This window comes from Sulfitobacter sp. S223, from assembly GCF_025143825.1.
Lineage (GTDB): Bacteria > Pseudomonadota > Alphaproteobacteria > Rhodobacterales > Rhodobacteraceae > Sulfitobacter.
This window is the reverse complement of sequence record NZ_CP083560.1, coordinates 3030484-3144924: the sequence shown is the minus strand read 5'-3', so window position 1 is coordinate 3144924 and position 114441 is coordinate 3030484. Positions and strand designations below refer to the sequence as shown.

Genomic DNA, 114441 nt, shown 5'->3' with positions numbered 1-114441 from the left:
AACGGACGGCAGAGTGTCCGGCGGTGTGATTTCGCTTTGTGACCCTCTGCTGGCAAGGTCGGTATTGCTTGCGGTTGATGCTACGGGCTGCTCTGGCGGTGATGGCAGTTCAGTCCGGCTGTCGCGGTAAAAGTTCACCCGACGCACATCAAGCGGGTCCACCCCCAGATGATGCGCGACATGGTCCATGACGCGCTCGATCCCGACGATGCCTTGTGGCCCGCCAAAACCCCGGAAAGCTGTGGCACTTTGTGTGTTGGTTTTGAGGCGGTGGGAGGTGATCCTGACGTGCTCCAGATGGTAGGCGTTGTCAGCGTGAAGCATGGCGCGGTCGGCCACAGGCAGGCTGAGGTCCATCGCCCATCCGCAGCGGGCATAGTGGATAAAGTCTACCGCCGTCAGCTTGCCGTCCGGTTCGAAACCTACTGTATACTCGACACGAAAATCATGGCGTTTGCCGGTTATGATCATGTCGTCATCGCGGTCATAGCGCATCTTGCAGGGATGGCCTGTTGCGCGTGCTGCAATGGCGCAGGCCACGGCCAGCGCATTGCCCTGACTTTCCTTGCCACCAAATCCACCGCCCATGCGCCGCGTCTCAACGCGCACCGCGTGCATAGGCAATCCGATTGCTTCGGCGACCTTGTGCTGGATCTCGGTGGGGTGCTGGGTTGAGCTGTGGATCAGCATATCGCCATTCTCTCCGGGCAGAGCGAGTGCTGCCTGCCCTTCGAGATAGAAATGCTCCTGCCCGCCGATTTCGATCCGGCCTGTCAGGCGCTTTGCCGCGGTCTCAAGGGCGGTTTCGACTTCGCCTTTGGCGTAAACGCGCGGCCCTTCCTCGAAGCGGCTGTTGGCTGCCAATGCCTGATCAATGGTCAGGATTGGCTGTTCCCCAATTATATCAACGACGCCCAGTTGTGCGGCGGCACGTGCGGCCAGATGGTTTACCGCGACCACCATGAAAAGAGGCTGGCCAACGTAGTGCACTGTGCCGTCTGCCAGCAAAGGTTCATCATGGTTGGAGGGAGAGACATCATTGGCAAAAGGAAGATCATCCGAGGTGAACACAGAAATAACCCCAGGGGCCGCACGCACGGCTTCAAGGTCCATTGATCGTATGCGCCCGCGAGCGGCATTGCTGAGCCCGAAAGCAAGGTGCAGCGTTCCGGAAGGTGTCGGAATGTCATCAACATATCGCGCAGCACCGGTCACATGAAGGCGGGCGGCGTCATGAGGTAGAGGTTTGGCAAGGCTCATGCGCGGACCTCCTGCAAATTCGTCACGCTGTCAGCATAACCGCTGGTGATTTCATGGTACGCCCGTAGCAACATGTTTTGCGCACTTGCCATACGGTAATCGGCGGAAGCACGCATATCGGATAATGGTTTGAAATCGCTTTTCAACGCCTCCATTGCCAGCTCTATCGTTGCAAGGGTTGCGGGCTTGCCGCGCAGGGCAGCTTCCGCGTTGGCTGCTCTTGCCGGTGTCGCGGCCATACCGCCAAAGGCAAGCCGGACCTCACCGAAGCCGTTGTCAGAGACTGGCAGGTTAAAACAGCCGCAAACAGCTGAGATGTCCTGATCAAACCGTTTTGAAAGCTTGTAGCAGTAAAGCGTGTCTTGCTGCGCAGGGACGCTGATAGCTTCAATAAATTCGCCCGCGCGCCGATCCTGTTTACCGTAAGAAACAAAGAAATCCTCTAGCATAATCTCGCGACGCGTATCGCCTTGCCGAAGATGCAAAGTCGCGCCCAATGCGATCATCGCAGGGCTCCCATCCCCGATGGGGGAGCCGTTTGCAATGTTGCCGCCCAGCGTTGCTGCTGCCCTAACCTGCGCAGAGCCGTAGCGCCGCAGCATCGCACCAAGGCTAGGAAAGCGGGGGCCGAGGTCACGCTCAAGTTCGGCTATTGTGGTCATGGCGCCGATGCGCCAACCGTCGGCTGTTTCTTTTATGCCGCGCAAATCCGCACATTGGCCAAGGAAAATCACTTCTCCCAGATCGCGCATTTGTTTTGTCACCCAAAGACCAACGTCGGTTGCACCGGCGATCAATGTTGCATCTGGTTGCGCTGCGTAAAGCGCAGCCAGTGCATCGCTGGTTTGCGGCCGGGAGGGGGGCGCTGCCCCCGCAGCCTCTGGCTGCTCCCCCGGGATATTTTCTGCCAAAGAAAATAGATGCGCCGGGACCGGAAGCGAGCTGGCATCTTTCGCGGCGCGGATGATTGGCGCGTAGCCGGTGCAGCGGCACAGGTTTCCGGCGAGGGCAGTGTCATGGTCCGTATCATTGTTGAGGTGTGCAGTGGCCATGCTCATGACAAAACCCGGGGTGCAGAAACCGCATTGGCTGCCGTGTTGGTCTATCATCGCCTGTTGTACAGGATGCAAGGTGCCATCCTGCGCAGCAAGACCTTCAACGGTTGTGACGTGTTTGCCTTCAAGCTGTGGCAAGAACAGGATGCACGCGTTGAGAGGCCGGTGACCCGAGGCATCGCTGACCATCACAGTACAAGCGCCGCAATCGCCTTCGTTGCAACCTTCTTTCGTACCGGTGAGGTGGCGTTCTTCGCGCAGCCAATCAAGGAGCGTTGTCGTGGCTGATGGGTCCGTCAAAGTGACGGGTTTGCCGTTGAGCAAAAATGAGACGTACATGGGGAAGACCCCGCCGCGGTACCAATGGTTTGGCGCGACCTGTGTTCGATGCGGCGTAGAAAACAGGCGCGGGCCTCAGGCTACGGCGGGAGGCGCGGATTTGGCAAGGGGTTTGGTGATGTCCGGAGCCAGATGTTCCGCGTTTGGTGCAGTGGTGCGGAATATAGCAGCGGCTGAGTAAGCGTTTTAACGGGGAAGAGACGTGAAATAGTTTGCTGCGTGGGTTGCATATGAGTTGGGCCGCGTGTCGGTATTTTTTATACGTGAATGACAGTATCTGACTGACGCCGCGCAATATGTTGTTTTCACTGTAGAGGCTTTTTCGGATAAAGACTAAGCTTTGCTGATGAGCAATTCCCCCCGATTCATTCACCTGCGCACCCATTCCGAATACTCTCTTCTGGAGGGGGCGCTACGCCTTAAAAAGCTACCTGATATGTGTGCAAAGGCGGAAATGCCTGCCCTTGCGTTGACGGACACAAACAACATGTTTGCTGCGTTGGAGTTTTCGGTCGCGATGTCGGGTGCCGGCATTCAGCCTATCATCGGCTGTCAGGTTGATCTTGAATACGTCCAGCCTCAGCCTGGTGAGAAGCCCCGCGCACCAGCACCGGTGGTTTTGCTTGCGCAGAGCGAACGTGGATACGAGCATCTGATGAAGCTCAATTCTTGCCTGTACCTAGATAAAGGGGGCGCTTTGCCTCAGGTTACGTTGCAGGAACTGACGCAGCATGCGGAGGATGTGATCTGTCTGACGGGCGGTCCGGAAGGGCCGGTTGGTATGCTGTTGCAAAACAACCAGCGCCCGGCAGCTGAAGCTTTCATGAAGCAGTTGCACGCGGCCTTTGGCGACGGGCTGTATATCGAACTGCAGCGGCATCCGGGTGAAAGCGGCGCGCCAGAGGTCGAACGGCAAACAGAACGCGGATTTGTGGAAATGGCCTATGCCATGGATATCCCGCTGGTGGCGACCAATGATGTCTATTTTCCAGCCTCAAAAATGTATGAGGCACATGATGCGCTGATCTGTATTTCCGAGGGTGCCTATGTGGACCAGCAGGAAGGACGTCGCCGTCTGACGCCGCAACACTATTTTAAATCGCAGGCAGAAATGGTCACGCTCTTTGCAGATCTGCCGGAAGCGATCGACAATACTGTCGAGATTGCCAAGCGTTGCGCATTCCAGACCTATCGCCGTGATCCGATCCTGCCTAAATTTGCCGATGACGAAGTTGCTGAATTGCGTCGGCAAGCTCAGGAAGGGCTGAAGGCACGGCTGGCCATCATCCCTCATGCGGCCGAGGTGTCGGTCTATGAAGAACGGCTGGAGTTCGAGTTGGGCATCATTGAGGGCATGGGATTTCCCGGCTACTTTTTGATCGTTGCCGACTTCATCAAGTGGGCCAAAGATCAGGGAATTCCGGTTGGACCGGGCCGGGGTTCCGGTGCGGGTAGCCTTGTTGCGTATGCCTTGTTGATCACGGACCTTGATCCGCTGCGTTACTCTTTGCTGTTTGAGCGTTTCCTGAATCCGGAACGTGTCAGCATGCCCGATTTTGACATCGACTTTTGCATGGACCGTCGCGAAGAAGTCATCCGCTATGTGCAGGATAAATACGGTCGTGACCGCGTGGGACAGATCATCACTTTTGGTGCGTTGCTGTCCAAAGCTGCGGTGCGCGATATCGGGCGCGTGCTACAGATGCCATACGGACAGGTAGACCGCCTGTCCAAGATGATCCCTGTTGAGGGCGTTAAGCCTGTTTCGATCGAGAAGGCGCTCGCCGATGAGCCGCGGCTTCGGGATGAGGCACGCAATGAAGAAGTCGTGGCGCGTCTGCTTGAATACGGTCAGCAGGTCGAAGGCCTGCTGCGCAACGCATCCACACACGCGGCCGGCGTCGTGATCGGTGACCGCCCGTTGGACGAGCTGGTTCCGCTGTATCAGGATCCGCGCTCTGACATGCCGGCCACCCAGTTCAACATGAAATGGGTTGAACAGGCGGGATTGGTCAAGTTCGACTTTTTGGGTCTGAAGACGCTGACCGTGATCCAGAATGCGGTGGACCAAATCAAGTCATCTGGCCGCCATCTGCACGTCGCGGCGGACGGAACCGAACTCTTTGCCCCGCCCGAAGGCTTGTTGGACGATATCTCGACCATCCCGCTGGATGACGAGGCCTCTTACAAGCTTTATGCAGCGGCCAAGACCGTGGCGGTATTTCAGGTTGAAAGTTCGGGGATGATGGACGCGCTCAAGCGCATGAAGCCGACCTGTATCGAAGATATCGTTGCCTTGGTGGCGCTTTACCGCCCTGGCCCGATGGAGAACATCCCGACCTATTGTGAGGTGAAGAACGGGATCAAGGAACGCGAGAGCGTCCATGTATCCATCGACCACATCCTTGAAGAAACCCAAGGCATCATCGTTTATCAGGAACAGGTGATGCAGATCGCGCAGGTTATGGCTGGTTATAGCCTTGGTGGTGCCGACCTGCTGCGCCGCGCAATGGGTAAGAAGATCGCCGAAGAGATGGCCAAGGAACGGCCCAAATTCGAAAAAGGCGCCATGGAGAATGGTGTCGATAAGAAAAAGGCCAGTGAGGTTTTCGACCTTCTGGAAAAATTCGCCAACTACGGTTTTAACAAATCCCACGCCGCCGCCTATGCGGTTGTCAGCTACCAAACGGCATGGCTGAAAGCGAACCATCCGGTTGAATTCATGGCCGGTGTGATGAACTGCGATATCCACCTGACGGACAAGCTGGCGGTTTACTTTGAGGAAGTGCGCAAACGGCTTGAACTGCCATGGGTGCCGCCCTGTGTGAACCGCTCTGACGCGACGTTCAAGGTGGTTGACGGGGCGCTGGTTTACGCGCTGGGCGCACTCAAGAATGTTGGTGTCGAAGCGATGAAGTTGATCACCGAAGGTCGCGACGGCAAACCTTTTGCTACGCTTTTCGATCTGGCGCGCCGCGTTGATCTGAAACGGGTGGGCAAACGTCCGCTTGAGATGCTAGCGCGGTCTGGCGCATTTGACGTTCTCGATTCCAACCGCCGCCGCGTTTTTGGCGCGCTTGATGCGTTGGTCGCGTATTCCGCCGCGATCCATGAACAGAAAGCCTCCAATCAGGTGTCCCTGTTCGGTGAGGCGGGGGATGATCTGCCAGAGCCGCGGATGATGCCCAGCGATGACTGGGAAGCCCCTGAACGGCTGACCGAAGAATTCAAGGCCGTGGGTTTCTACCTGTCGGGGCACCCGTTGGACGACTATATGGGTCCTCTGAAACGCAAGTGGGGCAGTGACCGTGGCGTGCCGTTCCTGACGCTGGATGAACTGACAGATAAGGTTGCAGACCGTGGAGCCATGAACGCGCGTCTGGCTGGCGTCGTTGCAGGACGGCAGGAACGCAAGAGCGCGCGCGGCAACCGTTTTGCCTTTGCCCAGCTTTCTGATCCGACGGGCGCCTATGAGGTCACGCTGTTCTCGGACACTCTGGAGGCCTGTCGTGACCATCTGGAGACAGGCTCCAAAGTGGTGGTCACTGTCGAGGCGACGATGGAAAGCGACCAGCTCAAGCTTTTGGGGCGTGGTGTCACCCCGATTGAGGCCGCCGTTGCCGATGCGGGCAGCATGGGCCTACGCATTTTCATAGAAACGCCAAGCGCCGTAGCCGCTGTATCCGAGGTGTTGGAGGGCGCGCGGCAGGCCGCAAAATCAGCGGGCAAAGGACCGATCCAATTGTGCCTGATGGACCCGGCTTTGCCCGGTGAGGTCGAAGTCGATCTGGGTATGGAATTCCCGGTTACGCCGCAGATCAAAGGCGCAATTCGTTCCCTTGGGGGCGTGCTGGAAGTCGAAGAAATATAGACGCTATTTCCATCGGCACGGTGCCGCTTGTCCGGCTGGACGGGCAACTCTGCCTTCGTTATGGAAGGGGATAAGCTTTCGGGGGGTAGCGTAGTGCGCTTTTTACCAGTCTTCTGTGTTGTTCTTGGTCTTGCTGCCTGCGGCGATCCGCTGGCGGGCGTTGATCGTTTGTCGGACGTGGACGTGGCGCAAGCCGATCCTGCTGCTGCTTTGCCGAATGCTGACGAGGTCGCGCGCGAAGGATTTTTGGGTACTTCTGCCGCTGCGGGCACCTTGCCAGACGGCATTCCTGCCAGCACCTCAGAAACATCTGCCCAACCAGAAAGTGGTGGTTTCTTTCGTAAGCTTGTCCGTCGTGCAGCCGACGCTGATCCGGCCACCGCAGTTGCGGCCGACGTAGCGCAGGCACAAACAGCAGAACAGGACGCCCCGGCGGAGAGTGTCGAATTGGCCGCGCTGCCAGAGAAATCCAAAAGTGCTTTGCCGACAGGCCGTGGAATAGCCTTGTTCGGGGGCGGTCAGAAGAAGTCATCGGCAAACGTGCCGCGTCGCGGGCCCGATGCCCGTGACGTACCGTTCGGAACCGTGCTGGCATTTGGTGAGATTGCCCGTGTCTGCGACGCACGGGGAAAGTCACTTGGTCGAAAAGTAGAGAGCAATGGCCGCCGCGGCTTTGTTCTTTTTGATAGCCAGCCAGGCATCCGTGACAAGCGCACCTATTACATCACCGGCTTTGACGACAATTGCCCACGGCAGTTCACAGCAGCCAACGCGCTTTTTGGCGCTCCCTCGTTTTATGAACAAATCCGGTTCAGCCCCGCAGGCAAAAACCTGCCTTTCGGGGCAACTGACAAAGCCTATGACAAGGTAAAGTCCTCTATTTGCCGCACATCCAAGAATAAGCCATGCGGAGGCAAGATCAGCAAGCTGGACAGCAACACGGCCTTTATCAGCGCCTATGAGTTCAACGAGTATAATGGCAAATGGAAAGAGTTTCTGGTGCATGACGGCGCCGTGGTCGCAGCAGCGGTCAAATCCACAAACTAGACTTAGTAGTGGGGCGGGCGCTCGTCTCCGACAACAATGCCGCCGCTGCCAGCCGCTTCACGCTCGCCTTCGCGATGCATCAGCATCTCGACGCGGCGGGTAAGGCGGTCAATTTCGGTTTGCTGGCGCGCGACGATATCTGACAGATCGTCAACAGAGCGCAGCAAATGGGCCATTTTTTCTTCAATCTCTTCCATGCCTCCCACCTAGGGCGCTTTGTGCGGTTGCGCAATGGGTCTGCGCGCAACAGCGCAAGGCTGTGCTGTTGCTTGCTCAGCGTGCCAGCATCCGGTAGAGGCTGGCCAAGATCTTATCCTTGCAGAGGTATATCATGGCCAAGCCCAAAAAGACCCCGCGCCCCAAGGCAGAAACGCCACGGGGATTTCGCGATTATTTCGGTGCAGAGGTAACACAGCGCGCCGAGATGCTGGCAAAGATTGCAGGGGTATATCATCGCTACGGATTTGACGCGCTCGAAAGCGCCGCCGTCGAAAAGGTTGAGGCGCTGGGCAAGTTTCTGCCCGATGTGGACCGCCCGAACGAGGGCGTGTTTGCATGGCAGGAAGATGCAGAGGCCGAAACACCCGGTGACTGGCTCGCCCTGCGCTATGATCTGACAGCGCCTTTGGCGCGGGTCTATGCCCAGCACCGCAATGATCTGCCGACGCCATATCGCCGCTACGCCATGGGGCCTGTTTGGCGGAATGAAAAGCCCGGGCCAGGCCGGTTCCGCCAGTTCTACCAGTGCGATGCGGATACTGTCGGCACGGGATCGGTCGCGGCAGATGCCGAGATTTGCGCGATGCTGGCTGATTGCCTTGAAGAAGTCGGAATTGAGCGCGGCGATTACATCGTGCGGGTGAACAACCGCAAAGTACTCAACGGTGTGCTTGAGGTCGCGGGCCTGTCCGGTGACGATAAAGAGGACGCGCGCGGTATCGTGCTGCGCGCCATTGATAAGCTGGACCGTCTGGGGGCGGATGGCGTGCGTGCGCTTCTGGGCGAAGGCCGCAAGGATGACAGCGGCGACTTTACCGATGGGGCAGGGTTGGATGATACCTCTGCCGATGTGGTGATGGGCTTTATGCAAGCCAAGCGCGACGATGGCGCTGCCACATGCGCGCGTCTGCGTGAATTGGTCGGTAGCAGCACCATCGGCCTTGAAGGCGTCGCCGAGCTTGAGACCATCGCGGAGCTTTTGGCTGCCGGCGGTTATGGCCCTGACCGGATCGAGATTGATCCATCGGTCGTGCGTGGACTTGGCTATTACACTGGCCCCGTATTCGAGGCTGAGCTTACATTTGAAATCAAGGACGAGAAGGGGCGTGCGCGCAACTTCGGCTCGGTCGCGGGCGGGGGGCGTTATGACGATCTGGTCAAGCGGTTCACCGGACAGGAAGTGCCCGCAACGGGTGTGTCGATCGGTGTGGACCGTTTGCTGGCCGCGCTGCACGCCAAAGGCCGGATGGACACAGCCGCGCAAGGTCCGGTTGTTGTCACCGTCATGGATAAAGCACGGATGGCTGATTATCAGGCGATGGTCGCTGAACTGCGGCAGGCAGGCATCCGCGCCGAAGTTTATCTGGGCAATCCCAAGAACTTCGGTAACCAACTCAAATACGCGGACAAAAGGGCCAGCCCTGTCGCCGTGATCGAGGGTGAGCAAGAGCAGGCAAATGGTGTCATCCAGATCAAGGATCTGGTGCTGGGCGCGCAGATTGCCGAGAATGCCACGCTTGAGGAATGGCGAGATCGACCCAGCCAATACGAAGTGTCGCGTGGTGATCTGGTCGCGAAAGTGCGCGAAATTCTGGAGCTGTACCGCTGATGCCAACCCGTTCCCAGACAAACGCAAAAGCGGCCAGCCTGCGGGCAGGCTTTGAAGCCGCAGGTGCGCGCGCCGTTGAGCCGCCAATCCTGCAACCTGCTGGCACGCTGCTTGATCTCTACGGAGAGGACATTCGCGCGCGTGCTTATGTGACATCTGACGCGCTGCGCGGAGAGCAGATGCTGCGCCCGGACTTCACTGTGCCGGTGGTGCAGATGCACATGGCGGATGGTGCCGATCCTGCCCGTTATACCTATGCGGGCGAAGTCTTTCGTCGGCAGGAACATGACCCTTCGCGCGCCAACGAATACGTTCAGGTCGGCTATGAGGTGTTCGAGCGTGAAGACCCTGCTGCCAGTGATGCTGAAGTTTTCTCTCTGATCAATGCCGGTCTGGGGAACTTGCCCGTGCGCGCAATCACGGGTGACATTGGTGTGCTGATGGCTGTGGTCAACGGGTTGAATACATCCGAGCTGCGCAAAAAAGCGTTGATGCGCCATATCTGGCGACCCCGTCGCTTTCGCGCGCTACTTGAACAATACGCAGGCCGTACACCCGTCTCTGCCGCACGGCGGGATTTGCTGAACGGTAATGCCGGCAGCGATGCACCGCTGGTGGGCGCGCGCCGTCAACATGAGATCGACGCGCGGATTGCTGCGCTGAAAGCTGACGCCCAGATACCACCGATTGCGGTGAAGGATGTGGATCTCATTACGGCGCTATTGGACATCTCGGCAACCATGCCGAATGCGCTTGAGCGGTTGCACGATCTATCAGTGGATTTGCCTGCGATCATCCCAGCGGTGGATCGCGTTGAAGCGCGTAAAGATGCGCTGGCGGCACGGGGCATAGATGTAAGCAATCTGTTGTTCGAGGCGAATTATGGCCGGACCTCTATGGAATATTACGACGGATTTGTCTTTGGGTTCAGGGCCACTGAACGCGCTGATCTGCCGCCGTTGGCGACCGGCGGGCGCTATGATGCGTTGACGCGGCAATTGGGCGATGGACGCGAAATTCCTGCCGTGGGCGGTGTGATGCGCCCCGGTGTGATGCTGGAACTGGAGGACGGGAAATGACGATCAAGCTTGGCGTGCCGTCCAAGGGGCGGCTGATGGAGAAAACCTTTGAATGGTTCGGCGCGCGCGGTATCCAATTGGCGCGCGCTGGTTCAGAGCGTGAATATGCAGGGGTTGTCGAGGGCATTGAAGGTGTGTCGCTTGTGCTTTTGTCGGCGGGTGAAGTCCCGCGCGAACTCGCGGCTGGGCGCATTCACCTAGGTGTGACAGGCACCGATCTGATTCAGGAAAAGTTGGCGCTTTGGGATCAATCTGTCGAGACAATAGCCGAACTTGGATTTGGCCATGCGGACCTTATTCTTGCTGTGCCTCAAGGCTGGACAGATGTGGACACGCTGCATGATCTGGACGCTGCCGCATCAGCATTCCGCGCAACCCACGGCCACCGCCTGCGCATCGCGACAAAATACCACCGTCTTGTGCGGGAATTCCTGCGTGAATCCGGCGTGGCTGACTATGCGCTTGTGGACAGTCAGGGGGCGACCGAAGGTACGGTTGCAAATGAGACTGCTGAAGCGATTGCTGATATTACGTCCACCGGAGAGACTCTGCGTGCCAACCATCTGAAAATCCTTGGTGACGGGATGATCCTGCGCAGCCAAGCGACCCTGTGGAAATCACGCAGCGCGCCGATGGACACGTCCGAACGTGCGACGCTGGATTTGCTGCTGACGCGTCTGAACGGGTAAACGGTTAAAGGACGCCGATCTCGGCCAGAGCACGGTTCAGTTCGATCGGGAGCGATTGTTCCTGATTGCTGCCCTTGGCCAGATCAGCAGGTGCGTCCTCTGGCGTGAGGTAGCGCCACCCCTGAAAAGGCCGCCGCAAAGCGGCAACGGTTGGCACTACCTCTGGATCAAGAACAATGCCGCAGCGTCGGATACCGTCTGATCCGATCTTTTCATCCAATCGAAGAATGCGTTGGCGCGCTGAAATCTCTCCCTTGATGACCCAATAGATCGACCCGCCATTGAGAATCTCAGGCTCACGTTTGGGCCACATACGAGTTTGGTGATAGTACTGGCCGCCGGGGGACTGTGCCGCGCGCTGCTTTTGCCATGCGATCAGTTGATCGATGCTTTCGGTTCCGACAGATAACTTGATCAGATGCACGGTTTTGTTGCTCACAGGGTTACCCACCACTTTATCCACAGACTCAGTCTTGAGCCACATCATAAGGTAGAGTAAAGCGCCGCAGAAGCAAACTGTTGTGTTTTTGTGAGCAGAAAAAGCATCAAAGAGTGGTGGCGTTTCTGACAATGCACGCTATGGTCTGCCTCCGCCCCAACACGAACCAAGGAATCGCTAATGACCCGCTTTGCCGCCCCAATCGCCGAACAGATCTGGGATATGAAGTACCGCTTCAAAGCCGCTGACGGCACGCCACATGATGTAACCGTTGAGGATACATGGCGCCGTATCGCGCGCGATCTGGCTCAGGTCGAGGACGACAAAGACAGCTGGGAAGAAACCTTTTACGAAGCGCTGGAAGATTTCAAATATCTGCCAGCAGGCCGCATCACTGCTGGTGCCGGTACCGCACGGCGGGTAACGCTGTTCAACTGCTTTGTAATGGGAACAGTGCCGGACAGCATGTCGGGCATCTTCGATATGCTGAAAGAAGCCGCGTTGACCATGCAGCAGGGCGGTGGGATCGGGTATGATTTCTCAACCATCCGTCCAAAGGGTGCGGATGTACTGGGCGTTTCTGCTGATGCATCGGGTCCGCTGTCCTTCATGGATGTCTGGGATGCAATGTGCCGGACGATCATGTCTGCGGGATCGCGCCGTGGGGCGATGATGGCGACGATGCGGTGTGATCACCCTGACGTCGAAGCGTTCATTTCCGCCAAATCTGACGCGGCACGGCTGCGTATGTTCAACATGTCCGTCCTGATCACTGATCCGTTTATGGAAGCGGTCAAGGCAGATGCCAGCTGGGATCTGAAGTTTGACGGCAAGGTCTACAAGACCGTGCAGGCGCTGGACCTGTGGAATGCGATCATGAAGGCAACCTATGATTTCGCCGAACCAGGCGTGATTTTTATTGATCGGATCAATGAGGCCAACAACCTCAGCTATTGTGAAACCATCGCGGCAACCAACCCCTGCGGTGAACAGCCTTTGCCGCCTTATGGCGCCTGCCTATTGGGCTCTATCAACCTTGCGCGTGTGGTGTCTGATCCCTTTGAGGGCAACGCAGCCCTTGATCTGGAAGCATTGAACGAGCTGGTCGCGACATCCGTCCGGATGATGGACAATGTGGTCGACGTGTCGAAGTTCCCGCTTGAAGCGCAGCAGCTTGAAGCCAAAAACAAGCGCCGTATCGGCCTTGGAGTTACCGGCCTTGCCGATGCTCTGCTGATGCTGGGCCTGCGCTATGGCTCGGATGGGGCCGCGCGGCAGACCGAAGAATGGCTGCACGCGATCGCCCGCGCTGCATATCTGGCGTCAGTTGATCTGGCGAAAGAAAAAGGCGCATTCCCGCTGTTCGATGCTGAAGAATATTTGGCTTCCGGAACAATGCGGGCCATGGATGAAGATGTGCGCGAAGCCATCCGTACCTACGGCATCCGTAATGCGCTGCTTACCTCCATCGCGCCCACTGGCACGATCAGTCTCTATGCTGGCAACGTAAGTTCAGGCATCGAGCCTGTGTTCGCTTATGCCTACACACGCAAGGTTCTGCAGAAAGATGGCAGCCGCACCGAAGAGGAAGTTGTCGATTACGCCGTGCAGATGTGGCGCGACAAGTTTGGTGACCGTGAATTGCCCGACTACTTCGTGAATGCGCAAACACTCGCGCCTCTGGAACACGTCAAAATGCAGGCGGCTGCGCAAAAGTGGGTCGATTCCAGCATTTCAAAGACCATCAACTGCCCCGAAGACATCTCCTTTGATGCGTTCAAAGACGTGTATATGGAAGCTTGGGATACTGGATGCAAAGGCTGTACCACCTACCGGCCGAATGATGTGACGGGCTCCGTCCTGTCGGTTTCCGAAGACAAGAAAGCAGCACCCGAAGTTGTCAGCCATGACGGCGAAGAGCCAATGGCACCGCATGGTGATGTCATTTACATGTCCGAACCGCTGGATCGGCCGGAAGAGCTTGAAGGATCTACATATAAGATCAAATGGCCGGACAGCGAGCATGCGCTTTATATCACGATAAACGATCTGGTTGTCGGCGGACATCGCCGTCCTTTCGAAGTGTTTATCAACTCAAAGAATATGGAACATTTCGCCTGGACTGTTGCGTTGACGCGCATGATCTCAGCAGTGTTCCGGCGCGGCGGTGACGTTTCGTTCGTCGTTGAAGAACTGAAAGCGGTATTCGATCCACGCGGTGGTGCCTGGATGAGCGGCAAGTACATCCCGTCAATTCTTGCGGCGATCGGCGGCGTAATCGAACAACACTTGATCGCGACAGGTTTCATCGAAGGCGAAGGCATGGGGCTTAAAACAGATCCTCAAGCGAACGTTGTCGGTCTGGAAAAGCCTCGTGGCAAGGCATGCTCAAGCTGTGGGCAGTATGACCTGCGGATGGTCGAAGGGTGCATGACCTGTGGTAGCTGCGGTCATAGCAAGTGCGGCTGATGATCTTGCGTTAGAGCTGATTATTGATGTTCGACATCGAAAGTCCGTCTTTACGACAAAAGACGGGTTTTCTGGCGAATTTTGCGGGTGATTGAACACCAGTGATCGAAATAGCGTCACATCGGACTTTGCAGTCTGTAAAGCTATAGAACCAAAGAAGGCGGATCCTTAGGATCCGCCTTTAACTTTTTGTCGATATGTTCCCTCTTCAACGAGGTGTGGAACGTCGCGGATCTTTGACTTGATGGCTGGGGGGCTCTGAATGCTATCAGGGGGCGTCACGTAATACTGACCCAAACCGGACCTTTAGCACGGTCAGGGTCAAGGTCTGCTATGCGGGACAAACCCGACTTTGGAGCGTATCCATTGAATGGCCGCTTTCATCAGCCTTCATGTGTATCGAGAAAACGCCGGAAGAACGCAGCTGTTAGCTGCTAGCCTAAACAAGAAATTCCCAAAAGTGTTCGTGGAGGGCGACACGCCCTCGTTCAGATATCAATGTTACGCATCTCGCCAAGTGTGATCTACAATCTGAGCCCCATTTGATGATGTTGCCGCAATTCTCATAGCGGCAACATCATGCTCTCGCACTAAGCGCTCAAAACATAAATCTCCATTTGCAAGTAACTGTTGTCCCGCAATTGGATCAGGTCTTGGTAGGCCTGTTGGTCGAAAAACGATTTTGCGGCGTCTAGATCTGGAAATTCAATTGCCAAAACCGTTGCTGGTGTTTTCCCTCCTGCCAAGTTGTCGACAACGGGACCACGCAGCTTTATCTCGACGCCAGCGGTCTTCAACAAGGATCCAACAGCTTCGGCGTAATGCTTCACCCCTTCGGATTTGACCGGGTCTGGGGTCGATATGACAACAACATGTGCGCTCATCCCTAGTTTCCTTTCAATGACGGTTGGAATGTTTCAGGTAATTCGACCGCAAGGATGCGGTATGGGTCAGCAGGGCCGGCTTCTGGGTCGAACAAATGGTCAAGCTGACCTTCGACAACATAGGCCGTGCTGCCAACAACGGTTGCGGTTGTGGGCACATTCAAGTCTGGCGCAATCGCTTCGAGCGTCACAGTGCCGTCGGACAACGTCGCCCCCCAAAGCGCGCCGCGCGCACCGGCAGAGAGGCCACCGCCCTCTACGATCAGAAACCGACCATCTCCCAAAGCTGTCAAACCATCGGCACCCTGAATTTCTTCTGACATCTCAAGGTCAGTGATGATGCCAGCATGCCCATCAGCGTTTAGTTCAATCTGATGCAACGTGCCGGTGTTGTAGCGAGCAACAAACACCGAGCCATCACCATAGGCGATCCCATTGAGATTAAAGCCTTCGCCAGAAAAGCGGCTATCGTCGAGCCAAATTTCCAGCTGATCTGCGCCTGGCGTTAAAGAATAAATGCGCGGTACAAAGCTGTCCGTCGCCAGAATCGTGCCGTCTGGAAGTTCAACGATATCGTTGCAGAATATACCGCCTTCTGGGAGCGGGTAACGGCCTGAGGGTTCACCGGTTTTTGTGTCAAACGCAACCAGAGCCGGCGCCGCTGTTCCGGTCAAGGCGCCGATTCCGGGATCTGACGAACAGACAAACGTTTGCTCGCCTGCAACGTGAAGGCCAACAACGGTCACCAAACCATTTGAACCAGCGGCGACAAAATCAGAGACTTCCGCGGACTGAAGGGTGATCTTCACGATCCGCCCTTGTGTCAAACTGCCGACGTAAAGATTGCCCGCGGCATCATTTGAAATGCCTTCAGGTGCGAATGCCAAATCCGGAAAAACGATATTTGCGTCGGCAATCGCCATGGCAGGCGTCGTGACTGCGAATGAGCCGGCTAACAGCAGGTTTGTGAATGAGAGTGTCATAGTGTTCCTTTCCAATGTTACTTAGAAAGAGATGGGCTATGTCCGTCCTGCTTTCGCGCTGCGGCAGGTCAAGGATGCGCTTCAAACGGTCAATTTCCGGCGCGCTGTTGATCGAGCATGACAACGTCACCGGCGGGCCGTTTTTGGGTCGCGCGCAGCTCGGTTGGGCTCATTGAAAACCGCAGGCGAAACCGTTCCGCAAACCGCGATTGCGATTGATATCCGCATTCAAAGGCGATTTGGCCGATTGGCATGTCAGACGATATGACCCGTTCGACACCCTGATTGAGACGCGCGTCTTCGAGCAGATCCCGAAAACCTGTCTTTTCCGCCTGAAGGCGGCGGCGCAAGGTTCGTTCGCTCATCGCGAGGGTATTGGAGAGATCCTGCACGGACCAATCGTGCGAAAGGTCGGTCATGAAATGTTGGGTGACCCGTTCGGATAGGGTGTCACCACGCGACAGCAGAAGGTTTCCTGCCAGTCCCTGTCTCGCCAAGACCAATAAGAGTTCGACCAACCGGTGGCGGGTTTGTGTAATGTCAGTGGAATATTTTTGATCATGGGCAAGCCAGTCAGCAATTAGGGAATAGGCTTCGTTTGAACCGGGTGCTTTCCACTTTGGTGTTAATTCCCAATCCTTTAGGCCATCTGAATAGGCTTTGCCGAACAAGTCTATTGTCGATTGATCGAACACCAAAGACGCGCCCAAAAACCGGTTATGGCCCAGTTCAGGAATGTTTTCGACGTCACAGCGGATGCCTTTAGGCAGCATGAGGATTTCGCCGGGTCGCGCGTCATAGACTTGATGTTCTGCTACAACCCTTTTGTGCCCGACAATCGGAAACATCAGGACAGGTGCGGACATATCCATCTTGGTCAGCCGTTGCAGCTGTTGGCATCCATTGATCCAAAAATTTCGTGTCGTTTGTCCAGTAATGAAGGCTTCATTCATAGACATCTCAAGCCGAGATATGATTTTCTGTTCGATCATTGGACGTTCTCCTGATCTGAAGGGGTCTCGCTTATTTATCAGGTTATTTTGCGTTTTTTCAGGCCAAAACCATCATTGGCCATTTGCGGCGCAACATTGGCCGGATCTGGATAACATCTCCCAAACAGTGATCGACGGCCTCATGATATTGATTGGTTGGACTAATTGCTCGGATTACCGTCTTACCCAGAAATACCTTAGAGAACAGATGTTCGACGTGCGTCGCTCTCGGTGAATGTCTTTTGACAATTACTCGCCAAACCAAAAAACTTTGAATCACCATGTAACACTTTGCTGTTTCACCCTCTCTTCATATGTATCCGCCGCAGTTTCGCGACGGGAAACTTGGAGATCAAAATGAAAAATTTCGACGTACAATCTATCGGCCTAACTGTTCCCGCAAACGTGGCATTCGACTATATTTCGCAGCCGTCCAACTTGCCGAAATGGACCAATGCGTTCTCACGCGCAGATGCCACAACGGCTGACCTTGTTACGCCAAATGGTGAGGTTCCAATCAAGTTACAAACTGTGGTGTCACGGGACGCGGGTAGTGTCGATTGGTTGATGACTTTTCCCGATGGCTCAACGGGTGCAGCGTATTCGCGGATCACGCCAAACGGTGACAATGAAGCTATCTATTCCTTCGTGCTGATGGCTCCGCCTGTTCCGCTCGAAGCATTGGAAGGTGCGCTTGAAGCTCAAAAAGGCATTCTCTCGGGCGAACTGGAGGAACTGAAAGGAATCCTTGCCGCATGATCATCTTTGATCCTTCACAAGTGGAGGCCGCGCGACAGGGAAGTCGCGCGGCCTTAGACGCGCTTATCCATGCCGCAAAAGGTCCGGTATTCAACGTCGCGATGCGGATGCTTGCCCATCGCGAAGACGCCGAGGACGCGACGCAGGAAATTCTGATCAAGATCATCACCCATCTTGGTGATGTGCGTGACGTCAATTTGACTGGCGCGTGGGCCTTTCGTGTCGCGACCCGTCATCTGAGCGAAACCGCGCGGCTGGGTCGGGTCGAAAAGATGCGGATGACTTTTGATGACTTCGCTGAAGATCTGCATCACGACCAAGGTGACGCCGCACATATTGGTTTGACCGAAATTGAGCACCAGCTTGCGTTAAAGGAAGTGAAGGTCGGTTGTACGTTGGCAATGTTGGTGTGCCTGTCACGACCACTGCGCATGGCCTATATTCTGGGTGATATCTTCGAGATGACAGATACAGAAGCCAGTAATGTTCTAGAAATTCCATCCGGCACATATCGCCAAAGGCTGAGCCGTGCGCGATCTACAGTCAGTGGGTTCATGCAAAAGAATTGCGGCATCCAATCTGAACAGGCGCAGTGTCGTTGTGACAACCGTATCGCACCCGCCTTGAAGAAGGGACGCATCGCGAAAGGCATCGCACATCTTGACGGCGATCAGGTTGGGCATCGGGCTCCGGATGTCATCAAGCAAGATGTAGGAGCACTAGAAGAAGTACAACGCACAGTCGCGATTATGCGATCAAACCCGCAGTTCGCGACCTCGGTTCCGTCATTGGTCGAGCAACTTCTGGACCAGATTTCGTAAAGATCCCCCGAAGACTAAGTGTCGTTCGGGGGACCTGACTATATTACGATACCAACTCAACAGAACGATCAATCGCGGCCTTTTGGTCCCCAAGCGGGTCACCTGTCAGCAGAGATGGCTGAAAACGGACATCTGTGGTTTCGGAAACACCGATAAATTCGAGCCACCAAGACAGATAGGTTGAATGAAAATCAGCCCCGTATTTCGCCGGTGCACCGGGCGCATAAACACCCGCAGTGTAGAAAACGCGCGCCACTTTGTTTTCCAGCAACCCACTATATCCGGCCTCAGGGTCAAACCCGAACAGCAATCCAGGTTGCGTGATGATATCGATGTATTGCTTCAACTTGTAGGGAACACCGCAGTTCCACATCGGAACCGAGAACACATATTCATCCGCATCGGTAAACCGTTGTGTGATCGCGACAATCTGGTCCCAGGCCGATTGGGCTTCGTTGTTCATTTCACCGACGCCAAAGAATGTCATCTTGGCTGCGGCTTTGTCGCCATCGAATTCAGGCAGATCCGCTTGCCATAAATCAAGCACATCAATTTCCACATTTGGTTGACGGGCTTTGCGTTCAGCCAAATACGCATTTGCCAATTTTGAGGATTGAGATTCATCGCCACGGGGTGAAGCCGCTATATATAGGATTTTCGTCATTTTGATCTGTCCTTTGGAAGTGTGTGTGCGTCTAGCGCGCCATAAATTTAAGAATTTCATCGCCGATCTCCGCTGCGTGGGTTTCCAATGCAAAGTGGCCCGCATCGAAAAGGTTCACGTCCGCATCCGGCAAAACCGCCTGAAGCGCGGAGACGCCAGCTAACGTAAAGAACGGATCGTTTTCGCCCCAGACAACCAATGTGTCTGGCTGGGCCTGTTCCAGATATTCTTGCCAAGCCGGATAGCGCGCAACGTTGTCTTGATAGTTCCATAAGTATTCAAGTTGGACCTCGGCATTGCCGGGGCGATCCAATCCGGCCTGATCGTGGATCCATGCGTCTGGGCTAAGGCGTTCGCGGCGGCTTGACCCCTCAACATATTGCCACTGTGTGGTTTCGGCTTTGAAAAAACCGCGAAGCGGTTGTTCGGTTTCAGCCGAACGTTCAGCCCAAAACGGGGCAAATTGGCCTACGATATCAGGGTTCCAACCTTCCGCATGGATCGTCGCGTTTTGAAAGATCATTCCTTCGACACGTTCTGGATGTTCAACAGCAAGGCGCAGCCCAACGGGGCCGCCAAAGTCCTGCATATAGAGCGTGTAATTGGTCAGGCCGATATTTTGCGTAAAGGCGTCCATCGTCTGCGCCAAGGTTGTGAAGTCGTAGTTGTAATCTGCGGCATCTGGTGCTGAAGACTGTCCAAACCCAGGATAATCAGGTGCGATGACGTGATAGGATTGCGCCAAGGCTGGAATGAGATCGCGAAACATATGTGACGAAGATGGAAAACCATGCAGCAACAACAGCGTCGGAGCATCTTTTGGACCTGCCTCACGGTAAAAAATCGAAACATCATCGATTTCAACAGCGTGATAAGTTGTATTGTTGAGCGGGTTCGTATCTGCCCATGCGCTTGAGGATTGGAAAGGGGCGCTTAGAAGCAACGCACCAGCGATGGCATAGAGTCGAGTTGAATAGGTCATTTGTGATTCCTTTAGTAACCTTTAAAGGTTGTTTTGATGGTTACTTTTGCTAACCCCCTATAATTTATTAAGCTAGTTACTTTAATGTGATCAGCTGAAGCGCTTTACGCCGTAAAAATAACTTTCATAATGCAGGTAAGGGGGTTACCTTGAGTGATTGCCCTATGCAGTGCGTCGTTGAGAGATGACATGAACGCAGTTTCAAATCGCCCAGACCCAATGTTTATTGGTGAAAGCCCCGCGCTCGATTTTTTAAATTCGGTTGCGGCCCCTAAGGGCAAAGTCATCGACTGGCTCGACACGGAATCTGGTTTACTGGATTGGCTTGTGAAATCGGGGCTTTGCACAGGCGACGAATTAGACGTGTTTCACAGTGAACCGCGGACGATTGAACAGACAAAGGCGTTGCACGATATCCATGAATTTCGCGGCGCATTCCGAACGTTTATAGAAAGGATGGCAGGGGGTGATGCTGCGCAGCCCGCAGACCCCTTCATTGAAAAAATCAATGCGATCCTACTTCGTGGCACGTTGACGATGCAGATAACGCCGCCGCCGGTCGATCAAGACAGGGAAGACGGCGCGACCACGTCGGGGGCCCTGACGACACAATACCAGATACGACAACCACATGATTTGCTGCCCCGAATTGCCGCAGCCTGCGCCAAATTCATCTGCGAGGCCGATTTCGCCTTTGTCAGAAATTGCGAAGGACCAACGTGTACTTTGTATTTTCACGATGTCAGCAAGAATCGCAAACGTCGCTGGTGCAGCATGAGCGTTTGCGGCAACCGCGCGAAGGCTGCGGCACACCGAAAGGCCTCTGCGACGGCGCCAGAGGTGTAGTTGTCACGACAGCCGCTTCATGACCGGCAGCCCTACGTGGCCCTTTTCACACAAATGCTGGCTAGTTCAACAATCGCTACGCCGGAAACTGTTGTAACGTTGCTGGTTCGATCTTCGTCAGAACCCTCTTTCGTGCTGTACCGATGGCCTGGCCCAAGGCCAGATCGGCGTAGGCCTTTGCTGATTTCATAAATCCTGCCCCGCGAAAGCGGACTTTGGCTACGGTGCAGAAAATCTGAGGAGAGGGCTCTTTGCGGCCCAATGCGTTCGCAGAAACACCGTTTGCCAGCGACTTCGGACACCAGCCGTTCAACAAGATGCTATGCTCTTGTTGTCAGCGCGGTGCTGATGCCTGGGTTTGGAGGGAGGATTGGAGGGCATATTATGCCAAGAGTCCAACTTCCCGCAGTTACCCCGAGAAACAAAGCCTGGAACAAGGGGCGGATCATCGGTCAGAAACGACCGCTTCTTCCCAAACAGGTTTGGGCCATTCGCGCCCGGCTCGAACTTGCAGGCTATCTGCGCGATCTTGCATTGTTCAACATTGCAATCGATAGCAAGCTGCGAGGCTGTGATCTGGTCAAACTCGGCGTGGCCGATTTGGTCAAAGATGACCGAGTTCGTGAGCGCGTTTCAATTATCCAGAGTAAGACCAAGAAACCCGTTCAGTTCGAACTGACTGAAAACACGAGAGATACAGTCATTGCGTGGGTAAGATCACCTGAGATGATCGGGTGCCGCTTTATGTTCCCGAGCCGCTTTCACGACCGTCCGCATATCTCAACGAGGCAGTATGGCCGACTGGTACGTGACTGGGTGACGGCGATTGGTCTGGAACCCAGCGGATACGGGACACACTCGATGCGTCGAACCAAAGCTGCGGAGATTTACCGCAAGACGGGTAACCTTCGCGCAGTACAACTTCTACTCGGCCACACGAAGGTCGATAGCACTGTGCGATACTTGGGCGTCGAGCTGGAAGATGCTCTAAGTATTGCTGAGCGCATCGACATCTAAGACCTGTTGGCGAGCGGTTGTGCCGTTCGCCAATCCAGAACGGACCTAGGAATTTCATGCCACAGACGGCGGTAGCGAGCCCAAAGTGCAGGATGCTGCGGTTTGAACAAATGGCGGCTTTGGTGAATTGGTGTGGTGAATGCACTCATCCGTCTTTTTGGGGTTGGATTGCATAGCTCGCGCGTTCCTGATCCATTTCAGAACGCCAGCGTGCGCGCAAGGAAAGCGCATTTTCTGGTATCCGTTTCTCTAGAATATCTGCTGAAATCATACGATCGGTGCGAAAGTAACGAAAACCGTTCCGCAGCTCACACCAAGCTGCAAGAATGCGGCCTGCGTCCCGATAGCCAAGTAGAATTGGCCAGACGACGCGCTCCGTGCGCGTTCCTGAACCGCCTTCGTATACCAGTGTTATCTTTCGATGCCTACGGATGGCATTTCTAAGGGACGAGGAATTGACCACCTCGAAAGCTGGAACAACAGGTGCGATACTCGTAGCTGGTTCCAACACGTGTGCCCGCAGGCGTTCTGGTACGACCACCTCAATCTTAGCAAGTAAGTTAAGGGCGGCTTTTGCCAAATCTGGCTCGCCTCTGCTTGCAACCCAATGCGCACCCAAAACGGCGGCATCCATTTCATCGGACGTCAACATCAACGGCGGCATATCAAAGCCCTTTTCAAGGACGTAACCGACGCCAGCTTCTCCTCGGATGGGGACGTCCTGCGCCTTTAATGCCGCGATATCGCGATATACGGACCGTTTGGACGACCCCAGCTCATTCGCGATATGCTGGGCAGAAATCGGTTCTCTCGCGAGGCGGAGAAGTTGGACAATTTCGAATAATCGCTCCGCTTTGCGCAAAAACAGTTCCTCGCATTCAATGCTGCCATGATGCTGTCAGCATGCCATATTTATGTCGCAAAGCAAACGTGTGAGTAAGGTCGTTGAACATGAAAGGAAAGATTATGATACGGGGAAGTTGCTGCTGCAAGGCGGTCCAGTTTGAGTTGACGAATGAGCCGTCATTTGTCGGTACATGTCACTGTTCGAGGTGTCGTAAGGTTGGCGCAAGCACCATCGCATTTGTGAAAAAGGAAGACCTCAGATGGATTGCAGGTAAGGACTGCGTTCAGGTTTTCGCACCGACTACCCCATACATTTATGCGCGGTGCTTTTGCAAAGTCTGCGGCACGTCACTTGGCGAGATACTATCAACCGAAGACAGTTTCCCAATCGCAGCAAATGCCCTTGATGGAGATATTGCCCTCACGAACCAATCCCACGAGTTCGTTTGTGAGAAGCCTTCGTGGTACACTATTTGTGATGATGCGCCTCAGAACGATGGGCACCCAGCAGAGGCGAACACTTGATGAAACGCATGATATCAGCCCAATACTTCAGCCTCTTTGCTTTCGTATTTAACATAGCTGCATCCTCAGTGAATGCTGAACCGATCCACACTGATCGCTTTGGTCTCTATGTCGTTGTCGATGATATGGATCGAGCCAGCGCGTTTTATGAGCAATTGTTTGGCGTTCCGGAGATCCAGCTGCCAAGCCTCGTCGGCTTCGAAGTTGCAGGTGGCCTCTATGCTGTTGTCTCGCGCGAAACATATGCTGCCGATGCGATCCGCGGTGATACGATGCGGGCTTACATTAATGTAGCCGATATTGAAGAGGCTTTCGTGAGGACGCGAGCAATAGCACCAAACCGTTTAGAAAGTTCTGCCGTCATTGTAGAAGGTCCCTTTAGGTTTTTCCGAGTCCGCGATCCCGACAACAACGTATTGGAGTTTTTCTCCATCGATCAGGCACCGTCCGATACGCAATGAAATTTTGTTGCTGAGGGTTTTGGAGCGGACATTCCATCCAATTCGATCGTGCAGCCACACATTTGCCAGTTTTGGAGTTACAACTTACAACAGTTCTGGGCCGCGCCAACGCCATGCCACCGCAACAATGCTGATCAAAGCGATCAACTGAATACCCATGAAAAAGACGTTGTCGAGGTCGGGTTTGAGGTTCATCGCCACGATCATGACAATTGTCAAAAGGCCCACACCAATGTTCGTCCATCGATTCAGTCTATGTGGCAACAGCAACGCGAGGACTGTCATCAAGATTGGAATCTCTATCATGATCCCGCCTAACAGCATCAACATTTCCGTTATCACGACCCCGTCAATTATGCCGGACATCATCTGTTCCAGCATGCCGGGGCGGCCCAACTCATGAATATCGCGTGCAAAAAAATTCAGGATGATGAAGACCCAAAGGATCGACAAAAGAAGACGGGGATTGCCATTTTGGTACGTCATTTCAAATCTCATTTCTTGGTATTGAAGGCCGTACAGGGGGCAGTGACGAATGCTTTTGCCGACGCTTTGGCGGCCTCAGCATGGCACGTATGAAGATTTCTGCGGCCAGCAGGTTGACCACCCACGCGAAAATCATCAACCCGTCGCGCAGGGGTCCCATCGCTTCGGAGCCGACAGCAATGATCCAACTAATGCCCAAAACAGTCTGCGTCGACGCGCCCTGACCGATGGCATAGGCCCGCACCATCGACGCGCTGTGTTGGAGAACGTTGAGGGATCTGGCTGCGATCACGGCCCAGATGATGAGTCCGACCATTGCGGTGCCCAAGACCATCCGCACCCGATACAGCGCGGGCCCCTGAAGCGGTTCGGGAAACACATAAAAATGGGTCATCCACAGACCCGTGAGCGCAGAAATACACCCCGCGATCGCAATCAATCGTCCGATGACGCGATGCGCCGCCGGACGCTGGCGGCGCGGGCTTGGTAAGAACTGGAAAGCGCCGAGCACGCAGAACAAACTACTGCTCGTGATGTGGAGAATAATGGGGAGCGGAGCAAGCAATGCCCGAGGGTTTACTGGTGCGATCTGCGGCCCACCTGTTAGCTCAAAAATCCGTATCAACCCGCCAACGACCGGAATGAACGAATATACAGAGATTACGCCAAGAATGATCCACTCGGATCTTCCTAAGCCCAATTTGGGGACTTTTCTAATTGGAGAGATCATAACGGCCGCCGCGCCCAAAAAGCAGTGCTCGCGAAGCCAGCAAAGGAGCCGAGCCGAACCGGCTGGTATCCGACATCGACAAGCTTAGATGCATGCAGCCATGCAATGCCCTCTTGTTCTGTGATCGCCCATGTGCGCCACAAGAGTTGGACGAGTGCGCCGAAAAGTGAGGGCCGCGTCACGCAAAGGAACACCATGCCACCCGGCTTCAGAACGCGGACCATCTCTGCAAGGGCACGTTGGGGATCCGGCAGATGTTCAAGAACATGCGCGGCCATAACGACGTCAAAGGACTGATCATCATAGGGCAATGACATGACATTGGCCTGTTGAAGATGGGGGCTCAGCCCGGAGTGCTGCATCAATGGCTTGGTCTGCACAAGCATTTCAGCAGAGGTATCAACAGCGTGGAAATCGGCCGGCCCCTTCATGAGGCTAGCAAGCGCAATCGAAAGGCTGCCATTACCGACACCGCAATCAAGGATCCGCGCCCTTTGCTCAACCTGCATAAGATCCGTCACAACCCGAGAGGCCAAAAGGGGTTCGCAATATGCGGCATTCAACCGAAAACGACGCGCCGTCCGCGCCCATTTGCCCGAAACCGCGTCGTAGCGGCTGGCGAGGTCCGTTGTCGAAAGCGGGCGCCTGCTTATGAGAACCTCCCAAGAGCCGATGCGACGCGTTGCCATGGGGATTGCCTTTTCCATGACAGGGGTATCCGATGGCCTGTGCCTTTTTCTTTCTGGAGTCGTCATTTTATTGCTGCCTTAAGTTCGTCACCGGCAACACATAGATCGCGGCGCACCAATACGGAATTGCGCATCTATCTTGATCTGGTATACGAAAATGATGGAGTGGAAACGATCAGCCTTCGACTGGAACCAAGCGCGGGCGTTTCTCGTCACCGCTGAAGAAGGGTCGTTGTCCGCAGCCGCGCGCGCCCTTGGGCTGACGCAACCGACGCTGAGCCGACAGGTCGCCAGCCTTGAAGAAGCACTCGGGGTTACACTCTTCGAGCGGACATCGCGCGCACTTTTGCTGACCCAGTCAGGCGTAGAGCTGCTCGCACATTTCCAAACGATGGGCGATGCAGCAAACACCATATCCGTTGCCGCAACAGGCCAGTCCCAAGCTGTAACCGGGCATGTTTTGATTTCGGCTACAAACGGGATGGCGACGTTTTATCTGCCGCCTATCCTCAAGAAACTGCGCCAGACCTACAGATCGAGATTATCGCATCAAATGAGTTGAGCGATTTGCGCCGTCGAGAAGCGGACATCGCAATCCGTCACAGTCGACCCAATGACGAGACCCTGTTTGCAAAACGGCTTCGCGACACGAAGGCACATCTTTTCGCGTCAAAAGAGTACCTTGATGAAGTTGGCCGCCCCAAGTCGCTGGCTGATCTTGAGAAATTAACGTTTGTCGGTTTCGACCAACCAGAACAGCGACTTGGTTTGATGGCATCACGTGGCGTGAATCTGACGACCGCGAATTTCAATTTTTCGACGTCGAGTACCACACTTACGCTCGAACTTGTCCGGCAAGGCTTTGGGATCGGCATCCTCCCAGTCGAAATCGGGGCTGATTACCCAGAACTCGAAAACCCGACTTCGGCGTTTGAGCCGATCAGTATCGAGACATGGCTGGTGGCCCACCGCGAGCTAAAGACAAACCTACGCATTCGCGTAGTTTTTGATCTACTGGCAGAGGGTATTGGTTAAGACCATCGAAGCTCCGTCACCGAGTCGACGCTGGAAAGCCAACACTGCCGCTATTCAAAACAACCCCCGCAATGGGCCATCGCATGGGAAGTCCCAGCACAGATGAAACGTCAATTGCGGACTTACGCGCAGCTGCAGCGAAATGGCGCTTTGTCCGCATTGCAGCCTCTCGGCCCCCGACTTGGCAGTTGTTTTTGTGTGCAACCGCAGCGAACGGCAGCAACGAGCCCAATTCGACCGATGCTGTGCTTCGCACCAATGTCCGCTTACGACGAACAGCCAAAAACCTTCAACAACTGCTCGGGTTTTGAACGGAATTTTTGGTAGCGTCATTTCGGATGATTTTTGCATGTGCCAAAAACGAGCGTTTTTGGCGAGCTAAAGCAATCTAATCACAAGCACCACATAGCGCGCCTTCATAGCCCTCAGGAATCTCCCGCCCAAGCGGAGCGCCGCAATTGATACAGGTATCGTCACTCACGGAAGAATTTCCAACGTCTGCTTCGCCTTGATTCCCTCGGCGGCGATCCTCGTGCCATGCAGCGCGTTCTTTGTCTGTAAAGCTATTGTTCTTAGTCATAGGTATCTCCTGAAGCGTTTAGGCACGCGCCTACAGCGATAAGTATTGCGCCCTTTGTGACCCAATTCATAATTTGCCTATGTGGCAGAAATTGGGTCTCATCGCTTACTTCGATGACACACAGAAAGGCCATGATTAAATGGCGATATTCGAAACCGCACGGAACTCCCAAAAACGAGCGTTTTTGGTACATTGACCTTAGCGTTCACTGATCCAATAATGCGCCGATGAAACGCGTCTTATCAGGCATCGCCATATCTCTAGTTACAGCCGCACCTGCGATTGCAGGCTGTTCCAACTACGAAGACGGCAGCTTGCCCAACACCTAAGCACCTCAATACCGGGTCTGCTACGATGACGTCTGCGATGAGACGACATTGTCCTATGAGTGTAGCAATATCAGAGGATCCCAAACTGGTTTCGCAATCGGATGGTCAATTGATGTCGTGATCGCAGAGAATGGCGATCAAACAGCAATCATAGGATGGCAAGGTCGCACCATCGATGAGGACAAGCATCATCGGTTGTCGGTCGAGGAAATAGTAGACTGATGTGATGGGCCCTCAACTGCGGCAGGCAATTACGACGACAGCAATTTGATAGCGCCGTTGGCGTATTTGTATTCGACGGCAGTAAAGTCCGCTGAGCGGACCTCCGACATCGTGTCAAAAACGAGGGTTTTGGGAACGCAGATGAATAGCAATTGTGCGGACTTTTCCGCCCTTCGGCTTCATGTTGTCAATGATCGCTCCAGCCCTTTCACGACAGTCGCTCATCATACAATATGAAGCTAATAGCGCACGTGAGGAGGCATCTTCTGCACCTATAAGCAATGTGCAGCCACAAGAAAGAAACTAACATGGTGAAACTTACCATCTATCTCGACACTTCGTCCTGAAACCATCTGCTCAGTGGGCAAATGTCGTCCCTAGGACAGGCGATCGGCAGATCGGATTCTTGCATTCCTTGCTATTCTACTCAGAGTATCGAAGAACTTCTTGGAGCACGCGACGAAAAGAAAAGAACCGGATTGAATCTGCAACTTGATGTAGTTGGTGCCAAATGCCTTGAGACAATCTCCGACAGCGTAGGCGGCATGCCAACGGGCCACAGGATAACCGTAAAAATCGCGAGGAACGAACCCAAATCTACAAGGATATGCAGAACTTATCATCCGTCGGCGGCTTCGGACTTGGTGATCTTCTCCAAAAATTCATTGGCGGGATTGATTCAATATCCTTTGATGATGTTTCCAAGATGGCGCTGGCAGACTTGGACCAACTACTCGATTTTGATGTTTCAGAGTTTCCTCCGGAACTGGCTGCCACGGTCATGGGCGCAGCGGAAGAGATGAAGGAGAAGGCGCGCAAAGCACAGTACGATCTCACTGAACAATTAAACCGTGAGAATGATATTCGGCTTCAACAGCTAGACACCGCTCGGATCAATAACTTTGTTGGAACTGGGGCTGTTGATCAAATCATTGAAGCAGAAAATTTCCACGAAGGCACCTCTGTTATGGTCGAAGAATTTCTTAAGCAGCCACCGCGCATACCCTCCAAGCGTGCCGATGCGCACCTTGGCAGCCCAAGTTGGGAGCAAGTCTATCGGCTCGCGCAATTATTGTTCCTACTGTCCGTCGTCAGAGTTTTTGGAACCAATGGCGGCCTAATCTAAGAGAGAGTTTGGCTCATCTGGTTTGTTTGATTATGCGGCGCGTTGTCTGTGATGCAAGCGTCGCGTTTCGAGCGTCTTTCGTTTGATCCTTTCCACTGCCCGGCAGGGTTATGCGCAGCATGATCCCGAGAGGGGCGTTGTTTTAGAATGGCTTTGTCACGCCCGAAGTAGACGTCAGCGCGTCTAAGGCTGGCCAAACTGGGCATCCCCCGCACCACGTTCTATCGTTGGTACGATCGGTACCTGCAGCGCGGCGAGGCCGGGTTGCAGGATCAATCTCCTAAGCCAAAGCACGTCTGGAACCGCATCCCCGACGAAGTGCGTCGCAAGGTGGTCAAACTGGCGTTGAGGGAGACGGAGTTGTCACCGCGAGAGCTGGCGGTGACCTTCACTGACAAGGAAAGTTGCTTTGTATCAGAGGCTTCGACATATCGTATCTTGAAGGCGCACGACCTGATCACCAGCCCAGCTTTCATTGTGATCAAGGCCGCTAACGAATTCAAAGATAAAACCACAGCGATCAATCAGCTCTGGCAGACCGACTTTACCTACATCAAGGTTCTGGGATGGGGCTGGTTCTACCTCAGCACCGTCCTCGACGATTACAGCCGCTATATTGTCTCCTGGAAGCTCTGCACCAACATGCGGGCTGAAGACGTGACGGATACCCTGGACCTCGCCCTTCGGGCGTCTGGCTGTGACCAAGTTCACGTCGTTCACAAGCCACGTCTGCTCAGTGACAACGGATCCAGTTACGTCTCGGGCGATCTGGCAGAATGGCTGCAAGACAAAGGCATGAAGCACTCGCGTGGCGCGCCATATCATCCCCAAACACAGGGAAAGATCGAACGTTGGCACCAGACCTTAAAGAACCGCATCCTGCTGGAAAACTACTTCCTGCCGGGTGATCTCGAACGCCAAATCAAAGCCTTCGTCGATCACTACAATCACCAGCGCTACCACGAGAGCATCAGCAACGTCACACCCGCTGACGTCTACTTCGGGCGTGACAAAGCCATTCTAAAACAACGCCCCTCTCGGGATCATGCTGCGCATAACCCTGCCGGGCAGTGGAAAGGATCAAACGAAAGACGCTCGAAACGCGACGCTTGCATCACAGACAACGCGCCGCATAATCAAACAAACCAGATGAGCCAAACTCTCTCTTAGATTAGGCCGCCATTGGTTCCAAAAACTCTGACGACGGACAGTGGCCTAAACGGACATTACGGGCGGAAAAAAAGCGCGAAAGGACCAATTGCCTCATCCAGACTTAAGTATACTGATGTACCTGATCGACTTTCCCCCAAAGCAACCGCATGGGAAACTCAACTACAAGGTTTGGCTATCTTACTTAGCGGACTGTAGTATCTCCAACAGTTCATGTTCTGAAAGTACAAAAGGATTGCCGCCCATTGAGGATGCTCTAGACGCGGCTTGTGCAACTTTCGAATAGTCTGCCGCGGATAACCCCAGCCCTTCCAAACCGGGAAGACCCATCTTCCGCGACCAACTACGCAGCGCAGCAATACCCATCCCTTTTTCACCTTGGGCAAAGTGGGTGTCGACTTCATCCAGTACCCACTCCAAGCGGATCGAAATGTCCGTATGCTTCTTAGCTTTGCGCAGGTGCGATTCAAGCACAGCAGGAAGCAGTGCGCCGCATATCGCCCCATGAGGGGCATTGGTTTCTCCGCCGATCACACCTGCGAAACCATGTACAGCACCAAGGCCCGCATTCGCTAAGGCCAAGCCGCCACATGTGCTGACCCAAGCCATTCTATCCCACGCTTCGGACGCATCGTTTTCCACCAGATCTTTCAGCGTGCGAAGACCTGTTGAAATGGCCGCATGGCACAGGGCGTCGGTCATTGGATTGGCTTTGATCGACAAATACGGCTCAATCACTTGGGTAACCGCGTCGAGCGCGGCCGCAAGGGCCACATGTTTTGGCGCGCCCTGCATGAGAGATGGGTCAACGATGGCAATCCTCGGCACCATACGCGGGTCGCGTAAACTGACTTTAATACCTTGATCAGGCACCAAGATGACCGCGTTTTTAGTGACTTCAGCACCGGTCCCTGCCGTTGTTGGCAATGCGATCATAGGTAGGGGAGGGTGATCCAAAGAACGACCATCCCCAACAACTTCGAGGTATGTCATTGGATCGCCATCACAGGGGATCAATGCTGCCAGCGCTTTGGCAAAATCGAGGACTGAACCGCCGCCAAGCCCGATAACAATGTCCGGTGAAACCCCTTTTAGCTGGCGCAGCGCGCGTTCAATATCGGGCAGGCTCGGCTCGCTTGCGCAACTAATTCTTTCAGTCTTAAGACCTGCCGAATTGCATGCATCTATCAGCCACTGTGCGCGCGTGGCACTCGCGCCATGAACTAACAGAACCGAGGTGCCGAAGGATGCGGCCAACGCTGCTGTATTTTGACTTTGGCCTCGGCCAAAATGGATCGCTTGTGGGCTTATAAAAGAAAACATCGCTTAAACGCTCATAGTGGCAAGGACGGCTCTGCCCCATGCCGCATATTTTTCGGCGCGCAGTGTTTCGTCCATCGCGGGTTTGAATTGTGTTTCACAGGCCCATGTCTTGGCAAAGACTGCTTGGTCTGGATAGACGCCTGCGTGCATTCCCGCCAGCCAAGCAACCCCGAGGGCCGTCGTTTCCTGGCTCGATGGTCTGTCGACAGGGGCTGAAATGATGTCCGACAAAAACTGCATCGCCCAATCGCTTGCAGACATTCCGCCATCGACTCGTAGCGTAGGCTGGACGCCGGGCGCCTCCCAGTCAGCAGCCATGGCTTGCAGCAAATCCCGTGTCTGAAAGCCAATACATTCAAGCGCCGCTTTTGCCATTTCAGCGGGGCCTGTTGCGCGCGTCAGGCCAAAGGCGGCGCCTCTGCAATCAGGGTTCCAATAAGGGGCACCCAGACCAACAAAGGCCGGAACAAGGATCACGTTTTGCTGGGGATCTGCCTGTTCGGCTAAGGCCTGCGTTTCGGCCGCGTCCTGAATGATCTGCATCCCGTCCCGCAACCATTGTACGACAGCGCCTGCAATGAAAATCGAACCTTCAAGCGCATAAGTCGGCTTGCCATCAAGTTGATAGGCGATTGTGGTGAGTAGACGGTTCTCTGACATGACAGGCGTATCGCCTGTGTTCAAAAGCGCAAAACATCCCGTACCGTAGGTCGATTTTATCATGCCGGGTTCAAAACAGGCCTGTCCGATGGTGGCAGCCTGCTGGTCTCCGGCAACACCGTTGATGGGAATTTCAACGTCGAACAAATCCGGTCGGGTGGTGCCATAATCAGCGGCACAATCTTTGACCTGCGGTAACATCTGCATGGGTATATCAAGGAGCTCACAGATCGTGCTGCTCCATCGGCCTTTGCGAATATCATACAGCATTGTGCGCGCGGCGTTGGTCGCATCCGTTGCGTGTGTCTTCCCGCCTGTCAGTTTCCAGATAAGAAAGGCATCGACAGTGCCGAACAGCAACTCGCCCCGTTCAGCGCGGGCGCGTGCGCCGTCTACATGGTCCAGTATCCATTTCAGCTTGGTGCCTGAGAAATACGGATCGAGCAAAAGCCCCGTGCGCTCTGTGATCATCGCCTCGTGACCTGCATCGCGCAGTTCTGCGCAGACATCTGCCGTACGGCGGTCCTGCCAGACAATCGCGTTATGCAGCGCCTCGCCGGTTTTCTTATCCCAGACGATGACAGTTTCGCGCTGATTGGTGATGCCGATTGAGGCAATTTTTGAAGGCGTTATGTCGGCTTGGTCAATGACGTCACGACAGGTCGACAGCGTCGTTTCCCACAAATCCCGGGGATTATGCTCAACCCAGCCGGATTGGGGGAAATGCTGCGCGAATTCTTCATGCGCGATGGCACATGTAGTCATCGTTTTGTCGAACAGTATCGCGCGGGTTGATGTTGTGCCTTGGTCAATTGCTAGGACATAGGTCATGAATGGTCGCCGGTTATTTGAGGTGAAAACAGCGGCCCTTCTGAAGGGCCGCTGATCTTGGACGTGTTCATCAAACCGTTTGAACTGGGACCAGTTTCTTGGCCCCAGAACATAGGTTTACTGCCAGGATTTGATCAGCTCGTCATAAGAGATAGTCACTGGTTCTTCGTCTTCATTGGCCAGTTTCGCTTTGGGCGAACCGGGTTGGGACAGCCAGTAATCTGCATCTTTCTCTTCGTTCATAACCGGACCAAGTTCACCCTGAACACCGGCACGCTCCAGACGGATCAGAACTTTTTCCTGATCAGCGCAAAGTGAGTCGAGTGCTTCCTGAGGCGTCTTTGCACCGGACATTGCGTCGCCGATGTTCTGCCACCACAGCTGAGCCAGCTTTGGATAGTCAGGAACGTTGGTACCTGTTGGAGACCATTGTACCCGTGCTGGTGAGCGGTAGAATTCAACCAGACCACCCAGTTTCGGCGCACGCTCGGTAAAGCTTTCGTGCTGGATCGTGGATTCACGAATGAATGTCAGACCAACATGGCTTTTCTTCACGTCCACAGTCTTGGACGTCACGAACTGGGCATAGAGCCAAGCCGCTTGTGCACGGTCAACAGGTGTGGATTCCATCAGCGTCCAGGAACCGGCGTCTTGATAGCCGATCTTGGTGCCTTCGGTCCAATATGCACCATGTGGTGAAGGGGCCATGCGCCATTTTGGCGTGCCATCTTCGTTCATCACGGGCAGATCAGGCTCTACAGACGCGGCGGTAAAGGCCGTGTACCAGAACATCTGCTGTGCAACGTTACCCTGCGCAGGAATTGGGCCTGCCTCAGAGAATGTCATGCCGGCTGCGGCAGGCGGAGAGTATTTTTCCAGCCATTCGATTGCCTTGGTCACAGCATAAACAGCAGCGGGGCCGTTGGTCGCGCCACCACGTGCCACACAAGAACCAACCGGTTGGGAATTTTCGTTTACACGAATGCCCCATTCATCAACGGGCAGGCCATTTGGCTCACCTACGTCGCCGGCACCAGCCATGGACAGCCACGCATCAGTATAGCGCCAACCCAAGGACGGGTCTTTCTTGCCGTAGTCCATGTTGCCAAAGACTTCGCCTTCTACGCCCAGACGAGACAGGTCACGACCGGTGAAGAATTCCGCGATGTCCTCGTATGCGGACCAGTTGACCGGCACACCCAGATCGTAGCCATATTTGGCTTTGAAGTCGGCTTTGTTCTGCTCGTCGTTGAACCAATCGTACCGGAACCAGTACAAGTTCGCGAACTGCTGGTCGGGCAGCTGATAGACTTTTCCGTCAGGTCCGGTTGTGAACGAAAGACCGATGAAATCCTCAAGGTCGAGGTTCGGGTTCGTCACAGCGGCGCCTTCGCCGGTCATCCAGTCTGTCAGGTTGCGCGCCTGCTTGTAGCGCCAGTGTGTGCCGATCAGGTCAGAGTCGTTGATGTAGGCGTCATAGATGTTTTCGCCGGACTGCATTTGTGTTTGCAGCTTTTCAACAACGTCGCCTTCACCGATCAGGTCATGGGTGACCTTGATGCCTGTAATGGCCTCGAATGCGGGGGCCAGAACGGTGGATTCATATGTGTGCGTGCCGATTGTTTCTGACACCACGTTGATCGACATGCCTTCGTATGGTTTGGCCGCGTCGATAAAGAATTGAAGCTCAGCTTCCTGTTCGGCGCGTGACAGCGCCGACAGTTCGCCAATTTCGCTATCAAGGAATGCCTTGGCGGCATCCATATCGGCGAACGCGGGCGCGGTAAGCATGCAAGCAGCAAGACCTATCGCGGTGGTTCCTTTAAGTCGCAAGTTCATGTTGTTCCTCCCTAGATGTGAAAGTTATAGGCGGTCCGGTTCTTGCTTGCCGGGTCACCTATTCGATTAAACCCAGCGGAAGACCGCTAAGGCATAAAAGAAGCAGACGACCAGTGCGCCCCATTGCGGCGCACTGAGCAGTCCAAGCCAAGCCAGATTGATAAAGGCCGAGCCAAGTAGCGTGATGAATAATCTGTCACCACGGGTCGTTTCGATCCTAAGTATCCCGCTGCGCGGTGCTTCCGGATATTTGATCGCAAGCACCGTAAAGGTGACCAGCGTTATTGCGATGATGCCGAAGAAAACTGCGGTCGGCCAAGTCCATGCCATCCATTCCATAGGTGTTTCTCCTTTCTTAGACGCGGCCCAGGGCGAAGCCCTTGGCGATGTAATTGCGGACAAAATAGATCACCAACGCACCCGGCAGGATTGTGAGAACCCCGGCAGCTGCCAACACACCCCAGTCGATACCGGCTGCACCCACCGTGCGGGTCATCGTAGCGGCGATCGGTTTTGCGTTTACCGATGTCAGCGTGCGGCTGAGCAGCAGCTCAACCCAGCTGAACATGAACAAGAAGAATGCCGTGACACCGATGCCAGAGGCCACAAGTGGCGTGAAGATACGGATGAAGAAGCGTGGAAAGGAGTAGCCGTCGATATAGGCCGTCTCGTCGATCTCCTTGGGCACGCCACGCATGAAGCCCTCCAAAATCCACACAGCCAGCGGGACGTTGAACAGACAATGCGCCAAGGCGACAGCGATATGCGTGTCGAACAATCCAACCGAACTGTAGAGCTGGAAAAACGGCAGGGCAAAGACTGCAGGAGGTGCCATTCGATTGGTCAGGAGCCAAAAGAACAGATGCTTGTCACCCATGAACGTATAGCGGCTAAAGGCATAAGCCGCAGGCAGTGCGACCAGCAGTGAGATCACCATATTCATGACCACATAGGCCATGGAATTGAGGTAACCGGTGTACCAAGACGCATCCGTCAGAATGGTCAGATAGTTGTCAAACGTCAGGTCCCGCGGCCACAGGGTAAAGCTGTTGAGAATCTCTGAGTTGGTCTTGAGGCTCATCATCACCAGCCAGTAGATCGGCAACAGCAAGAAAAGCAGGTATAGGCCCATGACAATAGCGTTGCCTTTGATTTTGGGCAGGCCAAAACTGCGTTTGGTCGGTATGTGTGTGAAGTCAGACATCAGTGACCATCCCTTTTATCAAGGTTCGTCATCACGGTGTAGAACACGTAAGACACCAGCAGGATCACAAGATAATACATGATCGAGAACGCCGCAGCGGGACCAAGGTCAAATTGCCCCAGTGCCATCTTCACCAGATCAATCGACAAGAATGTGGTCGAGTTACCTGGTCCGCCGCCCGTCACCACGAAAGGTTCGGTGTAAATCATGAAGCTGTCCATAAATCGCAGCAGGATCGCGATCATCAGTACTCCCATGATCTTGGGTAGCTCGATAAACCGGAAGACTTTCCAGCGGCTGGCTTGATCGATCTTGGCCGCTTGGTAATAGGCGTCCGGGATGGACTGCAAACCCGCATAGGCCAAAAGGGCAACCAGTGAGGTCCAGTGCCAAACGTCCATGACAATGACCGTGATCCAAGCGGCATAGAAGTTTTGGGTATAGTTATAGTCAATGCCCAAGGCCGCCAAAGTATAGCCAAGAAGGCCAATATCGACGCGGCCAAAAATCTGCCAAATCGTGCCGACCACATTCCACGGGATGAGCAATGGTAGCGACATCAGGACCAAGCAAAACGAGGCCCAGAAACCCTTCTTCGGCATGTTCAACGCGACAAAAATGCCAAGCGGTATTTCGATGGCCAGAATGATTGCGGAAAACGTGATTTGTCGCCCCAGAGCATTCCACATGCGCTCAGATGCCAGCATCTCTTCGAACCATTCGAGGCCCGCCCAGAAAAACTTGTTGTTCCCGAACGTATCCTGAACCGAATAATTCACCACAGTCATCAGCGGGATCACCGCAGAAAATGCCACCAGCACCAGAACGGGGAGAATGAGGAACCATGCTTTTTGATTAACTGTCTTTTTCATATCAGGCCACCTTCGGCGCGACGCGCCAGCTATCTGAATAGACATTGATACCGGCCGGATCGAACACCACGCGGTTCATGTCGGGCGAAATTTCGGCGCCTTCTTCAGCAAGGATGTTAATCTCTGTGCCGTGGAAGTCTGCCCGCACGATCTTGTGGCGGCCAACGTCTTCCACTCGCTTGATCGTAACCGGCAGCCCATCTTCACCTGCGCTCAGCGATGTGAACTCGGGCCGGACACCCAATTCCACTTTGCCCGACAGCGCGCCAAAGCCTTTGCCAAGGGAAATCTGCGTGCCCTCAAGCACAGCCTTTTCACCGTCTACTTGCGCAGTCAGCACGTTCATACCCGGCGAGCCGATGAAATAGCCGACGAATGTATGCTCAGGTTGTTCAAAAAGCTGTTGGGGTGTCCCCATCTGGACGACGCGGCCATCATACATCACCACGACTTTGTCCGCAAAAGTCAGCGCTTCTGTCTGGTCGTGCGTCACATAGATCATCGTATGCCCGAACTCATGGTGCAGGGACTTCAATTGCGTGCGCAATTCCCATTTCATATGCGGGTCGATGACCGTCAACGGCTCATCAAACAAAAGCGCATTGACGTCCTCACGCACCATGCCGCGGCCCAAAGATATCTTTTGTTTGGCATCCGCAGTCAGGCCGCGGGCCTTATGGTCAAGCGTCGCTTCCATCCCGATCATCGCTGCAATTTGCTGAACGCGGTCTTTGATATAGGTCGCATCGGCACCGCGGTTGCGCAGCGGGAATGCTAGGTTGTCGCGGACAGTCATCGTGTCATAAACGACGGGAAACTGGAAAACCTGTGCGATGTTCCGCTCTGTCGTCGGGGCCATCGTTACGTCACGGTCATTGAACAGGATGCGCCCCTGAGAAGGGTGCAGCAGGCCTGAAATGATATTGAGCAATGTGGATTTACCACAGCCAGAGGCGCCCAGCAGCGCGTAGGCTTCGCCGTCGACCCAGTCGTGGTTCAGTTCCTTAAGTGCAAAGTCATCTTCGCTTTTGGGATTGGGCAGATAGGAATGTGCCAGATTTTCGAGGGTGATTTTTGCCATTATCTCTCTCCCTCAAGCCGCAAGTGCATAGGCGGCAGGTGCCACCGATGTGCCGTTTTGGGCAAAGATATAGACGTGTTTCGGGTCAAGGTAGACATTTAGCAATGCGCCGATTTCCAAGGATTTGACACCGTGCACAAGGCCAACCCAGTTTTCGCCATGATGGTCCAGATGGATGAAAGTCTCTGATCCGGTGATCTCGGTCACGTTCAGCTTTCCCGTGAATTCAAGTGCACCCGGTGCCTGTTTCGCCAGCTCAAGATGGTTGGGACGAAATCCCGCGATATAGCTGCCATCTTTCAGCCCTTCAAAAGCACCGAAGGCTGGTGCGGATTGTCCGTCGCCGAACAGGAGACGATCACCGGATTTCTGGATGTCTAGAAAATTCATCGGCGGATCGGAAAATACCCGCGCCGTGGTGGCGTTAACAGGTTGGCGATAAACCGTCGGTGTTGTGCCGAACTGGGTGATCTTGCCTTCCCACATCGCTGCCGTGTGTCCGCCCAGCAGCAGGGCTTCTTCAGGCTCGGTTGTGGCATATACAAAGATCGATCCCGCTTCCTCGAATATCTTGGGGATTTCGGCACGCAATTCTTCGCGTAGTTTATAGTCAAGGTTGGCAAGGGGTTCGTCCAACAACACAAGGCCTGCATCCTTGACCAGCGCACGGGCAAGGGCGCAGCGCTGCTGCTGTCCGCCCGATAGTTCAAGTGGTTTGCGATCCAAAAAGGGCGACAGCTTCATCAGGTCAGCCGCTTTCTTAACAGCTTCTTCGATCTGGTCTTTGGATTTGCCCAACAGCCGCATCGGGCTGGCAATGTTTTCGTAAACGGTCATCGACGGATAATTAATGAACTGCTGATATACCATCGCAACGCCACGGTCCTGCACCCGCATACCAGTCACGTCTTTGCCGCCCCAGATAACCTTGCCCTTCGTCGGCACATCAAGCCCGGCCATTATGCGCATCAACGACGTTTTCCCCGATGATGTTGGTCCAAGCAAAACATTCATCGTTCCTGATGAAAGCTCCAGATCTGTTGGGTATATATGTGTCTGGCCGTTAACGACCGTGGACACACCCTCAAGGACAAGTGACATTTCTCTCTCCCCTTCGCAGTTCACACTGCGTGTTGCCCGGGCAGATCGGCGGCGGAATTCGCCAACCAACTGTCCAACGCATCAATTTCTTCTGCCGTCATTCTGAGCCCCAACTTCGAGCGTCGCCAAACAATATCGTCAGCAGTATTTGCGAATTCCCGCTCAACCAACCAGTTTACTTCGCGTTCCGTCAAATCCGATCCGAAGTTTTGCCCCAGATCGCCCTCCGTTTGAGCGTCACCCAGCAGATCGAAGACTTCTGATCCATAAGCTTTAACCAGTCGATCAAGCCAGCGTTCTGATAGGAACGGGTATTTCGCTTTCAATTGCGCGGTCAGCGGACCGACGCCATCAACCGGAAAATCCCCACCCGGCAGGGCAACCCCTGCGGTCCATGGCGGGCCGGTTTGGGCAAAGAGAGGCGCAATTTTTTCCAGCGCGCTCTCCGCGAGTTTACGGTAGGTCGTGATCTTGCCGCCAAAGACATTCAAGACAGGTGCACCTGCAGATTGGTCCAGCTTTAGAACGTAATCGCGCGTCGCCGCCGTCGCCGAACTGGCCCCATCATTGTAGAGCGGGCGCACACCGGAATAGGTGAAAACTATGTCATCGCGGGTGACCGGTTTCTTCAGGTACTTCGAGGCAAAACCCAACAGGTAATCCTGCTCTTCCGGGGTGCAGACAGGTTTTTGATTTACGTCAGTGTGGTCTGCATCGGTGGTGCCAATCAAGGTGAAATCGGTCTCGTAAGGTATCGTGAAAATGATCCGCCCGTCTTCGCCCTGAAAGAAGTAGCATTTATCGTGGTCATATAACTTGCGTGTTACGATATGGCTGCCGCGCACCAGACGGACGCCTTCGGTTGTGTTGATCCGCATCGTGTTGCGAATGACATCTTCAACCCAAGGGCCACCAGCGTTCACGATCATACGTGCGGTGACGATACGCTGCTCACCGTTTTGCCCCTCAAGTGTGATCCGCCACATTCCATCGACTTGCGCGGCCGAAACCACCTTGGTGCGCACATTAATGCGGGCGCCGCGGTTTTGGGCGTCTCGGGCGTTCAGAACCACCAGCCGACTGTCTTCAATCCAGCAATCAGAATACTCATAAGCTTTTTCAAAGCGGTCCTGAAGCGGCGCACCCTCTGGCGTACCCTTTAAATCCAACGATGTTGTTCCCTTAAGAACTTTTCGGCCGCCCAGATTGTCATACATAAAAAGGCCAAGCCGGATAAGCCATGCGGGCCTGCGCCCCTTCATCCACGGCATTAGAATATTCAGGACTTTAGATGTGGGCGTGTCGCTCTCGAAGCGCATGTCCTTATGGTAGGGTAGCACAAAACGCATCGGCCACGAGATGTGGGGCATCGCCTTCAGGAGGGTCTCGCGCTCGATCAGCGCCTCTCGGACAAGACGGATTTCCCAATACTCAAGATAGCGAAGGCCACCATGAAACAACTTGGTTGAGGCAGAAGAGGTGGCGGAGGCAAGATCGTTCATTTCAGCCAGTTCAACGCTCAGCCCACGGCCAACCGCGTCACGGGCAATGCCGCATCCGTTGATGCCGCCCCCGATGACGAACAAATCGACAATGTCCTGATTTCCATTCTGACCCAATGAAGCCTCCCTGCATTCACTTTGCGCCGCAGACTCCCTGCTCCGGACGTTGCGCCAGTCAACACTACTAGAGCGAATGTGACAATAACGAATGTTCGTTTTTGTTCCTTTTTGACTAATGCGCTGAAAGCTATGGGTTTTCCCTTTCGAATTCGCACGCTTTTCTGGTTTTTTAGGTGATCAAGCAATCCGCGGCCTTGACGAGGCGTCAGGTCTATTGGCTGATAGACAAGATAAGCGCCCCGCTTTTGTGTGCTTGGACGGGTTGTGTAATGGAGTAGGTGATGGCCTCAAATTTCAGGCAGAAGGAAATCCTTGATCTTGCCCGCAAGGAGGGAAAAGTCACAGTGGATGGCCTCGCGGATCTTTACGACGTCACCGTGCAGACCATCAGGCGTGATCTTTCCGATCTTGCAGAAAGCGGTCGACTTGAAAGAGTACATGGCGGTGCGGTTGTGCCTTCCGGCGTTGTGAACATCGTCTATGAAGAGCGCCGTCGCCTGAACGATGTTGGCAAAAAAGCAATTGCTGTTGAATGTGCCCGCGCTATCCCTGATGGGGCATCGGTTTTCATGAATATAGGCACAACTACCGAAGCGGTCGCGCATGAGTTGCTGGATCATGAGAATCTGCTGGTGGTCACAAACAACCTGAATATTGCGAACATTCTTGCCATCAATCACAGCTGCGAAATCATTCTGGCAGGTGGTGTATTGCGCCGCGCAGACGGCGGCATTGTTGGTGGTTTGACAGTCGAAATGGTGAAGCAGTTCAAGTTCGATTATTCTGTTCTGGGTTGCTCGGCCATTGATGCGGACGGTGACCTGCTGGATTTCGATGGGCAAGAAGTGATGGTCAGCAGAATCGCGATACAGCGGTCGCGCAAGGTTATGATTGTGGCTGACCACCTGAAGTTCACGCGGAAAGCACCCCTGACAATCTGCTCGTTGAGCGATGTTGACGTGCTGTATACCGACGGCAAGTTATCACCAGAGCTGACTGCGAATTGTGACAGCTGGGGGTGTCGGGTTGTGACTGTTTGAACTGATCTTCGGCTATTTCAAATGTGAGATCATGCTGAGGTGGTCCCGCAGATCCAGACACCTCATTAATGCTTGTCTTACCTTCCCGAGAATTGGTTCCACGCAGGCGATCATATCGCTCTGCCTCTGATGGGGACCACGGGTTTGCGGGGCATCTAAAAAGGCGCAAAACCAGCAAGAAGCACCCACAGATTTCGATCTATTCTTAGTGTCATTGGAACTTGCAAATCACGCGACTGATAAAGGCCATTGCCAAATTCGGTAAGTCCAAAGCTGTCTACCTTCATGAAATGCAGGATATTTTCGAAGGCGAATGGGGCAGCGACAGTTGAAAGGGATGCTGCAATGCCGAAGGAGCAGATGCCGCATTTGATACGGGAAAGCCGGGCGCCAAATGCTTCGATCCGATGCAGATGAACGACTTCAAATGTTGAGAATCCATGCCTGCTCTGGATTGGAAACGGTCGTTAGCCGCGTTTGGCACGAACGGCGGCTTTGGGGATGTCCAACACGACCTTCAACCCTCCCCATTTCCCTTTTGTGAGGAACATGACGGCATTTGATGCCTCCAGAATATCCTGAACAATAGCAAGGCCAAGGCCCGCACCTGTTCCTTTTGCGTCCATCCGTTGGCCCCGATGCATCATGGCATCCGCCTGTTTTTCGCTGATACCTTTCCCGTCGTCCTCAATCGAAACGCGGGCTTTGCCGGCATTGTCAATGATGGAGACGCTGACGCGGGAGGAGGCGTGCCGCACCGCATTTTCCAATAGATTGCCCAGCACCTCGTTCAAATCGTCTTGATCCATTGCCACATCAGCACGCACTTTGAATTCTTGGATTATGTCTATTTTTTCGCCCCGCGGGGTTCTTTGCAGGGTGCGGATGATTGCTTCGGCAGCCGCAGCCACAGATGATTTATGGCCGCTGCTGCCGTGTCTAATGCGCGCTTGGGACAGTTCGCGCTCCATCAGGCGCTGCATCCGCAGGGCAAGATCCTCTATGTCATCGGCAATTTCAGTCTGGTTGTTGGCGCGCAACCTTGTGATGTCAGTGACCAGCGCTGTGAGTGGCGTTTTAAGCCCATGAGCCAGATCGGCGGCCCTGTCGCGCGCACGGACCATTGATTTTTCCTGAAGGTCCAGAAGGGAATTGACCTCCTCCACGAGAGGGTAAATCTCACGCGGGACAGCCGTATCCAATCGCGACTTTTTGCCAGAGCGCACCTTGTTCACCGCAGCCTTGAGTGAATTCAGCGGCTTCAGGCCTGCGGCGATTTGAAACCCGAAACCCGCCATCAGAACCAGCCCAAGCAAGGACAGCGCCGGGATCAGATCGGTGCGAAAATCAGTGGCCAACCTTTCGATCTCCGAGGCGTCGATTGCGACCGAGACGCGCAGGTCAATCAACTGGCCGCCAGCAGATATCGTAATCATCTGTTCGCGGATCAAAAGCGCGCGGCTGAATGAACTTTCGATGATGTGTTGATGAATGTCTCCTGCAGCAAGTGCATCGTCTGGCAGGATCAGTTCGGAATCCCACAAGGATCGTGATCTCAGCAATGACCCGTTTTGATCATTTCGAATTTGCCAATAGAGGCCGCTAAAAACCTTCTTGAAGCGGGGATCTGCAAGATCACGAGTGAGTGATAGTCTTTGATCCACGCTCCACTGGACAGCGCCCGAGAGTTGATCAAGAAAGATGTCCAGTTCTTCCGCCACACGGCGTTCTGAATGCCGCTCGAATATTTTGGTCAGGCCCGCCCCTGTGACCAGAAGTGCGATTATGACAATGCCGGCCGAGATGAGCAGAAGGCGGATGCGCAAGGAACGTGGTCGCGAGGTCATTCTGGCGTGTCCTCTTCGATGATATAGCCGAAACCACGCCGTGTCTGGATCAAGGCCGTGGAAAGCTTCCGCCTGATCCGGCCAACCAACACTTCAACGGCATTTGATTCCCGTTCAAAATGGACGGATTGCAGATGCTCTGCCAGCTCTTGTTGGGGCACGACCCGCCCGATGTTGATCATCAGATAGGAAACAAGCCGGTATTCTTGTGGTGACAGCGAAACAGGAATGCCGCGCACGGTGATTTTCATTTGACGTGTGTCAAGCTCGACCTCGCCAGCGGTGATGACGGGGCTAGCCTGACCGCCCGAGCGCCGGATGATGGCCCCCAGACGTGCAATCAACTCTTCCATATGAAAAGGCTTTGGCAGGTAATCATCAGCGCCTGCATCAATGCCTTCGACCCGCTCGCTCCACGTGCCGCGTGCGGTCAGAACAAGCACCGGCATGGTGCGGCCCGCTTGACGCCAACGTTTCAGAACGGTCAAACCATCCATTTCCGGTAGGCCCAAATCAAGGATAACCGCGCCGTAGACCTCAGTATCGCCCAGAAACCATCCTTCCTCACCGGATGTTTCGCTGTCCACGATATATCCTGACGCCTCCAGCGCTGCGGTGACATCGGCACGAATTCGGTCATCATCTTCGATCAACAAGACGCGCATGGTCAGTCTGCCAATTCATCTTCGAGCACGTTACCCGACTGAGCGTCCACATAGACTTCACGGCGGCGGCCGTTGTCGTCCAGATAATAGACGCCGTATTTGTAGCGACCGTCATCCTGTTCAAACTCAATTGCGACGACATTGTCGCCGGTGATTGGGTGAATGTGTTTCAGGATCGTGATCAAAGGAAGCACATCACCTGCGCGGCGGGCTTCCATGAGGGCCTGAAGGCCATATTTTTCATCGTCGTCGTCATCATCCGCCAGAACCGGTGTCATAATAAGTGCGATGAAGGCTGCGATCAGTAGTGAAGTCTTTTTCATGGTTTCTCCTTCGCAGATCATAAATGACAGTTTGCTGACAGTCGTTGTCTGGGAGTTGTCATTTGGACCCTGCCATACCCGTCCCATCGAAACACAGAGCACAACAGCTCGGAACATAAATGAGGATGATGTTATGAAATTTGTTAGCGCAATAACCGTCGCTGCAAGCCTGATCGCAGTTCCTGCCTTTGCAAGCAAAATCTCCTGCGACAGTGGGCCACAAGACGGCTGGATGAGCAAGGAAGCCATTCTGGAAACGGCAAAAGGCCTTGGCTATGACACCCGCGCCGTGAAAGTCGAACGCGGATGTTACGAAGTCTACGCAATCTCGCCCAAGGGTGAGCGTGTTGAGATGTTCTTTAACCCGACCAACGGTGAACTAGTTGGCGTGAAGGAGGACGATTGATGGACAGCCCGCCTTCGGTTCCGGTATCGGGTGTCGGCATTCGGGAAAGTCAGGTCCGCGTATGGGATCCCTTGATCCGCATCTTCCACTGGTCTTTGGTAGGTGGATTTGCAGTGGCCTACATCACGGCAGATGAATGGGACAAGGCACACGAGACTGTCGGATACATCGTAGCAGGATTGATAGCGTTTCGCCTGATCTGGGGTGTTGTCGGCTCTCGCCATGCGCGCTTTTCCGATTTTCTCTACCGCCCCTCGGTGGTCCTCTCCTTTATCAAGGAAAGTCTTGCCATGAAGGCCAAACGCTATATCGGTCACAACCCCGCTGGCGGGACCATGGTGATCGCATTGTTGCTGGCAATCATCGGCATTTCGGCCACCGGATACATGATGACGATGGACATGTTTTGGGGGGCGGAGTGGGTCGAGGACCTTCACGAACTGTTGGTAAATGGCACCTTGGTGCTGATTGTGCTGCATGTAGGCGGCGTGGTCGTCGCCAGCTTTGAGCACAAAGAAAACCTTGTCCGTTCCATGTTTACCGGCCTGAAACGACGCTAATCCAAACCCTTCCGAGATCAAAGGGAACTCGGATTTGAGAAACTAACAAATTGGAGAAAACTATGAAAACCTCAATGATTGCGATCCTTGCGACGACAACGCTATTGGTCGGCTCTGTTGTGATGGCGAGTGAAGACCGCCCCTCAAGTGCAGACCACATGCGCAACCTCAGTTCCGGTCATGATGCCGGCAAAAACTATGGCTCGGACGGCCATGACAGTGACCACGATGAGTCTGACGACAATGAGAACGATAGCGAGGGACACAGTGACGACGGCGATAGGGACGGACACGACGACAGTGACAATGACGGACACGGCGACAGCGACAGCGACGGACATGGCGACAGCGACAGTGACGGCCACGGCGACAGCGACGGCCACGGCGACAGCGACGGACATGGCGACAGCGATAGTGACGGACATGGCGACAGCGACCACGATTGATACAGTGCCACTATGACGAAACGCAGCCGAGACTTTTCCTCCGGCTGCGTTTCGTCATCTGATATCTTCTCGCAAAGTGTGACTGTACAACTGCACAGGTCATTAACGTTCATTTACTTAAACTGCTGTGCGAAGATCGAGCTGCCACTTCTGTACGATGCAATGAAGCATCTATATTAGGGGAGCAGCCAGCAGCAAAGACGCATGTCCGTTCCTTGATCCGGTCCAATGCAATGACATCCGCAGCTTTCAGGCGAACACTGGTTATCCAGATTTATCGTAGTTTTAGGGGCGCCTCCGGAAAACTATGCGCCCTTTGTTCCAGTCAGGGCGATACGCGCAAACATCTGGTCAATTTGTGTTTGCACAGCTGATCCTCCGATCCACCATCCCACCCAACGAAAACAATCCGACGTTACAATGCTCACAATCTAGCATTCCCATGTTACATGCTATCAATGTTGCTAATTTTGCAGAGGGACTTCAGATCAACAAGACGTTTGGTCAGTTACTTCCACCAACTTTAATGAAGGCTTCCCGATGGCTACCAAGACCAATCTTCACCCCCGTAATCTGCACAGAGAAGGTTATGATTTTGAGCGCCTAGTGGCGGATTCGCCTGAACTTGATACATTCACGATCCGTAACCCTGTCGGTCAAACAACGATTGATTTTCAAGACGTCGGCGCGGTCCGTATGCTCAACCGTGCGTTGCTGAAGACCTATTACAACATCGATTTTTGGGACATCCCTGCCAAGTACCTATGCCCGCCGATCCCTGGTCGCGTCGACTACATTCACTATCTGGCGGACTTGCTTGCCGACAGCAACAATCAAGAGATCCCGCGTGGCGGCCAAATCAAGGCATTAGACATCGGCACTGGCGCGAGCTTGGTTTATCCTCTCACGGGGCAGAGCGAATACGGCTGGCACTTCACTGGTGTGGATATCGATCCGGCTGCCATCAAATCGGCACAGCAGATTTGCGAAGCAAACAAGCTGAAAATTACCCTTAGACGACAAGATGTACGTGAGAATATCTTTCGAGGAGTGATCGAACCCAGCGATGCTTTTCACGTCACCCTGTGCAACCCGCCTTTCCATGCTTCCAAGGAACACGCCAATAAAGGCACCCAACGCAAGTGGAGCAACCTTGGCAAGGGTCCTTCAAAAAAACTTAATTTCGGCGGTCAGAACGCCGAGCTTTGGTATCCGGGTGGTGAGATAAAGTTTATCGCCAGCATGGTTAAACAGAGCATGGAATTCGCCAACCAATGTTTGTGGTTCACCTCATTGGTGTCGAAAAAGGACAACCTCAAGCCACTCTCCAGAATTCTTAAAAACGCTAAAGTTGCTGAATTTAAGGTCGTTGAAATGGCGCAGGGGCAAAAAACAAGTCGCTTTATTGCTTGGACTTACATCAAGGAAAACCAGCGACCTTTGTTTATGAAAGACATGCGTCAATAGAATGGATCGCACTCCATCAGGCCTGATTTTCGCCTCGCCTCACAGCGGAGATTTGATCAAGGCCCGCGGTTTCATGGTGCTGAGCACAAGACTGGTCTGATACTTTAACGGCGAATGTCTCTAGCGATGATCCAACAAACCAATGGGTGACGGAGGATGCAGGCTGGGACAGGATGGGATTGTATCAGTCACCGTCGGCTTTGCCCCATACCAGATTGGTGGTTTGGCTTTGGTTTCGGATTAACCAGCCCGTTGGCGTCGATGTTCGAGCGGATGGCGAAGCCGGTTACTTACTATCTGTCCTAATTAGCCCTCAATGCCATAGGTACGTTCTGCGACGTCAATCGCCGACAGTTCGGCCATACACGCTGACAAAAAGGTAGCCTCGGCATCGGACTGACGCCGCGCAGGGTTGCTGAGAAGATGGATGTTCACAAGCGGCAGGTTTTCATATGGTGGCAATTGGCGGAGGTGACCTGCCTCTACATCTTGCTGAGCTACATGAAGCGGCAGCGCACCAATACCGATATTTGCCATGATCATACGCCGGATTTCGTTCAAACTGGAGGAGCTGCCGCGTCTGCTGTTGGCAAGGCCAAGTTGGGAGCGCAGCCGGTAAATGGCCTCAAGCGGGCCCCCTTCGGCCTCTGTCTGAAACGCAACGAACGGTTCACCTTGCAGATGTTCCGGAGCGATATCCGGTTGATGAAAGAGCGGATGTCGCCTGCCGCAATAAAGTCCGAAATATTCACGGTACAAAATCACCGATTCGAGCGGCGTCGGAGACCCGTGCAGCAGACAGATTCCAAAACTTGCCCGATTTTGCATCACGATGGTTTTAACTTCATCACTTTCAGAAACCGAGAAAGAGTAGGTGACCTGCGGGTGTTGATTGGAGAACTTGTTAAGAATTTCGTCGAAGTGCTCAGAGATCACGTGGCTGGTGGTGGCGATTGACACATGGCCGCGCAGTTCAGCATGAGCCAAGTCCAGAAGCGACGGAAGCTGAGACACCGATCCGAAGATTTTTGCGCATTCAGTATAAAGAACCTGTCCAGAGCGGGTGAGCGAAAATTCGTTTGGTTTTCGTATGATAAGGGTGCGGCCGGTATGTTCTTCAAGCCGTTTCAGAGCGGCTGAAATAGTGGGTTGTTTCAGGCCCAGAAAATGCGCGGCTTTGGATATGCCCTGCTGTTCGACAACGACCATGAAGGTGCGCAGCAGGTTCCAGTCCAGGTTCCAGGGAAAGCGTTGTCTGTAAGGTTGGGTCATTAATCAAATCTATATTGAAGATACTTGATATCTATTTGCGCAATGCATCCGCTACATGCAAGGCTTTATTAGAGAGCGGAATAGCCGCCACAGGAAGGCCGAACCCGGCTTCAAATTAAGTCATCTCAGGGAGTACCAATAATGACTGTTCGCCGTACTATTTTGAAATCTGCATTCGCCGTAGCAAGCTTGGCCATGTTGGGCACCACAGTTGCCGCAGAAGAACTGGAAACATTGAAAGAAAAGGGCGTGATCCGCATCGCTATGTCGGGTGCCTATCCTCCGTTCAACTTTGTAAATGATGAAAATAAGGTCGTTGGTTTTGACCCTGCTATTGGCACAGAAATCGCCAAGCGCATGGGCATGGAAGCCGAGATTGTGACAACTGCCTGGGATGGTATCATTGGTGGCCTTCTGGCTAATAAATACGATGCCATTGTCGGCTCAATGACCATCACAGCAGAGCGCGACGAAGTTGTGGATTTTGTCGGCCCCTACTATTCGGACAAACGTGCGATCTTTACCAAAAAAGGCTCAGGCATTGGCAGTCTGGAAGACCTTGAAGGTAAGAAGGTCGGCTTGACCCTTGGCGAAACCCATGAGGAATGGGCGCGTGAAAAGGGCTATGACATCAACACCTACAAAGGCCTGCCGGAGCTGCTGCTTGAGCTGGAAAACGGCCGCGTGGACGCGATCGTGAATGACTCGATTGCGGCCATTCTGGCAATGGGTGCCAAGGGGCAGGAGTTCGAGATGTTTGGTGACCCGACAACAGAACCTTTCGGTGCAGGTATTGCTATCCGTGAAGGTAACCCGAAACTGGCCGCTGAAATGCAGGCCGCGCTGCAATCCATGATGGATGACGGCACGTATCTCGCCCTTGCCGAAGAGTGGATTGGCGCTGATATCCGCTGATACTCCTTTGCCCTTGCCGCCTGTCTAATAGGTGGCAAGGGCAGTTTTTGTCTACATGATTATCGACCGCCCGCGCCCTTCTGGGGGCTGGCCGTTGCTTTGCGTCCAAAAGGGGGGAACATGGACTTCGAACTCATGCTAAAGGTCTATCCGTTCTTTCTGGAGGCCGCCTGGATTACGATACTGCTGTCGATTCTGACAGCGATCCTTGGATTGATTTGCGGCACGCTGGGTGCGTTTGCACGGTTGTCGCGCTTTGGCCTCGTACGATTTTTGGGGGCGGCATATGTGAGCGTGTTTCGTGGCACACCCGCACTGATCCAACTTTTCATCTTATACTTTGGCGGCCCGCAAATCGGCATTCAGCTGGACGCGTTCGAGGCAGGAGTCATCGGCCTTGGTGTAAATGCAGGCGCCTATATGACCGAGACAATCCGCGGCGCGGTGATCTCTATCGACAAGGGCCAGCGAGAGGCCGCACGTACCCTTGGTCTAAGCCAATGGCAGGCAATGTATAAGATCATCCTGCCGCAAGCCGGCCGTCTGATGGTGCGTCCGCTGGGGGTGAACCTGAACATGCTGATCAAAGCCACAGCGCTGGTCGCAGCCATTTCGGTGGTAGAGCTTACCTACACTGCACAGCGCTATATCGGCTCCACCTACAAGCCCTTCGAGATGTTTCTGCTCGCGGGCGTTCTATACATGATCATTATTTATGTGACTGGCCGGGGTGTTGCCTGGCTGGATCGCAAAGTGCAGATCACGTGATGCTGGAAGGATAACCCATGGGCCTCGATTTCACAGTGATCCCCAAATACCTCGACATCATTTTGCTGGGGTGCGCGTATACGATCGGGATTACAATCGCCGCTGCGATACTCAGTTTCTTCGGCGGCATTCTATTTGCAATCATTGCGCTTTATGCGCCGTGGATCATCCGCCAACCTTTCCGTCTGGTTGCTTGGATATTCATGGGGACACCGCTGTTATTGCAGCTGTTCCTGATCTATTTCGGACTGGTTCAGATTGGCATCGACCTTCCCGCTGTTGTCGCGGGTATCATCGGCTTGGGGCTGCATTTCGCGGTCTACAATTCGGAACTGATCCAGACTGCGATCCTGTCAGTCGACAAGGGCCAGATGGAAGCGGCGCGTACACTTGGGCTGAGCCGTAGCGAGGCGCTTCGCAAGGTGGTCATACCACAGGCCGTCCGTGCCGTGATCCCGCCGATTAGCAACAACATGATCGCTTTGTTGAAAGACAGCGCGCTGGTGTCGGTGATTGGCGTGAGCGAACTGACACTATCGGCGCAACGGGCGATCGGCAGGACCTACCGACCGTTTGAGTTCTATCTGCTCGCCGCAGCATTCTACTACGTCATCAACCTCGGGATGGAATGGGTGCAGCGCAAGATTGAACGCCGCATTTCGATTTCCCGCTGATCATTGGAGCCAGACATGACAGATGATAAACACTTTGTTGAGATCCGGCATGCCCAAAAATCCTTTGGGACTGTCGAGGTGCTCAAGGATATCAGCCTTAGCGTCGACCGGGGTCAGATCGTAGGCATTATCGGATCTTCGGGATCAGGTAAGTCGACCCTCCTCAGGGCTATCAACGATCTTGATCCGTTGACAGGCGGCGAAGTTTGGCTCGATGGCGTTCAGGTGAACCAAAAGCTGCCGCACCGACAGTATGAAAAGCACATCAATCAGATGCGGCAGCAGGTTGGCATGGTGTTCCAGCATTTCAATCTTTTCCCGCACATGACCGCACGCGAGAACGTGAGCATGGCCCCGATCATGCTCAAGGGGATATCCAAGGACGAGGCGGATGCCTTGGCCGAGGCGCAGCTTGATCATGTCGGAATGCTTGAACGCATTGATTACTATCCGTCCCAACTGTCTGGTGGTCAAAAGCAGCGCGTAGCGATTGCCCGTGCGTTAGCCATGAAGCCCAAGCTTATGCTGTTCGATGAGGCGACCTCAGCGCTCGATCCGGAGCTTGTCGAGGAAGTGAACCAGGTGATGCGCAAGCTCGCGGACGAGCAGATGACCATGATCATCGTGACCCACGAAATGGATTTTGCAGCCTCGGTCTGCGACAGGGTTCTGTTCATGGATCAAGGCGTCGTCGTCGAGGAAGGTCCGCCAGAGATTTTGTTCAAGACCCCCACACAACCCCGAACGCGCGAATTTCTGCGCAAGCATCTGGAAGCTGCAAAATGAACGACAACGCCTCCTATCTCTTCTACCAGACCCGCAATCCACGCCCCTTTCTGGATTACGGCGAGGGGATTTACCTATTCGATGAAAGTGGCAAACGGTATATCGACGGATCGTCTGGCGCGATGGTGTCCAATATCGGCCACTCAAACAAACGTGTTCTGGCAAAGATCAAGGCGCAGATGGACCGGGCCACATTCGGATACCGTCTGCATTTCCGCACGCACCCCTCCGAAGATCTGGCCGCAAAAACCGTTTCGCTCATGCCTGAGGGGCTGGACCGTGTCTTCTTTGTCTCTGGCGGCTCCGAGGCTGTGGAAAGTGCTGTAAAATTGGCACGGCAATATGCCCTGACCCAAGGTGAGGCCGGGCGTTACAAGGTTATCTCACGGTTTCCCTCGTATCATGGCTGCACTTTTGGCGCGCTTGATCTGACCGGTTACGATCCTCTGCGCAAACCATTTGCTCCCATGATGCAGGGCATGCCCAAGATCGCCGCACCTGCGACCTACCTTGACCGTGACAACCTGACCGAAGAGCAACGCGGGTTAAAATACGCAGAATACCTGCGGGACAAGATCATCGAAGAAGGCCCTGATACGGTATTGGCTTTTATCATGGAACCAGTCGGCGGGGCGTCAACCGGTGCGCTGGTGGCTCCTGACAGCTACTACGGCCGCATCCGCGAAATCTGTGACGAATTCGGCGTGCTGCTGATCTATGACGAAGTCATGACAGGTGCAGGCCGCACAGGTAAATTTCTCGCGGCAGAACATTGGGGGATTACGCCCGATATTGTTGCCATGTCCAAGGGGTTTGGCGCCGGTTATGCCCCGCTGGGGGCAATCGTGGCAGGCGCGCGGCTGGTTGAGCCGGTTCTTGATGCGGGCGGTTTTCTGCATGGGTTTACCTACGCGGGTAACCCCATGGCCTGCGCCGCAGGGCTTGCCGTGCTCGAAGAGATGGAAGAGCAGAACCTTGTCGAAAACGCGGCCCGCATGGGTGACGTGCTGATGGCGCAATTGCGCGGTTTGATGGACCGTTACCCCTTTATTGGCGATGTGCGGGGTAGGGGGCTCTTAACCGCCTTCGAGTTTGTTTCCGATCGGGAAACGATGGAGCCCCTGCCGCCCACGCTAAACGCATACGACCTGTTGGTTGAGCTGGCCTATGAGCGCGGCCTGATCATCTATTCGCGGCGCACCCGCGGTGGCACATCGGGCGATCATTTCTTGCTGGCTCCGCCACTGATCATTTCTGAAGCCCAGATTGGTGAGATGATGACCATCCTGCGGGATGCTTTGGATGCGTTCGCGTCCCAAGCTGGCCTGCCTGTGTCGGAGAACGCCGCGTGAAACTGCCCGACAAACAATGCAGCATCGAGGACGCCATCGCCCATGTCAAAGACGGGGATACGGTCATGCTGGGCGGGTTCGGTGTGCCGGGCACGCCGTTCACGTTGATCCACGCTCTGGTGCGCCACGGTGCGCGAGACCTCACGATTGTCAAAAACGATGCCAACGAACCCAATATGGGCGTCGACCATCTGTTGCATGCCGGTTTGGTATCGCGGCTCATCACTACGCATCTGGGCCTCAACTCCCATGCGATTGAGCTGATGAACAGTGGAAAGATCAAGGTCGAGTTCAACGCGCAGGGCATTTTGGCTGAACGCATTCGCGCGGGCGGTTCAGGGCTTGGCGGGTTCCTGAGCGATATCGGCATCGGGACCGAACTGGCCGAGGGCAAACAGGTGATCGAATCCCACGGCAAGACCTACATCGTAGAGCCCGCTCTGCGTGCTGATGTGGCGCTGCTGCATGCCGACCGCGCTGACAGTTTCGGCAATCTGGCTTATGTGGCCACGGCGCAAAACTTCAACCCGCTGATGGCCATGGCCGCCGACTGTGTTATCGCCGAGGCCGAAATTCTGCTGCCTTTGGGCGGGCTCGGGGCCAACGAAATCCATACGACCGGCGTCTTTGTCGATCACGTTGCTGAGCTGGGTGCCTTGTCGAAGGAATATGCCGTTGTCCAACGCTAGAGATAGAATGGTTGCGCGGGCGGCCCGTGAAATTAAGCCCGGTATGGTGGTCAACCTTGGTATCGGTTTGCCGACTAAGGTCGTCAATTATTTACCTGCCGATTTTCCTGTATGTCTGCACACCGAAAACGGACTTACGGGTATCGGGCCCACCCTGCCGCCGGATCAAGCCAACCGGAACCTGATTGATGCAGGGGGGGGCTATGTCTCGACCATCCCTGGCTCGGCGTTCTTTGACAGCGCCACCAGTTTTGCTTTGGTGCGTTCCGGACGGCTTGACCTCACCATGCTTGGGGCATTCGAGGTTGCGGCCAACGGCGATCTGGCCAATTGGAAAATCCCCGGAAAATTCTCTCCGGGAGTGGGGGGCGGTATCGAATTGGCCCAGAAGGCCCGGCGCGTGGCGGTTCTGACAACCCACACTGATCGCGCAGGCAATTCCAAGCTCAAGGAAACGTGCAGCCTGCCGTTGACTGCGAAATCCTGCGTGGCGCGGATATTCACCGATATGGCGGTGATTGATGTGGGGCCCGAAGGTTTCGCGTTGGTTGAAACCGCTCAAGGCGTCACCGTGGCAGAGATCATTGATGCCACAGATGCCGCCCTTCACGTCCCTGATGCGCAACTTCCGATTTTTTGAGGCCTTTCCATGCAAGATAATCTTCAAAACCGCCTGCTTGATGCCGTAGATTCTGCCTTTGACACGCAAATCGAGTTTTTGTCAGAGCTCACCTCTCACCCGTCGATCCGTGGTCAGGAACAATCGGCGCAGGATTTTATGGCGCGCGAACTTACACAGCGCGGTTACGAATTGGACCGTTGGCAGATCGACGTGTCGGACATTCAGCACCTGCCCGGATTTTCCCCTGTTTTGGCACCCTATGACGACGCGGTGAATGTGGTCGGAACACACCGTTCAAAAACGTCGAAAGGGCGGTCTTTGATCCTGAACGGCCATATTGATGTTGTGCCCGCAGGGCCCTTGGATATGTGGGACACCCCGCCGTTCGAGCCGCACGTTGCTGATGGCTGGCTATACGGGCGCGGCGGTGGAGATATGAAGGCCGGTCTCGCCTCCAACCTGTTTGCGCTTGATGCGCTGAATGCCTGTGGCCTCGCGCCGGCGGCAGATGTGTTCTATCAGTCCGTGGTCGAGGAGGAGTGTACGGGCAACGGTGCGCTGGCCTGTCTTGCCCGTGGATACCGGGCGGATGCGGCGCTTATCCCGGAACCATTTGCCGAACATCTGGTGACGGCGCAGCTTGGCGTTATCTGGTTTCAGGTACACCTCAAAGGTCGGCCAACCCACGTGGCCTATGCCGGCACGGGCGCCAATGCGATCGAGGCTGCGATCCCGCTGATCTCGGCATTGCACGAGATGGAGCATCGTTGGAACGCGTCCGAAAACCGGCCCGACGACTACGCCCATATGGAGCATGCGCTGAACTTGAACGTGGGCAAGTTTGAAGGCGGAGACTGGACCAGCTCGGTGCCTGCATGGAGCGTGTTTGACGTACGCATGGCGATCTTCCCCGGCCAGTCCATCGAGGCGGCCAAGGCAGAGATCGAACAGGTCATTCTGGATGCGGCGCGTGACAATGATTTTTTGCGCAACTCCTTGCCTGAGATCGTTTATCACGGGTTTCACGCGGAAGGGTATGCGCTGTCGCAGGACAGCTCTGCCAAGGCCGCCTCAGCCATTACTGCACTGGATCAGGCTCACAAGACCACCACTGGCGAAGACCTTGTCCGCGAGGCGATCACAGCAACGACCGACGCGCGCTTTTTCGGCCTTTATGCGGACACGCCCGCGCTGGTGTACGGCCCGCGCGCCGAGGCGATCCACGGGTTCAATGAAAGGGTCGATCTGGAAAGCATGCGCCGCATCACCAAGGCGACTGCCTTGTTCATCGCCGATTGGTGCGGAACCGAAGAGTTGTAGCTGTACGACCCCACTGGTCGAAATATCCTGAAAGGGGGGGGCATGACGGCTCCGACTGAAAAACAAATATCTGCGCTTGTTGATCTTCGCCATGCGTTACACCGGCGTCCAGAAGTGTCGGGCGAAGAGGCTGAAACCGCGAACCGCATCGCGGAAGAGCTAACCGCGCTTGGGGCGGATCGTATCTGGCGCGGTCTGGGCGGCCATGGGGTTGCTGCGGAATTCAAAGGTGCCGAGGACGGCCCCACAGTTCTGTTGAGGTGTGAACTCGATGGCCTGCCGATCCATGAAGTTTCGGATATTGCTTATAGATCCGAAACCGACGGCAAAGGCCATCTGTGTGGTCATGATGGACATATGGTGTCCATGCTCGGTGTCGCTATGAGCCTCGCTACCCGACCTGCGAGGGGCCGGGTCGTTCTGCTTTTCCAACCCGCCGAAGAAACCGGCGCGGGTGCGAAAGCGGTCATTGATGATCCGCGCTGGTCTGAGATCCGTCCGGAGTTTGCATTTGCATATCACAACGTGCCGGGGCGCCCGCTGGGTGAGATCGGCTTGCGGGCGGGGCCGGGCAATTGTGCATCGCGTGGGATGCAAATCCTGCTGGAAGGCAAAAGCTCCCATGCTGCGGCACCTGACGACGGAACCTCGCCGGGGGAGGCGATGGCCGCCTTGATGCTGGGCTTACCAAAGCTTGGCACCGGAAAAATCGGTGACAATTCCTTTGCGCTGAGCACTCTCACGCACGCCAAGCTGGGAGAGCCGACTTTTGGTATCGCTCCGGGGATGGGCGAGCTGCGCGTGACCCTGCGGTGCATGACCGATGACCGGATGGAGGCGCTAGTGTCTGCTGCCAAGGCATTGATTGCCGAACATACCAATGAATTGGCGGTAGGCGTTTTCTGGCATGACATCTTCTTTACCGTGACAAACGATACTGAAGCGACGGGGGTTGCACGGCGGGTGGCGGCGCGACAAGGCCTCTCGCAGCATGAGATGGACACGCCGATGCGTTGGTCCGAGGATTTCGGCCGATTTGGAACCGACGGAGCGAAGGCGGCGATGCTCTATATCGGTGCAGGTGTAACCCACCCGCAACTCCACAATCCTGACTATGATTTTCCCGATGCACTGATCCCTGTAGTGACCGGCCTGTTTTCCGGAATTGTCGAAGACATTCTTGGCATAGCGCCGACTTGATGATGCCGGAAACGCCGATCCCAAGCTCTTGGTGTGAAATCAATCTTGAACGTGTTTCAAGGAACATTGAACTCACGCTTGGTCTTCTGCCTGCGGGCGCCGCGTTCTGCGCGGTCATGAAGGCTGACGCTTATGGGCATGGCATCCACCGGATTGTGCCTTTGCTTTTGGAGCAAGGCATTTCTTGTATTGGCTTCACCTCCAATGCCGAGGCACGGGCCGTGCGGGATGCCGGTTTCTCCGATACGCTGATCCGCCTGCGCGCGGCTACGCCTCAGGAAGTGGAGGCGGCTTTGCCCGATTGTGTTGAAGAACAGGTGGGGTCGCTTGCGGCGGCAAAACACCTATGCGGACTTCGCGAAAACGGGCAAGTGCATTCAGGTGTGCATCTGGCTCTTAACGCTGGTGGCATGTCGCGGGATGGATTGGATATATCCAATCAATCAGGTCAACTGGAGTGCAGAGAAATTCTTGATCAAATCGGAGACAGCATCATTGCTATCTCCACCCATTTTCCATCAAATGAACCTGCGCCCCTCAAGCAAAGTTCAGAGCTTTTCAGGCAGCAGGTGGAATGGATTTTTGACAACAGTGATCTGAACAGAACGGATATTCTGATCCACGCAGGCAGTACACTGACGCTGCTTTCCGGTGCGCGGATTGAAACCGACATGTACCGCTGTGGCGCTGTCTTGTATGGATTTTTAGAACCCCAATTGGGCTTTCGCCCGACTATGGAATTGAAGGCGCAGGTGGTTCATCTAGGCATCTACCCCAAAGGCGCTACTGTGGGTTATGATTGCGATTTCTCTCTGGATGCAGATCGGCGCTTGGCGTGCATTTCAATTGGGTACGCTGCCGGTTACAGCCGGGTCGCTCAGGATCGTGGTGCGGTCCTGATCCGCGGAAAACGGGTCCCTGTTTTGGGCAAGGTGTCAATGAATTCCATCGTCGCGGATGTGACCGATATTGCAGATGTTCAGGTCGGAGATACTGCGACGGTGTTTGGTGCTGATGCTGCCGAGACGATCACCACAGCTACGGCAGTTGAGCAATTTCACACGATCTTGCCGGACCTCTATTCCGATTGGGGCATGCGCAATCCGCGTGTCTACCGTTGATCCTGACGTCACATCTCAAATTTATGGCTACGATCAGCGAACCCGGCATTGGCGAACCGGCAACGGAGTTATGCAATCCGAATAGAAGCGGCCATCGGTCGCAAGGTGCTGTGTTAAAATATTGATGAATTAAGTCGTTAAATTTTTGCGCGGAGCAAATCGGGACAGCAACGTAAAGTAAGGTCTATATTCGGAACAGCCTACAGCCCGAAAACCAATTTTGGGTCTGTCGGCGCTTCGTGCTGCGTGATGTTGGTGATTTGACAACAGGGTAATCGAAATCGCTTAGCAAAGCATCTATTTCCCAAGGGTCTTACCCGGAGACACAACTCTGAAGAAACCGGAACCAAATTATGATAGCCAGCGTTCCATGCACTGGTTTTACGAATATTTTGTTGTTCCTGCGGGGGGAGTTGCTGATGAAACAGCATCCCGCGAACTCATTTTTACAGTAGCAGTAATTTGGTCAGCCAACGACTATGACGCCTTCGATCATGAGGTTGGGTAGGGGGCCATCCTGCTTGTGACACAAGGATAAGATGGCCCACATATCGTATGATTAGAAGATAAAGTCGTTGCTGAAAAGGTTCGACACATCGACGTTGAGTAGCGTCAACTGATCCCCATGCTCCGTGTTGATTACTGCATCGTTTCCAACCTGCGTAAGGTGATTTTCGACGAGGTCGGAGAAAAACGCGATATCCAGAACTCCGGAGAAATCGACCTGTTCATCTGCGGCGAAAACGTCAAAATCCTGTACGACATCGGTTCCGAACTGATTGTCGAACACGAACAGGTCCGCACCGGCTCCTCCGTTAAGCACATCATCGGCTTTACCGGCATACAGCGTATCGTCGCCGTCTCCGCCAAACAGGAAATCACCACGCCCTTGTGTGTCGGACGAGACCGAAGACGTTTGCCCAGAGCGCAGAATGTCATCGCCGTCTTGACCGTAAAGAACATCACGATCGGAAGTAGAGAAGTCCTGACCGCCAGTCAGATCATCGTTACCGGCGCCGCCGTAGATCATGTCGCTACCGTTGGAGCCCACGATGGTATCGTTTCCACTGCCTGCGATAGCGGTGTCATTCCCGAACGCGTTATCGCCACTTTCCGACGTGTAGATCAGATCGTTACCGCCATTGCCGACGATGAAGTCATCGCCACCGCCGCCAGCGATCAAATCGCTCTGGCTTGACGCACGGATGGTATCATTACCCTCTTCGCCAGAAAGAAAGTTTTCCCCGAAGAGATCAACAAGGAAGTCATCCCCCTTGCCACCAAAAACAGCATCATTACCAGTGCCGCCATTGATGGTGTCGTTACCTGTTCCGCCGAAAACCAGATCGCTGCCGTCGTAGGCAAAGATAATATCGTTACCGCCTAGACCTTCGATGACATCGGCATCGTTTGTCGACAAAATTTGATCGGCAGATCCGGTACCGCTGAAGATGTCGGCGAATACGATATCCGGAGCAGTCGTCGAAGTGACTGCGCGACTGTCCGTTGTTGCGGCGTAGCCCGTCGCAGCCGCACCAGCGGCGGCAGCAGCTACACCCACACCTGCCTCGGCTTCGGCTTCAGCCTCGACCTCTGCTTCGCCAACAGAATTCTGTTGTGCTCCAACAGCGCCGACGCTTTCGGGGTTGGCGTTGTCTTGAATGTCCGTTGTCAGGCTCTGGGCAGCGCTTGCATCATATGCCGAGGTCTCGATGCTATAATCCAGCACCACCGAGCTTTCGCCCTCGGCTTCGATCTCGAACTCGTTGTCACTGCCACCGGCGAAAGGTGTGCCTGCCAGCGCGATCGCAGCGGCGACCCCGCGGCCTTCGCTATCCCAGGCCGCTGCGTATGCACGCACTGTGCCTCCCATGCCTTCGGGTGGCAGTATCACGAAAGTCTGCGTGCGCTGACCAGCTGCTGACGCAGCGGCGGCAGCGTTTGACGTGGCTTCGGCCGAGGTCTCGCTTGTGATACCATCATAGCCAGAAGCACCTGCGGCTGCGGCAGCTGCTCCAGCACCGATACCGACTTCGGCTTCGGCTTCGGCCTCTGTCTCTACCTCATAGACGACCGTTGTCGTCGCCGTCGGGGCAGCTTCTTCACGATAAGAAAAATCGTTGGAAGGATCGTCAAAAACCGACGTACTTGTCGCAGTAGATGTCGCTACCCCAAGGTTGGCCGCAGTGCCTGACGTATGTGAAAGAGCGCCTGTTGCAGCGGCACCGGCGGCTGCGGAATTGAAGCCGACTTCCGCTTCGACTTCGACTTCCGCTTCAGCCTCGGCCTCTGTTTCGGTTGCGACCGCCGAAGCTGGTGCTTCGTTTGCCAATGGCACGCCGCCAAAACCAGATGTGTCTTCAATCTGGCGCTCTTCGATGTCCTTCAAACCGTTGGTGAAGGTTCGTGGACCTACATCGCCGCCCAGTTGGATGCCCGTTGTCGAAAGGCTACCGCCACCGCCATCATTGGTGACGCCGCCAGCTGACCCCACGTTCCCCAGGCTGTCTGTCGGTGCATTGGCTGTTGCTTCGGCCTCGACCTCTGCTTCTGCCTCAATGCCGGGGGCATCACCATCCGTTTCTCGATTGGCGATACGCCCGTCAATAACAGCTTGAGAGCTTGCCGTATCCGGTGAAGACAGCAAGGCTTCGACCTGTACAATGTCGTTATTTGTGCGGAAAATACCTGCGTTTCCGAATGTTGAGACAGATCCGGAAATCGCGCTGGAGGCGATAGCATCCGATCCCACGCCAGCGACGCCAGCGCCACTGCTGCCGACTGCGGCTACTGCTGCTGACCCGTTACCGACTTCAGCCTCTACTTCGGCTTCGGATTCACTTTCGGCCTCTGCTTCGGCTGTCTGGGTCTGGCCGCTTGTGGTCGAAGCAGGCTCTGTTGCGCCGGGAGAGTCGTTAGAGATGCTGATATCATCGACAAAGGCTGATCCCGCCAGATTGTTCGCAACGCTATCCGTCGATCCACTAGTCAAAAAGCGGCTGACGTTTTCCGCGTTTTCGTCCATCGCGGATGTCGATGTCCCCGTACCGCTTGCTGTGGCGGCGTCGCCTACGGCATAATTTCCTGCGATACCTACACCAGCAGCACCCGCCGCTGCCGCAGCCGCAACGCGATCACCGGTTTCCGCTTCCGCCTCGGTTTCTACTTCGATCTCAACTTCGGCTTCACCGAAAACGGTATGCACGACCGTGTTAGAGCGACCTACAGGCTCCGGAGTGCCCCATTGCGTCACATCACCAGTTGCGCCGTCACCCTCAGCGTCATCGCTGTCGTTCAGCGCGGCAATGGATGTCGACGTGGAACTTGCGCCATCAATAGCGGTATGCACGTCAGACACCTGAACGATACCGTCCACCAGGCTGGAACCAGCGGCCCCGGCCGCAGCGCTTACGCCCGCACTGGCAGCCGCAGCGCCGGCGCTTACTTCGGTTTCGGCCTCGGCTTCTATTTCTACTTCTGCTTCCGCTTCGGCCTCTTCGACAGAGATGGCTGCGGCAACTTGTGGGGTGCTGTTACTGAAGGCGGTAATGGTGCTACCCGGGATGATGCTGTCGGTATTTCCGGTCGGCTGCGGATCTTCGATATCACCGGTAGTTTCGCCGACACCCTTGACTGAAATAGAGCCGCTTGAAAGAGTTTGTGTCAAAGCATTTGAGCCTGCGGCGGCTGCAGTAGCACCAGTGGCCACTGCGGCGCCCGCAGCGCCCGGTGCGGCTTCTGCCTCTACCTCGGTTTCCGATTCAGTTTCGACTTCGGACTCGCTCGTTTGGTCGAACTCCGATGGGATGATCGTACCGTCGGCATCCAAACCTTCGAATGCGGTCACTGCAATTGTCCGGTCATCAACGACATCGCCAGTGCTGTCAGTGCCTGAAAAGGCCTCTGCAGTTATAACGAAATCGCCGGGCTGAAGCGTCAGGTCATCTGAACCGGAGGAACCTATGCGGATTTCGTAAGGTGTTTCGCTAAGGTCGAATGCAGTAGCGCCCACAGTGATCCTGACACTCTGCTCTGATGCGCCCTCAACCGGGACAGCCCGAAGAAGCGTTCCGTCAAGCTCCGCGATAGAAAGCTCGGAGCCGCTACCGACTTCATTGATGATGGATCCGGAATTAGCGTCAAGGATCAAAATTTGCATAGAATATACCCCGTGGTCATTTAATATTTTCACGAGGTTAACCAGCCGGAGTCGTTAATCGTTCCAAAAAACTCATCTATTAGTTGAGCCTTTTGCAAATCTACGCGGTGGTTGTTCTGTTTTTTCGGTCAAGTCTGCGACCTGAAAATGTTCCCGTGCCATGGCCTGCTATATGGCTGAGATAGTCTCCACGAACTGCGCTGGGCGTGCTGAAAGCGCCAACTCGTGAACGGGATCACGCATAATAGCAAAGGGGACGACGACGCCGAGAATGCGAAGGCACTTGATTGTGAAATGCGCGAGTTAAGGCAAGCCAGCAATTGATGGCCGGACCATGCACACGTGCAAACGCGCGCATGGTCTTCTGTTCATTCTATCGGGTTCAGCGCAAATTTTTCTCGCAGGGATTTTTTCTGTACCTTGCCCATCGTGTTTCGAGGAAGCTCAGGCAGGATCACCAGCTTCTGGGGTTGTTTGAAACGGGCGAGTGATTTCCCGATACTCGCCTTGATCCGTTCCAGATCAAGCTCTTGGTCAGGCATCGCGACAAGCACACCAACGACACTTTCGCCAAAATCCGCATGAGGCACGCCAATGACCGCGCTCTCTAAAACGCCGTCTTGCTCATCAAGCAAAAGCTCGATCTCTTTGGGATAAATATTGTAGCCGCCCGAGATGATCAGATCTTTGTTACGTCCGACGATGCTGACATAGCCATCGGCATCAATCTGACCTAGATCGCCAGTGATAAAGAAGCCATCGCTTCGCAATTCTTCAGCCGTCTTTTCGGGCATTTGCCAATACCCCTGAAATACGTTTGGACCGCGCACTTCGATTTCACCGATCTCGCCTTGCGGTAGCGTGGCACCAGTCTGGCTGTCAGTTATTTTCAACTCCACCCCTGGTAGCGGGAAGCCGACCGTGCCTGCGCGGCGCTCTCCATCATAGGGGTTGGAGGTGTTCATGTTCGTCTCGGTCATCCCGTAGCGTTCCAGAATGCGGTGGCCAGTACGGTCTTCAAACTGGACATGGGTTTCCGCGAGCAACGGCGCGCTGCCGGACACGAACAGCCGCATGTGCGCGGCAAGGTCTTTGGAGAAGCGAGGGTCCCCCAGCAGACGGGTATAGAAGGTTGGAACACCCATTAGAGTGGTGGCACGAGGCATGTTTGCGATCATCGCGTCAAGATCGAACTTGGGCAAAAAGATCATCTGCCCGCCCGCCAGCAATGTGATATTGCTTGCTACAAACAACCCGTGGGTATGGAATATCGGCAAGGCGTGCAGCAGAACGTCATCGGAGGTGAAACGCCATTCGTCTTTCAGTGTTTTCGCGTTGGACAGCAGATTGCCTTGGCTCAACATCGCGCCTTTTGATCGCCCTGTTGTGCCAGAGGTGTAAAGAAACGCAGCCAAATCGTCTTCGCGGCGCGGCACAGTTTGAAACGTCTTTGGTTGGGTTACCGCATGATCCGCAAAGCTGCCGGATCCATCAGCATTCAGTGTTTCCAGACGTGAGCCACACCGCTTTGCTATAAGTGCGAGGGCACTGCGTTTGCGGTCATCACATAGCACGATGCTTGCGCCGCTATTTTCAATGAAATAGGCAACCTCGTCAGCCGTGTAGGCCGTGTTGAGGGGAAGGAAAACAAGCCCTGCTTGCGCACAAGCCGCATAGACTGCCAATGCTTGTGGAGATTTTTCGATCTGAACAGCGACGCGGTCACCCGCAGTTAGCCCGGCTTGCGTCAAGTACCCGGCATATTGAGCGGCAATGCCCAAAAAATCCGCATAGGTCAGCGTTGAGCCATCCGGCAAATGTAGGAACACGGCGCTGCTCTGATCATGTTGGCCAAATAGAGTGTCATAGAGCGGGTTTGTCATGCGATTGCTCCTCAGGACTTGGATGAAACCGACGCGCTCAATGCGCGCACCGCAGCCGAGGCCGCAACGGTTTTCTCAGTGACAAAGTGTTCGTGGTTGGTGGTGATCAGGGACAGGTCATAGAGGTAATTGACCATCGCACCTTTGGATTGGCGCATCCCGTTCGCGGAGGTGTCGGCATTTGCATGTACCGCGTGTACCGCAGCCCCATTGCCAAGGTGAAAACGCGCGACCGGATCAACCGGCAATTTGTCATCGCGCTTTGCCGTTAGCAGATAGTGCGCGGCCTGTGCTTCTAAGGAGGCGGCCTTTAGCGCGGGTGTTTGGTTCTGATCCAGCCATTTGGTCAGCCCCGGAATGGGCGACAGTGTCACGAACGTATCAAGCGCTATGAGGTCCCGCGACAGATCAGCTGCCACTTGTTTGATCAAGGAGTTGCCAAAGGAAATTCCCGCCAAACCGGCCTGACAATTCGAGATCGAATAGAAGACCGCGGTGTCGGCTTCCTCTGCCTCGATCGGGTCGCGCCCGTCGGCGAGCAGGTTTTGCACAGAATTGGGGATGCCTTGGGTTAAGGCAACCTCCACAAAAATGAGGGGCTCATCTGGCATGGCTGGGTGAAAAAAGCCAAAGCAACGCCGGTCAGCCGGTTGCAGGCGGCGGCGCAAATCATCCCAGCTATCAATGGCGTGAACAGCCTCGTAGGCGATGATTTTTTCCAGAACTTCAGCCGGGCTGGACCAGTTTATTGGCCGCAAAACGAGGAACCCTCGATTGAACCAAGATGCAAAAAGATGTTGGAAGTCGACGTCCAGCGGCTCTAGCTTTTTGTCCTGACGCATCATCTTCAACAGGTCTTGGCGCATGGAAACCAACCGCTGCGTGCCACCGTGTACCTGATTGAGCCGCCGCAGCAGCTCTTGGCGCTTCGGCTCGCTGGCACGCGCATATGCACGATAGCTGTACTTTGATGGCGCGGCTTTGTAGTCCTTCAGCGTCTCGACAACCTCGACAGGATCAATCTCCAGATCGCGCAACAGGAACTCAAAGAACGCGTTTTTGCCCTTCGCATCCGCCTGCGCGTATTGGTCGAGGATCAAGCGTGCTAAGGTGCTTCCAGAAATTTCGCCCCGCGCCCCCAGAAGGTCGCGCGCCAGATCGGTGATGCCGCGTCCTTTCGCATCTGTTGATACGGCACGCGCAAAACGGCGTTCGAACACGTTTGTGAACAGACCGGTTAAATAGCTCATACCGCTGTCCCCATAACCGCATCCGGTAGCCATGTTGCGAGACCAGGAAAGATGCACAGCAGTATGATCGCGAGGATCATACATGCGACAAAAGGAAGTGAGCCGGCGAGGATCGTTTTCAATGAGATATCGGGGGCGATGCCGTTGATCACATAAAGGTTCAACCCGACAGGAGGAGAGATCAGGCCGATTTCCATGTTGATCGTCAGAACAACCGCGAACCAGATCGGATCAAAGCCCGCTGTGGTGATAATCGGCAGCAAGATAGGCGCCGCCATCAAGATCACCGCGACCGGCGGCAGGAAGAAGCCTGCGATCAGCAAGAAAATGTTGACCGCCCCCATCAAAACCCAAGGATTCACATCCAGCGTGCCAATCCATGCCGCGATCGACTGCGTGATGAACAAGCTCGATAGCATGTAGGAAAACACGCCCGCAGCTGCGATGATGAACAGGATCATCACGCTTTCTTTTGTGCTGTCGCGCAAGACAATCCAAAGGTCTTTGGGGTTCCAAAGTTTGTAGATGATCATTGCAATCAGCAGGCAAAGCAACGCACCAACCGCCGCCGTCTCGGACGGTGTCGCAACGCCCCCATACATCGCATAGAGAACGCCAATGATGATGAACAGGAACGGCAAGACGCGGGGCAGAATCTCGAACTTTTCTTTCCAGGAATAATTCCCCTGTGCCAGCAGTTGCTGGTCGCCGGATTTCCACGTCGCATAAAGTGACCACGCCATGAACAGGCCGACCAGCAACAGACCGGGGATCACGCCCGCAAGAAACAGCCGCCCGATGGATTGCTCTGTAGCGATGCCGTATACGATCATTGTGACCGACGGCGGGATCAGAATGCCCAAGGTGCCACCGGCAGCGATGGATCCCGCAGCGACGCCATCAGGATAGCCGCGCTTGCGCATCTCGGGGATGCCCATCTTACCGATCGCAGCACAGGTTGCGGGGCTGGAGCCGGACATGGCAGCGAATAGGGCGCAAGCACCGAGGTTCGAGATCACCAAGCCGCCGGGCACACGGGTAAGCCAGCGCTCTAACGCCTCATATAGGTCAGCACCTGCACGCGTAGAGGCGATGGATGACCCCATGATGATGAACATCGGGATTGATAAAAGCGCAAAGTTATCCAGCTTGCCGAACAGAATTTCCGGCAAAAGCTCCAGAGAGCGCATACCGTCGAAAATCATGATGAAACCGGTAGAGACAATCAGCAGGCCAAGGGCCACCGATACGCCTGAGAAGAGAACAAGAATGGTGCAGACCGCAACAATCGCGCCAAGTGTGAGCGGATCCATCAGATATCCTCCAAGCCGAACGGCTTTTCAATTTTCAGAAGGATGGCGACCATATCCGCAATCAACTGCAGCATAAACAGCGCGAAACCGACGGGCAGCGCCAGATAGGGAATCCACAAACGCACCCCCCAGACGGTGTCGGATTTCCAGTTGCGTTCCCACGTGAGGTGCCAGAATTCGTAAGAGTACCACAGCATGATCGCGACCATGATGATGGAAACAGAAAGCGTGAAGATCGCCAGCACGAACCGCGCACGGGGCCCCAACGCGAGCGGGATCAGGTCCACATTCACATGTCCGCGCAAGCGCTGGACGTAGGGCAGGCCAATCAGCGTGGCCGCGATGGCAAGGTAGATCACCGCTTCTGTCTGCCAGATGGTCGAGCCATTCAGCACGAAGCGCACAAAAATCATTTGGCAGGTGATGCCAATCGCCGCGACGATCATCGCAGCCGAGCACCAGCCCGCAAGTGTAGAGAGTGCAGCCACGAGACGCAGAAACGGATTGTTACCGGTTTGCGCCACCGCGACGGAGCTTTGGACCGCCATAACGATGTCCTTGAATGAGTGGTTGGGTGTTATTGGGCCGCGCATTGGCACGGCCCAATCCAGCGTCGATTATTCGACAGCCAGCGCCATATCGAGCAGCTCTTGACCGCCCTCAACTTCTGCGACGAACGCGGCATAGGAGGTTTCCTGTGCCAGAGCGCGCCATGCTTCAAAGTCTTCGGCCGACATCTGAGCGATTTCTACACCCGCATCGCGGAAGACTTGTTCGGATGCAGCATCCTGTTTTTTGGCTTCTTCAAGATAGAACGCCTGAGCCTTTGCAGAAGCATCCAGCAACGCCTTTTGCTGATCGGCATTGAGGCCGTCAAATCTGGATTTGTTCATCAGAAGCGGCTGGTACATGAACCAAAGCGCAACATCGCCAGCTGGTGTATAGCAGCTTACCTGCTCGTAAATCCGGTAGGATACGAATGACGAAGACGACGTGTTGGCCGCATTCAAAACACCGGTTTGCATCGCGTTGTAGATTTCGGATGAGGCCATGCCGGTGATGGAGGCGCCTGCACCTGCAAGCATTTGCTCGAACGCCTTCCCGGCAGCACGGGTCTGCAAGCCTTTCACGTCTTCAGGCTTTGTGATGCACTTGTCTTTGCCGACAAAGCCACCGGCCAAATAGCCGTGTACCAGCACCATGACATCATCGTCCGCCATCTTCTCTTCCAGCGCCGCCATAAAAGGCGATGCGCTCAAACGCGCAGCGTGATCGTGGTTCTTTACCATGCCCGGCATCAGGGTCAGGTTATAGGCAGGCTGTTGGCCACCTGCGTAGCTCAGCGGCAGAACTGTCATATCAAGCTGTCCGCGGCTTAACGGGCGATACTGCTCACGCGGCTTGAAAAGCGACTTTGAGCCAAAAATCTGGATTTCGAGATCAACGCCGGCAGCGGCCACGTCATCGGCAACCATCTGTGCTACTTGGTGGCGCACATCCTTGTTGGACCATTGGTGTGACAGGCGCAGTGTTTCGGCACTTGCTGCAGAGCCAAGCGCCAGACATGCTGCCATAGCTGTGGCTGTGAGTTTTGCGAATTTCATAACTTCCTCCCAAAAGTGTGCATCAACTTATTTCGTTAACGCTACGTCGGAAGGTCACATACCTCGCATAACGAGTCAACAATCTTGTATACAAGATTTATGATATTGCATTATTTTGCCGGGCGATTATAGAATAAGCATATGGAAATCAGACGCGCAGACCAAATAGCCCACACGCTTGAGCAGCTCGTTTTTGCTGGCGAATTCCAAGATGGTGAGCGGTTGGACGAGCTTAAGCTTGCAGAGAAATTTCAGGTCTCCCGAACGCCTATCCGCGAGGCGCTTCAGGTGCTCGTTGCCTCTGGTATGGCAGAGCAAATACCGCGGCGGGGCGTATTCATCCGCCAACCCCGGCCAGTTGAGCTGATGGAAATGTTTGAAACGATGGCCGAAATCGAAGCTGTGTGTGGCCGATTGGCGGCAACCCGCATGAGCGATGACGACTTGGAAGTCTTGAGAGCGGTTAATGATAGATGCCAGCAGGCAAGCCAAGAAGCCGATCATGAGCGCTACTATTCAGAGAACGAAGCTTTCCACCAGATCATCTACCGAGGTGCGGCCAACAGCTTTTTGGAAAAGCAAGCTTTGCAGCTGCAAAACCGCCTAAGTGCGTACCGTAGAACCCAGCTTCGATTTAGGGGGCGGTTGACGCAATCTATGAACGAGCACTCCGAAATTTTGGAGGCCCTCGCCAATGGCGATGCTGAAAATGCCGCCAGAGTTTTGAGAGACCACGTCGCCATTCAGGGCGAAAAATTTCATCAGCTCATGGCAGGTTTCAACCGGTAACTTCCACTACGTGTCAGGTTGTGCTTCAGGACATCAGCGATGCACCTGAAGACTTCACCTCTTCAAATTCCCAGATCGGTTCAGCGGGTGGTGAGGGCAGGCAGCTCCATTCACAGGTTGCAGGCCGTCACGCACAATAGCGTGAAAGTAGGGCGCTCACCCATTTGAGGGCGCGTTTCATTTCGGCCGGACATCAGCACAGTCGGATCAAGAGAAGACTGGCCTCTTGCTGTAACTATAAATTAGGTATACCGATCTAACTACATTGGAGGCCGTCATGACTAAGCCGGAAAGCACGCCAAAGAAATCCGCTCATGACCGCCTCATGGAGGCAGCCATGATCCTGTTTTACAACCATGGTATCAACGGGACCGGCATAGATGCGATCGTTGAACATGCTGGGGTGGCGAAAAAGAGCCTCTATAACAATTTCACCTCCAAGGCAGATCTTGTGAACCAGTATCTGGAAGCGCGTCATGCCGAATGGTTGGCTCTCTATGAGACGCGTTTGGCATCTGCACAGGGGCCACGGCAGCGCATCCTTGCGGTCTTTGATGCCTATCAGGATCACGCCGAATTTGCTTACGAACGCGGCTTTCGCGGTTGCGGACTACTGAATGCAGCGGCTGAACTGGAAGCGGGCGATGTCGGGCGGGCCGCTGTCAGGCGGCATAAGGAGCAGGTGGAGGCGATTCTCGCGCAACATCTTTCTGACCTCATGCCTGAGAAACCTGATCACGTGGCGGCATTGGCCACGCATATCTCTTTCATACTTGAAGGCGCGATGGCGCGGGCGGGGCTGGAGGGTGACAGCGCACTGGTCGTTTCAGCCCGGGCAATGGCGAATGACATGTTGGAGGCGCTTTGCAATGATTGAGGGAAAAGGGTGGGGCGTGGTTGCGATCCTGTTTGCTGCAATCGTTTGGGGCACAACAGGAACAGCGGCAACCTTTGCGCCTGATGTCAGCGCGGCCGCGATTGGCGCCGCTGCAATGGGCGTTGGTGGCATTGCGCAAGCCTTGATGGCCTCCCGTGGTATTGCCCGAGCCCGAGGCGTGCTTTGGGGTCAGCGGCGCCTGCTGTTGATTGGAGCGATTGCGGTGGCGATATATCCGCTGGCATTTTATGGCTCGATGCGGCTCGCAGGTGTCACTGTGGGAACCGTGATTACCATCGGTTCAGCACCGTTACTTTCCGCTTTGATCGAATACCTCCTGGATCAGCGTAAATTGACGATGCGATGGTCCATAGGAGCATCTTTTGGATTGACTGGCATGGCGTTGATCTGTGTGGCCGAAAACGCATCCCATGGCGACTTGGTTGGCGGTGACTCTGTACTTTTAGGCGTGTTTCTGGGTCTCATCGGCGGGTTCACATACGCACTTTATTCTTGGAGCGCGCGGAAAATGATGTTGGAAGGCACGCGATCGACCGTGGCAATGGGCGCAACGTTCGGTCTTGGTGGTCTGATGCTTATGCCGGTCTTGGTTATTTCCGGCGGGCCGTTTTTCGCTTCTTGGACAAATGCAGCGGTTGGTCTCTACATGGCCGCAGTGCCCATGTTCCTTGGCTATATCGCTTTCGGTTATGGCCTTGCTCGTGTGCAGGCAAGCATGGCGACAGTTATCACGCTTCTTGAGCCTGTCGTAGCGGCTGTTCTGGCAGTGCTGATCGTGGGGGAGCGATTGCCCGTGCTGGGATGGATTGGCGTAGCCATGGTCGTTGGATGTCTGGCGATCATTACCATGCCTTCTTCGTTCAGTAGGCGCGACCGCATAAAGCTCGGCCTGCGGGTTCCCAAAATATCCAATTAGCGCCTACTGGACCTGTCACGTTTTAGTGCCGCCCCAAGTGCTTGTTTAGGCCACCTTACGTCAGCGTCGACATGCCAACACCAAGACCGTCAGCCACCTGTCTGCGTGTTATCCACTGGTCAGCGCGATACGCACCGCATCTTGGCGGAATTTGTCCGTCCGTTTCGTTTCCTGGTAAAGCTCCTTTGGTGCAGTAAGTGCTGTCAAAGGAGCGGCATCAAACCGCGACAGGTCCAAAAATCACATACGCGCATAGGCTGCATGTGGCGGTTAGCAACAAGCCATGGTTTACTGGCAGCGAATTGAAAGAACCAATCCTGATCAGCAGGTGTAAAGAGTGATTTGGATTACGCGAGACCCTGTCCAACTATCGGAAGGTATCCCGCTTCACCCGACTGGCGTGGTGTCCTATGTTGCGCAAGCCCACCGGAAAGACCTTATGACATCTGTTCGCCTCCGAATTCTGATCCTCGCATTGACGCCACTAATCGTGTTGATGCCTTTGCTATTGCTGCTGGGGATGACGCGGTGGACGGCGGATTACGACAAAGTGTTGATCGCCAATGTGCAAAGTGATCTGAAAATCGCCAGCCAGTACCTCGCACGGTTGATGGCTGAAACCGAAGATGAGCTGGATGCTGTCGCACGCTCCGTTGAATTTAGCGAAAGAATGTCTGGCCGTGGCGGCGCGCCATTGCCGTACTTTGAAAAAGTACGCGCCGATCTGGGGTTGGATTTTGTTTATTATCTGTCGCAAGACGAAGCAGAGGCAGCGGGTGCGAACTGGCCTGTGATTGCGCAGGCGTCGCGTGGGCAGGGTGCGTCCGAGATTGACGTCTTTGCCAATGAGACCCTGGCGCGCTTAGCACCTAAGGCCGCGGCCAGTGTTTGGATTGACCTGATCGACACGCCGGCGGCTGTTCCGACCGAACGCGTTGCAGAAGGTCGTGGCATGGTCATCCACACCGCTAGCCCTGTCGCTTTGTCAGAGCATCGGGGCGTGCTGGTGGGGGGACGACTGCTGAACCGAAACCTCGATTTTATCGATACGATCAACGATCTTGTCTATCTGAATGCGGCTAAGGGCGGCGCGCGGCAGGGTACGGCGACGCTGTTTCTGGATGACGTGCGCATTTCAACAAACGTCAGGCTGTTCTCGGATGTGCGCGCCCTCGGCACGCGCGTATCGAGCGTTGTGCGCGCGCAGGTTCTGGGCGAAGGGCGCGTGTGGCTGGACCGAGCCTTTGTTGTGAATGATTGGTATATCTCGGCCTATCAACCCATCACCGACAGTTTCGGGGAACGGGTCGGTATGCTGTATGTCGGATTTCTGGAAGCACCTTTTACAGCAGCCAAAAGCGCGGCCTACTGGTGGATGATGGCCGCATTCTTTGGCGTCCTTGCTCTTTCGGCGCCGGTGTTCTTCTGGCTGGCGCGCGGAATTTTTAGCCCGCTGGAACGGATGACGAAAGTGATGGACCGCGTTGGAGCAGGTGAATTGTCGGCGCGCATTGGTCCTGTTGCTGCAAGTGGTGAAATTAGCGAGGTGGCGCATCACCTCGACACGCTACTGGAGCAGGTGCAGGACCGTGATAAACGCTTGCGCAGATGGAACGATGCGCTGAACGAGCGGGTAGATGAGCGCACGGTCCAACTGCGCGAGGCGAATGAGAAACTGGAACAGACCTTCCGCCAATTGGTGGTAAGTGAGAAGCTTGCATCGATCGGTGAGATTACGGCGGGTGTTGCCCATGAGATCAACAATCCGGTGGCTGTAATCCTTGGCAACGTCGATGTGATGCGCGAGGTCTTGGGGCCGAACGCGGCCCCCGTCGCAACCGAGCTGGACTTGATCGACAAGCAAGTGGCGCGCATCGAGGGAATTGTTGGCAAGTTGCTGAAATTCGCCGCGCCGTCAGACTTTTCGGACTATAAACAGGATGTTGATCTGCGGCCGTTGGTGCGCGATTGCTTGGTGCTTGTCGATTACTTGATCGCACGCGGAAACATCGAGGTTGTGGATGATCTTGAAAACGTCCCTCCGGTGCGCTTTGACGCTGGCGAAGCCCAGCAAGTGATTGTGAACCTGATGATGAATGCGGCTCAGGCCATGAACGGGCAGGGGCGGTTAGAGCTGGTGCTGCGCCCCGAAGCGCGCGACGGCCTGCAAGGAGTTGCCTTGACGGTCGCGGATACGGGGCCGGGGATCGCGCAGGGCGCGCTATCATCTGTATTTGACCCGTTTTTCACCACCAAAAGAGGCGAGGGCACAGGCCTTGGTCTGTCGATCTCTCAAACCTTGATCCAGCGGGCAGGGGGAACCATTACAGTGCGCAACCGCGATACTGGTGGGGCCGTCTTTACCGTTTGGTTGCCTTCGACCTAAACAATGTTGGCGGGACAAAATGTCTTGGCGCGAGAGGATTTAAAAATATCTCTGCCCAGCTTGTCCTCAGGGCAAATTTCGTCGCACGGAGGGCTGGCCACCGCAGCAGCGAACTGACAATGCTTGCCAGAGCAAAAAGATCACAGCCGTGCAGCCGACAACATGGGGAGACGCAACGCTAGATGGTAGACCTTTGGAGTGGCATATCGCAGGCTTTCTGGCTTGTTGTGACGCTTGACGCTGAGCTGGTGGAAATCGCTTTGCGCTCCTTGCAGGTGTCTCTCAGCGCCCTTTTTCTGGCCTGCTTGATCGGATTGCCTTTGGCGGCACTGATTGCGGTGAAACGGTTTCGGGCACGGCGGTTTGTTATCGCGATCCTGAATGCGCTGATGGGGTTGCCGCCTGTGGTCGTCGGGCTGTTGGTCTATGTGATTTTGTCGCGCTCCGGCCCTTTGGGTGTGCTGGGCATTCTGTTCACACCGACTGCGATGATCATTGCCCAGATCATTATCATCGTCCCCCTGATCACCTCGATAGCGCATCAGTCAATCCGTGATCTCTGGCAGGAATACCACGATCTTTTGATCTCTATGAACGTTACGCAAGGGCAGAAAATCCGCACTCTGTTGTGGGACTCTCGGCGCGCGTTGTTGACGGCGGCGCTCGCGGGATTTGGCCGTGCGATAGGCGAAGTCGGCGCAATCATGATTGTGGGCGGCAACATCGATCATGCCACACGGGTACTGACCACGGCGATTGCACTTGAGACCGGCAAAGGCGATTTTGCGTTGGCGCTGGCGCTAGGGTTTGTTCTGATCGGCTTGGCGGTTCTGGTGAACCTGTCCATTCACTGGCTGGGCCAGACCGAACGGGAGGGCCGTTGGTGATGGACATCCTGCCGATGCAAGCCAAGGGAATTGAAAGCCGCAGACGCGGGCAGGTCCTTGTTGGACCCATTGATCTGGATTTGGGGTCAGAAGGAATAACTGTTGTCATCGGGCCGAACGGCGCTGGTAAGACCACTTTGTTGCAGCTGCTGCATGGCACAGCCCGCTTGTCTGCGGGAACGGTGGAATGGGCCTGTTCGGCGTCCGAGGCACGCCACCACCAGTCCTTTGTTTTTCAGCGCCCTGTGATGCTGCGCCGCACCGTGATGGAAAACCTGATCTATCCTCTGCGGCTGCGCGGCGTGACGGTGGCCGATGCGCAAACACTGGCCCGCGAGTGGGCAACGCGTGTGGGGTTGGATAGCATGTTGGATCGGGCTGCCCCCGTTCTATCGGGCGGAGAGCAGCAAAAGCTGGCGTTGGCGCGGGCGTTGATCACCAAGCCCAAGCTCTTGTTTCTGGATGAGCCATGCGCCGCTCTGGATGGTCGCGCGACCCGCGAGATCGAGGCTATTTTGACCCAAGCTGCGGCAGAAGGCACACGGTTGGTCCTATCGACCCACAATCTGGGACAGGCACGGCGTCTTGCCTCCGAGGTGGTGTTTTTGCGCGCTGGTCGCATTCAGGAAAGCGGCCCAGCAAATGAATTTTTCAGCCAGCCCACAACACTAGAAGCACGGGCATTTTTAAGAGGAGACATTGTAGAATGATGAAGAATATTGCGTTTACACTTGCGGCCTTCGCCATCGGCACGGCAGCGCAGGCGGCGGATATGATGAAAATGGCGGTAACGACGTCATTTAACAATTCGGGGCTGGCGGATGTGCTGTTGCCTGAAATCGCCAAGGATCTGGACCTTGAGGTGCAGCTTTTGGTGGTGGGCACGGGCCAAGCGATCAAGCTGGGCGAAGCGGGCGATGTGGATGCGATCCTGGTCCATTCGCGCGCTGCAGAAGAGGCGTTTGTCGAAGGTGAGTATGGCACCTACCGGACCGAGATCATGTACAATGATTTTGTTTTCATTGGCCCCGCCGCCGATCCTGCAGGGATCAAGGATGCCGATGCGGCGGCCACCGCATTAAGCGCTATTGCCAAGGCTCAATCACCGTTTGTCAGCCGTGGTGATGACAGTGGCACGCATAAAAAGGAAATGTCCCTTTGGTCCGCGGCGGGGATTGATCCAACAACGCAGGGAGACTGGTATAAGTCCGTAGGCGCGGGCATGGGGGCGTCGTTGAATACTGCCGCTGGTATGCCTGCCTATATCATGTCCGATCGCGCCAGCTGGCTGAACTTTGGCAACAAGGGTGATCTGGCGCTGCTGTATTCGGGCGATCCGGTGTTGTTCAACCAATACGCCTATCTGCCTGTCAGCCCTGAAAAGCATTCTCACGCCAAAAACGATCTGGCGTTAAAGCTTGAGGCTTGGCTGGTGTCGGACCGCGCGAAGGTGTTGATCGATAATTACAAAATCAACGGTGAGACGCTGTTTGTGTTCAACGCAAAAGCAGCGGAGTAACCCGCTGCGGACGTTCTGGCGGTCCTAGGTCTCGATATCGCCGTGAATGGCAAACTGGTCCAGCCCTGCATCCTGGGGCTGGATCATGCGAAAGCTCTCGCGCACGCCTGACTCTGTGAGGTCGCGGGCGACAGTCAGCAAGAAGTTCGGTTCGTGATCGGCGCATAGATCAACCATCTGGGCCAGTTCTTCGGCCGCGACAGGGCGGGCTGCATCGACACTGGGGGCACCGTAATAGGTCACAAAATGCTGGGCCAGCATCTCGGTCAGGGCTGCGATCTCGGATGGCTCGACCTGTGTGACCGCCACAAATGTCACGCGCCCGAAGGTTTCCAACCCAAGCCATCCGTTTGCAAAGGCTTGCCGCGCTTTTCCTGTCAGGTCTGCTTCTGTCCAGTCAGAGAACTCAAACCCGCCAGAGATGCACCATTCACCAGTGCGTGCCGGGCTGGCGAACACGTTTTGGTCGCTTTCATCAAAATGGATCGCACGGGCGAGTTTGGTTTGGGTCTGAGTCACGGTGCGGGCTCCAGTACTGATGTAAGTGGAAAGAGGTGGGTTGTGGTATCGTCGCGCAGCAACATGCCAAAATGTTCATCAATGCCGATGAATTTGCCAGATCGGTTTCCCATAGTTGTGGCCTCTGCGATCCCGTGGATCAACCCGCGCCATTGCTCATGCAACCCTTTCGGGCCGCTGCTGTCCCATTGGTTGATCCAATGCAGGCTATGACGTGCCCACGCTTCTACCAATTCCGGTGGCAAAACCTCGGAGCAGCCTTCGGCATAAAGCGCGGTTTGGTCAGGTTGGTGCCCCATGCGCACCATTTGTGGATCATCAACAGGATAGAGTGGCAGGGTAAAGCCCACCACAAGCCAATCTGGTACGGCATCCACGTCATCCGTTGATGCCTGCGCTCTGAAACTGCCACACAACCCGCCATTGATGCGGATGCTGCCGTTCCAATCAAATTGCACAGCGACTTCGGGCGGGGCCAAGGCACCCAGAGCGTTTTGAAACCCGACCTCGCACAGGGGCAGCATTGCCACCGCCTGTGTCAAGCTGACCTCGGGGGCAAAGACAATTGCCGCTTCTATCTGGTTAGCAGCCAAGTCATAGACAATCAGCCCGGCGTCACATCCTTCTGTTGCGCGGCGCAGGGCGTGACCATAGGCATCATTGGCCACTTGCTCCCCTGACAGCAGAGGCGGAAATGACAGTTGGACGGTCATGCGACGCCTTGCTCGATCAGTTGTTTCGCGATGGCTTGAAAGCTTTGTGCTTGCGGGCTGTCGGGCTGGCTGACGGTGATCGGCGCACCGCCATCCGAGGCAAGTCGAATTTCCAGATCAAGCGGGACTTCGGCCAGAAGCGGTACGCCCAGCTTTTCGGCTTCGGCTTTGACACCGCCATGGCCGAATACATGTTCCTCATGGCCGCAATTGGTGCAGATATGGGTGGACATGTTTTCGATCATACCGACAATCGGCACCTTCAGCTGATTGAACATATCAATGCCCTTGCGCGCATCCAGCAAGGCAACGTCCTGTGGGGTTGAAACAATAATTGCCCCGTCAACCTGCGCCTTTTGCGCGAGCGTCATCTGCACGTCACCTGTGCCAGGTGGTAGATCGACGATCAGCACATCAAGCGCGCCCCATTGCACCTGCGTCATCATCTGCTGCAAGGCGCCCATCAACATCGGACCACGCCAAACGACAGCCTGATCTTCGTTGGTCATCAGGCCGATCGACATCATCGTGACGCCGTGGTTGCGCATCGGCAGGATGGTTTTCCCGTCAGGGGAGGCAGGGCGCCCAGAAACACCCAGCATACGCGGCTGGCTGGGGCCGTAGACATCCGCGTCCAGCAGGCCGACACGTCGTCCCTGCTGCGCCAATGCGCAGGCCAGATTGGCCGAAACGGTGGATTTTCCTACGCCGCCCTTGCCCGACGCAACTGCCAGAATCCGGTCAATACCAGGAATTTTCTGCGGGCCTGTTGGCTCTGCCTTGCGTGCAATCTGAAGATCGGGCGGCGGGGCTTTTTCGCTGTGGCCGGTCAGCACAATGGACACCGTGCCGATGCCTTCGACTTTCGCCAACGCGGCCTCGGCTTCGGTTTTCACCTCACCGTAGACCGCAGCCTGCGCAGGCGGAATTTCCATGACAAAACGCACGGCGCCCGCACCGTCCACGTTTAGCGCCCGCATGACGCCGCTGGCCACGATGTCAGTGTCCGTTGCGGGGTCGATTACAGTTTTCAGCGCGGCAAGAACCGCTTCCCTGCTGGCTGCCACGTCTTATTCCTGCTCTGTTTCGGGGGCGGTAATCGTGCCGTCAACGGTATGTGTGAACCCCAATTCCGGGATTGAGATAACCGCCTGCACAGGCAGGACTTTCCCTGCTGTATCACCTTCACGGATAGCCTTTTCGATAGCCTGCTGCGATGTCACGCCGACCTGCTTGAGAAACTTGCGCATCGACATGTTGAAATCTTCACTCATGGGGGGCTCCTTTGTTTGGGGGCGGATCAGTGATCGCGCCGTTTGTCGAAATAATCATCGGTTGTGCGGGGGCGGGGGCGCTCACCACCTGACATCGGGTTGTTGGTCGAGTGGTATTGCGCGTTGATGCGGCAGTCGTCGCACATCTGGATCAGACGCAGACGCCCTTCATCCGCAAACATGCTATGGCCGCGCAATTTATCCATGATCTTGTCAACGGTGGATTTTACACCAAATAGCGCGCCACATTCGATGCAGGCGCAAGGCTCTTCTTCGTGCAGCACCTGCTGTTCAAGCGCTGCACCGGTCAGATCAAGGCGTGGGGCCAGCGTGATCGCATCCTCGGGGCAGACGTTGACGCAAAGACCGCATTGTAAGCAGGCGTCCTCTTGGAACCGTAATTGCGGCAAGTCGGGGTTGTCGCCCAACGCGCCTGAGGGGCAAAGCGACACGCAAGAAAGGCACAGCGTGCAGGCGCTTTTGTCGACCACCACGGCACCATAGGGCGCGCCTTCGGGCAGTTCCAATGATTGTGCGTCTGGGTTGAGCGCGCGGGCGGCTTGCCGTGTGATCTGGCGGCGCGTGCCCATTGGCCGAACGGGGCTTTTGACAGCCTCGGGCGTGGCCTCGGCGTATAACGTCTCGGACAGTGCGTCAGGGTCGGGTGTGTCGATCAAATGCACGCGATCGGTGCCTGCAATCGCGCGGACCAAAGCCGCTTGGGTTTCTATCGCCTCACGATCTGCTTTGGGGGAGAGCAGAAGGCTGGTCGAGGCAAAACCGGCCGCCAGGGCGGCGGTGACTTCTGCATGACCAAAGGCGGCCAATGCAGGCAGCTCCATCGGAATTACATCGGCCGGTAGGCCACGGCCATAGCGTGCTGCCATGCGGATCATATCGCTGCCGTGGGCGTCATGCACCAACAGCCGTGGCGCATCCCCGCCAGCCGCCAGATAAGCACGCGCCAGAGTTTGCACCCTGAGCATGGTGAAATCCACAGGCGGAGCATCAAAGCTGATCGCACCAGAGGGGCAGGCGGATGAACAGGCGCCACATCCCGCACAGATCATCGGGTCAATCGTGACATGTTCGCCATTGGGCGTGATCGCACCGGTCGGGCATAGATCAAGACAGTTGGTGCAACCCGTCTGTTCAGCGCGGCTATGGGCGCACAGCAGTGGTTCGGTGCGAATGAACAAAGGCTTTTCAAAGGTGCCGATCAGATGCGAGGCAGCCATGGTAGCGGCAGCAACAGCGGGTGGATGGCTTGGATCGGCGCGCAGGTATCCTTCGCGCTTTTCGGGGGCGGGGAAAAGCGGCTGCGTGCCGCGCAAATCAAGGATCACATCACAATGGCTCAGCGCCCCGTCGCGGGCATCGGACAAACGCGGTGCGCCGCGGCCGGTGGGGTCTACCTGTTGCAGCGCGTCAATCACCACTTCGAACTGCCCCAATGCGCCTTTGGCTCGGCGCAGGTTGCCAGTGACGACGTCATATTCGCGGCTGTCCGGCAGCTCCGATCCCGTGTCGAGCAGCACTGTCACACCGAGAAAATCCTTCAGCGCTTCAGCTGCCTCAACCGCCACTTTCACGGGACCCACGATTAGACACATTCCGTCCGAAGTAACGTCGAGCGATTTCTCCAGCGGAGCGTCCAGCATGGCTTCGGCGGCAAGGGCGGACATTTTGGGTAGTGTAGAGGCGGTGTCATCGGTCCATCCTGCCCTGTCGCGCAGGTCAAGCAGGGGGGCGGGGGGCAGGTTCAGTTCCTCGGCCAACTCGCCAAATACCCGCGCCTCTTGGGTGCAGCATAAAATTACGTCCCCTGCGTTCAGCGCCTCGGCCGCTCGGTCGATCTGGTGGGTGCATAGGGCGGAGCAGGGGGGGGAAACGGTGACTCCCGTGGTCTTGCTCAAGGCATCCGTGTCAATAGTCTGGGAGCCTTCACAGTTGCATGTTATCAATGTCTTAGCCATGATTTTCCCTTTTGTGAAGCGCCCGAAATCGTGGTTTCAAAGCGGTGTTCAGATCACTAGCTAGACGCCTTTCGGCCTGCGCCACAACCTGATTTCTGCCCCCGTGTGTTCTGACAGTAGGTCTTCGGCCAGCGATAACGAGGCTTTGTGATTCGTTTTGGGCTCATGAGCCGAAATCCGATCAAAATAGTCGGGTTAGACAAAAGGTCCGTGGCGCCCTCAGGGTCATGAAATGACTGGTCAACCTGTCCCATTCGGGCGAATTCTTGACTGATTGAGCAAATTATCCTTCCCTATGAATCCCGCTCGGGTGAGGATCATCTCCACGGAGGAACGCTTGATTTATAATCCACATATGTACCAAACGATGCCTGTGGGTGTTGTGCTAAGGCGCACCGCAGGTGTGACGCGTTGGGCCAAGTGGAGTTGGAAAGCGACAGCCGTTCTGCCCGGCGCTGCGGATGCCGATTGGCGTGAGCTGCGCAGCGAAGATGGCGTAACAGAATATCACGCGGCGACCGTCCCCCTGAATTTGCATGGCGCCGAGACAGAGGCCTATGTGCACGGTTTGGGGGCTGAGGTGCCATGCGTCTATGTTGTCATGCGCCCTGTTGCGGGCGCGACCGAGACACCGTTCGAGATATTGCTGGTCACTGCCTCGCCGTATGAGGCGCAGGATTACTGTGATAGCGCGGAGGAAGTGGTTGAGAAGGTGGCAATGCCGCAAGGCTTGGCTGCCTGGGTCCGCGCCTTTGTAGATCAATTCCACGAAGAAGAGGCTTTTGTGAAACGCAAGCGCAACAAGCATTTTGAGGGCGACAAACAAGACGGTATTGGCGATCCGCGCGTGCGCAAGGATGCGGACATATATGCCTCGCCTGCTTTGAAGCGCGGGCGTATGGCATGAGCGGTTTCTGGACAACACGCCGCGCCGCCGTCGCGGCAGAGGCGCAGGCGGACCAAAACGCATCACTTGAGGCCGCGTCCGAAGCGCAAGAGGCCGCACTGGCCGAGCGCGACGATGTCGAGCTACTGTCTGAGCTGGGTCTGCCCGCTCCAGAAGAATTATTAAGCGGCGAACAGCTGCGTGCGTTTCTCAAGGCGCAATTGCCGCAGCGTCTGAAGTCGCGTGCGTTGCGCGCGTTTTGGCGGACAAATCCCGTTTTGGCCTGTCTGGACGGTTTGAACGATTACGAAGATGATTACACTGCCGCCGCGACAGCTGGCAAAGCTGTGAACACGCTTTATGTGGTCGGCAAAGGATTTGCTCCGCCTGTGGCTGATGCGCTGGAAAAGATCATGGAAGAGGATGAAGAGCCCGCCTTGATCGCGATGTCCGAACGCTCTGTGCCTGATGTGTCCCCGCCGCAAGCGGTAGAGGTAGAGACGCAGGATGCTGAGGAGTATGATGTCGCAGGCTCTGAAGTAGAGCGCGATGAAGAGGAATTTGCCGCCATCACCACTCCGCGCCGGATGCGGTTTACTTTTTCCACTGATGCAGAAGGCGCAGGCGTATGAACCAGACTGCCTCTATCCCGGTACCCGAAGAAGACCGCCTGCGCGCGGATCTCTATAACTTCCTCGGGTTGATCTTGTCCGGACCGCCCGATCAAATCCTTTTGGATCAATGTGCCGGGCTGGAGGGGGACGATACTGAGCTGGGGCAGGGATTTGTTGCGCTGTCCAAGCTGGCGCGCCAAACCAGGCCCAAAGGCGTCGAGAGCGAATATAACCGTTTGTTTATCGGTTTGGGCCGTGGCGAATTGTTGCCTTACGCGAGCTATTATCTGACAGGTTTCCTGAATGAAAAGCCGTTGGCGCTGTTGCGTCAGGATATGGTGGCGCGGGGACTGGAACGCGCGGACAACGTGTTTGAGCCAGAAGATAACATCGCTTCTTTGATGGAGATGATGGGCGCCATGATCGCCGGGCGGTTCAGCAATGCGGCAACGCTCAGCCAGCAAAAAACGTTTTTCAACAAGCATATTGCGCCATGGGCCGGACATTTCTTTTCCGATCTGGAGGGGGCCAAGAATTCTGTATTCTTCGCGCCTATCGGCAAAATTGGCCGCGCTTTCATGGAGGTCGAAGCCGAGGCTTATCGCCTCAGCGTAAATTAACGACGGGCATACCCGCAAAACCAACGACACGACGATAAGGAGGATGAATTCAATGACACGCAAGACAGATATCTCCGCGCAGCCACAGCCCAGCAAAGGCCGCCGCGATTTCCTGAAGTTTGCAGGCACGGCTGCACCATTGGTTGCTGTCGCGGTTGCCGGCAGTGGAGGTCAGGCGCAAGCTGCCGCCGCAGAGGCCGATCCGTCATCCGAGCGGATGCAGGACACTGAACACACACGCGCCTATTACGAATCTGCGCGCTTCTGAATCTGCGCCAGAAATAATCAGACGAGGCTCGGTCAGGGCCTTGCGCCACCGGCAAAAGCTTTTGCCAGCTACAGCCACCAGAAGCGGGATGAACCCCGCATTACGGGAGTGATAATATGTTGAGGAAAAAAACCAACGGGGTTGCACGTCGACCGCAACGTACGGGTATTCTGTCTGATGTCGGACGGTCCAAAGTTGACCGTCGTTCGTTCCTGCGCGGCTCGGGTCTGGCGATCGGTGGCTTGGCTGCGATTGCAGCGACAGGTGGCAATGTAAAACAAGCAACAGCAGCCACTGCAGCTGCTTCCGGCGCGATGGAGATCAAGAAATCTGTCTGTACCCATTGCTCTGTCGGTTGCTCTGTCATTGCAGAAGTATCCGGTGGCGTTTGGGTCGGTCAGGAACCTGGTTGGGACAGCCCGTTCAACCTTGGGGCGCATTGTGCAAAAGGCGCATCCGTGCGTGAACACGCCCACGGTGAGCGCCGTCTGAAGTACCCCATGAAAAAGGTTGGTGGCGAATGGCAGCGGATCAGCTGGGAACAGGCCATCAACGAGATCGGCGACCAGATGACCGAAATCCGCGACACCAGCGGGCCTGACTCGGTATACTGGTTGGGATCGGCAAAGCACTCGAACGAGCAGGCGTATTTGTTCCGTAAATTCGCCGCCTACTGGGGCACCAACAACGTCGATCACCAAGCGCGTATTTGCCATTCGACCACCGTTGCGGGCGTGGCAAACACATGGGGCTACGGCGCCATGACCAACAGTTTCAATGACATCCACAACTCCAAGGCGATCCTTGTCATCGGCGGGAACCCAGCCGAGGCGCATCCGGTGTCCTTGCAGCACATCCTGAAAGCCAAAGAGCAAAACAATGCACCGCTGATCGTTTGTGATCCGCGGTTCACGCGCACGGCTGCCCATGCGGACGAATTTGTACGTTTCCGCCCTGGCTCTGACGTAGCTTTGGTCTGGGGTATTCTTTACCATATCTTCGATAACGGCTGGGAAGATCAGGAATTCATCCGCACCCGTGTTTGGGGGATGGATGAAATTCGCAAGGAAGTTGCAAACTGGACGCCGGAAGAGGTCGAACGCGTCAGTGGTGTTCCTGGCGAACAGCTGCGCCGCATTGCGCAGACCCTGGCCAACAACCGTCCGGGTACATTGATCTGGTGCATGGGCGGCACGCAGCACACCAACGGCAACAACAACACCCGCGCATACTGCATCTTGCAGCTGGCCTTGGGCAATGTGGGTGTTGCAGGCGGCGGCACCAACATTTTCCGCGGTCACGACAACGTACAAGGCGCGACCGATCTGGGCGTTCTTGCTGACACGTTGCCAGGTTACTACGGCCTGTCCGCAGGATCATGGGCGCATTGGGCTCGGGTCTGGGAAGAGGACCTTGATTGGCTCAAGGGACGCTTTGCAACTATGAAAGGTGCGGACGGCAAAGATCAGGAAATGATGGGCCTGACCGGTATTCCTGTGTCGCGCTGGATTGACGGTGTACTGGAAGCGCCAGAGAATCTCGAGCAACCTGATAACACAAAAGCCATGGTGCTTTGGGGACACGCGCCGAACTCGCAAACGCGACAGAAAGAAATGAAAACGGCGATGGAGAAGCTCGACCTGTTGGTTGTTGTTGATCCGTATCCGACCGTTTCAGCCGTTCTGCACGACCGTACCGATGGGACCTATCTGCTGCCTGCGGCAACACAGTTCGAAACATCTGGTTCTGTCACGGCCTCCAACCGCTCTTTGCAGTGGCGCGAAAAAGTGGTCGAGCCGCTGTTTGAATCACTGCCCGACCATACGATCCTGTATAAATTCGCCCAGAAATTCGGATTTGCAGACCGTATGTTCCGCAACGTCGAAGTGCAGGGTGAAGAGCCTGTGGTTGAGGATCTAACCCGCGAGTTCAACAGGGGCATGTGGACAATCGGCTATACTGGCCAAACGCCAGAGCGTTTGAAGATGCACATGCAAAACCAGCATACGTTTGACAAAACCACGCTGCGCGCTGTGGGTGGCCCTGCGGACGGGGACTTCTACGGTCTGCCTTGGCCTTGCTGGGGCAACGCGGAGATGAACCACCCCGGTACACCTAACCTTTACGATATGTCGATGCCGGTTGCTGATGGCGGTCTCACCTTCCGTGCCCGTTTCGGGGTTGAACGCGACGGTGAAAATCTTTTGGCCGAGGGTGTGTATTCCAAAGGGTCAGAGATCAAAGACGGTTATCCCGAATTCACGATGCAGATGTTGATGGATCTGGGTTGGGATGGCGATCTGACTGCTGAAGAACGCAGCTCAATCGAGGCTGTGGCCGGGTATCAACGCCCCGAGAACGCAGGCGAGGGCACAGAAGAAGTTGGTGAGACATCACAACAGGGCGAGATGCCTTCGGATTACTCCGAAAAGGTCGGCGGTATTAACTGGAAGACCGACTTGTCTGGCGGTATCCAGCGCGTTGCGATCGACCACGGTTGTGCGCCATTTGGGAACGCCAAGGCACGTTGCGTTGTCTGGACCTTCCCGGATCCAGTACCCCTGCACCGAGAGCCGCTGTATTCCAACCGCCGTGATCTGGTCGAGGATTATCCGACCTATGACGACAAAACATTCTGGCGGGTGCCGACGCTTTATGCATCGATCCAAAAGAATGATTTCTCGACCGAATTTCCGATCATCCTGACCTCTGGCCGTTTGGTGGAATATGAAGGTGGTGGCGACGAGACACGGTCAAACCCGTGGCTGGCCGAACTGCAACAAAACATGTTCATCGAGGTCAACACACGTGACGCCAATAATTTGGGTGTGCGTGACGGGGCCGATGTCTGGGTCGAAGGCCCAGAGGGTGGTCGCATCAAGGTCATGGCCATGGTCACAGAGCGGGTCGGAGAAGGCGTTGCCTTCATGCCTTTCCACTTTGGCGGACATATGGAGGGCGAGAGCCTGCGCGACAAATATCCCGATGGTGCCGATCCGATTGTGTTGGGTGAATCCACCAACACAGTACAGACCTACGGCTACGATTCAGTAACTCAAATGCAAGAGACCAAAGCGACTCTTTGCAAAATCATGCCAGCGTAAGGAGATACTAAAATGGCGAGAGCAAAATTTCTCTGCGATGCCGAACGCTGCATCGAATGTAATGCCTGCGTTACAGCGTGTAAGAACGAACATGAAGTCCCTTGGGGCATCAACCGCCGCCGTGTGGTGACGATACAGGACGGGAAACCGGGCGAACGCTCGATCTCTGTTGCCTGTATGCATTGTTCAGACGCGCCTTGTATGGCTGTTTGTCCTGTAGATTGCTTCTACCAAACCGATGACGGTGTGGTTCTGCACTCCAAGGACCTGTGCATCGGCTGTGGCTATTGCTTCTACGCGTGCCCATTTGGCGCGCCACAATATCCGCAAGCAGGCAACTTTGGCAGCCGTGGCAAGATGGACAAATGTACATTCTGTGCAGGTGGTCCTGAGGAAAACAATTCCCAGGCCGAGTTCCAGAAATATGGCCGCAACCGGATCGCAGAAGGCAAATTGCCAATCTGCGCCGAGATGTGCTCGACCAAGGCGCTGCTGGCAGGCGACGGTGACACCGTATCCTCGATCTACCGCGAGCGCGTCGTTGCGCGTGGCTTTGGATCTGGCGCTTGGGGCTGGGGTACAGCCTATGAGCAAAAGGGCCAGTAAAATTACTGTGCGGGCAGCATGCTGCTGTCCGCACAGATTTTTGGTGCGTTCTCCCCGCTTTGCACCGATGCTTTAACTGTTCTTATTGGGGGATTTCCCATGTTTCGCAATTTGTTAGCTACGCTTATCGTTTCGCTGCTCGTCCTCTCAGGTGGTGTATCGGCCCAAGACGTGCGCCTGCCTGAAAACAGTGTTGGGGCCGCAGACACGCGTGCCTCCACCGGGGGGGCGCAGACATTGCAGGACGTCTTGCGCAGACAGAATGGCGAGATCATCGACGATAGTTTTCGTCGTGACAACATAGGTGGTGAGCCTGCGGTAGCACCGGGGCTGGCGCCATTGGGCGGCGCATCGGATGCCGATTTGTGGCGCGCGCTGCGGTACAATGAGGCCGACGTGCGCGTCACGACCATGGACCAGCGGGGCAAGGTACTGGTCCAAGACGGCGGCATGTGGTGGTTGCAGCTGCGTGAAGGGCCATTGGCAACCTATGGCGGCTGGCTACTGCTTGGGACCATCGCAATTTTACTGGTATTCTTTTTGTTTCGTGGAAGGGTTCGCGTCGAGGACGGGATGGCGAACCGCACAGTCACACGCTTCAAAGCAATTGAGCGTTTCGCCCACTGGATGCTGGCAGGCTCATTCATCTTGCTGGCGCTGACGGGGCTTGCTTCGCTATTCGGGCGCAAGTTTCTGGTGCCGGTCTTTGGGCATGATGCCAACTCTGTGCTGCTGATCGGAACCAAATTCATTCACAACAACGTCTCATGGGCGTTCATGATTGCGCTCTGCATGGTTTTTGTCATGTGGGTTTGGCACAATATTCCAGATCGCACAGATATCACGTGGTTCCGCCATGCTGGTGGCATCATCGGCGATACCCACCCACCAGCCAAGAAATTCAACGCGGGTCAGAAAATCATCTTTTGGTCAGTCATTTTGCTGGGGGCTTCGGTATCTGTTTCGGGGCTGTCCTTGCTGTTTCCCTTCGACATTCCGCTATTCGCGCATACTTTCGACCTACTCAACAGCAGCGGACTGCCGCAATTGGTCGGCTACGGTGATTTGCCAAGTGGCCTCGCGCCGCAAGAAGAAATGCAATACGCGCAGCTGTGGCATGCGATTATCGGCTTTTTGATGATGGCGATCATCATTGGGCACATCTATATCGGGACTGTCGGTATGGAAGGCGCCTATGATGCGATGGGGACCGGCGAAGTTGACGAAAACTGGGCTGAGCAGCACCATTCCATCTGGTTGGAAGAAGTAAAACAATCACAACAAGAAGCATCTGCGAAATGATGTTTAATGTGCTGGAGCAAGGGAGAGCCGTACAATGAAAGCGATGTTGATGGGGTTTGCTAGCATTGTTGTGATCGCAGCCGTGGCATATTTTGGCCTGCACGAGATGGGCTTTTCATCCCAGGATGTCTATTCAGGGGACAACGTCCGGTTGGATTGACGCAAGAGGCCATAACATGACAGCGGCAAACGAATACGGCGGCATGTTGGAGGGGGCCTCGGTTCTGGTCGTTGATGATGAACCGGGTATGCGGAATTTCCTGACCAAGATACTTGAGCCTCGGGTGAACCGCATTGCCACGGCGGCCTCTCCTGCCGAGGCGACAAACCTGCTGGATGAGGCGCATTTTGATGTTGTTATTCTGGACAACGTGATGCCCGGTCAGACAGGGCTGGCGTGGATCGAAGAACAGCGCCGCAAAGGATTTTACGCCGATACTATTCTGATCACAGCTTTCGCTGATCTGGAAACCGTGATTGCCGCGCTGCGGGCGGGTGTGAGTGACTTTCTGCTGAAGCCGTTTCGCACAAATCAAATTCTAAACGTTCTCGCGCGAACCTTGGACAGCAAGCACTTGCGCCGTGACAACACGCTGCTGCGCCATGAACTGCACGCTGGTGAAAATCTGCGCATGTTGGGTAATTCGGACGCCTTGGGTGCGGTGCACGCGATGTTGAACAGGCTGGCTCCGTTGGACACGCCTGTCTTGTTCACCGGCGCCAGCGGTACGGGCAAAGAGCTCGCGGCGCGACAGTTGCATCAGCGTTCTCCACGCGCCGAGAAACCCTTTGTCGCGGTCAATTGCGCTGCGATTGCTCCGGACCGCGTGGTGGCCGAACTGTTTGGTGCGGTTGATGTCGGAAATACACTAAAACCGGGTCTGCTTTTGCTGGCGGATGGCGGTACGTTGCTCTTTGATGAAGTGGCCCAAATGCCCGACCTTCTTCAAGCAGCCTTGCTGCGGGTGCTGGAAGACCTTCGTATCCGGCCACAAGGCGGCGAGCGTGAAATCCCGCTGAACCTGAGGTTTCTTTTCGCCACCAACGCCGATCTAAAGCAAGCTGTCGACGAAGGGCTTTTTCGGGCGGATCTTTATCATCGCATGAATGTCGTCGAAGTGGAGATGCCACCGCTCAAGGAGCGATCGGAAGATATCGTTGAGCTGGCGGTGCATTTTATGGAACATTTTTCGGCAGTTTTAGGAATGCGCGCGTTACGGTTGGATGCGGAAACTCTGCTAAAGCTGCGGCGCTATGACTGGCCGGGAAACATACGCGAATTGCGTAATCTTATTGAACGGTCTGTGATTCTCGGGGCCTTCCCTAAGGAGTTTGCGGGCAATTCATCTGTTTCGGGTCCGCGCGCGATAGAGGATCTGGATCTGATGGTTCAACGTCACATCTTACATATTTTGGACTTGTGTGATGGCAACCGTGCCGAAGCTGCGCGGCGTCTTGGCGTGTCGCGCAAGACCATTGATCGCAAATTAGCGGCTTGGAGTGATGAATTATCGGCCTAGCACTGCAACCGGATATGACGGGTAGACCCTAATCATTCCGGACAGCCGACATGCTTCAGTTGGCAACCATATTGGCGTTTAGACGTCTGCTAAGTTGAACTTTTGCGCGGTCAAACGTTCGCCGGACACGCTGTGTCTTGCTCAAATACGGGCGAACCGGGCGGCCCATTGTTACTGAAAACGTATCCAGAAGCTCCGCCTTCCGGATCGGGCTTAGCTCTTTGAGAATAGCACTGATGTTCTCTTCGACTTCCACCCAAGCGTCAACAAGATCATCCGGTGCGATGCATAGGAATATTCCAGAGCCGACATAAGCGTTGAGCAGCCTATTGTCGGCAGTCGCCGTCGAAATCGAGTTAGACACAGCAGCAATGATAAGCAGCAGGTCACGGCCGGTCAGCTCATCATAAAGCAGATCAAAAGTATCGATTTTCAACGCAAAAACAGACGTCTCGGTTACTCTTTGTTGCGCAAGTTGAGAAAGATAGTTGCCAAGCGAAAAGGGGTCTGTGTGATGGTTGAGGTCGTTGAAAACGATAGGTTCTGCAAAGTCGAAATCATGCTGACCAAATGGCCCGGGGAGACAATCCGACAACGAATCCCGCGTAAACACTTTGCAGGTTTCACGCATCATTCGTTCCGCAATATGCGTCCGAGTAGCGATGCTCTCTATATCAAAGGGCTTTGTGATATAGTCATTTGCACCGGCTGAGAATGCACTCTCGATGGAGCTGGCATCAGACTTTGCCGTCAGCATAATGATCGGTGTGCTGCGATATGCCGGAATTTTCCGGATTTCGGCACAGAGCTCGATCCCATTCATGCCCGGCATCTCAATATCCAGAAGTAGAACGTCAAAATTCTCTGCAGAAAAAGACAGAATATCAAGGGCACCCATGCCGGATGCTGCAACACTGATATCGGTATGACCTTCTTGACGCAGAAGCATTGGAACTAGGTCCAAGACGATCGGGTCGTCGTCGACTACTAAAAATTTCATATTTCCACTCCCTTTGTTGTAGCATTAAAGGCAATCATGGGTAGAAGCTGGTTCACTTTATAGTTGCACGCAAATTTGCTTAAATTGTGGTTTTCTTGTGAATCTACTGCCATTTTTCGGAAACTTACATTTCTGCCATTCATTTTAACGCTGCCGCGGCGATGGCCCGCGAGAAGTGTCAGAACATGGGATGTTCCCACATCAATTATTGTAACGGTCCGTCTTGGTTCATGGCTGCAAGGCAACAAGAGGCAGTTTGCAAGATTGTCTTTGCATATCACCGTCTCGGTCAAGACCGTCTTTGACGGAACTCGGGTGACCCTGTGGCGACGGCAGCATCGTCAGCGCACAGGCTGACAAATTGGGGATGTGCGAAAATGCTGTCCAACCAGAGATTGCCTCGATCCATGCGAGAGCTGAAATGGCGATCGCGGATCGCAGGGTTGCAAGTCAGAAACCGGCTGTAGCCATTCGTTCGGGGCGCAAGCGCGACGCGGTTTGGTGAACCCGCTTGCACACACTGGGGAGCTTGAAAATGCAAAGCCTTTGATGGGCGGATTAACGGATTCAGCGTTTTCTTGCGACGATACGCTGACGCTTGAAATCCCTGCCGAACACGATGGCAAACTATAACTTTCAGCGAATGACGCGCTGAGCCTTCAAGAGTTGGAGGATGTCCGCGCACAGTTTGCTGCTGCCATGTTCAGGTCAAAAGGGACACCTGAACACCGTATGTGGGCCATAAAAGCCGCCGCAGAAGAAGAACAGATGTCAGGGGAGTTGGCCATGTCAGGCTGCTCTTCGGTTCTTCAGGTAGGTTCCAAAACAAATGACAGCAACTTGGAACAGGTTACCTTGGATCGCATCTAATCAGAACGGGGTTCGAGTTGTGCCCTCGATCTGAGGAATGCCAGACGGACCAAAAGGATTTCAGGTCCGTCACTGTTCATGTTGGTTGGCGTATAAAAGCGACGCCAACTCTCACTCAACAAGAATTTTGGCAGCGATCAGAGTCTTGCTCAACTGTTTCGCGGCGGACAGCTCTTCGTGTGTCGCGGCATCTGCAATCTGTTCTTCGCAGTATTCCTGAAGCAACTCTTGACTGCTACGCGCTACGACCACTTGTTTTGCGTCTGCATCTTCTGCTGGGATACCATCGCGCAGTTTGCCTTCGTCTGACAACGCTTTCGCACGTTCGGGATCAACAAAGATTTCACCTTCAATCCCGGCGAACTGCCGTGTCCGTTCAATGCGATCCTCACTGCAATCGAGAAGGGCTGCCATTGCACTTACTTTGCCCATTGGCGTTGTATTCCCAACATAGCCGTAAGGAGCGCAATCTGACCGCTTCAGGACGCGGTTCATCACAGGATCAATGACGGTCACGATATCCGAAATGCCTGAATCCCGAGCATATTCCAATGATCCTGCCATCAATTCACAGGTCGCGTAGCTGATAGATCCCCGTGTTTTGCCACGATCAAGAATCTCGGTATCCACGCAGAACCGCGTAGATTCCCATATGGTCGCACTCCGGAGTGGTGGTTCACCTCCCAGGATGGATGAGAAAACATCCGACAGCATGTGCGGCCCTGTGGTCTGCAATGCGCGCACACAAGATACGACCTTATTGTCGTCGTTAACCCCAATCACATAAGCAGGATCAAGCGCATCAAATTGATCGATCTCACGCCCATCCTGAATTTCGACTTCCCAGCCGAGCCGCTGCCCGAAGACCCGTGCGCGCAGCGCAAACATTTCATCAAGAAGTCGTGTGTAAAGGTGCCGGTTCGTACCATCAATGACTATAATCATGTCTAACTTCTCCTATTTGAGAAGATGATCGTACTTAATTCTATGCAATGCTATTGTGGGAAACCCGTATGCGTTGAATTTAGACAGGAATATCAAGCCAAGGCCGATCGCGCGGCCTACCGCCTGTGCTGTTGTCAGGGCAGACAGCTTGCTACGGCTCGAGCGCAAGTGAACCTCAACAGTCCGGTTCGAAATCGATAGGATGTCTGCCACGTCCTGCTGGGATTTTCCTGCGGCGACCCACTGCATAATTTCTCTTTCACGCGATGACAGTGATGGATGCGTCAACTTATGGCTCAGCACATTTGTCTGCATAACATGATCATGCATATACACGGCTGTCGTCTGAAGATCGCCTAGTATCTTTTCCTTCAGCAGGGCCCATTCCCTGTCAGAGCAATTACGCGTCACGCTGAACAGGCCCACGTCACCAAACGGTCCTCTGACCGGAATGGTCAGCCCTTGCTCGAAAATCTGGTAGTCACTTGCTGCCAGCAAAACGGTCTTGAATGAATCATCGTTTCGCAGCCGTTGCCAATCAACAGGTGCAATACTGCGTGCTGCTGTCAGCAAGGTGGGGTCTTTGTGCTGAAATCCCTCTTTGACATAGCGGGTCTGCCATTCGTCGGGATAATTGACAAAACCATGGACTGCTTGCGCGATGGGATCCATGCCGGCATATGCTGCAAAATCAAGCTCATATTTTTCGCAAACGGAATCGAGCAACTCTCTAAAGTTGTTCTGGGGAACCGGAAGTTTGCTTAGATCTATGACGGACATTCTTAATTATAGCCTACTTGGAGCTGATTTGCCATGTTCCTCTTTTTTAGCAAAACTCGGCAACCTTCGTTTGCCGTTGGTCGGACAAACTAAAATTGACCACACTACGTAGGCTGTCCCGACGTAAGAACAAGGTCTCTATCGGGATAGAAGTAACCCCAAAAAATTTAGATATTTTCTGTCTCATACAAAATTGTGCCACCGCCCACCAACAATTATGAAGGGTCAGGCGCGCAGCATTTTATCGATGATAGCTATGGGTTTGGGTGCGCGTGGCCGCTTTGGATCAGGTCATCAACAAAGGAGCGTCATTCAGAGTTTTGCGGCTGATACATCTTCAAAAAGCTCAAAATGCGCTTTTGGTATCGTCGCTCTCTATCGCTGCGAGCGCGGTTGCGACCGCCATTCCAGTGGCATCTGTTTTGCCCACTTCCGTTTCGTCATGTATTCCATCGAAAAAATCGGCCACCTCGACGTTAAGAGCCTGTCCCAGTTCAAAGAGTCTGCTGGCTGAAATCCGGTTGGAGCCCGCCTCATATTTCTGGATCTGTTGAAATGAAAGGTTCAGTTTTTCCCCCAAATCGCTCTGGGACATGCGGCGTGCCGTTCTCATCTGCTTTAATTTTTGGCCAACGTGAATGTCTACTGGATGTGACATGAAGCTTTACCTCAGATAGAAAATACAGAAATATGGGTCGGGACGCTGTGTCTTTCACTGCACATGTAATTGCGTATTGCTCAAAATTCAACCCGTAGTTGCGTATACTTGGGCTTTCCGCATGGGTTGGCGAAGTGTTACACGATTCAAGGCCACCTGTGCACCAAGTGATCTTGCATAAACATTTCAAATGTTTGGCTGTTCTTTCAGCAGTTTCAGGTGCTGATAATTAGCGAAAACTGTCTTTTCGAATGACCGCCTCTAACCGACCATCTTGATGAACCATGTGATGGCGTTTTTGTAGCCTGCCTGTTCCAGCAGCGTGATCTTGGACGTCCATGCGGCAGGGCACACAACCAAAACTGAATGATCGCCGCGTGCTTTCCTGGCCGCCTCTGCCGCGCCGAAAAGCGCCGCAGCTCTAATGTCATCTGAGGCAAGCTCTAAAGGGTTTTCCAGCGCATTGGTAGAAGTCATCGATCACACCGACACCGGAGATATCATGTGCAGCTGGAAAGTGCAGCGGGGTTGCTGGATGCGATATGGCATAGCCCTGAATTTCTCCGCCAACCCGCGATACGAACATGTCCCGGTCCGGGAGGGTGAGGCTGCGCTGCATCCACGCCCCAAAGCGATCATCAGCGTCCTTATGTGGCTTCCAAAACAGCTTATGCAGATCGTTGAGAATTCTTCTGTTGGTCGCGCTAGAGGCTGCGATGGCGGACAGATCATTGTCCGTAGCCTTATGTACGTTTGCGAATGTTCGGTTTACGGTAAGGCCTGTCTTTGCAAAGTATAACGTCAGTGCTTCATAGCTTTGATTGGCATAGATTTTTTCCCATTCTCCTCCGGCTATACTAGACGCCAAAATCATCTGCGCCCCCGCTTTGACCAAGTCGGACTCGGTGGCTTCAAGAAGCCGCCGTTTTAACCCGGCTGGAGCACCAGAAGCAGTATAGCAGTCTTCCATAATCAAGCCCGGCGGGCCGAATTCCCCGGCATATATCGGAGGGACGGGTAAAAGGATGGAATGGCTCATCCCGACAAGTTCACCATCGTCATCTGCAACCAGCCATTGCTGCCGGAATGGTGGGTTTTCGGCCTGAATCGCGGTTGTAACGGCCGAATAGATTTTTGTCATGAGGCGCGGTGTCAATTTTCCACAGCAACGGTTCAACCGTGTTTCGGCTTTCTGCATCGGCCAGCAACAGCTTTAAGAGCTGGTCCATGTCTGAAATTTCAGCGGGTCGAATGTCTATGGTCATCAGGTAACTTTCTGAAACTTAACGTCGGTCCTGCGATTGTTTCGCGCTGTTTGTTTCGGAGATCGAAAAATATACAGATCAAAGCCAGCGCAGAATTCGCAAGAGAAGTTAAGCAGGCTGGCGTTTTAAGCGACATCGGAACAGTGACATATTGGATTTTGAGACGCGCCATCTCTTCCGAAGAATTCACCCGAAAAAATGTAGGTAAATCAGTAAATTGCGCTTTGTCGCAAAGGTCTCGAATGTGTGGTAGCGCTTTCAATCCTGCCATATTGTGCCGATTAAACAAGCACCATCTAACATTCATACTCTTGCGTGATGTCTGCGAGATATTCGAGACACACGCCGGAAGTCTGACAGTGGATGCTGATTTTGTCGAAGCATGAAGCGTCGGATTGTGATGCGCGGCTTTGGTCGGTCCAAACGGGCGGTATCGCCACCCATGCTGGCCGGTTTCGCATCTGTCCACGATAGGGCTGGCATGAACGATCAAGCGGGTTTGCAGCTACAACCTGGAAGAAGGTTTTTCACAAGCGGGTGCAACTTTTCCGAGAATGCCGCATGGCGGACGTATTCTTGCCAACTTTCCCGTTATGATAGCATGAAATAGCGCTGGTCCGTGACGTACGAAACGGATTGTCAAAGCGCAGAGGATTATGGAGCAAAACGATGTACATTCTTGCCGTTGACGATGATCCAATCGTCCTCGAAACTCTTGAGCATTTTATCGGTTCAATGCCCGACCACGAGATTGCGACCGCTTCGGATGCGCTGGAAGCTGTCGAGCTGATGAACGCTCAAAACCGTCGGTTTGATTGTTTCTTGCTGGATATCCAGATGCCCGGCACGAACGGCATTGATCTGTGCGGTTTCTGCGCGGGACGGCAGGATATGAACGCACGCCGATCCTTATGCTGACCGCCATGGCTGAAAAAGGCTACATCGACAGTGCGTTCGGCGCGGGGGCGACAGATTATATTTCCAAACCATTTGAACTAAATGGCTTGCGTGGCCGTCTCAACCTCGTTGAACCGATCGCTAACGATATTCGGGAGAGAGAAGCAAGCATCCTTGCCTCGGAAACGCCCGAAAACAAATTGAATGCTGCGCTTCCCTTCGTGGAACTTCATGAGCCTTTTTCTATCATGGATGTGGATGGCGTGATCGAAAACTACGCGATCGAAAACTATGTGACCCAGCTGTCGCGCAAATCCCTGTGTGGTTCGGTCGCGTTGGGGTTCACTATTCGTGAGGTTGCAGACATGTACTATGAAATGTCCAACTATGACTTCACCTGTATGGTCACGGACGTTAGCGAAGCTATTTCTGATTGCCTCGCGCCGGCACAAAGATTGCTATCATATGCGGGCAATGGCACATTCGTAAGTGTTATTGAGGGCGCTTCCCACATTGATATTGGCCGCCTTGTCGATCAGATCAACCGCCAGATATATTTGATGGAGCTATCCCAGAGCAATGGTGAGCGGTTGGACGTTCGCATCTGCGCTGGCAAAATGAAACGCATGGTCTGGCGCAAAGGCGATGCTGCTGTTGACGCGCTCCGCGAGGCACACGACAGTGCTGAGCAGAATGCCTACCGCCTCAAACAGGAGCTTGGCAATATTTGGACGACTGCTCAGACCGCATGACGCAAATTGACATTGATGATAGCCTGAAACCGATCCGCGCTCGATTCATTTCGGCTTTGGTAGAACGCCAGGCTGAGATAGTCGCGAGCATTGAAGCCGCCATGAAGACCCTGAGCAAGAGGCGGTTGAATTGCAGCGGATTGAGGCGATTCTACATAAAATTGCGGGCACAGCCGGGACGCTAGGCTTTGCTGATCTTGGGGATCGGGCGCACGTCATAGAAAGCTGTATTCTTACCACAAGACTTGCAGACAGAAACTACACGGCTGATTTGTGGTCAGACATCCTCGACTGGGTTGAAATGTCGATGGATGTGTTAGAGCGGGCGGCTTAGTGGCGTACGAAACCGGCCACTCAGCCTCTAGCTGGCAACCAGATCGGTGATCTGTTGGGCCAGTGAAACCGGATCAAACGGTTTGACAATAACGCCCAACGCGCCAGCCTTCTTAAGGCCGTCTATCTCGCTTGGCTGCACGCGTGCGGTCATGTAGATCGCGGGAACGTCCTTTAAGTGGGGAAGTTTGCGCAACTCTGCCAATGTTGTGGACCAGTCATGCCGGGCATCATAACGTCTAACAGGATCACGTCAGGGTCTGTCCCGCCAGCGCCTTCGAGGGCTGCTTCACCACAGTCAAACTGGACGACCGTGAAATCCCCCATCATTTCCAAAGCCATCTGAGCAATTTCGCGAATATCAGCGTCATCTTCTACATGCATAACGATCATGAATTAGGCTCCTTCGGCGTGTGCACGGGCTTCAACCGGCGCGATCTGAGGTAGATCTACATGGAAAGTTGTACCTTGGCCAAGTGTGCTGTCGACTGAGATCGTACCATTTTGATGCTCAAGTATGGCTTTGACAATGCTCAATCCTAAACCGGTGCCTCCTGTGGCCGCGCGGTTCTTTAGACCGATCTGGACAAATCTGCCAAACAGGGCTTTTTGATCCGCGTCGGGAATTCCGTCTCCGCGGTCGATTACGCTTATGCGGTTGTATGACTGATGATGCGCAAGGCGGATTGTCACTACGCCGCCAGGAGGTGAGAATTTGATTGCATTGGATAATAGGTTGACGAGGACTTGCACAAGCCGGTTCGGATCCCAAGAGGGACCTTAAATCACTGTCCTGTGCATCTATTTCGACCGTCACATCAAAGCGGCCCTGAAACCCGGCGATGGCTTCGACAGCATCATAGACTACTGGCAATAGATCGGATGGAGTGTCGTCAAAGACCATCTGCCCATCGGAGAATTTCTCCAGATCAAGGAAGTCGTTGATGATTAGCACCAGTCGGTCGGCGTTGCGCTGGGCGATTAAGACCATCTCGCGCGCCTTGTCTGAAAGTTCGCCGGCGGCACCAGAAACAATGAGCCCCATCGCACCTTTGATTGCGGTCATCGGCGAACGTAGTTCGTGGCTGATCGTCGACACCAATTCCTTGGTCATCCGTTCGGATTCTGATCGCTCTGCAATGTCACGGAAAACAGCAGTCAGATAATCCTGTTGATCTGCCGCTTGGTGCAGTTTCACGTGCACCTCGAACAAGCAGTCGGCGAGCAATGTTTCAAGTCGAAAGCAAGCCTGTGGTTCAAATGTGTCCGCATGACCACCTGGCCGAAAAAAGTCCGGCGACTTTCCGGTCCAGTCCTGCAACGTTGTAAGCGACTGATTCTTGGCTGCAGATTGTGTCGTGAGCGTGCGTGCTGCGGCGTTTATATGGGCCACACGTCCTGAGGATGCGTTGAATACAACAACAGCATCAGCAAGAAGATCAAAATCCTGGAAACGAGGCGCCAAATCAGGCGACTTGGTGTTTTCGGACGTTTGTTCCAAAATTTTTCCTTCCGGCGTGACCCGCTTTAAATCGTGCGCTCTGAACTTCATAAAACATCAAGTTGAGCAACCTTCTGCGTCGTTACATTTAGTAGGCGTCAAATATGTTAATAATTTGATGCGATTGGTTTTTTTTGTGACACGGTTCGCCTGTCACCGATATTCTTTAAGACGCAGCTTTGATATCTCTACAACTTTGGAGACTATTTCGCTTAGGTCCGTTCGGGATTTAACGATCTCATGATCAACTCTTATATCCCGAAACCCTGTTTCCTTGGCAGACAGAGAGATGATCCTTGCCTGTGGTTGATGTTTTTCTATCCCAGACAGCAATTCGCGCGCATGCCCGTCCGAGAGCTCCCAATCAATTACAACGACATCGAAACGGCCCCTTAGAATGGCCTGTTTCGCCTCTGACAAGCTGAGCACAGATGTTACATCAGCTTTGCCTTCCAATCCTGTCCTGACGATTTCAAGAAAATCAGTATCATCCTCTACATGGAGAACATGAAGCTGTTTGATCGCCTTCTTTGTCTGGGGCTTTGTCTTTTGAAGGGCTGGTGCCTCTGCCGTTGCCAGTGGCACGGCAAACCAAAACACGATCGTGAACCAACGGTGCTTTGAAAGCCGATCTTGCCATCCATTCTTTCGACAATTTTCACGAGAGATTTTCAGTCCAAGACCGGTGCCGCCTTTGACGCGGGTATCGGATCCATCGGCTTGCGAAAATGGACGGAAGATGCGGGATTTAAATTCATCCGGGATAGGGGGCCCGCTATTCAGGATGCAAACCAGCGCCTGTCCGTTGATACTTTCAAGGCGAACATGCTTCGCTGTCATCGTCTGAGTACTTACACGCATTCGAAAGCAGATTTGCGATCAGCTGCTGGGTTCTCTGTGGGTCCACTTTTGTGCAAACTTGGTTCTGGGGAATGTTAAGAACAAACTGCACTTTGTGTTGGGCCGCAAATGGCAACATCTGCTCGACACCGTCACGCAGCAATTGGCCCATGCAGCAGGGCGTCAAATTGAAATCGATTTCGCCAGAGCTGATTTTTTCCAGATCGAGGATGTCGTTCACCAAGGTTGTCAGCCGCTCTGAATTGGCAGCCGCGATCTCCAACAGTCGCTCTGCTCCGGCAGGCATGGCTTTCAGCATCGGGCCGCGCATCAGGCCAAGTGCGCCTTTAATCGAGGTCAGCGGCGTGCGCAGTTCATGGCTAACGGTAGCCACAAATTCGGACTTCATCTTTTCAATGTTTTTCTTTTCGCTGATGTCATTGATTTGGGCGATGAAAAACGTCTTCGCCGGATACAGGGTCATTGGTCCAAGCGATGCTGAGAAGACCCCAGATCGATGGACCACTTTTGGGAATGATGCGAAATTCGCCCTGATACGAAGATTTGGCGTCGCGTTTCAGCTCTTCAATTGAACATATTAGGCCTTTGATATCAGCCTTGGAGACCAGATCGCTGAACCTGAGCCCACCTCTTAGTTCTTCAGAACTGTACCCGGTCATTCTACACAGGGCGTCGTTCACGCCGTGAAAGCCGCCGCCCCGATTGAACAAGGCCATACCGACTGGTGCCTGCTCAAGCACCAGCTCAAACCGTTCACGGCTTTCTTTAAGCGCGTCTTGGGCGTTTCGTAGCTGCGTAATTTCCGTTTGTGCGCCAAGCAATCTGAGGGCTTTGCCATCTTCGTCTCGTGCGACAACAATTGCATCGGATTTCATCCACCGAAAAGAACCGTCAGGAAATGCCATGCGGTATTCGGCAATGGATCGATCTGTCAGGCCGCTGATGCAATCACGGTCGGCAGCTTCTAGGATGGCGCGATCATCTGGATGAATGCGTGAAAAGAAAATCTTTTGCGCTTCGATATTCGAGACATCGCGGGGAACCGCCATCAAGTCACGCCATGTATCTGACACAACCGATTTTTGCGTTTCTAGATCAATGTCAAAACGCCGATCTGTGCGCCAGCCAGCGCCATGTTCCATCTCGCTTCGGCCTCTTGCAGTTTTACTTCTGCGGCTTCAACTTCGGTCACATCCTGCACCAGCAGAGACTTCCGTAGATCGCCGTTTTCAGTGCGCCAGCCGTTTTCTTCGACCATCAACCTCAGTTCGGGACGGCCCGGCACGCGCGCCGGATGTGCATCCCTGCGCTTCGGGTCAGAGGATTCACCGATGATCAGGGTGGATGTGATCGGCTGCGCGATCTTGAGCTTGTCTGCACCGAAAAGATCCTGTGCGGCTTTGTTCGAAGAGACGACAAAGCCTTGTTCATCAAGCACGATCACTGCGATGACAGCGTTATCGATGACGGATTGAGCTTCGCCTGTTTTGGCCCGAAGTTGCAAAGTCTTAAGCGCTACTTCGGTCTCTACCCGCTTTTCGCGCAATGAGATAATACGCAGCATCAACGACAGCAGCGACATAAGTGCGAGCCCCAGAGCCAGTACGATCCATACCGAAATGCTGGAGTGAGCATGTTCGAACATGGGAGTGCTGGTCCAGGTCAGCTCCCAATTGCGGCCGAACATTTCGATAGGCCGCGTAGCGGTGTACAGGGGGGTATGATCCAGATCGTCAGGGCGATCGTTGTAGATTTCGATTTTTGCTGTCGGATCGGTGACATCAACAACCGACAGGTACTTAACCTCATTCCGCTGGGCCGTCAGTGACCTGAAAAGCGCATCGGCGGTAAAGGGCATATAGGTCCAGCCCTGGAATGCTTCGACCCATTGTTGCGGATCTGACAGATCAGCCGATGCATCATACTGCGGCGCAAAAGCAGAAAACCGGATGTTGTTCGTTTGTCTTGCACCAGTGTGATAGCTTCGGTGAGGCGGATCTCATTGGTTTCGCGTGCGAGTTGTGCCGCGGCGTAGCGCATGGGTTCAAACCCGATATCAAGGCCAAGTGCTGCCTCATTATCTTCCATGGGTTCGATAAGCTGGATAACAAAACGTTCATCGCGGCCTGTGTCAGGATGGATTGCGGGCAAAGGTACGCCCCTGTGAAGCCTGCTTTTGCTTACATCAAAATCGGGTTTCTGTTTTGACCAGTGCAATATAGCCAAGCCCGAGTATCCCGGGCAGCCGCGTGTCGATATCAATCAAGTCGACATACCGGCGCCATTCATCGGAGGTCACTGCTTTGGACGCTGAAAACAGACCCGATGCAGCGTTTAGCGTCATGACATAGCTGTCTGTACGGTTAACCAAGCCTCTTTCGCCCGCATCCGCGTAGGTCTCAAAGGTTGCGGTAGTTCTTGAGCGTTCAAGCCTGTCTACAAAAGGTCGCAAAGAGAACAGGTCAAGGCGGCAACTGCTATTAATACTGCCCGCGTGACCAAGTTGATGAAATCACAATGCTACGGACCTTTGCCTGACGTGTCTAACTGCCGATATTTTGATAAGGCTCTCGGGCCATTTTTTATTAAACTCTTTATAGGCTATTTTCCGCTTGGATCAACTATGGGTTGTTCGCAAATGAATTTATGCAGCGACTCTTAACAGAACATTAAGGAGCTGTTGAAATGCCGGTAATATGCGGCCTTGTGGTCCGAGCTTTTTTCAATAATTACAGCATTCATGCTGACCACCCTTATCGATTTTGAAACCGCCGCGTCAAAGCAATTGCCTGACGACATACGCGCCTATCTGAACGGCGGTGCAGAGGCTGAACGCAGCGTTGCAGAAAACCGCGCAGCGTTTGGACGGATCGGACTTTTGCCAAAGTTGTTGGCGGATTGCGGTCATGGTCATACCCGCACCACCATACTTGGCGTCGAGGCCGCGCATCCCGTCATGGTCGCACCGATGGCGTTTCAGCGCCTGTTTGACCCTCAGGGAGAGACCGCAACAGCCATGGCTGCTGCCGCGCAGGAAGCTGTGATGGTGCTAAGTTGTCAAACCAGTGTTTTGCCCGAAGACATTGCGGACATTCCCGGACGTCGCTGGATCCAATTGTACATGCAGGCAGATCATGATGCGACGATGTCGCTGGTGACGCGGGCCGCTTCTTGTGGCGCTTCTGCGCTGGTTGTAACGCTGGATGCCCCCATTAACGGGCTACGCGACCGTGAAGTCGCCGCAGGCTTTGCGGTGGATGGGGATGTCCGGCCTGTGATGCTGGATGCTTTGCCGCACCCCCCTAGACCACAGCTCGAAGCCGGCCAAAGCGTTGTCTTTGATGGCATGATGGTCTTCGCGCCAAAGTGGCCTGATCTTGAGCGTTTGATCGCGGACAGCCCGTTGCCTGTCATCGTCAAAGGATGCTTGCGTGCGCAAGATGCCGTCCGGCTAATGGGCATCGGCGTCGCAGGTATTATCGTTTCGAACCACGGCGGACGGGTGTTGGATACAACACCGGCACCCATCACGCGGCTGGCAGATATTGTCAAAGCGGCAGAAGGGGCGGTGCCGGTCTTTGTGGACGGCGGAATCCGGCGGGGAAGCGATGTATTCAAGGCGCTGGCGCTGGGTGCCGAAGCGGTTTTGGTCGGGCGTCCGATCATGCATGGCTTGGCCGTGGATGGTGCCCGCGGGGCAAGTCAGGTGCTTCGCCGGTTGCGCGACGAACTTGCGGTAACGATGGCCCTGTGCGGTTGTGCAACCGTCGCAGATATTACCTCAGACTTGCTGACCGAGTTTACCTGAAACGGTAACTAATCGGAATGGCAAGATCAAACGTGCCCGCGCCTAATGCTGCGGGCGGCCGAGGCAGTTTTTCCAGCCTGTCAAAAATGCCAAGGGCCGCTTTGTCCAGCACTGGCCAGCCTGACGTTTCAGACACGCGCCGCGCTTTGATTGCGCCATATTGATCTAGGGTGAAGGCAACTGTCACCGTCCCTTCAGCCCGCGCTTCACGAGCGCGGCGGGGATAGTCTTTGGCCGCATTGAGCGCCAGCACCAGCGACTTTTGCCAGTCCGTTATGTCCGCGCGCTCTGCATCCGTGAGGCCCTGTTCTTTCGCGGCGCTCTGATCCTGCTCGTCGTTTCCTGCGCTGGCTTGCGGTGCCGCTGCGGTGCTTTGGGGGGCATTTTCAGTGGCTGTTTCTTCCTGAATTTCGGTGGGAACTTCGGTGGCTTCTTTGTCCAAATCCTCTGCTTGATCAGGGTTGGCGATCTTAAAGCGTAATTCAGGATCATCGGGCGTTTGCGGGGTCTGTGCCAGTAGCGGATCATTTGAGGCTTTCGCCTCTTCCCGCTCTGCCGGACTTTCCAAAGTGGCCTGACTGTCTTCGGCAGGTGTGCCATCAGGTAGGGCTGTTTCGGGGGCAGCCATGATCATTTCTATTTCGGCGAGATCAATCAACTCACGGCCCTGAATTCCCGCTTCTACGGGTGGCTCTGTCGCCTCAGCTTGGGTCAGCCACGCTGCGACAAGGGCCCCGTGCAGTCCGATGCTAAGCCCAGCGCCAAGCAGCAGGCCGACGCCCGACTTTCGATGATAGGCGAAACTCATTCCGGCTTGTCCTCTGATGGTGCCGCGGGACTTGTCTGGCCGCTTTCATCCTCAAGACCGACGAGCCCGATTTTTAGATAGCCTTCGCCGCGCATCCTGTTCATCACGGCCATGACTTCTCCGTACGGCACGGAGCGGTCTGCGTTGATGTAGATGCGTGTGTCCAGCTTCAACTGTGTTGCGATGCCAAGGCGCATGTTCAAATCACCCAGCGAAATCGCCTCTTCGCCGACGCTCAGGCTTAGGTCCTGATGGATAGTGACGAAAACCGGATCATCGGGCCGCTGCGTCGGGGTGCCGGTGGCCACGGGCAATTCGACGTTCACGTCGACAGTCGACAAGGGTGCTGCCACCATGAAGATGATCAAAAGCACCAGCATCACGTCGATAAAAGGCGTGATGTTGATGTCCGCGTTCGGGGCAAGATCATCGCCCGCGTCTGATAGTCGAACGGCCATGGCTTACTCGGCCGCCAGTTTGGTCAACTGCGCCGCCTTTGGCGATGCTTCGACAATCCGGTCAAGATCGCGGGACAGGCACCGTTCAACCAATGCTGCGGCATCCCCGATGCGCGCGCGGTAACCAGACACAAGCCTTGTGATGTGATTGTACAGCAGCACCGCAGGAATAGCAGCGACAAGGCCGATCGCTGTCGCCAGCAATGCCTCGGCAATACCTGGGGCGACAACAGAAAGGTTGGTTGAGCCGCTTTCCGCGATCCCGATAAAACTGTTCATAATGCCCCAAACCGTTCCGAACAGACCAATAAAGGGCGCTGTTGATCCAATTGAGCCAAGCACCATCGCACCGGATTGCATGCCCCTCGCGGCACCTGTTTCGATGCGCGATAGTTCGGATGTGACGCGTTCTTTGATGCCGTCTTTGTTCAGGCCGACGGATCTATCGAGTTCGGCCTCGGCCGCCTTCACCATAACCCGCATGGGACCGGAATAGTCTGCCGCCCTCGTATTCTGTACGGTGCCCGCCTTCGCCAAACGTCTGTAGGAACGTCGAAGGAGTGCGTTGGCCCAGTTGACTTGCAGCAGTTTTCCGACCCACACGGCCCACCCCAGTACCGAAGCCAGCGCAAGACCGGCCATAACCAGTTTAACAACGATGTCAGCGGCCATGAACATGGCCATCGGCGTATGCCCACCGCTTTGCGCGGCGGTCATCATCGGCTCTGCCATCGCGGGACCAACCCATCTATCTGCAAGTTCGATAATCCTGATATTGACAGAGGCCGTGTCAGCGGCGGCAATGTTCGGTGCTGTGATCAGTACCACAGCAAGGAGGAGGTAGTGTTTCATTTCAAGTCTCCGCCCATTGCCGGACAAGGTTGTGGTAAATGCCGGTTAGCCGGACTGCTGTCGGATCATTCAGGCCTGCACTTGAAGACAGGTCCTGTATCGACTGATCGAGATCAAAGAGGATCTCGCGCTGGGCTGCATCGCGGATCATCGACTGGACCCAGAAGAATGACGCAGTGCGGGTGCCTTTGGTAACCGGCGTCACCTGATGAAGAGAGGTGGACGGGTACAAGACGCAATGTCCGGCAGGCAATTTCACCGATTGCGTGCCGTAGTTGTCTTCAATCACCAGTTCTCCGCCATCGTATTCTGCGGGGTCATTCAGGAACAATGTACAGGACAAATCGGTCCGCAGACGTTGGCCGGTTTGCGGATTAACACGGATTGCGTTGTCCACATGCACGCCGAAGGTTTCAGCCTGCGCATAGCGGTTGAACATCGGGGGCAGAACATGCAGCGGCAGCGCGGCGGACACCCACAGGGGATGCGCAGTCAAACGCTGTAAAATCAGTGACTGCAGTTCTGGCAAGACCGGACTGTCCAATGGAATCTGCTGGTTGCGTTTTGTTTGCGCTGATTGTGGGCCGGCGGTGTTACGCCCGTCATCCCAAACGGCAGTGTCCAGCACATGCGTTATGCTGGACACCTCTTCGGGCGATAAGATGTCTTCGACACAGACCAACATGTCTTGTCCTTTCAAATGGGGGCGGTGGGCAGCAGTTGCCGCCCACCGGAATGTTAGAATTTCATGCTGACAGAAATTGAGGCAGACCGCCCCGGGGCAACGTAGACGAAGGGCGTGCCTGATCGGTACAGCGCATCGTAGTAAGTTTCATCCAGCACGTTATCGACACGGAAGTTGACGGATGTGTCATCGTTGATGTGGTAATCTGCCATCAAATCAAAGCGCCAATAGCCGGGCAGCTTGTTGCCATTGGTTGCAGCGAATGTGCCACCCTGAACGCTGCCGCGCCATGTTGCCTGTCCACCAAAGCTCCACTTTTCGTTATGGTCATAGCGGGCAAGCAGATTGAACTGCTCATGTGCGATGTTCGCGAATTCCTTGCCGATATTGTCGGCGTTACTGCTGCGCAGAACTTTGCTGTCCATCCATGTGAGACCACCGAAAACACTGAACTTTTCAGTGATCTTGCCACCAAAGCCCAGTTCGATCCCGCGCACACGATATTCACCTGTGTCCGTCGTCACGACCGGCGCTCCGCGTCCGCCTGTGCTTTCGCGGGCGTGGTTCTTTTGGGTTTGGAAGACTGCGGCTGTAGCGGCCAGGCTGCCGAACTGCCATTTCGTACCAAGCTCGATTGCGACGTTTTCTTCGGGTGAAAGAATGGCATTTGCGGTGTCCAGTCCGTTATAGCTGCCGCCGCCTGCATCCAGTTCATCACCTACCGGATTGCTTGAGGTGGCATAGGACAAATAGACGGAGCCATTTTCCTGCGGTTTCCAGACAACACCTGCGTTCCAATTAAACATTACATCATCGCGGGTCAGCGTGGTGGCACCTTCTTCGGTGCTGGTGCGGCTGATGCTATAGTCATCCACCCGCGCGCCCAAGTTCAGCTCCCACTGCGGATTGAACGTGATTGTGTCATTCAGATACAGCGATCTGGTCGTCACATCGGTCAGGGTAGCGTTTGCACTACGCGTTGGTGTTACGGTGGAACAACCGCTTGTATCTGGCGCGTAGATCGAAATGGAACACCCAGAGAGCCTCTCTGTCGCCGTGCCTCCGCCTACTTCGGACGACAAACCGACATAGCCTTGCTGGCTGACTTCTTCACGGGACAGAGCGAAGCCAGCGATGAATTCATGGCGGGCAGATCCTGTATCAAAGCCGAATGAAAGCTCGCTGGTATTGGCGGCAACCTCGTTCACCTGATAGCGGCTCTTGGGCGATGCTGTCAGCGTCCAGTTGAGAGGGTCTGCGTCGCTGGTGTCGGGGCGCTCTGGCGCCGAAACGATGTAGTCATTCTCGGTTCTGCTGACCCGTGTCCGGTTGGTGAACGTCACACCGGGTGCTATTTCATATGTTGCACCTACCGTCGCAACGCTTTGCGTCGCATCCTGAAAATCGCGGCTTGTGTCACCGTAAAACGTTGATGGGTCGAGCGTTGGTCGGCCGGCGCCTGCTTCGGTAAAGGGGGTATTGTTGGTGCCATCCCACGGCACACCCCAATCGGGCATCTGTTTCATTTCGAGGCGGTAAGCTTCGATGTCGAAGGTCAGCCTGTCGGTGGCTTTGAATTCGGCCGCAAGCGACAGACCCAACCGGTCATCTTTGCTGCTATCCCGACCTGCAACGCCACTGTTTTGCGCAACGGAACCGATGCGGGTTTTGAACCGATCGTTCCAGACCTTGTTCCAGTCAATCTCCTGACGTGCGAGATCTGCCGTGCCGAATGTGGTGGTGCTTTTGACGTAATCGGTGTCTTGCGCCTTTTTCGTGACCAGGTTGACGGCACCGCCCGTGGTAGAGCGACCACCAATGGAACCCGATGGTCCTTTGGTGATTTCGACCTGTTCGGCCATGAAGGTTTCACGCACAGCGACACCGGAATCGCGCATGCCGTCAATGAAGACATCATTCGAAGAGCGGAAGCCGCGGATAAACAGCACGTCGCCAAACGCGTTACCGCCTTCACCAGTACCTAGCGTGATGCCGGGTGTCGTGCGCGCCAGTTCGCGTACAGAGGTTGCGTTCTTATCGCGCAAGACTTCTTGCGTCACGGCCGTTACCGTGCGGGGTGTATCAACCAAAGGCTGCGTCAAAAGAGAGTTTCCAGAGCGAACCGCGTCATATCCTGCCTCAGGATTGGCGAAGGGGGAAAGCCCGTCCTGGCCTGCGATTGGACCGACAGGTGCTGCTTGGGCCGGTTCAGCAGGCGGTGCGGCAACAACCGGTGTTGGCGCGACGGGGGCAGGTGCCCTTCGAACAGGTGACTCTTTGCGCGCTGGCTTTTTAGGGGTGGGTTTGGGCTTGACTGGTGCGGCGGCCGGTTCCGAGGTTTCGACCTCAATACCGGGGAGCAGCAGGGGCTCGGTCGTGGTTTGTGCGTAAAGTGCGACAGGCGCCGACGTGCCAATGGCGGCCACTGTCATCAGGCCGAATCCGCTTCGGGTGTTTCGTGTGCGTAGTGATCTTGGTGCTTTCAATTGCGTCATATGTCCCTCATGAGCTTCCGTGTCGGAATTTTTCGGGGGCTATGCGCGTGGCGATTGGCTACCTTATTGCGGCGGGATTATTAATCCCTACTTAAATTGTCAAGTATTGAATGGTGCGTGAACTACCCTCACTGATTAATTGGGTGTTCTTTAAGATGCTGCCCTGTTTGTTGAGGTTGAGGGGGGGAGGTGCAATTTCCGAGCCGTATGTCTAGCTCCTTAGCACCCCTTGGTCGCGGTGAGTGCCTGATAGAACAGGCGAAAGAGCCACTGATTCAGGGCGTGGCAGTGGAAAGGTTCCCTCTTACAAAGCATTGCACTAGGGCTAGGGAAAATACAGGAGCTCACAATGGATCTGAAAAACAAACGCATTATCGTTACCGGTGGCAACGATGGTATCGGGCGGCATATTTGTCTCAAGCTGGCAGCAAGCGGTACGCGCATTGCTATTCTGGGCCGCAACGCCGAACGCCTGAGCGAAGTAAAGCAGGAATGTATCGCTGCGGGGGCGGCAGAGGTGATCAGCGTTCCGTGTGACATTCAAAATCCGGATGATATCACTTCGGCTGTCGCAACTGTGACCAGTACCTTCGGTGGCTTGGATATTTTGATCAACAACGCAGGTGTCTGGCACAAAACAGGTCCGCTCGACTCTATCGCGCCAGAGATATTACAGGCGACCGTGCAGACCAATTTGACAGGGTTGATGCAACTTACCCAAGCGGCGCTTCCAGCGCTGCGGGCCAATGATGAAAGCATCATTCTGAACGTTATTTCCAAATCCGGTGTGGTCGCGCAAGCGGGGCAGTCTGTCTATACAGCTACGAAATACGGGGTCCGCGGATTTACCGAAGTGCTGAAAGGTGATGAGGAAAACACCGGTGTGCGCGTCGGCGGTGTCTATCAGTCCGGTACCAACACAAAGATGTTCGAAAAGGCTGGCGAGGACGTCCCAAACCACATTTTCACCGAACCTGATGATCTTGCGGATGTGGTCGTATTTGTTCTGTCGCGCCCCCCCAAGCTGTGGATACACGACATCCGTATCGAGCTTTAGGCTATTTCAATTCGCCTGACATGGCTGCACTGTGTCTGCATAATTCAGGAGGTAAAAGATGCCAGACGCAGTGATTGCCGACTTCGATCAAGAAATCCCGCGCGAACAATTCAACGTGCGTTCTGCGCGTGGCGCCAGTGCTTTGACAGCGCTGGGCGCTGGCGTAGACGTGCCTGTGGCAGTGATCATGCGGAACGATGTCACGCAGCTTGAAATCATGCGCGCGGCCGCTTTGGCGGGAACGGTCATCGTCGCATTGAACTGGCATGGTGCGGCGGATGAAGTGAATGCGATCTGCGAGGACAGCAATGCACAGTTTGTGATCATCCACCGCGATCTTATCGCTGGGCTGGAGCCCGCCTTAAAGGGGCGTACCGTTATCGGTGTTACGCCGGGGGCAGCCTTGCGCACCGCGTATGAAATCAGCGGAAGCGCTGCCACGACTGGCGCTAATTACCCTGAATGGCAGTCCTTGGTTGAGGCGCAGCAGCCATTGCAAGATCGTGAAATGATGCGCCCGTTGATGCGCTACACGTCGGGTTCAACAGGTGCCCCGAAGGGTGTGCGCCGCGTAGGTGCAGGGCCGCGCAAAGACTTTGAGCTTGTTTTGTCGCGCGTGGGGGCTGAAATGATGCAGCTCAAACCGGGGGCCCGATATTTTACGGCAGCGCCGATCTATCATTCCGCCCCCTCAACACTGACAAGCGCCGCATTGTTGTCAGATGGTGTCTCTACTTTCGTCGTTGCGAAGTTCGATCCCGAATCTTTTTTGGCTACCATACAGGCGCAGCGGATCACACATATCTACCTTGTCCCAACGATGATGAGCCGCCTTTTAAAGCTACCTGAGGAGGTAAAGGCGCGGTACGATCTGTCATCAATCGAATACTGCGTTTCCACCGGGTCACCATGGCCGCATGACCTGAAAGTGGCGATGATTGACTGGTGGGGGCCAGTATTCTGGGAAAGCTATGGCGCGACGGAAATCGGCTTCATGACGATGGTTTCCTCCGAAGAGGCACTGGCAAAGCCGGGAACGGCGGGCCGCATGCAGATGGGAGGCACCGTGCTGATCCTTGATCCGGAGGGAAACAAGCTTCCCGTTGGCGAGGTGGGTGAAATCCATGCGCGGATGGATGCCTTTGGCGGGTTCGATTATTCCAATGACCCCGAAAGCCGATTAGCCGCCGAGAAGCACGGGCATTTTTCCGTGGGTGATCTGGGGTGGCTTGATGAGGACGGGTTCTTGTTCATCACCGATCGCAAGAAAGACATGATCATTTCCGGTGGCGCCAACATCTTCCCAGCCGAAATCGAAGCGGTTCTGATGCAGGCACCTTTTATTCGCGATGTTGCGGTTTTTGGTGCGCCCTATCCTGAATTCGGAGAGCAGATCGTCGCTGCGGTTGAACCTGCTGAAGGATGGCTTCCTGACGTTGCCGAACTGATGGCATTTCTCGACGGTAAGTTGGCGCGGTTCAAGCAGCCTTGTATTGTGGACTTTCACGATGCATTGCCACGAGAAGACAGTGGCAAGATTTTCAAACCTAGACTTCGTGAACCCTATTGGGCGCAGGCCGGACGGAAAATCTAGAAACGCGCAGTCTGATCGCAGCCAGTCTCTGGACGGGCTTTTGCGTGTGTTAGGTAATCGCTGACGGGCGGGGCGGGCAAAATATGCGATCAGGCGAATTCAGGGTAGAATTACGATGATGTACCTACATATTACGGGTCTTGGTTCAGGGTTTCGTACGCTGTTTTTAGGCCGGCCAATACCATCTCATCTCCGCCGAATGCGCGGCTTGGCGTTCCTTGTTGCGCCAACGGGTCGCCATAGAGTTTGACTAGATCGGGTGCTCCGATCAACGCCAGATCTTGGCCGAGCCAGTAACCGCGGGCGCCGGCCAGCTCCATCCCGACCAAGTAACCCAATAGCCGCGCGCGCGCTTCGCCTTGGCCAAGGCCGTTAACCAGTCCGTCGGCTCTTATCCCGAACAATCTGCTGGCGACTTGTTGCGGTGATCCCATTGCATCCTCAACCGCGTCCTGAAACGCGGCGTCTGACCAGCTATCACTGTCAACGCTATGGCGCAGAACAGATTGTGTGCCAAGCAAAGAAAAAAGCTCTCCGGTCATGAAGGTGCGGAAACTGACGATCTCACCAGCGCTGATCTGAACCCATTTGGTATGTGTGCCGGGTAGGCAAAGGGTGCCAAAGAATTTAGGGTTCTGCGCAAGAAATCCAGCGATCTGGGTTTCTTCGCCACGCATGACATCCCCGGGCGATTTTTGCATCACACCGGGCAGAATGCGCACATCAAGGCGCGGGTCCTTGGCCTTCACCGCCAATGCGGTGCTGGCATCGGGCGGCGCACAGGGCGCTTGGGCAAAAGCCGCCTCTGCCCAGCCTTCCTGCGCGCCTACCATGCCGCAGCAAATCACCGATACTGTGCCAACGCCCAGATACGGGTCGACCAACGCCAGCAAGGTCGGCTCGAAAGCGTCCGGTACCAGCTTTTCCACACCCTGATCAGAGGATAGCTGCGCTATTTCGGTGTTGCCTGCACCAAATACCCAAACCCGCAGGTTCGACATACCCCAATTAACCGCGATCCATTCTGCTGTATTCATCAATCTACCCCGTTGCGGCCAAGCCGCCATCTATAGCCATCAATTGGCCAGTCATCATCCGGCTTGCTTGTGAGGCAAGGAACAGGGCGGCGTCAACGATATCGGAAGGAACCAAATGATCTTTCAAACACTGGCGGTCCAGATGTGACGCAAGCGCCTCTGGCGTTGCTCATTTATCGAGTTGCTTTTTCGTAAGCACCCAGACCGGTGCCAAGGCATTCACTATGTGGTGTGGCGTTGGTCATTGGCGGCATTGTTGACCGGCACCATGCGCCTCAGCGACCTGATGTATGGCTGTCATTAGCGCTGCACTGTCGGTGATATCATAGGGGATAAATGAGGGCCGCGATCCATGTCGTCACAAGACGCAGCCGAATCCGAACATCGAAGGAATGCGACTTTGGCACCTTACGCTAGAAAACCTTCGGTCAGTGCGGCGCTAATGCCCGAACCACCGCCCGCGATGAAAACACTTTCGCCGTTAACGTCGTGAAACGTTGCCGTCCGTGTCATCTGTGGCTCTCTCCGATACTGATGCCGGTGTCTTTTCCAAAGAGGAAATCCAAGAAATAAGGTGAAGACATCGACTAGAGCAGGTTGGCTGTCCGATGGGCCTATATCAAAATCAGGATAATAAATGCGTGGGTTTTGTCGGATATCCGTCAAAGAACAACCTGATTGACGTGGTTCAAATCCGCAAGATACGCATGGCCCCTTCGGATAACAGGGAGGTTGAAGCAATTATTGATTTGCCCGTCGATGAGGTTGAGGTCTGTGTCGGTTTGCAACCAGAACGACTGTCTCGGTTGATTTCGTCGAAAGAGCCGCATTTTTCGACGCTTTGCCCGACAAAAGCCTGAGATTACTCGGGGCGCTATTGCTTGGGGGCGATACTAGAGTTCTTCCAGTTTCTTCAAGATAGGGCAGTTGGGGCGTTGGTCTCCGGCACACTCTCTGACCAGATGGGATAGTGTATCTCGGATGTCTTCTAAATCCGTGATCTTTTGCTCGATCCGTGCAAGGTGCTCTGTCGCGATGGCGCGGACGTCTGCACTGGCGCGGTCCTGATCGTCCCACAGCGCCAATAGATTGCGGCAATCTTCAATAGTGAAACCCAACGCGCGCGATCTTCCCAGAAACGCCAGCTTGTGGACATCGGTATCGCGGAAGCTGCGGTAGCCGTTCGGGTCACGCTGCGGCAATACCAGACCGATGTCTTCGTAATAGCGGATGGTCTTGGCAGGCAGTCCGGTTTTCCCTGAAACTTCTCCGATGTTCATTGCGGCTTCCTATTCGGCTGGGGCGGGTGTTAGCGCGCGGGGGGCGCTTGGGCTGTGCCGACTTGGCGCTGCTACCCAGCGTAGGCGCAGCGCATTGGAGACAACAAACACGCTCGATAATGCCATGGCGCCTGCCGCCAGAGCGGGCGATAGCATCCAGCCGAACAGCGGATAGAACAGGCCAGCCGCGACGGGGATCAGCAACGCATTATACCCGAATGCCCAGAACAGGTTCTGGCGGATATTGCGCATTGTGCTTTGACTAAGATGCAGCGCCCGCGCGACGCCGCCCAGATCGCCTGACATCAGCACGACATCTGCAGCCTCGATGGCGATGTCTGTGCCGGTGCCGATCGCGATGCCCACATCTGCGTGCGCCAGGGCCGGTGCGTCATTGATCCCGTCACCGACAAAGGCAACCTTTCGGTCACCGGATTTCAACTGCGCGATCGCATCTACTTTGCCTTCAGGCAAGACTTCTGTCACGATAGCATCAATCCCGAGCTGTCTCGCGATAGCCTGCGCGGTGCCTTTGTTGTCGCCAGTGATCATCGCCACGTTCAACCCGAGTTGGTGCAGGGTTGCGATAGCATCTGCCGTGCCAGACTTGATCGGATCCGATACGGCAATGACGGCGGCCAACCGCCCGTCAATCGCGGCATAAAGCGGTGTCTTGCCCTTCTTGCCCAAATCCTCGCCGTTTGAATGTGCGGTATCTATCGCCACGCCTTCGCGGATCATCAAACGGTCCGCCCCGACAAGAACCTTGCGTCCCTCGACCACAGCGCTGACACCGTAGCCGGTCAGCGAGGCAAACTCCGTCCCTTGTGCAAGTGACTGCCCGTCATTTTGCGCAGCCCGCGCGATGGCGGTTGCGATGGGATGCTCTGACATAGCCTCAACCGAGCCGACCAACCGGAGGACCTCTGCGCGATCAAAACCCTTCGAAACGATGAAATCGGTCAGCTCTGGCCGCCCTTCGGTCAGCGTGCCGGTCTTGTCAAAAGCCACGGTCGTAACACCGCTCAAACCCTGCAAGGCATCTCCGCGCCGGAATAACACGCCCAATTCAGCCGCGCGGCCTGTGCCGACCATGATGGATGTAGGCGTGGCCAGACCCATTGCGCATGGACATGCGATGATCAAAACTGCCACGGCTGCCACCAGTGCACGGCCCAACGCCGGATCTGGTCCAAGCGCCAGCCATGCCGCAAAGGTCAAAACTGCGATAGCCATGACTGCGGGTACGAACCATAACGTAATTCTGTTC

114 protein-coding genes and 3 pseudogenes (2 of these 117 cut by a window edge) are annotated in these 114441 nt (G+C 54.8%); 54 read left to right on the top strand and 63 right to left on the bottom strand.

Annotated elements, in window-relative coordinates; all coding sequences use genetic code 11:
• A protein-coding gene (xdhB, locus tag K3757_RS15055; protein WP_259996694.1) for a xanthine dehydrogenase molybdopterin binding subunit crosses the window boundary here: on the bottom strand, positions 1-1260 show its 5' portion. Its footprint begins 1152 nt before the window's first position; the window shows 1260 of its 2412 coding nt (coding positions 1-1260); the start codon lies at positions 1258-1260; its stop codon lies off the left edge, out of view.
• Positions 1257-2654: a xanthine dehydrogenase small subunit gene (gene xdhA / locus K3757_RS15050; protein WP_259996693.1), complete on the bottom strand. Its 1398-nt coding sequence runs from the start codon at positions 2652-2654 to the stop codon at positions 1257-1259. The genes xdhB and xdhA overlap by 4 nt, the downstream gene beginning before the upstream one ends.
• Positions 2655-3000: 346 nt before the next feature.
• On the opposite strand from xdhA, the gene dnaE reads away from it, so the two are divergent.
• Positions 3001-6525: a DNA polymerase III subunit alpha gene (dnaE, locus tag K3757_RS15045; RefSeq protein WP_259996692.1), complete on the top strand. Its 3525-nt coding sequence runs from the start codon at positions 3001-3003 to the stop codon at positions 6523-6525.
• Between the two features lie 93 nt (positions 6526-6618).
• Entirely contained in the window at positions 6619-7572 is a 954-nt protein-coding gene (locus tag K3757_RS15040) for a hypothetical protein (RefSeq protein ID WP_259996691.1), read from the top strand.
• Between the two features lie 2 nt (positions 7573-7574).
• Here the strand turns inward: K3757_RS15040 and K3757_RS15035 are convergent, their stop codons facing one another.
• Positions 7575-7769 (bottom strand): SlyX family protein, encoded by a 195-nt coding sequence (locus K3757_RS15035; RefSeq protein WP_259996690.1) that lies wholly within the window; start codon positions 7767-7769, stop codon positions 7575-7577.
• 134 nt (positions 7770-7903) lie between these two features.
• Between K3757_RS15035 and hisS the strand changes: the two genes are divergently transcribed.
• Genes hisS through hisG form a run of 3 tightly spaced genes read left to right on the top strand, consistent with a single transcriptional unit; the run spans position 7904 to position 11168 of the window.
• Complete coding sequence (gene hisS, locus K3757_RS15030) at positions 7904-9400, top strand: histidine--tRNA ligase (RefSeq protein WP_259996689.1); 1497 nt, start codon at positions 7904-7906, stop codon at positions 9398-9400.
• A complete protein-coding gene (locus K3757_RS15025; RefSeq protein ID WP_259996688.1) occupies positions 9400-10479 on the top strand; it encodes an ATP phosphoribosyltransferase regulatory subunit in 1080 nt (359 codons plus the stop codon). The genes hisS and K3757_RS15025 overlap by 1 nt, the downstream gene beginning before the upstream one ends.
• The gene (gene hisG, locus K3757_RS15020) at positions 10476-11168 is read left to right on the top strand and encodes an ATP phosphoribosyltransferase (protein WP_259996687.1); all 693 of its coding nucleotides are present in this window, start codon (positions 10476-10478) and stop codon (positions 11166-11168) included. Before K3757_RS15025 ends, hisG begins: the two co-directional genes overlap by 4 nt.
• Positions 11169-11172: 4 nt before the next feature.
• On the opposite strand, the gene K3757_RS15015 is transcribed toward hisG, so the two are convergent.
• Positions 11173-11652 carry a DUF1489 family protein gene (locus K3757_RS15015; protein ID WP_409202588.1) on the bottom strand — a complete coding sequence of 160 codons (480 nt, stop codon included), beginning with the start codon at positions 11650-11652 and terminating at the stop codon, positions 11173-11175.
• Positions 11653-11787: 135 nt separating this feature from the next.
• Between K3757_RS15015 and K3757_RS15010 the strand changes: the two genes are divergently transcribed.
• On the top strand, positions 11788-14076 hold the full coding sequence (locus K3757_RS15010) for an adenosylcobalamin-dependent ribonucleoside-diphosphate reductase (RefSeq protein WP_259996683.1): 2289 nt from the start codon (positions 11788-11790) through the stop codon (positions 14074-14076).
• Between the two features lie 590 nt (positions 14077-14666).
• On the opposite strand, the gene K3757_RS15005 is transcribed toward K3757_RS15010, so the two are convergent.
• The 3 genes from K3757_RS15005 to K3757_RS14995 form a co-directional block, all read right to left on the bottom strand.
• Positions 14667-14960, bottom strand: coding sequence for a DUF1330 domain-containing protein (locus K3757_RS15005; RefSeq protein WP_259996679.1), 294 nt, complete (start codon positions 14958-14960; stop codon positions 14667-14669).
• A gap of 2 nt (positions 14961-14962) precedes the next feature.
• Positions 14963-15943, bottom strand: coding sequence for an SMP-30/gluconolactonase/LRE family protein (locus K3757_RS15000; RefSeq protein WP_259996677.1), 981 nt, complete (start codon positions 15941-15943; stop codon positions 14963-14965).
• 89 nt (positions 15944-16032) lie between these two features.
• A complete protein-coding gene (locus K3757_RS14995; RefSeq protein ID WP_259996676.1) occupies positions 16033-16935 on the bottom strand; it encodes an AraC family transcriptional regulator in 903 nt (300 codons plus the stop codon).
• A 357-nt stretch (positions 16936-17292) separates the two neighbouring features.
• Between K3757_RS14995 and K3757_RS14990 the strand changes: the two genes are divergently transcribed.
• The gene (locus K3757_RS14990; protein WP_259996674.1) at positions 17293-17694 is read left to right on the top strand and encodes an SRPBCC family protein; all 402 of its coding nucleotides are present in this window, start codon (positions 17293-17295) and stop codon (positions 17692-17694) included.
• Positions 17691-18515: an RNA polymerase sigma factor gene (locus tag K3757_RS14985; protein ID WP_259996672.1), complete on the top strand. Its 825-nt coding sequence runs from the start codon at positions 17691-17693 to the stop codon at positions 18513-18515. The genes K3757_RS14990 and K3757_RS14985 overlap by 4 nt, the downstream gene beginning before the upstream one ends.
• Before the next feature lie 43 nt (positions 18516-18558).
• Here the strand turns inward: K3757_RS14985 and K3757_RS14980 are convergent, their stop codons facing one another.
• A complete protein-coding gene (locus K3757_RS14980; RefSeq protein WP_259996670.1) occupies positions 18559-19179 on the bottom strand; it encodes an FMN-dependent NADH-azoreductase in 621 nt (206 codons plus the stop codon).
• Positions 19180-19210: 31 nt separating this feature from the next.
• Entirely contained in the window at positions 19211-20161 is a 951-nt protein-coding gene (locus K3757_RS14975) for an alpha/beta fold hydrolase (RefSeq protein ID WP_259996667.1), read from the bottom strand.
• 189 nt (positions 20162-20350) lie between these two features.
• On the opposite strand from K3757_RS14975, the gene K3757_RS14970 reads away from it, so the two are divergent.
• Positions 20351-21007 carry a CGNR zinc finger domain-containing protein gene (locus K3757_RS14970; RefSeq protein ID WP_259996666.1) on the top strand — a complete coding sequence of 219 codons (657 nt, stop codon included), beginning with the start codon at positions 20351-20353 and terminating at the stop codon, positions 21005-21007.
• 384 nt (positions 21008-21391) lie between these two features.
• Positions 21392-22024 (top strand): tyrosine-type recombinase/integrase, encoded by a 633-nt coding sequence (locus K3757_RS14965; protein ID WP_259996665.1) that lies wholly within the window; start codon positions 21392-21394, stop codon positions 22022-22024.
• Positions 22025-22169: 145 nt separating this feature from the next.
• Here the strand turns inward: K3757_RS14965 and K3757_RS14960 are convergent, their stop codons facing one another.
• Entirely contained in the window at positions 22170-22886 is a 717-nt protein-coding gene (locus K3757_RS14960) for a YafY family protein (RefSeq protein WP_259996664.1), read from the bottom strand.
• An 89-nt stretch (positions 22887-22975) separates the two neighbouring features.
• Between K3757_RS14960 and K3757_RS14955 the strand changes: the two genes are divergently transcribed.
• Together K3757_RS14955 and K3757_RS14950 are read left to right on the top strand one after the other, a co-directional pair.
• Positions 22976-23395 carry a GFA family protein gene (locus tag K3757_RS14955; RefSeq protein ID WP_311201743.1) on the top strand — a complete coding sequence of 140 codons (420 nt, stop codon included), beginning with the start codon at positions 22976-22978 and terminating at the stop codon, positions 23393-23395.
• Positions 23395-23856, top strand: a complete 462-nt coding sequence (locus K3757_RS14950) for a VOC family protein (protein ID WP_259996663.1) — start codon at positions 23395-23397, stop codon at positions 23854-23856. The genes K3757_RS14955 and K3757_RS14950 overlap by 1 nt, the downstream gene beginning before the upstream one ends.
• 84 nt (positions 23857-23940) lie before the next feature.
• Here the strand turns inward: K3757_RS14950 and K3757_RS14945 are convergent, their stop codons facing one another.
• The 3 genes from K3757_RS14945 to K3757_RS14935 are packed head-to-tail and all read right to left on the bottom strand — an operon-like array spanning position 23941 to position 25761.
• A complete protein-coding gene (locus tag K3757_RS14945; RefSeq protein ID WP_259996662.1) occupies positions 23941-24342 on the bottom strand; it encodes a DUF6326 family protein in 402 nt (133 codons plus the stop codon).
• A gap of 1 nt (position 24343) precedes the next feature.
• Entirely contained in the window at positions 24344-25072 is a 729-nt protein-coding gene (locus K3757_RS14940; protein ID WP_259996661.1) for a DUF2306 domain-containing protein, read from the bottom strand.
• Entirely contained in the window at positions 25069-25761 is a 693-nt protein-coding gene (locus K3757_RS14935; protein ID WP_259996659.1) for a class I SAM-dependent methyltransferase, read from the bottom strand. The genes K3757_RS14940 and K3757_RS14935 overlap by 4 nt, the downstream gene beginning before the upstream one ends.
• A 157-nt stretch (positions 25762-25918) precedes the next feature.
• On the opposite strand from K3757_RS14935, the gene K3757_RS19065 reads away from it, so the two are divergent.
• Positions 25919-26323 (top strand): LysR family transcriptional regulator, encoded by a 405-nt coding sequence (locus K3757_RS19065; protein WP_311201742.1) that lies wholly within the window; start codon positions 25919-25921, stop codon positions 26321-26323.
• A gap of 5 nt (positions 26324-26328) precedes the next feature.
• Positions 26329-26796: a substrate-binding domain-containing protein gene (locus K3757_RS19060; protein WP_311201741.1), complete on the top strand. Its 468-nt coding sequence runs from the start codon at positions 26329-26331 to the stop codon at positions 26794-26796.
• A 388-nt stretch (positions 26797-27184) separates the two neighbouring features.
• Here K3757_RS19060 and K3757_RS14925 read toward each other — a convergent pair whose 3' ends face one another.
• Positions 27185-27376 (bottom strand): hypothetical protein, encoded by a 192-nt coding sequence (locus K3757_RS14925; protein ID WP_259996658.1) that lies wholly within the window; start codon positions 27374-27376, stop codon positions 27185-27187.
• Positions 27377-28534: 1158 nt separating this feature from the next.
• Between K3757_RS14925 and K3757_RS14920 the strand changes: the two genes are divergently transcribed.
• Entirely contained in the window at positions 28535-29053 is a 519-nt protein-coding gene (locus K3757_RS14920; RefSeq protein ID WP_259996656.1) for a hypothetical protein, read from the top strand.
• 180 nt (positions 29054-29233) lie between these two features.
• A pseudogene (locus K3757_RS14915) lies at positions 29234-30189 on the top strand (IS3 family transposase); the annotation flags it as partial.
• A 214-nt stretch (positions 30190-30403) separates the two neighbouring features.
• Here the strand turns inward: K3757_RS14915 and K3757_RS14910 are convergent.
• From K3757_RS14910 to glpD, 9 genes are all read right to left on the bottom strand, one after another.
• Positions 30404-31546: an iron-containing alcohol dehydrogenase gene (locus tag K3757_RS14910; protein WP_259996654.1), complete on the bottom strand. Its 1143-nt coding sequence runs from the start codon at positions 31544-31546 to the stop codon at positions 30404-30406.
• Between the two features lie 3 nt (positions 31547-31549).
• Complete coding sequence (gene glpK / locus K3757_RS14905) at positions 31550-33037, bottom strand: glycerol kinase GlpK (RefSeq protein ID WP_259996651.1); 1488 nt, start codon at positions 33035-33037, stop codon at positions 31550-31552.
• A 117-nt stretch (positions 33038-33154) separates the two neighbouring features.
• Entirely contained in the window at positions 33155-34876 is a 1722-nt protein-coding gene (locus tag K3757_RS14900; RefSeq protein ID WP_259996650.1) for an ABC transporter substrate-binding protein, read from the bottom strand.
• A gap of 66 nt (positions 34877-34942) precedes the next feature.
• A complete protein-coding gene (locus K3757_RS14895) occupies positions 34943-35215 on the bottom strand; it encodes a DUF2160 domain-containing protein (RefSeq protein WP_259996648.1) in 273 nt (90 codons plus the stop codon).
• Between the two features lie 16 nt (positions 35216-35231).
• Complete coding sequence (locus tag K3757_RS14890) at positions 35232-36080, bottom strand: carbohydrate ABC transporter permease (RefSeq protein WP_259996647.1); 849 nt, start codon at positions 36078-36080, stop codon at positions 35232-35234.
• Entirely contained in the window at positions 36080-36952 is an 873-nt protein-coding gene (locus tag K3757_RS14885; RefSeq protein ID WP_259996646.1) for a carbohydrate ABC transporter permease, read from the bottom strand. Before K3757_RS14885 ends, K3757_RS14890 begins: the two co-directional genes overlap by 1 nt.
• 1 nt (position 36953) lies before the next feature.
• A complete protein-coding gene (locus K3757_RS14880; protein ID WP_259996645.1) occupies positions 36954-38033 on the bottom strand; it encodes an ABC transporter ATP-binding protein in 1080 nt (359 codons plus the stop codon).
• Positions 38034-38045: 12 nt separating this feature from the next.
• The gene (locus K3757_RS14875) at positions 38046-39134 is read right to left on the bottom strand and encodes an ABC transporter ATP-binding protein (protein ID WP_259996644.1); all 1089 of its coding nucleotides are present in this window, start codon (positions 39132-39134) and stop codon (positions 38046-38048) included.
• Positions 39135-39154: 20 nt separating this feature from the next.
• On the bottom strand, positions 39155-40753 hold the full coding sequence (gene glpD / locus K3757_RS14870) for a glycerol-3-phosphate dehydrogenase (protein WP_259996643.1): 1599 nt from the start codon (positions 40751-40753) through the stop codon (positions 39155-39157).
• 284 nt (positions 40754-41037) lie between these two features.
• Here glpD and K3757_RS14865 point away from each other — a divergent pair, with 284 nt between their 5' ends.
• Entirely contained in the window at positions 41038-41796 is a 759-nt protein-coding gene (locus tag K3757_RS14865) for a DeoR/GlpR family DNA-binding transcription regulator (protein ID WP_259996642.1), read from the top strand.
• 467 nt (positions 41797-42263) lie between these two features.
• On the opposite strand, the gene K3757_RS14860 is transcribed toward K3757_RS14865, so the two are convergent.
• The 3 genes from K3757_RS14860 to K3757_RS14850 are packed head-to-tail and all read right to left on the bottom strand — an operon-like array spanning position 42264 to position 44631.
• Positions 42264-43643, bottom strand: a complete 1380-nt coding sequence (locus K3757_RS14860; RefSeq protein WP_259996641.1) for a HAMP domain-containing histidine kinase — start codon at positions 43641-43643, stop codon at positions 42264-42266.
• Positions 43640-44308, bottom strand: a complete 669-nt coding sequence (locus tag K3757_RS14855) for a response regulator transcription factor (protein WP_259996640.1) — start codon at positions 44306-44308, stop codon at positions 43640-43642. Before K3757_RS14855 ends, K3757_RS14860 begins: the two co-directional genes overlap by 4 nt.
• A 2-nt stretch (positions 44309-44310) precedes the next feature.
• Entirely contained in the window at positions 44311-44631 is a 321-nt protein-coding gene (locus K3757_RS14850) for a PepSY domain-containing protein (protein ID WP_259996639.1), read from the bottom strand.
• A gap of 133 nt (positions 44632-44764) precedes the next feature.
• On the opposite strand from K3757_RS14850, the gene K3757_RS14845 reads away from it, so the two are divergent.
• The 4 genes from K3757_RS14845 to rlmF all read left to right on the top strand — a co-directional run bounded on the left by K3757_RS14845 (position 44765) and on the right by rlmF (position 47510).
• Positions 44765-45037: a PepSY domain-containing protein gene (locus tag K3757_RS14845; protein WP_259996637.1), complete on the top strand. Its 273-nt coding sequence runs from the start codon at positions 44765-44767 to the stop codon at positions 45035-45037.
• Positions 45037-45597, top strand: a complete 561-nt coding sequence (locus tag K3757_RS14840) for a cytochrome b/b6 domain-containing protein (RefSeq protein ID WP_259996636.1) — start codon at positions 45037-45039, stop codon at positions 45595-45597. The genes K3757_RS14845 and K3757_RS14840 overlap by 1 nt, the downstream gene beginning before the upstream one ends.
• Before the next feature lie 62 nt (positions 45598-45659).
• Positions 45660-46043 (top strand): MSCRAMM family adhesin SdrC, encoded by a 384-nt coding sequence (locus K3757_RS14835; RefSeq protein WP_259996635.1) that lies wholly within the window; start codon positions 45660-45662, stop codon positions 46041-46043.
• Positions 46044-46583: 540 nt separating this feature from the next.
• Positions 46584-47510 carry a 23S rRNA (adenine(1618)-N(6))-methyltransferase RlmF gene (gene rlmF / locus K3757_RS14830; RefSeq protein WP_259996630.1) on the top strand — a complete coding sequence of 309 codons (927 nt, stop codon included), beginning with the start codon at positions 46584-46586 and terminating at the stop codon, positions 47508-47510.
• Between the two features lie 306 nt (positions 47511-47816).
• Here rlmF and K3757_RS14825 read toward each other — a convergent pair whose 3' ends face one another.
• A complete protein-coding gene (locus K3757_RS14825; protein WP_259996628.1) occupies positions 47817-48782 on the bottom strand; it encodes a LysR family transcriptional regulator in 966 nt (321 codons plus the stop codon).
• 141 nt (positions 48783-48923) lie between these two features.
• Between K3757_RS14825 and K3757_RS14820 the strand changes: the two genes are divergently transcribed.
• From K3757_RS14820 to alr, 10 genes are all read left to right on the top strand, one after another.
• Positions 48924-49697, top strand: coding sequence for a transporter substrate-binding domain-containing protein (locus K3757_RS14820; protein WP_259996626.1), 774 nt, complete (start codon positions 48924-48926; stop codon positions 49695-49697).
• A 120-nt stretch (positions 49698-49817) separates the two neighbouring features.
• Positions 49818-50465 carry an amino acid ABC transporter permease gene (locus K3757_RS14815; RefSeq protein ID WP_259996624.1) on the top strand — a complete coding sequence of 216 codons (648 nt, stop codon included), beginning with the start codon at positions 49818-49820 and terminating at the stop codon, positions 50463-50465.
• A 17-nt stretch (positions 50466-50482) separates the two neighbouring features.
• Positions 50483-51139: an amino acid ABC transporter permease gene (locus K3757_RS14810; protein WP_259996621.1), complete on the top strand. Its 657-nt coding sequence runs from the start codon at positions 50483-50485 to the stop codon at positions 51137-51139.
• 15 nt (positions 51140-51154) lie between these two features.
• Entirely contained in the window at positions 51155-51925 is a 771-nt protein-coding gene (locus K3757_RS14805) for an amino acid ABC transporter ATP-binding protein (protein WP_259996619.1), read from the top strand.
• Positions 51922-53277, top strand: a complete 1356-nt coding sequence (locus K3757_RS14800) for an aspartate aminotransferase family protein (protein WP_259996617.1) — start codon at positions 51922-51924, stop codon at positions 53275-53277. Before K3757_RS14805 ends, K3757_RS14800 begins: the two co-directional genes overlap by 4 nt.
• Complete coding sequence (locus K3757_RS14795) at positions 53274-53966, top strand: CoA transferase subunit A (protein ID WP_259996615.1); 693 nt, start codon at positions 53274-53276, stop codon at positions 53964-53966. Before K3757_RS14800 ends, K3757_RS14795 begins: the two co-directional genes overlap by 4 nt.
• Positions 53953-54606: a 3-oxoacid CoA-transferase subunit B gene (locus K3757_RS14790; RefSeq protein ID WP_409202549.1), complete on the top strand. Its 654-nt coding sequence runs from the start codon at positions 53953-53955 to the stop codon at positions 54604-54606. The genes K3757_RS14795 and K3757_RS14790 overlap by 14 nt, the downstream gene beginning before the upstream one ends.
• Positions 54607-54615: 9 nt before the next feature.
• The gene (locus K3757_RS14785; protein WP_259996611.1) at positions 54616-55908 is read left to right on the top strand and encodes an ArgE/DapE family deacylase; all 1293 of its coding nucleotides are present in this window, start codon (positions 54616-54618) and stop codon (positions 55906-55908) included.
• A 42-nt stretch (positions 55909-55950) separates the two neighbouring features.
• On the top strand, positions 55951-57108 hold the full coding sequence (locus K3757_RS14780; RefSeq protein ID WP_259996609.1) for an amidohydrolase: 1158 nt from the start codon (positions 55951-55953) through the stop codon (positions 57106-57108).
• Positions 57108-58229, top strand: a complete 1122-nt coding sequence (gene alr / locus K3757_RS14775; protein ID WP_259996607.1) for an alanine racemase — start codon at positions 57108-57110, stop codon at positions 58227-58229. The genes K3757_RS14780 and alr overlap by 1 nt, the downstream gene beginning before the upstream one ends.
• A gap of 559 nt (positions 58230-58788) precedes the next feature.
• On the opposite strand, the gene K3757_RS14770 is transcribed toward alr, so the two are convergent.
• From K3757_RS14770 to dctP, 6 genes are all read right to left on the bottom strand, one after another.
• Positions 58789-62388: a calcium-binding protein gene (locus K3757_RS14770; protein WP_259996605.1), complete on the bottom strand. Its 3600-nt coding sequence runs from the start codon at positions 62386-62388 to the stop codon at positions 58789-58791.
• Between the two features lie 368 nt (positions 62389-62756).
• Positions 62757-64271, bottom strand: a complete 1515-nt coding sequence (locus tag K3757_RS14765; RefSeq protein WP_259996603.1) for a malonyl-CoA synthase — start codon at positions 64269-64271, stop codon at positions 62757-62759.
• Between the two features lie 11 nt (positions 64272-64282).
• Positions 64283-65521, bottom strand: a complete 1239-nt coding sequence (locus K3757_RS14760; RefSeq protein WP_259996601.1) for a malonyl-CoA decarboxylase — start codon at positions 65519-65521, stop codon at positions 64283-64285.
• Entirely contained in the window at positions 65518-66834 is a 1317-nt protein-coding gene (locus K3757_RS14755; protein WP_259996599.1) for a TRAP transporter large permease, read from the bottom strand. Before K3757_RS14755 ends, K3757_RS14760 begins: the two co-directional genes overlap by 4 nt.
• Positions 66834-67382 (bottom strand): TRAP transporter small permease, encoded by a 549-nt coding sequence (locus K3757_RS14750; protein ID WP_259996597.1) that lies wholly within the window; start codon positions 67380-67382, stop codon positions 66834-66836. Before K3757_RS14750 ends, K3757_RS14755 begins: the two co-directional genes overlap by 1 nt.
• 69 nt (positions 67383-67451) lie before the next feature.
• Complete coding sequence (dctP, locus tag K3757_RS14745) at positions 67452-68438, bottom strand: TRAP transporter substrate-binding protein DctP (protein ID WP_259996594.1); 987 nt, start codon at positions 68436-68438, stop codon at positions 67452-67454.
• A 141-nt stretch (positions 68439-68579) separates the two neighbouring features.
• Here dctP and K3757_RS14740 point away from each other — a divergent pair, with 141 nt between their 5' ends.
• The 7 genes from K3757_RS14740 to K3757_RS14710 all read left to right on the top strand — a co-directional run bounded on the left by K3757_RS14740 (position 68580) and on the right by K3757_RS14710 (position 75833).
• Positions 68580-69227 carry a GntR family transcriptional regulator gene (locus K3757_RS14740; protein ID WP_259996592.1) on the top strand — a complete coding sequence of 216 codons (648 nt, stop codon included), beginning with the start codon at positions 68580-68582 and terminating at the stop codon, positions 69225-69227.
• A gap of 277 nt (positions 69228-69504) precedes the next feature.
• Positions 69505-70104 carry a TetR/AcrR family transcriptional regulator gene (locus K3757_RS14735; RefSeq protein WP_259996590.1) on the top strand — a complete coding sequence of 200 codons (600 nt, stop codon included), beginning with the start codon at positions 69505-69507 and terminating at the stop codon, positions 70102-70104.
• Positions 70097-71041, top strand: a complete 945-nt coding sequence (locus K3757_RS14730; protein WP_259996588.1) for a DMT family transporter — start codon at positions 70097-70099, stop codon at positions 71039-71041. The genes K3757_RS14735 and K3757_RS14730 overlap by 8 nt, the downstream gene beginning before the upstream one ends.
• A 439-nt stretch (positions 71042-71480) precedes the next feature.
• Positions 71481-73427 (top strand): cache domain-containing protein, encoded by a 1947-nt coding sequence (locus tag K3757_RS14725; RefSeq protein WP_259996587.1) that lies wholly within the window; start codon positions 71481-71483, stop codon positions 73425-73427.
• A 182-nt stretch (positions 73428-73609) separates the two neighbouring features.
• Complete coding sequence (locus K3757_RS14720) at positions 73610-74314, top strand: ABC transporter permease (RefSeq protein WP_259996586.1); 705 nt, start codon at positions 73610-73612, stop codon at positions 74312-74314.
• Positions 74314-75024 (top strand): energy-coupling factor ABC transporter ATP-binding protein, encoded by a 711-nt coding sequence (locus K3757_RS14715; protein WP_260001290.1) that lies wholly within the window; start codon positions 74314-74316, stop codon positions 75022-75024. The genes K3757_RS14720 and K3757_RS14715 overlap by 1 nt, the downstream gene beginning before the upstream one ends.
• Positions 75024-75833, top strand: a complete 810-nt coding sequence (locus K3757_RS14710; RefSeq protein WP_260001289.1) for a substrate-binding domain-containing protein — start codon at positions 75024-75026, stop codon at positions 75831-75833. The genes K3757_RS14715 and K3757_RS14710 overlap by 1 nt, the downstream gene beginning before the upstream one ends.
• A gap of 24 nt (positions 75834-75857) precedes the next feature.
• On the opposite strand, the gene K3757_RS14705 is transcribed toward K3757_RS14710, so the two are convergent.
• The 5 genes from K3757_RS14705 to K3757_RS14685 are packed head-to-tail and all read right to left on the bottom strand — an operon-like array spanning position 75858 to position 80315.
• A complete protein-coding gene (locus K3757_RS14705; RefSeq protein WP_259996585.1) occupies positions 75858-76352 on the bottom strand; it encodes a DUF6505 family protein in 495 nt (164 codons plus the stop codon).
• Complete coding sequence (locus tag K3757_RS14700) at positions 76349-77065, bottom strand: biotin/lipoate--protein ligase family protein (protein ID WP_259996584.1); 717 nt, start codon at positions 77063-77065, stop codon at positions 76349-76351. Before K3757_RS14700 ends, K3757_RS14705 begins: the two co-directional genes overlap by 4 nt.
• Positions 77062-78132: an Mrp/NBP35 family ATP-binding protein gene (locus K3757_RS14695; RefSeq protein WP_259996583.1), complete on the bottom strand. Its 1071-nt coding sequence runs from the start codon at positions 78130-78132 to the stop codon at positions 77062-77064. Before K3757_RS14695 ends, K3757_RS14700 begins: the two co-directional genes overlap by 4 nt.
• 3 nt (positions 78133-78135) lie before the next feature.
• On the bottom strand, positions 78136-78339 hold the full coding sequence (locus tag K3757_RS14690) for a DUF6494 family protein (protein ID WP_259996582.1): 204 nt from the start codon (positions 78337-78339) through the stop codon (positions 78136-78138).
• 26 nt (positions 78340-78365) lie between these two features.
• On the bottom strand, positions 78366-80315 hold the full coding sequence (locus K3757_RS14685; RefSeq protein ID WP_259996581.1) for a 4Fe-4S binding protein: 1950 nt from the start codon (positions 80313-80315) through the stop codon (positions 78366-78368).
• A 367-nt stretch (positions 80316-80682) separates the two neighbouring features.
• Here K3757_RS14685 and K3757_RS14680 point away from each other — a divergent pair, with 367 nt between their 5' ends.
• From K3757_RS14680 to K3757_RS14640, 9 genes are all read left to right on the top strand, one after another.
• Complete coding sequence (locus tag K3757_RS14680; protein ID WP_260001288.1) at positions 80683-81222, top strand: DUF3305 domain-containing protein; 540 nt, start codon at positions 80683-80685, stop codon at positions 81220-81222.
• The gene (locus K3757_RS14675) at positions 81219-81833 is read left to right on the top strand and encodes a DUF3306 domain-containing protein (protein ID WP_259996579.1); all 615 of its coding nucleotides are present in this window, start codon (positions 81219-81221) and stop codon (positions 81831-81833) included. The genes K3757_RS14680 and K3757_RS14675 overlap by 4 nt, the downstream gene beginning before the upstream one ends.
• Positions 81830-82435, top strand: coding sequence for a molecular chaperone (locus tag K3757_RS14670; RefSeq protein ID WP_259996578.1), 606 nt, complete (start codon positions 81830-81832; stop codon positions 82433-82435). Before K3757_RS14675 ends, K3757_RS14670 begins: the two co-directional genes overlap by 4 nt.
• Before the next feature lie 52 nt (positions 82436-82487).
• Positions 82488-82703, top strand: a complete 216-nt coding sequence (locus tag K3757_RS14665) for a twin-arginine translocation pathway signal protein (RefSeq protein WP_259996577.1) — start codon at positions 82488-82490, stop codon at positions 82701-82703.
• A 116-nt stretch (positions 82704-82819) separates the two neighbouring features.
• Entirely contained in the window at positions 82820-85807 is a 2988-nt protein-coding gene (locus K3757_RS14660; RefSeq protein ID WP_259996576.1) for a formate dehydrogenase subunit alpha, read from the top strand.
• Between the two features lie 12 nt (positions 85808-85819).
• On the top strand, positions 85820-86413 hold the full coding sequence (gene fdh3B, locus K3757_RS14655) for a formate dehydrogenase FDH3 subunit beta (protein ID WP_259996575.1): 594 nt from the start codon (positions 85820-85822) through the stop codon (positions 86411-86413).
• Between the two features lie 99 nt (positions 86414-86512).
• Positions 86513-87715, top strand: a complete 1203-nt coding sequence (locus tag K3757_RS14650; RefSeq protein ID WP_259996574.1) for a formate dehydrogenase subunit gamma — start codon at positions 86513-86515, stop codon at positions 87713-87715.
• A gap of 34 nt (positions 87716-87749) precedes the next feature.
• The gene (locus K3757_RS14645) at positions 87750-87875 is read left to right on the top strand and encodes a hypothetical protein (protein WP_259996573.1); all 126 of its coding nucleotides are present in this window, start codon (positions 87750-87752) and stop codon (positions 87873-87875) included.
• Positions 87876-87891: 16 nt separating this feature from the next.
• Complete coding sequence (locus K3757_RS14640; RefSeq protein WP_259996572.1) at positions 87892-89235, top strand: sigma-54 dependent transcriptional regulator; 1344 nt, start codon at positions 87892-87894, stop codon at positions 89233-89235.
• Between the two features lie 55 nt (positions 89236-89290).
• Here the strand turns inward: K3757_RS14640 and K3757_RS14635 are convergent, their stop codons facing one another.
• The 6 genes from K3757_RS14635 to K3757_RS14610 all read right to left on the bottom strand — a co-directional run bounded on the left by K3757_RS14635 (position 89291) and on the right by K3757_RS14610 (position 94629).
• Positions 89291-90235, bottom strand: coding sequence for a PleD family two-component system response regulator (locus tag K3757_RS14635; RefSeq protein WP_259996569.1), 945 nt, complete (start codon positions 90233-90235; stop codon positions 89291-89293).
• A gap of 981 nt (positions 90236-91216) precedes the next feature.
• Positions 91217-92050: an acyl-homoserine-lactone synthase gene (locus K3757_RS14630; RefSeq protein WP_259996568.1), complete on the bottom strand. Its 834-nt coding sequence runs from the start codon at positions 92048-92050 to the stop codon at positions 91217-91219.
• Positions 92051-92062: 12 nt separating this feature from the next.
• Positions 92063-92830 carry a LuxR family transcriptional regulator gene (locus tag K3757_RS14625; protein ID WP_259996567.1) on the bottom strand — a complete coding sequence of 256 codons (768 nt, stop codon included), beginning with the start codon at positions 92828-92830 and terminating at the stop codon, positions 92063-92065.
• Positions 92831-93176: 346 nt separating this feature from the next.
• Positions 93177-93488, bottom strand: coding sequence for a helix-turn-helix domain-containing protein (locus K3757_RS14620; RefSeq protein WP_259996566.1), 312 nt, complete (start codon positions 93486-93488; stop codon positions 93177-93179).
• A 261-nt stretch (positions 93489-93749) separates the two neighbouring features.
• Positions 93750-93965: a hypothetical protein gene (locus tag K3757_RS14615; RefSeq protein WP_259996564.1), complete on the bottom strand. Its 216-nt coding sequence runs from the start codon at positions 93963-93965 to the stop codon at positions 93750-93752.
• The gene (locus K3757_RS14610) at positions 93916-94629 is read right to left on the bottom strand and encodes a hypothetical protein (RefSeq protein ID WP_259996562.1); all 714 of its coding nucleotides are present in this window, start codon (positions 94627-94629) and stop codon (positions 93916-93918) included. Before K3757_RS14610 ends, K3757_RS14615 begins: the two co-directional genes overlap by 50 nt.
• A gap of 793 nt (positions 94630-95422) precedes the next feature.
• Here K3757_RS14610 and K3757_RS14605 point away from each other — a divergent pair.
• The 3 genes from K3757_RS14605 to K3757_RS19150 all read left to right on the top strand — a co-directional run bounded on the left by K3757_RS14605 (position 95423) and on the right by K3757_RS19150 (position 96736).
• Positions 95423-95671, top strand: coding sequence for a LytTR family DNA-binding domain-containing protein (locus tag K3757_RS14605; RefSeq protein ID WP_259996560.1), 249 nt, complete (start codon positions 95423-95425; stop codon positions 95669-95671).
• A complete protein-coding gene (locus tag K3757_RS14600; protein WP_259996558.1) occupies positions 95617-96402 on the top strand; it encodes a response regulator in 786 nt (261 codons plus the stop codon). Before K3757_RS14605 ends, K3757_RS14600 begins: the two co-directional genes overlap by 55 nt.
• 130 nt (positions 96403-96532) lie before the next feature.
• The gene (locus tag K3757_RS19150; RefSeq protein WP_409202548.1) at positions 96533-96736 is read left to right on the top strand and encodes an Hpt domain-containing protein; all 204 of its coding nucleotides are present in this window, start codon (positions 96533-96535) and stop codon (positions 96734-96736) included.
• Between the two features lie 27 nt (positions 96737-96763).
• Here the strand turns inward: K3757_RS19150 and K3757_RS19055 are convergent, their stop codons facing one another.
• The 10 genes and pseudogenes from K3757_RS19055 to K3757_RS14560 form a co-directional block, all read right to left on the bottom strand.
• Complete coding sequence (locus K3757_RS19055; protein ID WP_311201740.1) at positions 96764-96889, bottom strand: hypothetical protein; 126 nt, start codon at positions 96887-96889, stop codon at positions 96764-96766.
• Between the two features lie 20 nt (positions 96890-96909).
• Positions 96910-97128 (bottom strand): response regulator, encoded by a 219-nt coding sequence (locus K3757_RS19050; protein WP_311201739.1) that lies wholly within the window; start codon positions 97126-97128, stop codon positions 96910-96912.
• A 3-nt stretch (positions 97129-97131) separates the two neighbouring features.
• Positions 97132-97488, bottom strand: coding sequence for a sensor histidine kinase (locus K3757_RS19145; RefSeq protein WP_409202547.1), 357 nt, complete (start codon positions 97486-97488; stop codon positions 97132-97134).
• A 172-nt stretch (positions 97489-97660) separates the two neighbouring features.
• A pseudogene (locus tag K3757_RS19140) lies at positions 97661-97849 on the bottom strand (histidine kinase dimerization/phospho-acceptor domain-containing protein); the annotation flags it as partial.
• Positions 97850-98389: 540 nt separating this feature from the next.
• The gene (locus K3757_RS14585; protein ID WP_259996554.1) at positions 98390-99076 is read right to left on the bottom strand and encodes a response regulator; all 687 of its coding nucleotides are present in this window, start codon (positions 99074-99076) and stop codon (positions 98390-98392) included.
• Positions 99051-99485: a cell wall metabolism sensor histidine kinase WalK gene (locus K3757_RS14580; protein ID WP_259996552.1), complete on the bottom strand. Its 435-nt coding sequence runs from the start codon at positions 99483-99485 to the stop codon at positions 99051-99053. Before K3757_RS14580 ends, K3757_RS14585 begins: the two co-directional genes overlap by 26 nt.
• Before the next feature lie 28 nt (positions 99486-99513).
• Positions 99514-100146, bottom strand: coding sequence for a PAS domain-containing protein (locus tag K3757_RS14575; protein ID WP_259996550.1), 633 nt, complete (start codon positions 100144-100146; stop codon positions 99514-99516).
• Between the two features lie 41 nt (positions 100147-100187).
• Positions 100188-100955: a PAS domain-containing protein gene (locus K3757_RS19045; protein WP_311201738.1), complete on the bottom strand. Its 768-nt coding sequence runs from the start codon at positions 100953-100955 to the stop codon at positions 100188-100190.
• A complete protein-coding gene (locus tag K3757_RS14565; RefSeq protein WP_311201760.1) occupies positions 100919-101314 on the bottom strand; it encodes a CHASE domain-containing protein in 396 nt (131 codons plus the stop codon). Before K3757_RS14565 ends, K3757_RS19045 begins: the two co-directional genes overlap by 37 nt.
• Entirely contained in the window at positions 101283-101468 is a 186-nt protein-coding gene (locus K3757_RS14560) for a CHASE domain-containing protein (protein ID WP_259996548.1), read from the bottom strand. The genes K3757_RS14565 and K3757_RS14560 overlap by 32 nt, the downstream gene beginning before the upstream one ends.
• A gap of 369 nt (positions 101469-101837) precedes the next feature.
• Between K3757_RS14560 and K3757_RS14555 the strand changes: the two genes are divergently transcribed.
• Positions 101838-102905, top strand: coding sequence for an alpha-hydroxy acid oxidase (locus K3757_RS14555; protein WP_259996547.1), 1068 nt, complete (start codon positions 101838-101840; stop codon positions 102903-102905).
• On the opposite strand, the gene K3757_RS14550 is transcribed toward K3757_RS14555, so the two are convergent.
• From K3757_RS14550 to K3757_RS14530, 5 genes are read right to left on the bottom strand one after another with little or no spacing between them, the layout of a single operon-like run.
• On the bottom strand, positions 102898-103713 hold the full coding sequence (locus K3757_RS14550; protein WP_259996545.1) for an energy transducer TonB: 816 nt from the start codon (positions 103711-103713) through the stop codon (positions 102898-102900). The two genes, K3757_RS14555 and K3757_RS14550, sit on opposite strands and share 8 nt — an antisense overlap.
• Positions 103710-104171: a TonB system transport protein ExbD gene (gene exbD, locus K3757_RS14545; RefSeq protein ID WP_259996543.1), complete on the bottom strand. Its 462-nt coding sequence runs from the start codon at positions 104169-104171 to the stop codon at positions 103710-103712. The genes K3757_RS14550 and exbD overlap by 4 nt, the downstream gene beginning before the upstream one ends.
• Before the next feature lie 3 nt (positions 104172-104174).
• Positions 104175-105023: a tonB-system energizer ExbB gene (exbB, locus tag K3757_RS14540; RefSeq protein WP_259996541.1), complete on the bottom strand. Its 849-nt coding sequence runs from the start codon at positions 105021-105023 to the stop codon at positions 104175-104177.
• A gap of 1 nt (position 105024) precedes the next feature.
• The gene (locus K3757_RS14535) at positions 105025-105708 is read right to left on the bottom strand and encodes a Fe2+-dependent dioxygenase (RefSeq protein WP_259996539.1); all 684 of its coding nucleotides are present in this window, start codon (positions 105706-105708) and stop codon (positions 105025-105027) included.
• 53 nt (positions 105709-105761) lie between these two features.
• Positions 105762-108203 carry a TonB-dependent siderophore receptor gene (locus K3757_RS14530; RefSeq protein WP_259996537.1) on the bottom strand — a complete coding sequence of 814 codons (2442 nt, stop codon included), beginning with the start codon at positions 108201-108203 and terminating at the stop codon, positions 105762-105764.
• Between the two features lie 349 nt (positions 108204-108552).
• On the opposite strand from K3757_RS14530, the gene K3757_RS14525 reads away from it, so the two are divergent.
• Together K3757_RS14525 and K3757_RS14520 are read left to right on the top strand one after the other, a co-directional pair.
• Positions 108553-109260, top strand: a complete 708-nt coding sequence (locus tag K3757_RS14525) for an SDR family oxidoreductase (RefSeq protein WP_259996535.1) — start codon at positions 108553-108555, stop codon at positions 109258-109260.
• Positions 109261-109318: 58 nt separating this feature from the next.
• Entirely contained in the window at positions 109319-110854 is a 1536-nt protein-coding gene (locus K3757_RS14520; RefSeq protein ID WP_259996533.1) for an AMP-binding protein, read from the top strand.
• A 131-nt stretch (positions 110855-110985) separates the two neighbouring features.
• On the opposite strand, the gene K3757_RS14515 is transcribed toward K3757_RS14520, so the two are convergent.
• Positions 110986-111891 (bottom strand): 2-dehydro-3-deoxygalactonokinase, encoded by a 906-nt coding sequence (locus tag K3757_RS14515; protein WP_259996531.1) that lies wholly within the window; start codon positions 111889-111891, stop codon positions 110986-110988.
• Positions 111892-111895: 4 nt separating this feature from the next.
• Positions 111896-112404 (bottom strand): annotated as a pseudogene (locus tag K3757_RS14510) (SDR family oxidoreductase).
• A gap of 128 nt (positions 112405-112532) precedes the next feature.
• Between K3757_RS14510 and K3757_RS14505 the strand changes: the two are divergent.
• Complete coding sequence (locus tag K3757_RS14505; RefSeq protein ID WP_259996529.1) at positions 112533-112751, top strand: hypothetical protein; 219 nt, start codon at positions 112533-112535, stop codon at positions 112749-112751.
• 33 nt (positions 112752-112784) lie between these two features.
• On the opposite strand, the gene cueR is transcribed toward K3757_RS14505, so the two are convergent.
• Together cueR and K3757_RS14495 are read right to left on the bottom strand one after the other, a co-directional pair.
• Positions 112785-113171: a Cu(I)-responsive transcriptional regulator gene (gene cueR / locus K3757_RS14500; RefSeq protein ID WP_259996528.1), complete on the bottom strand. Its 387-nt coding sequence runs from the start codon at positions 113169-113171 to the stop codon at positions 112785-112787.
• Positions 113172-113180: 9 nt separating this feature from the next.
• Positions 113181-114441, bottom strand: the 3' portion of a protein-coding gene (locus K3757_RS14495) for a heavy metal translocating P-type ATPase (protein ID WP_259996527.1). It continues 1238 nt past the right edge of the window; 1261 of the gene's 2499 nt are visible here — the last part of the coding sequence; its start codon lies off the right edge, out of view; the stop codon is at positions 113181-113183.

Bases quoted from the DNA above. Each gene is read 5' to 3' on its own strand.
- xdhA (WP_259996693.1), bottom strand. From the start codon at position 2,654: ATGTACGTCTCATTTTTGCTCAACGGCAAACCCGTCACTTTGACGGAC.
- dnaE (WP_259996692.1), top strand. From the start codon at position 3,001: ATGAGCAATTCCCCCCGATTCATTCACCTGCGCACCCATTCCGAATAC.
- K3757_RS15035 (WP_259996690.1), bottom strand. From the start codon at position 7,769: ATGGAAGAGATTGAAGAAAAAATGGCCCATTTGCTGCGCTCTGTTGAC.
- hisS (WP_259996689.1), top strand. From the start codon at position 7,904: ATGGCCAAGCCCAAAAAGACCCCGCGCCCCAAGGCAGAAACGCCACGG.
- K3757_RS15025 (WP_259996688.1), top strand. From the start codon at position 9,400: ATGCCAACCCGTTCCCAGACAAACGCAAAAGCGGCCAGCCTGCGGGCA.
- hisG (WP_259996687.1), top strand. From the start codon at position 10,476: ATGACGATCAAGCTTGGCGTGCCGTCCAAGGGGCGGCTGATGGAGAAA.
- K3757_RS15015 (WP_409202588.1), bottom strand. From the start codon at position 11,652: ATGTGGCTCAAGACTGAGTCTGTGGATAAAGTGGTGGGTAACCCTGTG.
- K3757_RS15010 (WP_259996683.1), top strand. From the start codon at position 11,788: ATGACCCGCTTTGCCGCCCCAATCGCCGAACAGATCTGGGATATGAAG.
- K3757_RS15005 (WP_259996679.1), bottom strand. From the start codon at position 14,960: ATGAGCGCACATGTTGTTGTCATATCGACCCCAGACCCGGTCAAATCC.
- K3757_RS15000 (WP_259996677.1), bottom strand. From the start codon at position 15,943: ATGACACTCTCATTCACAAACCTGCTGTTAGCCGGCTCATTCGCAGTC.
- K3757_RS14995 (WP_259996676.1), bottom strand. From the start codon at position 16,935: ATGATCGAACAGAAAATCATATCTCGGCTTGAGATGTCTATGAATGAA.
- K3757_RS14990 (WP_259996674.1), top strand. From the start codon at position 17,293: ATGAAAAATTTCGACGTACAATCTATCGGCCTAACTGTTCCCGCAAAC.
- K3757_RS14985 (WP_259996672.1), top strand. From the start codon at position 17,691: ATGATCATCTTTGATCCTTCACAAGTGGAGGCCGCGCGACAGGGAAGT.
- K3757_RS14980 (WP_259996670.1), bottom strand. From the start codon at position 19,179: ATGACGAAAATCCTATATATAGCGGCTTCACCCCGTGGCGATGAATCT.
- K3757_RS14975 (WP_259996667.1), bottom strand. From the start codon at position 20,161: ATGACCTATTCAACTCGACTCTATGCCATCGCTGGTGCGTTGCTTCTA.
- K3757_RS14970 (WP_259996666.1), top strand. From the start codon at position 20,351: ATGAACGCAGTTTCAAATCGCCCAGACCCAATGTTTATTGGTGAAAGC.
- K3757_RS14965 (WP_259996665.1), top strand. From the start codon at position 21,392: ATGCCAAGAGTCCAACTTCCCGCAGTTACCCCGAGAAACAAAGCCTGG.
- K3757_RS14955 (WP_311201743.1), top strand. From the start codon at position 22,976: ATGAAAGGAAAGATTATGATACGGGGAAGTTGCTGCTGCAAGGCGGTC.
- K3757_RS14950 (WP_259996663.1), top strand. From the start codon at position 23,395: ATGAAACGCATGATATCAGCCCAATACTTCAGCCTCTTTGCTTTCGTA.
- K3757_RS14945 (WP_259996662.1), bottom strand. From the start codon at position 24,342: ATGACGTACCAAAATGGCAATCCCCGTCTTCTTTTGTCGATCCTTTGG.
- K3757_RS14940 (WP_259996661.1), bottom strand. From the start codon at position 25,072: ATGATCTCTCCAATTAGAAAAGTCCCCAAATTGGGCTTAGGAAGATCC.
- K3757_RS14935 (WP_259996659.1), bottom strand. From the start codon at position 25,761: ATGGCAACGCGTCGCATCGGCTCTTGGGAGGTTCTCATAAGCAGGCGC.
- K3757_RS19065 (WP_311201742.1), top strand. From the start codon at position 25,919: ATGATGGAGTGGAAACGATCAGCCTTCGACTGGAACCAAGCGCGGGCG.
- K3757_RS14925 (WP_259996658.1), bottom strand. From the start codon at position 27,376: ATGACTAAGAACAATAGCTTTACAGACAAAGAACGCGCTGCATGGCAC.
- K3757_RS14920 (WP_259996656.1), top strand. From the start codon at position 28,535: ATGCAGAACTTATCATCCGTCGGCGGCTTCGGACTTGGTGATCTTCTC.
- K3757_RS14910 (WP_259996654.1), bottom strand. From the start codon at position 31,546: ATGTTTTCTTTTATAAGCCCACAAGCGATCCATTTTGGCCGAGGCCAA.
- glpK (WP_259996651.1), bottom strand. From the start codon at position 33,037: ATGACCTATGTCCTAGCAATTGACCAAGGCACAACATCAACCCGCGCG.
- K3757_RS14900 (WP_259996650.1), bottom strand. From the start codon at position 34,876: ATGAACTTGCGACTTAAAGGAACCACCGCGATAGGTCTTGCTGCTTGC.
- K3757_RS14895 (WP_259996648.1), bottom strand. From the start codon at position 35,215: ATGGAATGGATGGCATGGACTTGGCCGACCGCAGTTTTCTTCGGCATC.
- K3757_RS14890 (WP_259996647.1), bottom strand. From the start codon at position 36,080: ATGTCTGACTTCACACACATACCGACCAAACGCAGTTTTGGCCTGCCC.
- K3757_RS14885 (WP_259996646.1), bottom strand. From the start codon at position 36,952: ATGAAAAAGACAGTTAATCAAAAAGCATGGTTCCTCATTCTCCCCGTT.
- K3757_RS14880 (WP_259996645.1), bottom strand. From the start codon at position 38,033: ATGGCAAAAATCACCCTCGAAAATCTGGCACATTCCTATCTGCCCAAT.
- K3757_RS14875 (WP_259996644.1), bottom strand. From the start codon at position 39,134: ATGTCACTTGTCCTTGAGGGTGTGTCCACGGTCGTTAACGGCCAGACA.
- K3757_RS14865 (WP_259996642.1), top strand. From the start codon at position 41,038: ATGGCCTCAAATTTCAGGCAGAAGGAAATCCTTGATCTTGCCCGCAAG.
- K3757_RS14860 (WP_259996641.1), bottom strand. From the start codon at position 43,643: ATGACCTCGCGACCACGTTCCTTGCGCATCCGCCTTCTGCTCATCTCG.
- K3757_RS14855 (WP_259996640.1), bottom strand. From the start codon at position 44,308: ATGCGCGTCTTGTTGATCGAAGATGATGACCGAATTCGTGCCGATGTC.
- K3757_RS14850 (WP_259996639.1), bottom strand. From the start codon at position 44,631: ATGAAAAAGACTTCACTACTGATCGCAGCCTTCATCGCACTTATTATG.
- K3757_RS14845 (WP_259996637.1), top strand. From the start codon at position 44,765: ATGAAATTTGTTAGCGCAATAACCGTCGCTGCAAGCCTGATCGCAGTT.
- K3757_RS14840 (WP_259996636.1), top strand. From the start codon at position 45,037: ATGGACAGCCCGCCTTCGGTTCCGGTATCGGGTGTCGGCATTCGGGAA.
- K3757_RS14835 (WP_259996635.1), top strand. From the start codon at position 45,660: ATGAAAACCTCAATGATTGCGATCCTTGCGACGACAACGCTATTGGTC.
- rlmF (WP_259996630.1), top strand. From the start codon at position 46,584: ATGGCTACCAAGACCAATCTTCACCCCCGTAATCTGCACAGAGAAGGT.
- K3757_RS14825 (WP_259996628.1), bottom strand. From the start codon at position 48,782: ATGACCCAACCTTACAGACAACGCTTTCCCTGGAACCTGGACTGGAAC.
- K3757_RS14820 (WP_259996626.1), top strand. From the start codon at position 48,924: ATGACTGTTCGCCGTACTATTTTGAAATCTGCATTCGCCGTAGCAAGC.
- K3757_RS14815 (WP_259996624.1), top strand. From the start codon at position 49,818: ATGGACTTCGAACTCATGCTAAAGGTCTATCCGTTCTTTCTGGAGGCC.
- K3757_RS14810 (WP_259996621.1), top strand. From the start codon at position 50,483: ATGGGCCTCGATTTCACAGTGATCCCCAAATACCTCGACATCATTTTG.
- K3757_RS14805 (WP_259996619.1), top strand. From the start codon at position 51,155: ATGACAGATGATAAACACTTTGTTGAGATCCGGCATGCCCAAAAATCC.
- K3757_RS14800 (WP_259996617.1), top strand. From the start codon at position 51,922: ATGAACGACAACGCCTCCTATCTCTTCTACCAGACCCGCAATCCACGC.
- K3757_RS14785 (WP_259996611.1), top strand. From the start codon at position 54,616: ATGCAAGATAATCTTCAAAACCGCCTGCTTGATGCCGTAGATTCTGCC.
- K3757_RS14780 (WP_259996609.1), top strand. From the start codon at position 55,951: ATGACGGCTCCGACTGAAAAACAAATATCTGCGCTTGTTGATCTTCGC.
- alr (WP_259996607.1), top strand. From the start codon at position 57,108: ATGATGCCGGAAACGCCGATCCCAAGCTCTTGGTGTGAAATCAATCTT.
- K3757_RS14770 (WP_259996605.1), bottom strand. From the start codon at position 62,388: ATGCAAATTTTGATCCTTGACGCTAATTCCGGATCCATCATCAATGAA.
- K3757_RS14765 (WP_259996603.1), bottom strand. From the start codon at position 64,271: ATGACAAACCCGCTCTATGACACTCTATTTGGCCAACATGATCAGAGC.
- K3757_RS14760 (WP_259996601.1), bottom strand. From the start codon at position 65,521: ATGAGCTATTTAACCGGTCTGTTCACAAACGTGTTCGAACGCCGTTTT.
- K3757_RS14755 (WP_259996599.1), bottom strand. From the start codon at position 66,834: ATGGATCCGCTCACACTTGGCGCGATTGTTGCGGTCTGCACCATTCTT.
- K3757_RS14750 (WP_259996597.1), bottom strand. From the start codon at position 67,382: ATGGCGGTCCAAAGCTCCGTCGCGGTGGCGCAAACCGGTAACAATCCG.
- dctP (WP_259996594.1), bottom strand. From the start codon at position 68,438: ATGAAATTCGCAAAACTCACAGCCACAGCTATGGCAGCATGTCTGGCG.
- K3757_RS14740 (WP_259996592.1), top strand. From the start codon at position 68,580: ATGGAAATCAGACGCGCAGACCAAATAGCCCACACGCTTGAGCAGCTC.
- K3757_RS14735 (WP_259996590.1), top strand. From the start codon at position 69,505: ATGACTAAGCCGGAAAGCACGCCAAAGAAATCCGCTCATGACCGCCTC.
- K3757_RS14730 (WP_259996588.1), top strand. From the start codon at position 70,097: ATGATTGAGGGAAAAGGGTGGGGCGTGGTTGCGATCCTGTTTGCTGCA.
- K3757_RS14725 (WP_259996587.1), top strand. From the start codon at position 71,481: ATGACATCTGTTCGCCTCCGAATTCTGATCCTCGCATTGACGCCACTA.
- K3757_RS14720 (WP_259996586.1), top strand. From the start codon at position 73,610: ATGGTAGACCTTTGGAGTGGCATATCGCAGGCTTTCTGGCTTGTTGTG.
- K3757_RS14715 (WP_260001290.1), top strand. From the start codon at position 74,314: ATGGACATCCTGCCGATGCAAGCCAAGGGAATTGAAAGCCGCAGACGC.
- K3757_RS14710 (WP_260001289.1), top strand. From the start codon at position 75,024: ATGAAGAATATTGCGTTTACACTTGCGGCCTTCGCCATCGGCACGGCA.
- K3757_RS14700 (WP_259996584.1), bottom strand. From the start codon at position 77,065: ATGACCGTCCAACTGTCATTTCCGCCTCTGCTGTCAGGGGAGCAAGTG.
- K3757_RS14690 (WP_259996582.1), bottom strand. From the start codon at position 78,339: ATGAGTGAAGATTTCAACATGTCGATGCGCAAGTTTCTCAAGCAGGTC.
- K3757_RS14685 (WP_259996581.1), bottom strand. From the start codon at position 80,315: ATGGCTAAGACATTGATAACATGCAACTGTGAAGGCTCCCAGACTATT.
- K3757_RS14680 (WP_260001288.1), top strand. From the start codon at position 80,683: ATGCCTGTGGGTGTTGTGCTAAGGCGCACCGCAGGTGTGACGCGTTGG.
- K3757_RS14675 (WP_259996579.1), top strand. From the start codon at position 81,219: ATGAGCGGTTTCTGGACAACACGCCGCGCCGCCGTCGCGGCAGAGGCG.
- K3757_RS14670 (WP_259996578.1), top strand. From the start codon at position 81,830: ATGAACCAGACTGCCTCTATCCCGGTACCCGAAGAAGACCGCCTGCGC.
- K3757_RS14665 (WP_259996577.1), top strand. From the start codon at position 82,488: ATGACACGCAAGACAGATATCTCCGCGCAGCCACAGCCCAGCAAAGGC.
- K3757_RS14660 (WP_259996576.1), top strand. From the start codon at position 82,820: ATGTTGAGGAAAAAAACCAACGGGGTTGCACGTCGACCGCAACGTACG.
- fdh3B (WP_259996575.1), top strand. From the start codon at position 85,820: ATGGCGAGAGCAAAATTTCTCTGCGATGCCGAACGCTGCATCGAATGT.
- K3757_RS14650 (WP_259996574.1), top strand. From the start codon at position 86,513: ATGTTTCGCAATTTGTTAGCTACGCTTATCGTTTCGCTGCTCGTCCTC.
- K3757_RS14645 (WP_259996573.1), top strand. From the start codon at position 87,750: ATGAAAGCGATGTTGATGGGGTTTGCTAGCATTGTTGTGATCGCAGCC.
- K3757_RS14640 (WP_259996572.1), top strand. From the start codon at position 87,892: ATGACAGCGGCAAACGAATACGGCGGCATGTTGGAGGGGGCCTCGGTT.
- K3757_RS14635 (WP_259996569.1), bottom strand. From the start codon at position 90,235: ATGAAATTTTTAGTAGTCGACGACGACCCGATCGTCTTGGACCTAGTT.
- K3757_RS14630 (WP_259996568.1), bottom strand. From the start codon at position 92,050: ATGATTATAGTCATTGATGGTACGAACCGGCACCTTTACACACGACTT.
- K3757_RS14625 (WP_259996567.1), bottom strand. From the start codon at position 92,830: ATGTCCGTCATAGATCTAAGCAAACTTCCGGTTCCCCAGAACAACTTT.
- K3757_RS14620 (WP_259996566.1), bottom strand. From the start codon at position 93,488: ATGTCACATCCAGTAGACATTCACGTTGGCCAAAAATTAAAGCAGATG.
- K3757_RS14615 (WP_259996564.1), bottom strand. From the start codon at position 93,965: ATGACTTCTACCAATGCGCTGGAAAACCCTTTAGAGCTTGCCTCAGAT.
- K3757_RS14610 (WP_259996562.1), bottom strand. From the start codon at position 94,629: ATGACAAAAATCTATTCGGCCGTTACAACCGCGATTCAGGCCGAAAAC.
- K3757_RS14605 (WP_259996560.1), top strand. From the start codon at position 95,423: ATGTACATTCTTGCCGTTGACGATGATCCAATCGTCCTCGAAACTCTT.
- K3757_RS19055 (WP_311201740.1), bottom strand. From the start codon at position 96,889: ATGACCGCACGCGTGCAGCCAAGCGAGATAGACGGCCTTAAGAAGGCT.
- K3757_RS19050 (WP_311201739.1), bottom strand. From the start codon at position 97,128: ATGATCGTTATGCATGTAGAAGATGACGCTGATATTCGCGAAATTGCT.
- K3757_RS14585 (WP_259996554.1), bottom strand. From the start codon at position 99,076: ATGACAGCGAAGCATGTTCGCCTTGAAAGTATCAACGGACAGGCGCTG.
- K3757_RS14580 (WP_259996552.1), bottom strand. From the start codon at position 99,485: ATGAAGTCCGAATTTGTGGCTACCGTTAGCCATGAACTGCGCACGCCG.
- K3757_RS14575 (WP_259996550.1), bottom strand. From the start codon at position 100,146: ATGGCGGTTCCCCGCGATGTCTCGAATATCGAAGCGCAAAAGATTTTC.
- K3757_RS19045 (WP_311201738.1), bottom strand. From the start codon at position 100,955: ATGCCCTTTACCGCCGATGCGCTTTTCAGGTCACTGACGGCCCAGCGG.
- K3757_RS14555 (WP_259996547.1), top strand. From the start codon at position 101,838: ATGCTGACCACCCTTATCGATTTTGAAACCGCCGCGTCAAAGCAATTG.
- K3757_RS14550 (WP_259996545.1), bottom strand. From the start codon at position 103,713: ATGAGTTTCGCCTATCATCGAAAGTCGGGCGTCGGCCTGCTGCTTGGC.
- exbD (WP_259996543.1), bottom strand. From the start codon at position 104,171: ATGGCCGTTCGACTATCAGACGCGGGCGATGATCTTGCCCCGAACGCG.
- exbB (WP_259996541.1), bottom strand. From the start codon at position 105,023: ATGAAACACTACCTCCTCCTTGCTGTGGTACTGATCACAGCACCGAAC.
- K3757_RS14535 (WP_259996539.1), bottom strand. From the start codon at position 105,708: ATGTTGGTCTGTGTCGAAGACATCTTATCGCCCGAAGAGGTGTCCAGC.
- K3757_RS14530 (WP_259996537.1), bottom strand. From the start codon at position 108,203: ATGACGCAATTGAAAGCACCAAGATCACTACGCACACGAAACACCCGA.
- K3757_RS14525 (WP_259996535.1), top strand. From the start codon at position 108,553: ATGGATCTGAAAAACAAACGCATTATCGTTACCGGTGGCAACGATGGT.
- K3757_RS14520 (WP_259996533.1), top strand. From the start codon at position 109,319: ATGCCAGACGCAGTGATTGCCGACTTCGATCAAGAAATCCCGCGCGAA.
- K3757_RS14515 (WP_259996531.1), bottom strand. From the start codon at position 111,891: ATGAATACAGCAGAATGGATCGCGGTTAATTGGGGTATGTCGAACCTG.
- cueR (WP_259996528.1), bottom strand. From the start codon at position 113,171: ATGAACATCGGAGAAGTTTCAGGGAAAACCGGACTGCCTGCCAAGACC.